This is a genomic window from Variovorax sp. DAIF25 (assembly GCF_050711835.1).
Lineage (GTDB): Bacteria > Pseudomonadota > Gammaproteobacteria > Burkholderiales > Burkholderiaceae_C > Variovorax.
The window spans coordinates 1294717-1406209 of record NZ_CP136636.1; the positions used below are offsets into that span (position 1 = coordinate 1294717).

Annotated in this window: 108 protein-coding genes and 3 pseudogenes (2 of these 111 running past the window's edge); 54 read left to right on the forward strand and 57 right to left on the reverse strand. The window is 65.3% G+C overall.

Annotated elements, in window-relative coordinates:
- Both R0232_RS05865 and R0232_RS05870 read left to right on the forward strand, forming a co-directional pair.
- Window positions 1–268 carry the final stretch of a zinc-ribbon and DUF3426 domain-containing protein gene (locus R0232_RS05865; RefSeq protein ID WP_431511518.1) on the forward strand. 1298 nt of this gene lie to the left of the window's left edge, so the window shows 268 of its 1566 coding nt (coding positions 1299–1566); the start codon falls outside the window, past its left edge; it ends in the stop codon at window positions 266–268.
- A gap of 75 nt (window positions 269–343) precedes the next feature.
- Entirely contained in the window at window positions 344–1249 is a 906-nt protein-coding gene (locus R0232_RS05870; RefSeq protein ID WP_093353447.1) for a carbohydrate kinase family protein, read from the forward strand.
- A gap of 121 nt (window positions 1250–1370) precedes the next feature.
- Here R0232_RS05870 and R0232_RS05875 read toward each other — a convergent pair whose 3' ends face one another.
- From R0232_RS05875 to R0232_RS05910, 8 genes are all read right to left on the reverse strand, one after another.
- The gene (locus R0232_RS05875) at window positions 1371–1871 is read right to left on the reverse strand and encodes a histone H1-like DNA-binding protein (protein WP_082321630.1); all 501 of its coding nucleotides are present in this window, start codon (window positions 1869–1871) and stop codon (window positions 1371–1373) included.
- A 197-nt stretch (window positions 1872–2068) separates the two neighbouring features.
- A complete protein-coding gene (locus tag R0232_RS05880; protein ID WP_431511519.1) occupies window positions 2069–3292 on the reverse strand; it encodes a ribonucleotide-diphosphate reductase subunit beta in 1224 nt (407 codons plus the stop codon).
- A 214-nt stretch (window positions 3293–3506) separates the two neighbouring features.
- The gene (locus R0232_RS05885) at window positions 3507–6425 is read right to left on the reverse strand and encodes a ribonucleoside-diphosphate reductase subunit alpha (RefSeq protein WP_093353452.1); all 2919 of its coding nucleotides are present in this window, start codon (window positions 6423–6425) and stop codon (window positions 3507–3509) included.
- Window positions 6426–6775: 350 nt separating this feature from the next.
- On the reverse strand, window positions 6776–7396 hold the full coding sequence (gene ampD / locus R0232_RS05890; protein ID WP_208513488.1) for a 1,6-anhydro-N-acetylmuramyl-L-alanine amidase AmpD: 621 nt from the start codon (window positions 7394–7396) through the stop codon (window positions 6776–6778).
- A complete protein-coding gene (locus R0232_RS05895; RefSeq protein ID WP_431511520.1) occupies window positions 7383–8978 on the reverse strand; it encodes a sigma-54-dependent transcriptional regulator in 1596 nt (531 codons plus the stop codon). Before R0232_RS05895 ends, ampD begins: the two co-directional genes overlap by 14 nt.
- Before the next feature lie 4 nt (window positions 8979–8982).
- Window positions 8983–10299 carry a two-component system sensor histidine kinase NtrB gene (locus R0232_RS05900; RefSeq protein WP_431512866.1) on the reverse strand — a complete coding sequence of 439 codons (1317 nt, stop codon included), beginning with the start codon at window positions 10297–10299 and terminating at the stop codon, window positions 8983–8985.
- A gap of 418 nt (window positions 10300–10717) precedes the next feature.
- Window positions 10718–10969, reverse strand: coding sequence for a PP0621 family protein (locus R0232_RS05905; protein WP_093353463.1), 252 nt, complete (start codon window positions 10967–10969; stop codon window positions 10718–10720).
- A 9-nt stretch (window positions 10970–10978) separates the two neighbouring features.
- Complete coding sequence (locus tag R0232_RS05910) at window positions 10979–11788, reverse strand: cytochrome C assembly family protein (RefSeq protein WP_093353466.1); 810 nt, start codon at window positions 11786–11788, stop codon at window positions 10979–10981.
- 126 nt (window positions 11789–11914) lie between these two features.
- On the opposite strand from R0232_RS05910, the gene ffh reads away from it, so the two are divergent.
- Entirely contained in the window at window positions 11915–13303 is a 1389-nt protein-coding gene (gene ffh / locus R0232_RS05915) for a signal recognition particle protein (RefSeq protein WP_208508242.1), read from the forward strand.
- A 65-nt stretch (window positions 13304–13368) separates the two neighbouring features.
- Here the strand turns inward: ffh and R0232_RS05920 are convergent, their stop codons facing one another.
- From R0232_RS05920 to R0232_RS05960, 9 genes are all read right to left on the reverse strand, one after another.
- On the reverse strand, window positions 13369–14508 hold the full coding sequence (locus R0232_RS05920; RefSeq protein WP_431511521.1) for an AAA family ATPase: 1140 nt from the start codon (window positions 14506–14508) through the stop codon (window positions 13369–13371).
- Window positions 14505–15404: an RNA ligase family protein gene (locus R0232_RS05925; RefSeq protein WP_431511522.1), complete on the reverse strand. Its 900-nt coding sequence runs from the start codon at window positions 15402–15404 to the stop codon at window positions 14505–14507. Before R0232_RS05925 ends, R0232_RS05920 begins: the two co-directional genes overlap by 4 nt.
- Window positions 15405–15723: 319 nt before the next feature.
- A complete protein-coding gene (mdoH, locus tag R0232_RS05930; protein ID WP_208508245.1) occupies window positions 15724–17727 on the reverse strand; it encodes a glucans biosynthesis glucosyltransferase MdoH in 2004 nt (667 codons plus the stop codon).
- A 5-nt stretch (window positions 17728–17732) separates the two neighbouring features.
- Window positions 17733–17939: a hypothetical protein gene (locus R0232_RS05935; protein ID WP_057591126.1), complete on the reverse strand. Its 207-nt coding sequence runs from the start codon at window positions 17937–17939 to the stop codon at window positions 17733–17735.
- Window positions 17940–18120: 181 nt separating this feature from the next.
- Complete coding sequence (locus R0232_RS05940; protein ID WP_093353476.1) at window positions 18121–19521, reverse strand: sigma 54-interacting transcriptional regulator; 1401 nt, start codon at window positions 19519–19521, stop codon at window positions 18121–18123.
- Window positions 19518–20183 (reverse strand): hypothetical protein, encoded by a 666-nt coding sequence (locus R0232_RS05945; protein WP_431511523.1) that lies wholly within the window; start codon window positions 20181–20183, stop codon window positions 19518–19520. The genes R0232_RS05940 and R0232_RS05945 overlap by 4 nt, the downstream gene beginning before the upstream one ends.
- A gap of 63 nt (window positions 20184–20246) precedes the next feature.
- Window positions 20247–21671 carry a sensor histidine kinase gene (locus R0232_RS05950; RefSeq protein WP_093353484.1) on the reverse strand — a complete coding sequence of 475 codons (1425 nt, stop codon included), beginning with the start codon at window positions 21669–21671 and terminating at the stop codon, window positions 20247–20249.
- On the reverse strand, window positions 21671–23029 hold the full coding sequence (miaB, locus tag R0232_RS05955; RefSeq protein WP_296741823.1) for a tRNA (N6-isopentenyl adenosine(37)-C2)-methylthiotransferase MiaB: 1359 nt from the start codon (window positions 23027–23029) through the stop codon (window positions 21671–21673). The genes R0232_RS05950 and miaB overlap by 1 nt, the downstream gene beginning before the upstream one ends.
- Window positions 23030–23161: 132 nt before the next feature.
- A complete protein-coding gene (locus R0232_RS05960) occupies window positions 23162–23620 on the reverse strand; it encodes a hypothetical protein (protein WP_093353702.1) in 459 nt (152 codons plus the stop codon).
- Window positions 23621–23804: 184 nt separating this feature from the next.
- Between R0232_RS05960 and R0232_RS05965 the strand changes: the two genes are divergently transcribed.
- Both R0232_RS05965 and R0232_RS05970 read left to right on the forward strand, forming a co-directional pair.
- The gene (locus R0232_RS05965) at window positions 23805–25034 is read left to right on the forward strand and encodes an efflux RND transporter periplasmic adaptor subunit (protein ID WP_431511524.1); all 1230 of its coding nucleotides are present in this window, start codon (window positions 23805–23807) and stop codon (window positions 25032–25034) included.
- Complete coding sequence (locus R0232_RS05970; RefSeq protein WP_093353495.1) at window positions 25031–28180, forward strand: efflux RND transporter permease subunit; 3150 nt, start codon at window positions 25031–25033, stop codon at window positions 28178–28180. Before R0232_RS05965 ends, R0232_RS05970 begins: the two co-directional genes overlap by 4 nt.
- Window positions 28181–28195: 15 nt before the next feature.
- Here R0232_RS05970 and R0232_RS05975 read toward each other — a convergent pair whose 3' ends face one another.
- Window positions 28196–29122, reverse strand: coding sequence for a LysR family transcriptional regulator (locus tag R0232_RS05975; RefSeq protein ID WP_057591119.1), 927 nt, complete (start codon window positions 29120–29122; stop codon window positions 28196–28198).
- Window positions 29123–29378: 256 nt separating this feature from the next.
- On the opposite strand from R0232_RS05975, the gene R0232_RS05980 reads away from it, so the two are divergent.
- The 8 genes from R0232_RS05980 to R0232_RS06015 all read left to right on the forward strand — a co-directional run bounded on the left by R0232_RS05980 (window position 29379) and on the right by R0232_RS06015 (window position 37457).
- Window positions 29379–30152, forward strand: coding sequence for a 5-oxoprolinase subunit PxpA (locus tag R0232_RS05980; RefSeq protein ID WP_422097997.1), 774 nt, complete (start codon window positions 29379–29381; stop codon window positions 30150–30152).
- A 50-nt stretch (window positions 30153–30202) separates the two neighbouring features.
- Window positions 30203–30451, forward strand: a complete 249-nt coding sequence (locus R0232_RS05985) for an acetyl-CoA carboxylase (RefSeq protein ID WP_057591117.1) — start codon at window positions 30203–30205, stop codon at window positions 30449–30451.
- Window positions 30452–30464: 13 nt separating this feature from the next.
- Window positions 30465–31877 carry an acetyl-CoA carboxylase biotin carboxylase subunit gene (locus R0232_RS05990; protein WP_431511525.1) on the forward strand — a complete coding sequence of 471 codons (1413 nt, stop codon included), beginning with the start codon at window positions 30465–30467 and terminating at the stop codon, window positions 31875–31877.
- Window positions 31874–32785, forward strand: a complete 912-nt coding sequence (locus tag R0232_RS05995; protein WP_431511526.1) for a 5-oxoprolinase subunit B family protein — start codon at window positions 31874–31876, stop codon at window positions 32783–32785. Before R0232_RS05990 ends, R0232_RS05995 begins: the two co-directional genes overlap by 4 nt.
- Window positions 32775–33752 carry a biotin-dependent carboxyltransferase family protein gene (locus tag R0232_RS06000; protein ID WP_057591114.1) on the forward strand — a complete coding sequence of 326 codons (978 nt, stop codon included), beginning with the start codon at window positions 32775–32777 and terminating at the stop codon, window positions 33750–33752. Before R0232_RS05995 ends, R0232_RS06000 begins: the two co-directional genes overlap by 11 nt.
- Before the next feature lie 65 nt (window positions 33753–33817).
- Window positions 33818–34900, forward strand: coding sequence for a TMAO reductase system periplasmic protein TorT (gene torT, locus R0232_RS06005; protein WP_431511527.1), 1083 nt, complete (start codon window positions 33818–33820; stop codon window positions 34898–34900).
- Between the two features lie 8 nt (window positions 34901–34908).
- The gene (locus tag R0232_RS06010) at window positions 34909–36414 is read left to right on the forward strand and encodes a sugar ABC transporter ATP-binding protein (protein ID WP_431511528.1); all 1506 of its coding nucleotides are present in this window, start codon (window positions 34909–34911) and stop codon (window positions 36412–36414) included.
- Window positions 36411–37457 (forward strand): ABC transporter permease, encoded by a 1047-nt coding sequence (locus R0232_RS06015; protein ID WP_082321632.1) that lies wholly within the window; start codon window positions 36411–36413, stop codon window positions 37455–37457. The genes R0232_RS06010 and R0232_RS06015 overlap by 4 nt, the downstream gene beginning before the upstream one ends.
- A 9-nt stretch (window positions 37458–37466) precedes the next feature.
- Here R0232_RS06015 and R0232_RS06020 read toward each other — a convergent pair whose 3' ends face one another.
- The 3 genes and pseudogenes from R0232_RS06020 to ttcA (R0232_RS06030) form a co-directional block, all read right to left on the reverse strand.
- Window positions 37467–38114 (reverse strand): histidine phosphatase family protein, encoded by a 648-nt coding sequence (locus tag R0232_RS06020; RefSeq protein WP_431511529.1) that lies wholly within the window; start codon window positions 38112–38114, stop codon window positions 37467–37469.
- A gap of 63 nt (window positions 38115–38177) precedes the next feature.
- Entirely contained in the window at window positions 38178–38804 is a 627-nt protein-coding gene (locus R0232_RS06025) for a membrane lipoprotein lipid attachment site-containing protein (RefSeq protein WP_431511530.1), read from the reverse strand.
- 46 nt (window positions 38805–38850) lie between these two features.
- Window positions 38851–39603, reverse strand: a pseudogene (gene ttcA / locus R0232_RS06030) (tRNA 2-thiocytidine(32) synthetase TtcA); the annotation flags it as partial.
- Window positions 39604–39732: 129 nt separating this feature from the next.
- Here ttcA (R0232_RS06030) and ttcA (R0232_RS06035) point away from each other — a divergent pair.
- Complete coding sequence (gene ttcA / locus R0232_RS06035) at window positions 39733–40686, forward strand: tRNA 2-thiocytidine(32) synthetase TtcA (protein ID WP_431511531.1); 954 nt, start codon at window positions 39733–39735, stop codon at window positions 40684–40686.
- Window positions 40687–40799: 113 nt separating this feature from the next.
- On the opposite strand, the gene R0232_RS06040 is transcribed toward ttcA (R0232_RS06035), so the two are convergent.
- The 4 genes from R0232_RS06040 to R0232_RS06055 form a co-directional block, all read right to left on the reverse strand.
- Window positions 40800–41219 carry a hypothetical protein gene (locus R0232_RS06040; RefSeq protein WP_431511532.1) on the reverse strand — a complete coding sequence of 140 codons (420 nt, stop codon included), beginning with the start codon at window positions 41217–41219 and terminating at the stop codon, window positions 40800–40802.
- Window positions 41200–43359 carry a hypothetical protein gene (locus R0232_RS06045; protein WP_431511533.1) on the reverse strand — a complete coding sequence of 720 codons (2160 nt, stop codon included), beginning with the start codon at window positions 43357–43359 and terminating at the stop codon, window positions 41200–41202. Before R0232_RS06045 ends, R0232_RS06040 begins: the two co-directional genes overlap by 20 nt.
- A 323-nt stretch (window positions 43360–43682) precedes the next feature.
- On the reverse strand, window positions 43683–45182 hold the full coding sequence (locus R0232_RS06050; protein ID WP_431511534.1) for a hypothetical protein: 1500 nt from the start codon (window positions 45180–45182) through the stop codon (window positions 43683–43685).
- A gap of 12 nt (window positions 45183–45194) precedes the next feature.
- Window positions 45195–46478, reverse strand: coding sequence for a hypothetical protein (locus tag R0232_RS06055; RefSeq protein ID WP_431511535.1), 1284 nt, complete (start codon window positions 46476–46478; stop codon window positions 45195–45197).
- Between R0232_RS06055 and R0232_RS06060 the strand changes: the two genes are divergently transcribed.
- Window positions 46477–46701 (forward strand): hypothetical protein, encoded by a 225-nt coding sequence (locus tag R0232_RS06060; protein ID WP_431511536.1) that lies wholly within the window; start codon window positions 46477–46479, stop codon window positions 46699–46701. The genes R0232_RS06055 and R0232_RS06060 overlap by 2 nt on opposite strands.
- Before the next feature lie 83 nt (window positions 46702–46784).
- Window positions 46785–47087, forward strand: a pseudogene (locus R0232_RS06065) (efflux RND transporter permease subunit); the annotation flags it as partial.
- A gap of 153 nt (window positions 47088–47240) precedes the next feature.
- On the opposite strand, the gene R0232_RS06070 reads toward R0232_RS06065, so the two are convergent.
- Together R0232_RS06070 and merR are read right to left on the reverse strand one after the other, a co-directional pair.
- The gene (locus R0232_RS06070; protein WP_431512867.1) at window positions 47241–47630 is read right to left on the reverse strand and encodes a YkvA family protein; all 390 of its coding nucleotides are present in this window, start codon (window positions 47628–47630) and stop codon (window positions 47241–47243) included.
- 93 nt (window positions 47631–47723) lie between these two features.
- Window positions 47724–48116 carry an Hg(II)-responsive transcriptional regulator gene (merR, locus tag R0232_RS06075; RefSeq protein WP_431511537.1) on the reverse strand — a complete coding sequence of 131 codons (393 nt, stop codon included), beginning with the start codon at window positions 48114–48116 and terminating at the stop codon, window positions 47724–47726.
- A gap of 65 nt (window positions 48117–48181) precedes the next feature.
- Here merR and merC point away from each other — a divergent pair, with 65 nt between their 5' ends.
- The 3 genes from merC to R0232_RS06090 all read left to right on the forward strand — a co-directional run bounded on the left by merC (window position 48182) and on the right by R0232_RS06090 (window position 51272).
- Window positions 48182–48604: an organomercurial transporter MerC gene (gene merC, locus R0232_RS06080; RefSeq protein ID WP_431511538.1), complete on the forward strand. Its 423-nt coding sequence runs from the start codon at window positions 48182–48184 to the stop codon at window positions 48602–48604.
- Window positions 48601–48837, forward strand: coding sequence for a GDCCVxC domain-containing (seleno)protein (locus R0232_RS06085; RefSeq protein WP_431511539.1), 237 nt, complete (start codon window positions 48601–48603; stop codon window positions 48835–48837). Before merC ends, R0232_RS06085 begins: the two co-directional genes overlap by 4 nt.
- A 581-nt stretch (window positions 48838–49418) precedes the next feature.
- Entirely contained in the window at window positions 49419–51272 is a 1854-nt protein-coding gene (locus R0232_RS06090; RefSeq protein ID WP_431511540.1) for a phospholipase D-like domain-containing protein, read from the forward strand.
- 136 nt (window positions 51273–51408) lie between these two features.
- On the opposite strand, the gene R0232_RS06095 is transcribed toward R0232_RS06090, so the two are convergent.
- From R0232_RS06095 to R0232_RS06145, 11 genes are all read right to left on the reverse strand, one after another.
- Window positions 51409–51702 carry a hypothetical protein gene (locus R0232_RS06095; RefSeq protein WP_431511541.1) on the reverse strand — a complete coding sequence of 98 codons (294 nt, stop codon included), beginning with the start codon at window positions 51700–51702 and terminating at the stop codon, window positions 51409–51411.
- Window positions 51703–51764: 62 nt separating this feature from the next.
- Complete coding sequence (locus R0232_RS06100) at window positions 51765–52169, reverse strand: hypothetical protein (RefSeq protein WP_431511542.1); 405 nt, start codon at window positions 52167–52169, stop codon at window positions 51765–51767.
- Window positions 52156–55335, reverse strand: a complete 3180-nt coding sequence (locus tag R0232_RS06105; RefSeq protein WP_431511543.1) for an efflux RND transporter permease subunit — start codon at window positions 55333–55335, stop codon at window positions 52156–52158. The genes R0232_RS06100 and R0232_RS06105 overlap by 14 nt, the downstream gene beginning before the upstream one ends.
- Window positions 55332–57065, reverse strand: coding sequence for an efflux RND transporter periplasmic adaptor subunit (locus R0232_RS06110; RefSeq protein WP_431511544.1), 1734 nt, complete (start codon window positions 57063–57065; stop codon window positions 55332–55334). The genes R0232_RS06105 and R0232_RS06110 overlap by 4 nt, the downstream gene beginning before the upstream one ends.
- Complete coding sequence (locus tag R0232_RS06115; protein WP_431511545.1) at window positions 57062–58417, reverse strand: TolC family protein; 1356 nt, start codon at window positions 58415–58417, stop codon at window positions 57062–57064. The genes R0232_RS06110 and R0232_RS06115 overlap by 4 nt, the downstream gene beginning before the upstream one ends.
- 135 nt (window positions 58418–58552) lie before the next feature.
- Window positions 58553–58999 (reverse strand): hypothetical protein, encoded by a 447-nt coding sequence (locus tag R0232_RS06120; RefSeq protein WP_431511546.1) that lies wholly within the window; start codon window positions 58997–58999, stop codon window positions 58553–58555.
- Window positions 59000–59273: 274 nt separating this feature from the next.
- Complete coding sequence (locus R0232_RS06125) at window positions 59274–59720, reverse strand: hypothetical protein (RefSeq protein WP_431511547.1); 447 nt, start codon at window positions 59718–59720, stop codon at window positions 59274–59276.
- A gap of 160 nt (window positions 59721–59880) precedes the next feature.
- Window positions 59881–62550: an AAA family ATPase gene (locus tag R0232_RS06130; protein WP_431511548.1), complete on the reverse strand. Its 2670-nt coding sequence runs from the start codon at window positions 62548–62550 to the stop codon at window positions 59881–59883.
- Between the two features lie 51 nt (window positions 62551–62601).
- On the reverse strand, window positions 62602–63864 hold the full coding sequence (locus tag R0232_RS06135; protein ID WP_431511549.1) for a type II restriction endonuclease: 1263 nt from the start codon (window positions 63862–63864) through the stop codon (window positions 62602–62604).
- A gap of 185 nt (window positions 63865–64049) precedes the next feature.
- A complete protein-coding gene (locus R0232_RS06140; protein WP_431511550.1) occupies window positions 64050–65465 on the reverse strand; it encodes a heavy metal sensor histidine kinase in 1416 nt (471 codons plus the stop codon).
- Window positions 65462–66145: a heavy metal response regulator transcription factor gene (locus tag R0232_RS06145; protein WP_431511551.1), complete on the reverse strand. Its 684-nt coding sequence runs from the start codon at window positions 66143–66145 to the stop codon at window positions 65462–65464. Before R0232_RS06145 ends, R0232_RS06140 begins: the two co-directional genes overlap by 4 nt.
- 191 nt (window positions 66146–66336) lie before the next feature.
- Here R0232_RS06145 and R0232_RS06150 point away from each other — a divergent pair, with 191 nt between their 5' ends.
- From R0232_RS06150 to R0232_RS06215, 14 genes are all read left to right on the forward strand, one after another.
- Window positions 66337–66732, forward strand: coding sequence for a hypothetical protein (locus R0232_RS06150; protein ID WP_431511552.1), 396 nt, complete (start codon window positions 66337–66339; stop codon window positions 66730–66732).
- Window positions 66733–66798: 66 nt separating this feature from the next.
- Window positions 66799–67224 (forward strand): hypothetical protein, encoded by a 426-nt coding sequence (locus tag R0232_RS06155; RefSeq protein ID WP_431511553.1) that lies wholly within the window; start codon window positions 66799–66801, stop codon window positions 67222–67224.
- A gap of 116 nt (window positions 67225–67340) precedes the next feature.
- Window positions 67341–67715 carry a hypothetical protein gene (locus R0232_RS06160; protein ID WP_431511554.1) on the forward strand — a complete coding sequence of 125 codons (375 nt, stop codon included), beginning with the start codon at window positions 67341–67343 and terminating at the stop codon, window positions 67713–67715.
- Window positions 67712–69136, forward strand: a complete 1425-nt coding sequence (locus R0232_RS06165) for a TolC family protein (RefSeq protein ID WP_431511555.1) — start codon at window positions 67712–67714, stop codon at window positions 69134–69136. Before R0232_RS06160 ends, R0232_RS06165 begins: the two co-directional genes overlap by 4 nt.
- Before the next feature lie 36 nt (window positions 69137–69172).
- The gene (locus tag R0232_RS06170; RefSeq protein ID WP_431511556.1) at window positions 69173–70588 is read left to right on the forward strand and encodes a multicopper oxidase family protein; all 1416 of its coding nucleotides are present in this window, start codon (window positions 69173–69175) and stop codon (window positions 70586–70588) included.
- Window positions 70589–70634: 46 nt separating this feature from the next.
- Window positions 70635–71126, forward strand: a complete 492-nt coding sequence (locus R0232_RS06175; protein ID WP_431511557.1) for a cupredoxin domain-containing protein — start codon at window positions 70635–70637, stop codon at window positions 71124–71126.
- 74 nt (window positions 71127–71200) lie between these two features.
- Entirely contained in the window at window positions 71201–71563 is a 363-nt protein-coding gene (locus tag R0232_RS06180; RefSeq protein ID WP_431511558.1) for a copper-binding protein, read from the forward strand.
- Window positions 71564–71611: 48 nt separating this feature from the next.
- Window positions 71612–72424: a methyltransferase, TIGR04325 family gene (locus R0232_RS06185; protein WP_431511559.1), complete on the forward strand. Its 813-nt coding sequence runs from the start codon at window positions 71612–71614 to the stop codon at window positions 72422–72424.
- 58 nt (window positions 72425–72482) lie between these two features.
- Complete coding sequence (locus R0232_RS06190) at window positions 72483–72899, forward strand: hypothetical protein (protein ID WP_431511560.1); 417 nt, start codon at window positions 72483–72485, stop codon at window positions 72897–72899.
- 62 nt (window positions 72900–72961) lie between these two features.
- Entirely contained in the window at window positions 72962–73618 is a 657-nt protein-coding gene (locus R0232_RS06195; RefSeq protein ID WP_431511561.1) for a c-type cytochrome, read from the forward strand.
- Window positions 73619–74061: 443 nt separating this feature from the next.
- Window positions 74062–76077, forward strand: a complete 2016-nt coding sequence (locus R0232_RS06200; RefSeq protein WP_431511562.1) for a DUF4396 domain-containing protein — start codon at window positions 74062–74064, stop codon at window positions 76075–76077.
- A gap of 100 nt (window positions 76078–76177) precedes the next feature.
- Entirely contained in the window at window positions 76178–76369 is a 192-nt protein-coding gene (locus R0232_RS06205; protein WP_119554502.1) for a heavy-metal-associated domain-containing protein, read from the forward strand.
- A 114-nt stretch (window positions 76370–76483) separates the two neighbouring features.
- The gene (locus R0232_RS06210; protein ID WP_431511563.1) at window positions 76484–78919 is read left to right on the forward strand and encodes a heavy metal translocating P-type ATPase; all 2436 of its coding nucleotides are present in this window, start codon (window positions 76484–76486) and stop codon (window positions 78917–78919) included.
- A gap of 44 nt (window positions 78920–78963) precedes the next feature.
- Window positions 78964–79182: a hypothetical protein gene (locus tag R0232_RS06215; RefSeq protein WP_431511564.1), complete on the forward strand. Its 219-nt coding sequence runs from the start codon at window positions 78964–78966 to the stop codon at window positions 79180–79182.
- Between the two features lie 10 nt (window positions 79183–79192).
- Here R0232_RS06215 and R0232_RS06220 read toward each other — a convergent pair whose 3' ends face one another.
- Window positions 79193–80131, reverse strand: a complete 939-nt coding sequence (locus R0232_RS06220) for a LysR substrate-binding domain-containing protein (RefSeq protein ID WP_431511565.1) — start codon at window positions 80129–80131, stop codon at window positions 79193–79195.
- Window positions 80132–80227: 96 nt separating this feature from the next.
- On the opposite strand from R0232_RS06220, the gene R0232_RS06225 reads away from it, so the two are divergent.
- From R0232_RS06225 to R0232_RS06255, 7 genes are read left to right on the forward strand one after another with little or no spacing between them, the layout of a single operon-like run.
- Window positions 80228–80680: a hypothetical protein gene (locus R0232_RS06225; protein WP_431511566.1), complete on the forward strand. Its 453-nt coding sequence runs from the start codon at window positions 80228–80230 to the stop codon at window positions 80678–80680.
- A 33-nt stretch (window positions 80681–80713) separates the two neighbouring features.
- Window positions 80714–81883 (forward strand): trans-sulfuration enzyme family protein, encoded by a 1170-nt coding sequence (locus R0232_RS06230; RefSeq protein ID WP_431511567.1) that lies wholly within the window; start codon window positions 80714–80716, stop codon window positions 81881–81883.
- A gap of 21 nt (window positions 81884–81904) precedes the next feature.
- Window positions 81905–82831: a transporter substrate-binding domain-containing protein gene (locus tag R0232_RS06235; RefSeq protein ID WP_431511568.1), complete on the forward strand. Its 927-nt coding sequence runs from the start codon at window positions 81905–81907 to the stop codon at window positions 82829–82831.
- Window positions 82832–82889: 58 nt separating this feature from the next.
- The gene (locus tag R0232_RS06240; RefSeq protein ID WP_431511569.1) at window positions 82890–83627 is read left to right on the forward strand and encodes an amino acid ABC transporter permease; all 738 of its coding nucleotides are present in this window, start codon (window positions 82890–82892) and stop codon (window positions 83625–83627) included.
- On the forward strand, window positions 83627–84316 hold the full coding sequence (locus R0232_RS06245) for an amino acid ABC transporter permease (RefSeq protein ID WP_431511570.1): 690 nt from the start codon (window positions 83627–83629) through the stop codon (window positions 84314–84316). The genes R0232_RS06240 and R0232_RS06245 overlap by 1 nt, the downstream gene beginning before the upstream one ends.
- A 9-nt stretch (window positions 84317–84325) precedes the next feature.
- Entirely contained in the window at window positions 84326–85060 is a 735-nt protein-coding gene (locus R0232_RS06250) for an amino acid ABC transporter ATP-binding protein (protein ID WP_431511571.1), read from the forward strand.
- Window positions 85061–85119: 59 nt separating this feature from the next.
- Window positions 85120–85620 carry a cupredoxin domain-containing protein gene (locus R0232_RS06255; RefSeq protein ID WP_431511572.1) on the forward strand — a complete coding sequence of 167 codons (501 nt, stop codon included), beginning with the start codon at window positions 85120–85122 and terminating at the stop codon, window positions 85618–85620.
- A gap of 39 nt (window positions 85621–85659) precedes the next feature.
- Here the strand turns inward: R0232_RS06255 and R0232_RS06260 are convergent, their stop codons facing one another.
- The 3 genes from R0232_RS06260 to R0232_RS06270 form a co-directional block, all read right to left on the reverse strand.
- A complete protein-coding gene (locus tag R0232_RS06260; RefSeq protein ID WP_431511573.1) occupies window positions 85660–85962 on the reverse strand; it encodes a hypothetical protein in 303 nt (100 codons plus the stop codon).
- A 112-nt stretch (window positions 85963–86074) separates the two neighbouring features.
- Window positions 86075–87058, reverse strand: coding sequence for a beta family protein (locus tag R0232_RS06265; protein ID WP_431511574.1), 984 nt, complete (start codon window positions 87056–87058; stop codon window positions 86075–86077).
- Window positions 87059–87255: 197 nt separating this feature from the next.
- A complete protein-coding gene (locus R0232_RS06270; RefSeq protein WP_431511575.1) occupies window positions 87256–87900 on the reverse strand; it encodes a sce7726 family protein in 645 nt (214 codons plus the stop codon).
- 403 nt (window positions 87901–88303) lie between these two features.
- Here R0232_RS06270 and R0232_RS06275 point away from each other — a divergent pair, with 403 nt between their 5' ends.
- Together R0232_RS06275 and R0232_RS06280 are read left to right on the forward strand one after the other, a co-directional pair.
- On the forward strand, window positions 88304–89326 hold the full coding sequence (locus tag R0232_RS06275) for a hypothetical protein (protein WP_431511576.1): 1023 nt from the start codon (window positions 88304–88306) through the stop codon (window positions 89324–89326).
- A 3-nt stretch (window positions 89327–89329) separates the two neighbouring features.
- The gene (locus R0232_RS06280) at window positions 89330–89956 is read left to right on the forward strand and encodes a hypothetical protein (protein WP_431511577.1); all 627 of its coding nucleotides are present in this window, start codon (window positions 89330–89332) and stop codon (window positions 89954–89956) included.
- Here the strand turns inward: R0232_RS06280 and R0232_RS06285 are convergent, their stop codons facing one another.
- A complete protein-coding gene (locus R0232_RS06285; protein WP_137860536.1) occupies window positions 89957–90397 on the reverse strand; it encodes a helix-turn-helix domain-containing protein in 441 nt (146 codons plus the stop codon).
- A gap of 370 nt (window positions 90398–90767) precedes the next feature.
- The gene (locus tag R0232_RS06290) at window positions 90768–90962 is read right to left on the reverse strand and encodes a hypothetical protein (protein WP_431511578.1); all 195 of its coding nucleotides are present in this window, start codon (window positions 90960–90962) and stop codon (window positions 90768–90770) included.
- Between the two features lie 510 nt (window positions 90963–91472).
- On the opposite strand from R0232_RS06290, the gene R0232_RS06295 reads away from it, so the two are divergent.
- Window positions 91473–92021: an OB-fold protein gene (locus R0232_RS06295; RefSeq protein ID WP_257862187.1), complete on the forward strand. Its 549-nt coding sequence runs from the start codon at window positions 91473–91475 to the stop codon at window positions 92019–92021.
- A gap of 16 nt (window positions 92022–92037) precedes the next feature.
- Here the strand turns inward: R0232_RS06295 and R0232_RS06300 are convergent, their stop codons facing one another.
- The 8 genes from R0232_RS06300 to R0232_RS06335 form a co-directional block, all read right to left on the reverse strand.
- On the reverse strand, window positions 92038–92607 hold the full coding sequence (locus R0232_RS06300) for a hypothetical protein (RefSeq protein ID WP_431511579.1): 570 nt from the start codon (window positions 92605–92607) through the stop codon (window positions 92038–92040).
- Between the two features lie 243 nt (window positions 92608–92850).
- Window positions 92851–93684 carry a metallophosphoesterase gene (locus tag R0232_RS06305; protein ID WP_431511580.1) on the reverse strand — a complete coding sequence of 278 codons (834 nt, stop codon included), beginning with the start codon at window positions 93682–93684 and terminating at the stop codon, window positions 92851–92853.
- On the reverse strand, window positions 93681–94133 hold the full coding sequence (locus R0232_RS06310) for an HAD domain-containing protein (protein WP_431511581.1): 453 nt from the start codon (window positions 94131–94133) through the stop codon (window positions 93681–93683). Before R0232_RS06310 ends, R0232_RS06305 begins: the two co-directional genes overlap by 4 nt.
- 91 nt (window positions 94134–94224) lie before the next feature.
- Window positions 94225–95169, reverse strand: a complete 945-nt coding sequence (locus R0232_RS06315; RefSeq protein ID WP_431511582.1) for a metallophosphoesterase — start codon at window positions 95167–95169, stop codon at window positions 94225–94227.
- Window positions 95170–95188: 19 nt separating this feature from the next.
- Window positions 95189–95683, reverse strand: coding sequence for an HAD domain-containing protein (locus tag R0232_RS06320; RefSeq protein WP_431511583.1), 495 nt, complete (start codon window positions 95681–95683; stop codon window positions 95189–95191).
- Window positions 95684–95714: 31 nt separating this feature from the next.
- The gene (locus R0232_RS06325) at window positions 95715–95885 is read right to left on the reverse strand and encodes a hypothetical protein (protein WP_431511584.1); all 171 of its coding nucleotides are present in this window, start codon (window positions 95883–95885) and stop codon (window positions 95715–95717) included.
- Between the two features lie 30 nt (window positions 95886–95915).
- Entirely contained in the window at window positions 95916–96356 is a 441-nt protein-coding gene (locus R0232_RS06330) for a hypothetical protein (RefSeq protein ID WP_431511585.1), read from the reverse strand.
- Window positions 96357–96358: 2 nt separating this feature from the next.
- Window positions 96359–96697 carry a hypothetical protein gene (locus R0232_RS06335; protein ID WP_431511586.1) on the reverse strand — a complete coding sequence of 113 codons (339 nt, stop codon included), beginning with the start codon at window positions 96695–96697 and terminating at the stop codon, window positions 96359–96361.
- Between the two features lie 280 nt (window positions 96698–96977).
- Here R0232_RS06335 and R0232_RS06340 point away from each other — a divergent pair, with 280 nt between their 5' ends.
- A complete protein-coding gene (locus R0232_RS06340) occupies window positions 96978–97223 on the forward strand; it encodes a helix-turn-helix domain-containing protein (protein WP_431511587.1) in 246 nt (81 codons plus the stop codon).
- A 553-nt stretch (window positions 97224–97776) separates the two neighbouring features.
- Here R0232_RS06340 and R0232_RS06345 read toward each other — a convergent pair.
- The 3 genes and pseudogenes from R0232_RS06345 to R0232_RS06355 form a co-directional block, all read right to left on the reverse strand.
- Window positions 97777–97974, reverse strand: a pseudogene (locus R0232_RS06345) (tRNA 2-thiocytidine(32) synthetase TtcA); the annotation flags it as partial.
- 58 nt (window positions 97975–98032) lie between these two features.
- A complete protein-coding gene (locus R0232_RS06350; protein WP_057591108.1) occupies window positions 98033–98410 on the reverse strand; it encodes a dihydroneopterin aldolase in 378 nt (125 codons plus the stop codon).
- Window positions 98411–98453: 43 nt separating this feature from the next.
- Entirely contained in the window at window positions 98454–99254 is an 801-nt protein-coding gene (locus tag R0232_RS06355; RefSeq protein WP_057591107.1) for an SDR family oxidoreductase, read from the reverse strand.
- A gap of 21 nt (window positions 99255–99275) precedes the next feature.
- On the opposite strand from R0232_RS06355, the gene R0232_RS06360 reads away from it, so the two are divergent.
- The 6 genes from R0232_RS06360 to R0232_RS06385 all read left to right on the forward strand — a co-directional run bounded on the left by R0232_RS06360 (window position 99276) and on the right by R0232_RS06385 (window position 106004).
- Window positions 99276–100409 (forward strand): class I SAM-dependent methyltransferase, encoded by a 1134-nt coding sequence (locus tag R0232_RS06360; protein WP_431511588.1) that lies wholly within the window; start codon window positions 99276–99278, stop codon window positions 100407–100409.
- A gap of 145 nt (window positions 100410–100554) precedes the next feature.
- Window positions 100555–101622, forward strand: a complete 1068-nt coding sequence (locus tag R0232_RS06365; protein WP_208514153.1) for an IS30 family transposase — start codon at window positions 100555–100557, stop codon at window positions 101620–101622.
- Between the two features lie 618 nt (window positions 101623–102240).
- Window positions 102241–103122: a TauD/TfdA dioxygenase family protein gene (locus R0232_RS06370; RefSeq protein ID WP_431511589.1), complete on the forward strand. Its 882-nt coding sequence runs from the start codon at window positions 102241–102243 to the stop codon at window positions 103120–103122.
- 100 nt (window positions 103123–103222) lie between these two features.
- Entirely contained in the window at window positions 103223–104233 is a 1011-nt protein-coding gene (locus R0232_RS06375; protein WP_208509445.1) for an ABC transporter substrate-binding protein, read from the forward strand.
- Window positions 104233–105138, forward strand: a complete 906-nt coding sequence (locus R0232_RS06380; RefSeq protein WP_431511590.1) for an ABC transporter ATP-binding protein — start codon at window positions 104233–104235, stop codon at window positions 105136–105138. Before R0232_RS06375 ends, R0232_RS06380 begins: the two co-directional genes overlap by 1 nt.
- Window positions 105135–106004, forward strand: coding sequence for an ABC transporter permease (locus R0232_RS06385; RefSeq protein ID WP_203204453.1), 870 nt, complete (start codon window positions 105135–105137; stop codon window positions 106002–106004). The genes R0232_RS06380 and R0232_RS06385 overlap by 4 nt, the downstream gene beginning before the upstream one ends.
- Window positions 106005–106014: 10 nt before the next feature.
- Here R0232_RS06385 and R0232_RS06390 read toward each other — a convergent pair whose 3' ends face one another.
- Window positions 106015–106416, reverse strand: coding sequence for a DUF5329 family protein (locus R0232_RS06390; RefSeq protein ID WP_431511591.1), 402 nt, complete (start codon window positions 106414–106416; stop codon window positions 106015–106017).
- A 154-nt stretch (window positions 106417–106570) separates the two neighbouring features.
- Between R0232_RS06390 and hisN the strand changes: the two genes are divergently transcribed.
- From hisN to R0232_RS06410, 4 genes are all read left to right on the forward strand, one after another.
- On the forward strand, window positions 106571–107347 hold the full coding sequence (hisN, locus tag R0232_RS06395) for a histidinol-phosphatase (RefSeq protein WP_296794056.1): 777 nt from the start codon (window positions 106571–106573) through the stop codon (window positions 107345–107347).
- A 9-nt stretch (window positions 107348–107356) separates the two neighbouring features.
- A complete protein-coding gene (locus R0232_RS06400) occupies window positions 107357–107551 on the forward strand; it encodes a DUF2905 domain-containing protein (protein WP_019654592.1) in 195 nt (64 codons plus the stop codon).
- 39 nt (window positions 107552–107590) lie between these two features.
- Complete coding sequence (locus tag R0232_RS06405; RefSeq protein ID WP_296775529.1) at window positions 107591–108517, forward strand: ROK family protein; 927 nt, start codon at window positions 107591–107593, stop codon at window positions 108515–108517.
- Window positions 108518–108683: 166 nt separating this feature from the next.
- Window positions 108684–110822 (forward strand): hypothetical protein, encoded by a 2139-nt coding sequence (locus R0232_RS06410; protein WP_208509985.1) that lies wholly within the window; start codon window positions 108684–108686, stop codon window positions 110820–110822.
- A gap of 21 nt (window positions 110823–110843) precedes the next feature.
- Here R0232_RS06410 and R0232_RS06415 read toward each other — a convergent pair whose 3' ends face one another.
- Window positions 110844–111493, reverse strand: partial view of a PLP-dependent aminotransferase family protein gene (locus R0232_RS06415; RefSeq protein ID WP_093353708.1) — the 3' end only. Its footprint extends 808 nt past the window's final position; only the last 650 of its 1458 coding nucleotides appear in the window; the start codon falls outside the window, past its right edge; its stop codon occupies window positions 110844–110846.

Consider the following 111493-nt stretch of genomic DNA (forward strand, 5'->3'; position numbering starts at 1 on the left):
GAGCGGCGGCAACGACTACCGCTTCAGCTTCAACCTGCGCAGCAACGCCACGGTGCCGCTCGCGATGCCGTCGATCGAGCTGGTGCTGCTCGACACGCAGGAGCGTGCCGTGGTGCGGCGCGTGCTCTCGCCGTCGGACTATGGCGCGCCTGTGGTGCTCGCGGCGCGCGGCGAACGCGCGGCTTCGCTGCCGATGACGCTGACGGCATCCGAGGCGGACGCCTTGCCGCCGATCGCTGGCTATCGCGTGGAAGCCTTCTATCCCTAGGCCTGGGGCGAGCCGCCGGTTTCGCCTCCACGCCTTCTTTCCTTTTTTCTTTTCCTCACCTCAACGGATCAGCCCATGGCAGCAGTGATTTGCGGTTCCCTCGCCTTCGACACCATCATGACCTTCGAGGGCCGGTTCGCCGACCAGATCCTTCCGGACCAGTTGCACATCCTCAATGTGTCGTTCCTGGTGCCGGGCCTGCGCCGCGATTTCGGCGGCTGCGCTGGCAACATCGCCTACAGCCTCAACGCGCTCGGCGGCACCGCGCTGCCGATGGCCACGCTCGGCAGCGATGGCGCCGACTACATCGAGCGCATGCGCTCGCTGGGCATCAGCACGGAGTTCGTGCGCCAGCTCGACGACACCTTCACCGCGCAGGCGATGATCATGAACGACGCCGACAACAACCAGATCACGGCCTTCCATCCGGGCGCGATGCAGCAGGCGCACATCACGAAGGTCGCGGCGCGCGAGGACATCCGGCTCGGCATCGTCGCGCCCGATGGCCGCGAGGCGATGCTGCAGCATGCCGAGCAGTTCGCGGCCGCCGGCATTCCCTTCGTGTTCGATCCGGGCCAGGGCCTGCCGATGTTCGACGGCGAGGCGCTCAAGCATTTCGTCGAGCTCGCGAGCTGGGTGGTGGTCAACGACTACGAAGGCAAGATGCTGTCGCAGCGCACGGGCTGGAGCCTGGCGGAGATCTCGCAGCGCGTGCGCGGCCTCGTGGTCACGCTCGCGGCCGAGGGCTGCGAGGTGTGGACGAACGGCGAACGCGAGCACGTGCCGGGTGTGGTGCCGACCGCGGTGATCGAGCCCACGGGCTGCGGCGACGCATGGCGCGGCGCGCTGCTGTTCGGCCTGGAAAAGGGCTGGCCGCTCGCGCAGTGCGCGGCACTCGGCAACCAGGTCGGCGCGCTCAAGATCGCGCAGCGCGGCCCGCAGAACTACCAGGTCGATCGCCAGGCACTCGGCCTGGCTTGACGGGCGATGGCGCGGCGGTGGATGCCGCCGCCTGGTCGTTTCGCGATCGTCTTGGCCCAATGAAAAAGCCCGACACCTTGCGGTGCCGGGCTTGATGCCTTTTCAGGGCTGCCGAGAAAACTCAGGGCTTGCTGGCCGTGGGAAACGGCCAGGCTGCCTGGGGATTCAGCGTCGTCTGCGCAGCGGGAGCGGGCGCAGCAGCGGCCTTGGCGGGTGCCTTGGCAGCCTTCTTCGCAGCAGGCTTCTTGGCAGCAGCGGCAGGCTTGGCAGCGGGCTTTTTCGCGGCTTTCTTGGCCGCAGCCTTCTTGGCAGGGGCCTTCTTGGCGGCAGCCTTCTTCGCAGGCGCCTTCTTGGCAGCGGCCTTCTTCGCCGGTGCCTTCTTCGCTGCGGCCTTCTTCGCCGGAGCTGCCTTCTTCGCCGGAGCCTTCTTCGCGACGACCTTCTTCGCGGCTACCTTCTTGGCAGCGACCTTCTTGGCCGGAGCCTTCTTGGCAGCGACCTTCTTGGCCGGAGCCTTCTTGGCGGCGACCTTCTTGGCCGGAGCCTTCTTCGCTACGACCTTCTTGGCCGGAGCCTTCTTCGCTGCGGCTTTCTTAGCCGGTGCTTTCTTTGCAGTTGCCATTTCTGTTTTCTCCTTGATCAAGTTGAAAAAATCAACCTATTGAAGCACTCCGCGCATGTTGGTAGCGCTGGAGTGATTCATGGTGTTGGATTCCGTGCTCCAGCACCATGAACACCTGAGCCCTCATCCATGCCGCGCTCTTCGGCGCAGTCGGTGGCAAGGGCAATTCTTGAATTCATTTATTGTTATCGAAATATTCAATCCCAGGAGAGCGCACCACCCGATTGGTATTCGATCACGCGGGTCTCGAAGAAATTGCGCTCTTTCTTCAGGTCAATCATCTCGCTCATCCACGGGAACGGATTTTCCTCGTTCGGGAAAAGCGTTTCGAGGCCGATCTGCTGCGCGCGCCGATTGGCGATGTAGCGCAGATAGCCCTTGAACATGGAAGCGTTCATGCCGAGCACGCCACGGGGCATGGTGTCTTCGGCGTACTTGTACTCGAGCTCGACGGCGCGCATAAACAGCGCCTTGATTTCTGCCTTGAACTCGGCCGTCCAGAGGCCGGGGTTCTCGAGCTTGAGCTGGTTGATCAGGTCGATGCCGAAGTTGCAGTGCATCGACTCGTCGCGCAGGATGTACTGGTACTGCTCGGCGGCGCCGGTCATCTTGTTCTGGCGGCCCAGCGCGAGGATCTGCGTGAAGCCGACGTAGAAGAAGAGGCCTTCCATCAGGCAGGCGAACACGATCAGCGACTTGAGCAGCGTCTGGTCGGTCTCGTGCGTGCCGGTCTTGAAGTTCGGGTCGCTGATCGCGTCGATGAACGGAATCAGGAACTGGTCCTTCTCGCGGATCGACGGCACCTCGTTGTAGGCGTTGAAGATCTCGCTCTCGTCCAGGCCGAGCGACTCGACGATGTACTGGTAGGCGTGCGTGTGGATCGCTTCCTCGAAGGCCTGGCGCAGCAGGAACTGGCGGCATTCGGGGGCCGTGATGTGGCGGTAGGTGCCCAGCACGATGTTGTTGGCGGCCAGCGAGTCGGCGGTGACGAAGAAGCCGAGGTTGCGCTTGACGATGCGGCGCTCGTCTTCGGTCAGGCCGTTCGGGTCTTTCCACAGCGCGATGTCGCGCGTCATGTTCACTTCCTGCGGCATCCAGTGGTTGGCGCAGGTGGCGAGGTACTTTTCCCACGCCCACTTGTACTTGAACGGCACCAGCTGGTTGACGTCGGTCTCGCCGTTGATGATGCGCTTGTCGGCGGCCCTGACGCGGCGCGTTTCAGCCGGAGCGCTGGCGCCGACGGATGCGGGCGCGGCCTGGCGGGCAGGCTGCTGCACGGGTTGCAGCGAAGGTTGTGCCATCGATGAAGCCGACACATCCACCGCACGGCCGGCGGCAGCGCCGGTCGAGGAGTGGTGATGCAAACCTTGTTGCATGTCCTTTGGCAAGGAGGGCTTGACTTCTTCGTCCCAGGTCAACATAGAAAAATCCAATGCTCAAATTATCCGAGCAACGATGTGAGTTGCAAAGTGCTCGTTCACATCGCACTCCATTTATGTGGTTGTTATGTTGCTCGCATGCATCGCGCGATGTCGGTCAATGCCTTCAAGTGGCCTCCGTCATCGCACGACATCGCATGCACCTCACTCTTCGTAGTGCAGCGCACCGCGCTGTGTTCGCGGTGCGCTGCGTGCATCACTGGCAGGCTTCGCAGGTCGGATCGTCGACGCCGCAGAAGGCGATGTCGGTCGCGGGGATCGCGCTCATCTGTGCCTTCGCCGCGGCGGCCGCTGCCTCGAGTGCGCTCATGCCCGACGGTGCGTCGTTGCCCGAGGACACCGCGTTGAGGCGGCCCGACTGCACCGTCGACTTCTCGGCGTGCGTCGCGCTCTGCGTGCGCAGGTAGTAGGTGGTCTTCAGGCCACGCAGCCATGCGAGCTTGTAGGTGTCGTCGAGCTTCTTGCCCGAGGCGCCGGCCATGTAGATGTTCAGCGACTGCGCCTGGTCGATCCACTTCTGGCGGCGCGCGGCGGCTTCCACCAGCCACGTCGTCTCGACTTCGAACGCGGTGGCGTAGAGCGCCTTCACGTCCTGCGGCACGCGGTCGATGGGACGCAGCGAACCGTCGAAGTGCTTCAGGTCCATCACCATCACGTCGTCCCACAGGCCCAGGCGCTTGAGGTCGCGCACCAGGTAGTGGTTGATCACGGTGAATTCGCCCGACAGATTCGACTTGACTGAGAGGTTGCCGAAGCAGGGCTCGATCGAGGCGTCCACGCCGATGATGTTCGAGATGGTCGCGGTCGGGGCGATGGCCACGCAGTTCGAATTGCGCATGCCGTCGGCCTTGATCTTGGCGCGCAGCGCGTCCCAGTCGAGGGTGGACGAGCGGTCGACCTCGACGTAGCCGCCGCGTGCCTTCTCGAGCAGGTCGAGCGAGTCGATCGGCAGGATGCCCTTGTCCCACAGCGAGCCCTTGTAGCTCGAGTACTTGCCGCGCTCGCGCGCCAGCTCGGTCGAGGCCCAGTAGGCGTGGTAGCAGATCGCTTCCATCGATTCGTCGGCGAACTGCACGGCTTCCTGCGAGGCGTAAGGAATACGCAGGTCGTACAGCGCGTCCTGGAAGCCCATCAGGCCCAGGCCGACCGGACGGTGGCGCAGGTTCGAGTCGCGCGCCTTCTTCACGGCGTAGTAGTTGATGTCGATCACGTTGTCGAGCATGCGCATCGCGGTCGAGATCGTCTTCTTGAGCTTCTCCTGGTCGACCTTGCCGTCCTTCAGATGCTGCAGCAGGTTGACCGAGCCGAGGTTGCAGACCGCGGTTTCGGTGTCGCTGGTGTTCAGCGTGATCTCGGTGCAGAGGTTCGACGAGTGCACCACGCCGGCGTGCTGCTGCGGCGAGCGCACGTTGCAGGCGTCCTTGAACGTGATCCAGGGATGGCCGGTCTCGAACAGCATCGTGAGCATCTTGCGCCAAAGGTCGGTGGCCTGCACGGTGCGGCTGGGCTTGATCTCGCCGCGCGCGGCCTTCTCTTCGTAGGCGACGTAGGCCTTCTCGAAGTCGGCGCCGAACAGGTCGTGCAGGTCGGGCACGTTCGAGGGCGAGAACAGCGTCCACGAACCCTTTTCCATCACGCGGCGCATGAACAGGTCGGGGATCCAGTTGGCGGTGTTCATGTCGTGCGTGCGGCGGCGGTCGTCGCCGGTGTTCTTGCGCAGCTCCAGGAACTCCTCGATGTCGAGGTGCCAGGTCTCGAGGTACGTGCAGACGGCGCCCTTGCGCTTGCCGCCCTGGTTCACGGCCACGGCGGTGTCGTTGACCACCTTGAGGAAGGGCACCACGCCCTGCGATTCGCCGTTCGTGCCCTTGATGTGGCTGCCGAGCGCGCGCACGCGGGTCCAGTCGTTGCCCAGGCCGCCCGCGAACTTCGAGAGCAGCGCGTTTTCCTTGATCGACTCGTAGATGCCGTCGAGGTCGTCGGGCACGGTGGTCAGGTAGCAGCTCGACAGCTGCGAGCGCAGCGTGCCGCTGTTGAACAGCGTCGGCGTGCTCGACATGAAGTCGAAGGACGACAGCACTTCGTAGAACTCGATGGCACGGGCTTCGCGGTCGATCTCGTTGAGCGCCAGGCCCATCGAGACGCGCATGAAGAAGGCCTGCGGCAGTTCGATGCGGCTCTTGCGCACGTGCAGGAAGTAGCGGTCGTACAGGGTCTGCAGGCCGAGGTAGTCGAACTGGTTGTCGCGCTCGGCCTTCAGCGCCGCACCCAGGCGGGGCAGGTCGTACTGCAGCAGCTTCTCGTCGAGCAGCTCGTTCTCGACGCCCTTCTTGATGAACGAGGGGAAGTAGTCGGCGTAGGCGGTGGCGCGGTCGGCCGGCATGACTTCGCGGCCGACGATCTCCTTGAAGATCGTGTGCAGCAGCAGGCGCGCGGTGGCGAAGGTGTAGTCGGGATCCTTCTCGATCAGCGTGCGGGCCGCGAGGATCGAGGCCTTGTAGACCTCGTCGAGCGGCACGCCGTCGTACAGGTTGCGCATCGTCTCGGCCACGATCGGCGCGGCCGTGATGCTGTCGCCCAGGCCCTGGCAGGCCGACTCGATCAGACCCTTGAGTTCGCCGAGGTCGAGCGCGACGCGTTCGCCGCGGTCGAGCACGTGCAGCGCGGGGGCCGCTACCTGCACATCCTGCTCGCCCTGCTTCGCGCGTTCCTGCGTGCGGCGTTCGCGGTAGAGCACGTAGGCACGCGCCACTTCCTGGTGGCCGCCGCGCATCAGGCCCAGTTCGACCTGGTCCTGCACGTCTTCGATGTGGAAGGTGCCGCCGCCCGGACGCGAGCGCACCAGCGCCTTCACGACGGCCTGGGTCAGCGCGTCGACGGTCTCGCGCACGCTGGCCGAGGCCGCGCCCTGGGTGCCATGCACGGCCAGGAAGGCTTTCATCATCGCGATCGCGATCTTGTTCGGCTCGAACGGGACCACGGCGCCGTTGCGGCGGATGATCTGGTAGTGCGCGAGGTTCTGTCCGGTGGGCGAACCGGCGGTGTCGCGGGGGGACTGGGGCGGCGTGGAGGGGATGGCACGCGCGGCGGTAGGTGTATTCAGTGCTGTTTGCATTCGCTTCCTCTCGGTTGGCAATTCTTGTTGGATGAGCGGCGCTGCTGGGGCCGCTTCGTCGGCTCTGAGGCCGGCCGGGACACACTATATCTAGGGTGCGGGGGGTGTACAACCCACTAGATGTAGCGTTTTCCTTCAGGCTTCAAGAGGGAGGAGAAAGCTGTTTTCGCGCTTCGCGGCCATCCATGCCGCATGAACAGTGGATCATCCTCTCGCAACCCACGCTCCATGCGGCTTGCGAGCCGATTTGGGCCTGCAAGGCGCATGGTTGCTACGCATCGCGCTTGCGAATGGAGCGATTGCTGCACTGCGAGCCCAGGGCATCGCACGGCGTGCAGCGATTGAAAAAATTAGCGCTCCACCACCTGCGAGGGAAACATGTGTGGACCCCAGCCGAGATGATCGCGCAGCCGATGCCAGTCGAAGCCGGCGCCGGGATCCTGCTTGCGGCCCGGTGCGATGTGCTCGTGGCCCGCGATGTGCGCGATCGGATAGTGCTGCGCGATCGCCGCCGCGAGGCTCGCGAGCGTCTCGTACTGCGCGTCCTCGAACGGCCCGCCCTCGAGGCCCTCGAGCTCGATGCCGATCGAGTCGTCGTTGCAGTTGTCCCGGCCGCGCCACGACGACACGCCCGCATGCCACGCGCGGTCGTCGCCGCTCACGAACTGCCAGAGCTCGCCGTTGCGGCGCACGTAGAAATGCGACGACACCTCGAGCCCACGAATGCTTTCGAAGTAAGGATGCGCGTCCCAGTCGAGCCGGTTGGTGAAGAGCCGTTGCACCGCGTCGCCGCCGTACTCGCCGGGCGGCAGGCTGATCGAGTGCAGCACGACGAGGTCGATGCGCTCGCGTGCCGGCGCGGGTCGCGGTCCGAAGTTGGGCGAGGGCAGCGGCTTCGCGAAGCGGTACCAGCCGTCGCGCCAGAGCGCATCGCCCGTGGCGGCACGCAGGCCGTCTTCAGTCGTCGACATGGCTGCTCGCGCCATCGTCGCCGTTGGGCGTGTTGATGCCCAGGCGCGCGATGCGATAGCGGATCTGGCGCAGGCTCATGCCCAGACGCGCGGCGGCCGCCGTGCGGTTGAAGCCGCTCTCGTGCAGCGCGCGCACGAGGATCTCGCGCTCCTGCTGATCGAGGTAGGCCTGCAGGTCGGAGGGCAGCGGCGTGGGCACCACGGGGCGCGGCGCGGGCGGCGGTGCGGCCACGACGGGCTTCGCGTCGAAGGCCTCGGGCTGCGCGAGCGCCGCCGCAGTCGTCGCGGTGTTCGTGGCCTGCGGCGCGGCAGGCCCGGGCGCGGCCGCCATCCAGCCGCCGCCTGCGCCATCCATCAGGTCGAGCTGCAGTTCGTCGCCGTCGTACAGCGCGACCGCGCGGTGCAGCAGGTTCTCGAGCTCGCGCACGTTGCCGTGCAGCGGATGCTGCGCGAGCTGCCGCAGCAGCGCGTCCGACAGGCGCGGCGCGGGCAGCCCGCCGTCCTGCGCGATGCGCGCGAGCAGCGCGACGCACAGCGCGGGCAGGTCCTCGCGGCGTTCGCGCAGCGCGGGCACCGCGATCTCGATCACATTGAGCCGGTAGAACAGGTCCTGCCGGAAACGGCCGGCCTGCACCTCGCTGTGCAGGTCCTTGTGGGTGGCGCTCACGATGCGCACGTCGACCGCGTCTTCCTGCGTGGAGCCGATCGGCCGCACGCTGCGTTCCTGGATCGCGCGCAGCAGCTTGGACTGCATCGCCAGCGGCAGGTCGCCGATCTCGTCGAGGAACAGCGTGCCGCCGCGCGCGGCCTGGAAGTAGCCGTCGCGGTCCTGCGCCGAGCCGGTGTACGAACCCTTGCGCGCGCCGAAGAATTCGGCCTCGAGCAGGTTCTCGGGAATCGCGCCGCAGTTCACCGCGACGAAGGGGCCGTCGCTGCGCTGGCTGCAGGCATGGACCGCGCGCGCCACCAGCTCCTTGCCGGTGCCCGATTCGCCGCGCACCAGCACCGGCGCCATGCCGCGCGCCACCTTGGCGATGCGCGACTTCACGAGCCGCATCGGCTCCGAATCGCCGACCAGCCGCTCGAGCGCGGAAGCGCCCGCGCTGCCCGCGGCGGCCAGCGCCGACGTGCCGTCGCTCGCATCGGCGGCCTTGGCCGGGCGCGCCGCGGCCTGCGCGACCGGTGGCGGCTGCTGTGCCTGCACCGCGGAGGCGACGACCGCGCGGAACTGCTTCAGGTCGACCGGCTTGGTGAGGTAGTCGAAGGCGCCGGCCTTCAGCGCCTCGACCGCGTTCTCGGCCGAGCCATAGGCGGTCATCACCACGCAGCGCTCGCTGCGCTGGTTCTTCTGGATGCGCTGGATGATCTCCATGCCCTGGCCGTCAGGCAGTCGCATGTCGGTGATCACGGCGTCGAAGCGCGTGGCCTCGAGGTGCTGCCAGGCTTCGGAGACGCTGCCCGCGGCCTCGACCCGGTAGCCTTCGCGCAGCAGCGTGAGTTCGTAGAGCGTGCGAAGGTCGGGTTCGTCGTCGATGACGAGGATCTGCGCGGGACGCTGGGAGGGCGGATGGGAGCTGCTCACGCCGCTATTGTGTCAGCCGGTTTTCGCTCGCGGCGAAGCCGACGAAGAATTCGTTGCCCTCGGGCGCCTCGCCCGCCAGCGCGCGCCGCTCGTAGCCGATGGCCGCGCCGTGGCGCCGGCACAGCTCGCGGCACAGGAACAGGCCCAGTCCGCTCGAGCGGCTTTCCGACGAGAAGAAGGGTTCGAACAGGTGGCGCTGCACGGCCGGTTCGAGCGGTGCGCCGTCGCTCCAGACCTGCAGGGTCGGCCGGCCCGGGCTGCCCGCGCGCTGCAGCGTGGTCACGACCTGGATCGCGCCCTCGCGCAGGCTCGCGTAGCGCGCCGCGTTGTCGAGCAGGTTCACCAGCAGGCGGCGCAGGTGCTCGACGTCGAAGCGCACCTCCACGCCCGGCGCGTCGAGCACCACGGTCACGCCCTTGCGCTGGGTCTGGCGCATCCATTCCTCGGTCAGCGCCTGCACGGTGGGGTCGAGCACCACCTGCTCGCCGAGCGACAGCACGCGCTGCTGGCGTGCGCGCGAGACGTCGAGCACGTCGTCCACGATGCGCGCCAGGCGCTGCGCGTTGTGCTGCACCATGTGCGTGAGCTTGCGGTGCGCGGGGTCGGTCAGGTCCTCGTTGAGCAGCGCGCTGGCCTGCGTGATGGCGGCCAGCGGGTTGCGGATCTCGTGCGCGACCGCGGCCGACATGCGGCCCATGGCGGCCAGCTTCTCGGTGCGGATGCGGGCCTCGAGCTCGCGCAGGTCCTGCAGGAACATCACGCACAGGCTGCCCATGCGCTGGTCGCTCGAGGGCGTGAGGCGGGTGCGCACGCGCACCTCGCGCGCCGCGCCGCGCGCCTGCGCGACCGGGATCTCCTCGGACTGCGATTCGCGGCGCGCATAGGTCTGGCGCGCCAGCGCGGCCAGCGCATGCCAGGCCGGCTGGGCATGCAGCGGAAAGGGCAGCCGCAACTGGCCCAGGCCCTGGCCCAGGATCGCGTCGGCCGCCGGGTTGGCCGCGTGCACCAGGCCCTCGGCATCGATCACCAGCACGCCTTCGCTCAGCGTCTCGATCACCAGGTCGTTGACCTGTGCCTGCATCTGCGCGCTGCTGCGGTTGTGCTGCGACACCGCCTCTTCGCGCGCCAGCCGGCGCGCGAGCTCGTGCGCCAGCAGCGCCACCACGAACAGCCCGGTGCCCGTGAGCGCCGCCTGCACGAAGCGCGCGGGCGAGTCGCCGGGCTGCTGCACCCAGTGCCAGGCGGCATCGGCCAGCAGCAGCAGCGTGACGGTGGCGGTGGTGCCCATGCTCACCATCACCGTGCCGAGCACCGCGCTCATGAGCACCGGCAACGCGAACAGCGGCGTGTAGTTGATGTTGCCGCCCTGCGTGACCTGCAGCGCCGCGAAGACCGCGAGGTCGACGCCGGTGCTCAGCATCCAGGCGGCGCCGAAGCCGCGCATCGGCGGCTCGAAATGCACATAGCGCGCACCCAGCGCGGCGGCCGCGAGGTAGCTCGCCGACAGCACCACCGCCACCGGCTGCATGGTCTGGCCGAGCGCGAAGCTCACGCCCTGCAGCAGCACCAGCACCAGCGCGACGAAGCAGCGCGCGCCCATGAAACCGCGCCACAGCCGCAGCAGCGCGGCGCTCTCGCGCGCGCCGGGCTCCAGCACGTCCCAGTCGGTGACCGGTTCGCCGCTGGCCCAGAGGGAGGAGCTGCTGCCCATCGCTGCGACGAAGCCGGCTCGGCGCCGTTCAGGCGCGCTCGGCGACCTGCCGGTGCGCGGCGCTGCAGTAGGGGGTGCCGTCGGTACCGCGCACCGCGTCGCTCGCGGGCAGGTGCAGGCCGCAGTGGGCGCAGCGCACCATCGCCTGCGGCGCGCCCACCGCGGGCGGCGCGGCGGGACGCGGCGTGCGGGCGGCGCGCTCCTGCATTTCTTCGCGGCGGTTCTTGCGCCAGAGCCAGATCGCGACCCAGACCACCGCGAGGACGAGAAGGTATTTCATGAGGTGTCTTCAGGCCGGCGGACGCGCCAGCACCACTTCGAGCACGAAGCGCGAGCCCACGTAGGCCAGCAGCAGCAGCGCCGAGCCCGCGTAGAGCACGCGCCGCGCGGTGCGACCGCGCCAGCCGAAGCGCGCGCGGCCGATCAGCAGCACCGCGAAGCTGATCCAGGCCAGCACCGAGAAGGCCGACTTGTGGTCCCACTTCCAGGCCCGGCCCGCGGCGCCGTAGAGCTGTTCGCTGAACAGCAGCCCGGCCAGCAGCGTGGCCGACAGCAGCACGAAGCCGGCCGTCACGAAGCGGAAGGTGAGGCGTTCGAGCGTCAGCAGCGGCACGCCGCCCTGCGGTTCGGTGGCCAGGCGGATCTGCTTCTCGGCGCGGGTCGTGAGCCAGGCGTGCACCACCGCGGCGGCGAACAGCCCATAGGAGGCGATGCCCAGCGCCAGGTGCAGCGGCAGCCAGGGCGAGGCCGACACGTGCAGCGGCGTGCCGGGAAAGAGGATCGCGAGCAGCACCGCCGCCGCGCCGAGCCAGGCCAGCGCGCGGCGCACCTGCAGCTGCGGGTACATGCGGCTTTCGACCGCGTAGACGGTGAGCACCAGCCAGGCCGTGACCGACAGGGCGGGCGCGAAGCCGAAGCGGGGTTCGTGGCCGACCAGGCCATGGCCGAGCACCGCGGCATGCAGCAGCCAGGCCAGGCCGAGCGCCCACTGGGTGGCCTGCCGGCTCAGCCGGGCGCCTGCGGCGGCGGCAAAACCGTAGGCGGCCGCGGCGGCGATGCCCAGCGCCACGCCGAGTGGGGAGGGGATCGCTAAAATCATCGATCGGAGTTTAGCCGCTCACCCTTGCATTTCCGGGTGCCGCGCGCCAGCTTCCCTCCTACCCGTCTCCCGCGACTTCTCCCATCCGTCCCGCCGCAGCGGGGCAGCAAGCAAGGCATCCCCTCCATGGCCAGCGCTCTCACCGAAAAATTCTCCCGCCTCGTCAAGACGATGAGCGGCCAGGCGCGCATCACCGAAAGCAACGTGCAGGACATGCTGCGCGAAGTGCGCATGGCGCTGCTCGAAGCCGACGTGGCGCTGCCCGTGGTGCGCGACTTCGTCGCCCGCGTGAAGGAAAAGGCGCTCGGCCAGGAAGTGCTGGGCTCGCTCAAGCCGGGCCAGGCGCTGGTGGGCATCGTCAACCGCGAGCTCGCCGCCACCATGGGCGAGGGCGTCTCGGACATCAACCTCGCGGCCCAGCCGCCGGCGGTGATCCTCATGGCCGGCCTGCAGGGCGCCGGCAAGACCACCACCACCGCCAAGCTCGCCAAGCACCTGATCGAGAAGCGCAAGAAGAAGGTGCTCACGGTCTCGGGCGACGTCTACCGGCCCGCCGCCATCGAGCAGCTCAAGACCGTCACCAAGCAGGCCGGCGCCGAATGGTTCCCGAGCACGCCCGACCAGAAGCCGCTGGACATCGCGCGCGCCGCGCTCGACCACGCCAAGCGCCACTTTTTCGACGTGCTGCTGGTCGACACGGCCGGCCGGCTCGCGATCGACGAGGTGCTGATGGCCGAGATCCAGCAACTGCACGGTGCGCTGAACCCGGTCGAGACCCTGTTCGTGGTCGATGCCATGCAGGGCCAGGACGCGATCAACACGGCGCGCGCCTTCAAGGAGGCGCTGCCGCTCACCGGCATCATCCTGACCAAGACCGACGGCGATTCGCGCGGCGGCGCGGCGCTGTCGGTGCGCCAGGTCACGGGCGTGCCGATCAAGTTCGCGGGCGTGAGCGAGAAGATCGACGGCCTCGAGGTGTTCGACGCCGAGCGCCATGCGGGCCGCATCCTGGGCATGGGCGACATCGTCGCGCTGGTCGAGCAGGTCACGGCCGGCGTCGACGTGGCGGCGGCGCAGAAGCTCGCGGCCAAGGTCAAGAGCGGCGCGGGCTTCGACCTCAACGACTTCCTCGGCCAGCTGCAGCAGATGAAGCAGATGGGCGGTCTCTCGAGCCTGATGGACAAGCTGCCCACCCAGATGGCGGCCAAGGCCAGCGAGGCCGACATGACGCGCGCCGAGCGCGACATCCGCCGCAAGGAAGGGATCATCCAGAGCATGACGCCGCTGGAGCGCCGCAAGCCCGAGCTGCTCAAGGCCACGCGCAAGCGCCGCATCGCGGCCGGCGCGGGCGTGCAGGTTCAGGAAGTGAACCGCCTGCTCAACGAGTTCGAGCAGATGCAGGGGATGATGAAGAAGATGAAGGGCGGCGGCCTCATGAAGATGATGAAGAAGATGGGCGGCATGAAGGGCATGGGCGGGATGGGTGGTCCCGGCGGTCCGAAGCTGCCGTTCTGAGCCGCGTACATATATAGAGAGATGGACGAAGCCCGCCGGGGATGACCCGGCGGGCTTCGTCGTCTTCAGGTCTGCACCTCGTAGACCGTCGCATGCGCCTCGATCGGCGTCGGCAGCTCCCAGCGGTGCAGCATGCGCTCGATGCCCGCGTTCGACAGCGTCGTGTCGCGCTCGCGGTTGCGGCGCATCAGCTCGGCATGCGGCACCTCGAGGTACACCAGCTCGATCCGGGCGTGGTAGGCCCACAGCAGGTCCAGCGTCTTGGTGCGCATCTGCTGGCTCAGGTGGGTGGCGTTCCAGACGAAGTGTTCCTGCCTGCGCAGCAGCGCCTTCGCCTGGTCGACCGCGTGGTGCGCGGCGAGCCCGTCGTTCTCGCCGTGCTTCAGGCCCAGCCCGGCGCGCGCATCGTCGAAGGACACGACCGGCCAGCCCTTGCGCTGCCGCGCCACCCAGTGGTTCTTGCCGCTCGCGGGCAGGCCGCACATCACCGTCACGCGCGAGCCCGGGTTCTGGAACAGCGGGTAGTCGGGGCTGGTGTCGGCGCCGCGGAAGTAGGCCAGGCGCGTGTGGGCATCGACCATCTGCCGCGGGCCGTCCCAGCAGCCTTCCTCCTGCGCGAGCTGCTCGAACAGCGCGATGTCGGCCAGGCTGTCGGAGCGCTTCTCGTAGTGCCGTCCCAGCATGTCGCAGCGCGCCACGCAGCAGAGGTCGGGCAGGCTCAGTTCCCACGACAGCCGATGCACCAGCCGCTCGGGCCGCTCGCCCTTGCGCGAGGCGAAGGCATGGAACGGCAACTGATGCACCGCGACGATCCGGCACACGGCCTCGCGCAGCGCGAAGGGCACGCGTGCCTTCCACATCAGCACGCGCACGTCGACCGCGCCGCGGCGCGAGTGGCCGGGCTGGCCGATGCGGCCGCTGGCCGCGTCGATCACCGTGGTGTCGGGCTTGGCGATGTCGTGCAGCAGGCAGGCCATGAACAGCACGAAGCGGCCGTCGGCATCGGCGCGCCGGTAGTGGTCGTCCTGCAGCAGCGCATCGAGCACCATGCGTGTGTGGAGGCCGACGTTGCCCTCGGCGTGGTAGTACGGATCCTGCGGCGTCTCCTCGAGGCGCAGCAGGCCCGGCAACAGTTCGCAGCAGCGCGCCCAGTCGGCGCCCTCTCCGGGCGCGGGCACCAGCGTGCGAAGTTCGTCGAAAGTCATCGCGGCCTCCCGGTGGTCGTGAGTTCGGCGGGATCGCGCAGCGTGCGCAGTCCCAGGTCGTGCCAGCCGAGCGGCGGCACCGGCGCATGGAGGTCCGCGCCCGGCGCCAGCCGGTTCGGCAGCAGCGGTCGGCGGCTGTGGTGCGAGCCCGAGTCGAGGATGGTCTGGACGAAGTCCGGGCGCACCCACTTGTAGCGGCCCGTCACCTGGCCGTCCGACTCGGTCTTGAGGTACAGGCCCTCCGCCAGGTCCGACAGGTCGGTCTGCTGCCGCGCCAGCGCGAGCGGCTGGCCTTCGTCGGCCACGGCCTGTTCGAAGGCCGAGCGCCAGCCGGTGCTGCGCGCGAGCGAGGGCCGCACGAGCGAACGCAGGGCCTTCGGCTGGCGTGGCATCGCGCCCTCGTAGAGCACCGGCACCGACAGCACCGGGCCGCCCGCGAGCAGCGCCTGCCGCGCCGGCGTCGAGAGAAAGCGCTGCGCCTGGCGGTCGTAGAGATCGAACTCCAGGAAGAAGGCCGGCAGCCGGTCGTACCAGCAGCTGTGCTTGGCGAAGCACCATTCGCCGTACATCACGTAGCGGTCCTCGAGCCGTTCGAGCAGCGCCGCCTCGTGCGTGGCGGCCCAGTGCTTGAACAGGTTGAACTGGCGCTCGCCGGCACCGCCCGCGAGGTAGTGGCCGCGCGACTGCAGCAGCAGCTCGCCGGCCGCGCTGAACGACACGGCGGCGTTCGCGCCATCGAGCTTTTCCTCGATGACCACGTGCAGTCCGTGCAGCGCCGCCAACGGCGTCTGGCCGTCGTCGCTGTCGCCGGGCTGCAGCCGCGAGCCTTCGAGGTGCGCGGTCCGCGGGTACTTCAGCAGCGGCAGCGACGAGAGGGAAGAAGAAAGGGGAAACACGTTTGTTCTCCGGATGGAAACCAGGAAGAACCGACAACGTGCGGGAGCGAAGCTGAGAGGGATCGGGAGCGACTTCGACGGCCGCCGTTTCCAGCGAAGGGCCGTGTCCGGTCAGCGGATGCGCAGCTTGGCGCCCGACATGACCAGTGAAGTGGTGTTGTCGGCGTCAGAGGGTGGTGACGGCGAATCGGGGCACTTGGCGCTCCAGGGGATCGAGAGGATCCGTGGGTGGAAAAAAGGAAGGCGCGATTCTAGGCGCGCCATGAAAAAAGCCGGCCCCTCGGGGCCGGCTTCGTGCGAGGCGTGTGGCGTGCGCGCGTCAGGCGGTGGCCAGTGCCGCGGGGCGCGAGAGGCGCAGCGCATGCATCCAGGCGCGGCGCAGCACGGCCGGCGAACGCGATTCCTCGGGGATCAGCAGGAAGCCACGGTCGCGCAGCGTGGTGCCCAGCGCGATCTGGCTGGTCAGCACGGTCAGCGGGATCGCCAGCAGCAGCGGCAGGCCGACCGGCATGAGCCACATCAGGGCGCTCGGGTCGATCATCGCGACGCCGACGGCCAGCAGTGCGATCACCAGCGTCATGGGGGCCAGCTGCGAGGCAGCGACCTTCCACGGCACGGCGGCGGCTTCGCGCGGGGGCGACTTCCAGTCGAGCTTGATGCCGGTGAGGGCGACCAGCACGAACAGCGAGTGGGCCAGCATGCGCACCGGTGCCTGCACGATCGCGAGACCGCTTTCCATCACCGAGCTCTTGATCAGGCCCCACAGGCCGCCGAACTGGCGTTGCTCGCCGCGCATCAGCACGGCAACGATGCCGAGCACGCGCGGCAGGAACAGCAGGCACAGGGTCCAGATCCAGAGGCCGGCGAGTTCGGCCGGCAGCACGCTCCAGCTCGAGATCAGGCTGGAACCGCTGAGCCACAGCGCGGTGCCCAGCGTCAGGAACGCGAGCCACAGCGGTGCGGAAACGTAGGCCATGGTGCCGGTCACGAACATCGCGCGGTGCACCGAGTGGATGCCGGGCTCGGCCATCAGGCGGGCGTTCTGCAGGTTGCCCTGGCACCAGCGGCGGTCGCGCTGCAGCTCGGCCAGCAGGTCCGGCGGTTGCTGTTCGTAGCTGCCGACCAGGTCGGACACCAGCCACACGTTGTAGCCGGCACGGCGCATCAGCGCGGCTTCGACGAAGTCGTGCGACATGATGCCGCCCGACATGCCGCCGGTGCCCTTGATCGGGGCCAGCGCGCAATGCTTCATGAAGGGCTCGACGCGGATGATCGCGTTGTGGCCCCAGTAGTGCGATTCGCCCAGTTGCCAGAACTGCATGCCCAGCGTGAACAGGCGGCCCGTCACGCGGGAAGCGAATTGTTGGGCGCGGGCATGCAGCGTCACGTGGCCGATGGCCTGCGTCGCGGTCTGGATGATGCCGGCGCTCGGGTTGGCTTCCATCAGCTTGACCATCGAGGTCAGGCAGTCGCCGCTCATCACGGAGTCGGCGTCGAGCACGACCATGTAGCGGTAGTCCTTGCCCCAGCGGCGGCAGAAGTCGGCCACGTTGCCGGCCTTGCGGTGCGTGCGGCGGGTGCGCAGGCGGTAGTAGACCTCGACCTGCGGCTGGTTCGGGCTGTCGGCCAGCGCGGCGCGCAGGTCTTCCCAGGCGGCGCGCTCGGCGGCGGCGGTCTCGGGGTTGTAGCTGTCGGAGAGCACGAACACGTCGAACTGCTTGGCGTGGCCGGTGGCCGCGACCGATTCGCAGGTGGCGCGCAGGCCGGCGAACACGGTGGCCACGTCCTCGTTGCAGATCGGCATGATGATCGCAGTGCGGGCCTCGGGGTTCATCGGGTGGTTGGCCACCTGCTTGACCGAGAGCGCATGCTTGTCGCCGCGCACCGAGACGTAGAAGCCCATGAGGGCGGTCACGAAGCCGGTCACGACCCAGCCCGAGAGCAGGCCGTAGAGGCCGATCTGGCCGTATTCGAGCCAGACGTTGTCGTAGTCGGGCTGCACGCCCGCGAACAGCGTGGAAGCGACCACGGTGCTCAGCACGGTCAGCAGCATGAAGGCCAGGCGGCGCTGCGAGGCGGCGCGCTGCCACGGCTGCTTGGCTTCGGCCGGGGCGCTTTCGCGCTTGCCGCCAGCACCCAGGCGGACCAGCAAGGCGGTGCCGATGCTGTTCCAGAAGCCGCGCCAGGGGCGGGGCGTCATCGAGCCGCGGTTGACCGGGGGCGCGGTGACGGCGTTGGGATGGCGTTCCTCACGCACCGGGCTGCGGCGCGAGAAGTCGGAATCGGCCAGGACATTGAGTTGGGAGAAGTCGTTCGGCTTCATGGTGTTTACCAACGTTGCTTGTCGAGGGAGGAGGAGGTGTCGCCAATGGCCGGAAAGCGCTTGAAGACGCAATCCGTCGCGACGCCGCCGGCGCTGGCGAGCGCGGCTGGCGAATGGCCCGCGGCACGGGGCCGCGAGGCGGAAAACTGCTTTTGACGCAGGCCGTCGCGCTGCGGACGCAGTGCGAAAGATGGGCTGTTGAATGCTGTCATGCCACTACAGGGGCAAACCCTGTGCCAGCATGGAAAAGTGCTTTGGAATCAAGCACTTGGGCCGCTCCGGCCGGAATTTCCGGGGGCCGGAGGGCGAAAAGGGCCTCAAAACCCCCGTTTTTGTCGCCGAATCCCGACAAGCTCACCGGCCTGCCGAAAAACACCCATATGAATCAACGACTTAGGGGCGTCGCTCGTCAGCGACACCCTCGCCACCCGGAGCGACAGCGTCGGCCTTGAAGTGGCCCGGCGTGAGCTCGTGCTTCTGCAGCAGGCGGTAGAACTCGGTGCGGTTTCGGTCGGCCAGGCGGGCCGCGTCGGCGACGTTGCCGTCGGTCAGCTTCAGCAGGCCGACCAGGTATTCGCGCTCGAAGCGCTGCTTGGCCTCGGCATAGGTCTGGACCTCCACCGTCGGCACGCGCAGCGCGCGCTGCACCAGCGCCAGCGGGATCAGCGGCGAGCTCGACAGCGCGCAGACCTGCTCGACCACGTTGTAGAGCTGGCGCACGTTGCCGGGCCAGGCCGCGGTGGTCAGCGCCTTCAGCGCCTCGGGCGCGAAGCCCGACAGCCGCTTGCCGTACTTGGTCGAGAGCTTCTGCAGGAAGTGGTTGGCCAGCAGCGGGATGTCCTCGCGGCGCGCCGACAGCGGCGGCAGCGTGAGCGTCACCACGTTGAGCCGGTAATAGAGGTCCTCGCGGAACTGGCCCGCTTCCATCGCGGCATCGAGGTCGCGGTGGGTGGCCGAGATGATGCGCACGTCGACCTCGATCGACTGGCTGGCGCCCAGCGGGCGCACCGCGCGCTCCTGCAGCACGCGCAGCAGCTTGACCTGCAGCGCGGGCGGCATGTCGCCGATCTCGTCGAGCAGCAGGGTGCCGCCGTCGGCCTGCTGGAACAGGCCCTTGTGGTTGGCGTGGGCGTCGGTGAAGGCGCCCTTCATGTGGCCGAACAGCTCGGACTCGAGCAGCGCCTCGGGGATGGCGCCGCAGTTGACCGCCACGAAGGGCTTGTCGGCGCGCGCGCTGGCCTTGTGGATGGCGCGCGCCAGCATTTCCTTGCCGGCGCCCGAGTCGCCGCGCAGCAGCACCGAGGCGTCTGACTTGGCGACCATGCGCGCCTCGGCCAGCAGCTCGGCCATGCGGTTGCTGCGGCTCACGATGTCGACGCGCCAGCTGTCGTCGCCGGTCTTGCTCGGCACCGTGGCCGGCGCGCCCAGCGCGAGTGCCTGGGCGATCTTGTCGAGCAGTTCGCGCCCGTCGTAGGGCTTGGTCAGGTAGGTGAAGACGCCGCGCGCGGTGGCTTCCACCGCGTCGGGGATGGTGCCGTGCGCGGTCAGCAGGATCACCGGCAGCGAGGGATGGCGCTTGCGGATCTCGTCGAACAGCGCCAGGCCGTCGCGCCCGGGCAGGCGCACGTCGCTGAGCACCAGCTGCGGATGCTCGATCTCGAGCTGCGTGAGCGCCGTCTCGGCCGAGGTCACGGCCGTGACCTGGTAGCCCGCCGAGCTCAGCCGCATCGACAGCAGCCGCAGCATGTCCGGATCGTCGTCGACGACCAGGAGGCGGGCGCCCGAAGTACTCATGGGGTGGACCTGCTTCCGTTCGGTGCCGAGGCCGGTGCCGCGGGCGTGTTGGGCCGCGCGAAGCTGCGCTCGATGGCGCGCAGCGCTTCGATGCGGTCGTTGAGCTGGTCGATGCGGCGCTGGCTGTCGCGCAGCTGCTGCACCTGCTTGTCGCGGTCGTCCTCGACGCGGCGCTGCTCGATGTAGCGCGCGGCCAGCGCGCGTGCCAGCGGCTGCAGCGGCTGGGCCTCGGGCGCGGGGTTGGCGATCACGCGCTGCAGCAGGCCCAGCGCGCGCGCCAGGTCGGCCGGCACGCGGGTCTGCGACAGCAGGATCGCGAGGTGCATCTGCGCCGTGGGCGCGTCGCCGGGGTCGCCCAGGCGCTGGATCTCGGCGCTCAGTTCGGCGCCGCTGAGCGGGCGCATCTTGTCGGCGTAGGCCAGCACGGCGGCCACCGGGCCCTGGGTCATCAGCGTGAACAGCGAGGCCGGCTGGGTGGCCGGTGCCTTCGGCTCGGCCTCGACCGGCATCACGCGCGGCAGCACCGGCGGCGGCGGCAGCGCATCGGCTTCCGCGGGCGGCTTGGGCGGCGCGCTGCAGGCGACCAGCAGCAGGAGCCACGGCGCGGCCAGCGCAGCCAGTGCGCGGGTGGCGGTGGAGGGGCGTACGGACGAAAAAGACATGGACGAAGAAGGACGACGCGGGGCGTTGGCGATGGCTACGGGGATGTGGGGGCGCCGGGAAGCTCAGGCCGTGCGCGGCAGCTCGATGCGGAAACGCGCGCCGGGCCCCTCGGGCAGCAGGGCGATGCGGCCCCCATGGGCTGCAATGTACTCCTGCACGATGGAAAGTCCGATGCCCGTGCCCTTGACCGCATGCTCCGGTTGGCGTTCGCCGCGGTAGAAGGGCTCGAAGATGCGGTCGCGGTCGCCCTCGGCGATGCCCGGGCCGGCGTCGTTGACGTCGATGCGCACCGCCTCGGGCGTGCCCGAGACCACCAGCGTGATGGTGCCGCCGCGCGCCGAGAAGCGGATCGCGTTCGACAGCAGGTTGGCGATCGCGGTGCCGAGCTTGGTGCGGTCGACCGTGAGCGCGATGCGCTCGCCCTCGGCGCGCACCGTGAGGCCGTGGGCCTGCCACTGCAGCCGCTGCGACTCGATCTGCTCCTCGATCAGCGGCAGCAGCTCGGTGCGCTCGCGGCGCAGCTCGCGCGCCTCGAAGGCGGCCGCGTTGAAGCGCAGCAGCGCCTCGATCTGGCCCTGCAGCGCCACCGTGTTCTGGTTCAGGATCTGCGCCACCTCGAGCTGCGCCGGGTTCAGCGCGCCGGTCACGCCGTCCTCCAGCAGCGACACGCCCTCGCGCAGCGCCGCCAGCGGCGTCTTCAGTTCGTGCGAGACGTGGCGCAGGAAGCGCGCCTTGTCGGCGTCGAGCTCGGTCAGCCGCAGCCGCAGCCACTCGAGCTGCTGCGACACGCGCCGCACGTCGGCCGGGCCGCGGATGTCGATCGGCTCGTCGAGCCGGTTCTGGCCCAGGCCGACGATGGCGTGCTCGAGCCGCTTGAAAGGCCGCGCCAGCCAGATGCCGAAGGCCAGCGCCAGCGACACCGCGAGCACGCTGGCCGCGACCACCTCGCGCATCAGCCGGCGGCGCGCGTTCTCGATGCGCTTGGCCAGTGCGTCGTTCTGCATCTCGATCAGGAACTGGGCCTGCTGTGCGATGTTGGTGTTGAGCGCGTCGAGGTCGCGGAACTGCATCGCCATCGTGCTCTCGCGCTGCAGCGCGCTGTCGGCATTGCCGCTCATCAGGCCCTCGATCACGCCGAGCTGGGTGCGCCAGGCCTCGGTGCTGGCGGGCGCCAGGCCGTTCTTCTCGAGCCGCTCGAGCACGCCGTGGGCCTCGCGCGCGGCATCGTCGAAGCGGCGCCGCAGCACCGAGTCGTTGAGCACCAGCGACTGGCGCCCGGCGCGCTCCATCGCCGCGCTGCGCTCGGCCAGCGACTGGGCCGCGCCCGACAGCCGCAGCGCGCGCGCCGCGGCGTCGCGGCTTTGCGTCATTAGCGTGTCGTACTGCAGCACCGAGCGCAGCGCCACGCCCACCAGCAGCGCGGTGATCAGCAGGAAGGCGAACAGCAGGAGCTGCTGGAACGAGCCCCGTATCGATCGCTTCGCCATCAGGCGAGCGCCCCGGCGGCGGACGCGCTCTCGCGCGTGGGCACTTCGCCGCGCAGCGTGTAGGCCAGCGAGCGCGTGATGCGCAGGTCGGTCATCTGGCCCACGAGCCGCGCGTCGCCCTCGAAGTTGACGACCCGGTTGCAGGCCGTGCGGCCCATGAGTTCGCTCGCGTCGCGGCGCGAGGCGCCTTCCACCAGCACGCGCTGGGTGCTGCCCACCAGCGCCTCGCCGAAGCGCTTCACGTTGCCGTCGATCACGGCCTGCAGCTTCTGCAGCCGCGCCAGCTTGACCTCGTGCGGCGTGTCGTCGTGCAGCGCGGCGGCCGGCGTGCCGGGGCGCGGGCTGAAGATGAAGCTGAAGCTGGCGTCGAACTGGCAGTCGTCGATCAGCTTCATCATCTTGTCGAAGTCGGCCTCGGTCTCGCCGGGGAAGCCGACGATGAAGTCGCTCGACAGCGCGAGCTCGGGCCGGATCGCGCGCAGCTTGCGCACCGTGCTCTTGTATTCCATGGCGGTGTAGCCGCGCTTCATCGCCATCAGGATGCGGTCGCTGCCGTGCTGCACCGGCAGGTGCAGGTGGCTCACGAGCTGCGGCACCTTGGCATAGGCCTCGATCAGCCGCGGCGTGAATTCGTTCGGATGGCTGGTGGTGTAGCGGATGCGCTCGATGCCGGGGATCTCGGCCACGTACTCGATCAGCAGCGCGAAGTCGGCGATCTCGGCCGTGTCGCCCATGCGGCCGCGGTAGGCATTGACGTTCTGGCCCAGCAGCGTGACCTCGCGCACGCCCTGGTCGGCCAGGCCGGCGATCTCGACCAGCACGTCGTCGAGCGGCCGGTTGACCTCCTCGCCGCGCGTGTAGGGCACCACGCAGTAGCTGCAGTACTTGGAGCAGCCTTCCATGATCGACACGAAGGCGGTGGCGCCTTCCACGCGCGCGGGCGGCAGGTGGTCGAACTTCTCGATCTCGGGAAAGCTGATGTCCACCTGCGGCCGGTCGAGCCGCTCGCGCTCGGCCAGCATCTCGGGCAGCCGGTGCAGGGTCTGCGGGCCGAACACGATGTCGACGTAGGGCGCGCGCGCGATGATGGCGTTGCCCTCCTGGCTGGCCACGCAGCCGCCGACGCCGATCTTCACGCCGCGCGCCTTCAGGTGCTTGACGCGGCCCAGGTCGGAGAACACTTTTTCCTGCGCCTTCTCGCGCACCGAGCAGGTGTTGAACAGGATCAGGTCGGCCTCGTCGACGTTCTGCGTCGGCTCGTAGCCCTGCGCGGCATGGAGCACGTCGGCCATCTTGTCCGAGTCGTACTCGTTCATCTGGCAGCCGAAGGTTTTGATGAAGACTTTCTTGGCGGTCATGGGGAGCTCTTCTATATAGGAGGGGCCCTCGTCTTGCGGAGGGCCGGGCGGACACGGGGCTTTCGTGGCGAAAGCGGCGGGGCGTGTCCGCGAAAGGAATGCCGGTGCGGCCGAGGGCCGCCGGCGAGATACCTACTGCGTGTTGACCGTGTCGTTCTGCACGAACGGCCAGATGTTGAGGAAGGGCTTGTTCAGCGATTCGCGGCTGGCGGTGGCTTCGTCGGGCGTGAGGATCCAGACCTCGCGCAGCATGCCGGCGGCATCGCGCGTGTAGTTGACCAGCAGGTTCTGCCCCGTGATCGCGCCGCTCATCACCAGCATGTTCTGGCCGCTGCGGATGCGCGCGCCGGGCGCGAGCCGGTCGGCGCGGCCGTCGAGCATCACGTCGTTGCCGTCGATCACGCGGAACTTGCCGCGCAGGGTGCCGACCGGGAAATTGCGCCCGCCGACCAGCGATTCGTTCTGGGTCTGCGGCCGGGGCACCGCGTCCTGCGCGCTGGCCTGGAGCGGGAAGAAGCTGGAAGTGGCTGCCAGCGTTGCGCAGGCTGCTATGAAATGAAGAGCGTTCGTGGGTGTCTTGCAGCGGTTCATGGGGTTCATCCAGAGGCTGTGGAGCGGGGATTCTAGCGAGCGGGGTGCCTGTCCATCGGTGCTTATCCCGACCGTTTTTACCGGGCGCGGCGCCCTGGCCTTTACTTTTCTTTACGGTGCGGATGGACACTCGGAACCCCCCGCGATCCAATAGCCGCTGTCAGCCCAAAGTGCACAAAAACCCATGAAGAAGAACGCAGTCATCGCCCTCGTGGGCGTGTCGATCGTCGCCGCCGCGGGATGGTGGTGGAGCGGCTCGGGCGAGCGCGCCGCGGCGAAGAGCGCCAAGGGGCCGGCCGCCGCGCCGACCGCGCTGGTCACGCTCGCCACCGCCGTGCGCCAGGACGTGCCGGTCACGGTGCAGGTCAACGGCAGCGTGGTCTCGCTCAACAGCGTGGACCTGCGACCGCAGGTGACCAACACGGTCGACGTGGTGCACGTGAAGGAAGGCCAGTTCGTGAAGCAGGGGCAGTTGCTCTTCACGCTCGACGACCGCAACGACCAGGCCAACCTGGCGCGCGCCCAGGCCCAGCAGAAGCGCGACGAGGCCACGCTGGCCGACCTCGAGCGCCAGTACAAGCGCAGCCAGGAATTGCTGGCGCAGAACTTCATCTCCAAGAGCGCGACCGATGCCACGCTGTCGCAGCTCGAGGCGCAGCGCGCGGCGGTCGCGGCCGACCGCGCCGCGGTGCAGTCGGCCCAGGTGGCGCTGAGCTACACCAAGCTGCATGCGCCGATCGCGGGCCGCATCGGCGCCGTCAACATCTACCCGGGCACGCTGGTGCAGCCCACGCTGTCGCTGGTCACGGTCACCCAGCTCGACCCGATCGCCGTGAGCTTCCCCGTGCCCGAGGCCAACCTGCAGGACCTGCTGGCCGCCGCGCGCACGCGCTCGCGCGTCGAGGCCGTGGTCACGGGCCGCAAGGACACGCTGCAGGGCACGCTCAACTTCGTCGACAACACGGTCGATCCGCAGATCGGCACCGTGCGCGCCAAGGCCGTGTTCGACAACGCCGACCAGAGCCTGTGGCCCGGCCAGTTCGTCGGCACCCGCATCACGGTGCGCACGCTCGAGGGCGTCACGGTGGTGCCGGCGGCGGCGCTGATGATGCTGCCCGAGGGCACCTCGCTCTACGTGGTCGACAAGGAGCGCAACGCGAGCCGCCGCAAGGTGAAGACGCTGCACACCTTCGGCACCAGGGTCGCGGTCAGCGGCGTCGAGCCCGGCGAGCAGGTCGTGATCGAGGGCAGCCAGAACGTGCGGCCCAACGGCAAGGTGCGCATCGACGACAAGCCGCGCGGCGACGCGCCCGCGACCCCGGCCGCGCCCGGCGGGACCACGGGCGTGACGCCAGGCAGCGCGGCGTCGTCCGATGGCGTCGACATCCGCTCGGTCCAGCGGGAACGCGCATGAACATTTCAGAGCTGTGCATCCGCCGTCCCGCGATGACGGTGCTGCTGTCCGCGGCCGTCGTGGTGGTGGGCATCTTCGCCTACTTCAGCATCCCGGTCGCGGCGCTGCCCAGCTACAACACGCCCGTCATCAACGTCAATGCGCAGCTGCCGGGCGCCAGCCCCGACACCATGGCGAGTTCGGTCGCGCTGCCGCTCGAGAAGCAGTTCTCGACCATCCCGGGCCTGCAGACCATCAGCTCGGTCAACACCCAGGGCGTGACCTCGCTCACGCTCGAGTTCGTCAGCAGCCGCGACATCGACGCCGCCGCGGTCGACGTGCAGGCCGCGTTGCTGCGCGCGCAGCGCCAGCTGCCGCAGGAGCTCACGCAGCTGCCCTCGTACCGCAAGGTCAACCCGGCCGATGCGCCGGTGCTGTTCATCGCGCTGATCTCGCCGTCGATGAATCCCTCGGAGCTCAACGACTACGCCGAGAACCTGATCTCGCCCACGCTCTCGACCATCGACGGCGTGGCGCAGGTGGGCGTGTACGGCCGCAAGGCCTTCGCGGTGCGCATCAAGGCCAATGCCGACCTGCTCAACGCGCGCAACATCACGCTCGACGAGCTCGCGCGCGCGGTCAACTCGGCCAATGCCAACACGCCGGTCGGCGTGCTCGACGGCCCGCGCCAGACGCTCACCATCCAGGCCAACCAGCAGCTCACGCGTGCGGCCGACTTCGCCAAGCTGATCGTCGGCCAGCGCAACGGCGCGCCGGTGCGGCTCGACGAGGTCGCGACCATCGAGGACAGCTTCGAGTCGGTCAAGACCGCCAGCAGCTTCAACGGCCAGAGCTCGATCTCGCTGGCCGTGCAGCGCCAGCCCAACGCCAACACGGTGCAGGTGGTCGACGCGGTGCGCGCGCTGATCCCGCGCTTCAAGGCCGAGCTGCCGCAGTCGGTCGAGATCCAGATGGTCAACGACCGCTCGCTGTCGATCCGCGAGGCCGTGCACGACGTGCAGCTCACCCTGCTGGGCACCATCGCGCTGGTGGTGCTGGTGATCTTCCTGTTCCTGCACCGGCTGGTCGCCACGCTGATCCCCGCGGCCACCATCCCGATCTCGCTGATCGGCGCGGTGGCGCTGCTCTATGCCTTCGGCTACAGCCTCGACAACGTCTCGCTCTTGGGCATCACGCTGGCCGTGGGCCTGGTGGTGGACGACGCGATCGTGGTGCTCGAGAACATCATGCGCTACGTCGAGAAGGGCATGGACCCGCTGGCCGCCTCGCTGCGCGGCGCGCGCGAGGTGGGCTTCACCATCGTCTCGATCTCGATCTCGCTGGTGGCGGTGTTCATCCCGATCTTCTTCATGCCGGGCGTGATCGGCCTCTTGTTCCACGAGTTCGCGGTGGTGGTGGCGCTGGCGGTGCTGGTGTCGGCGATCGTCTCGCTGACCCTGGTGCCGATGCTCGCGAGCCGGCTGCTCAAGCAGGTGCCGCGGCCCGAGGGCGGCGCGCGCCACGACCATGAAGAGGAGCATCCCGAGCCCGGCACCGCGATCGGCCGCGCCTTCGAGCGCGGCTACCGCTGGGTGCACGGCAGCTACATGCGCACGCTCGACTGGACCCTGGCGCACCGCGGGCTGATGCTGCTGATGGCCGGCGCCACCTTCGTGGTCACGGCCTGGCTGTTCATCACGATCCCCAAGGGCTTCTTCCCCGAGGAGGACATCGGCCAGATCCAGATCACGACCGAGGCCGCCGAGGACATCTCCTTCACCGCCATGAAGGCGCTGCAGGACCGCGTGTCCGACGCGCTGATGGCCGACCCCAGCGTCGACTACGTGAGCTCCTTCGTCGGCGTGGGCGGTCCCACGGCCACGCAGAACTCGGGCCGGCTGTTCGCGGTGCTCAAGGCGCGCAGCGAGCGGCCGAAGATGCCCAAGGTGCTCGAGTCGCTGCGCCAGCGCTTCCGCGAGATTCCCGGCATCGCCGTCTACATGCAGCCGGTGCAGAACCTGCGCCTGGGCGGGCGCCAGAGCAAGGCGCGCTTCCAGTACACGCTGCAGAGCGTGAATGCCGGCGAGATGGTGCCCTGGGCCACGCGGCTGATGGAACGCATGCGCGCCGACCCCGACTTCCGCGACGTCACCAGCGACTCGCAGAACCGCGGCCTGCAGGCCACGCTGAAGATCGACCGCGACAAGGCCGGCGTGCTCGGCGTGGCCGTGGGCGACCTGCGCACCGCGCTCTACAACGCCTACGGCGACCGCCAGATCGGCAGCATCTACGCGGCCAGCAACACCTACCAGGTGATCCTCTCGGCATCCGACAACGACCGGCAGTTCGAGGACGACGTCTCGCGCCTGTCGGTGCGCAGCACCACCGGCCGGCTGGTGCCGCTGTCGGCCTTCTCGAGCATCGAGCGCACCGTGGGCCCGACCTCGGTCAACCACCAGGGCCAGCTGCAGGCGGTGACGGTGTCGTTCAACCTCGGGCCCGACGTCCCGTTGGGCAACGCCACCGCCAAGATCGACCGCTTCAAGGACGAGCTCAAGATGCCGCAGTCGATCATCACCACCTACGGGGGCGATGCCGCGGTGTTCCAGAGCTCGCAGTCCAGCCAGGCCGTGCTGCTGGTGCTGGCGGTGCTGGTCATCTACGTGCTGCTGGGCGTGCTCTACGAGAGCTACATCCATCCGATCACCATCCTCGCGGGCCTGCCCTCGGCGGCGGTGGGCGCGCTGATCTCCCTGAAGATCTTCGGCTTCGACCTCACGCTGATCGCGACCATCGGCATCCTGCTTTTGATCGGCATCGTGAAGAAGAACGCGATCATGATGATCGATTTCGCGCTCGACGCGCAGCGCACCGAGGGCCTGCAGCCGGTGGAGGCGATCCGCGAGGCCTGCCGGCTGCGCTTCCGCCCGATCCTGATGACCACGCTGGCCGCGCTGATGGGCGCGCTGCCGCTCGCGCTGGGCCTGGGCGCCGGTGCCGAGCTGCGCCAGCCGCTGGGCGTGGCGGTGGTGGGCGGGCTGATCTTCTCGCAGGTGATCACGCTCTACATCACGCCCGCGATCTACCTCGCGCTCGACCGCTACAGCGGCAGCGGGCCGATGGTCGACCTGCCGAAGGAAGCGCAGGCCGAGGTCTCGCACGCCTGAGCGCCCGAGCCGGGGTCAGGCGCGCCCGCGCCCCTGCCGCGCCGACGCGGGATCGAGGAACAGCTGGCGGAAGTAGTCGCGCAGCGCCGTCATCGCGGGCGAGAACTCCACGCCCTGCTTCCAGCCGAGCCCGATGTTCATCGTGGGGATCGGGTCGCGCAGGTTGATGGTCTCGATGCGCTTGCCCTCGAGCGACCACGGGCGGTAGACCATGTCCGACAGCACCGTCACGCCGCCGCCGTTGGCGACCGTGCTGCGCACCGCCTCCACCGAGCTGGTGCGCAGCCGCACCTTGGGCTGGTGCGGCGTGCGGCCCCAGTACTTGAGCGCGGTGGCCGCGGCCTCGTCGACCGTGAGCATGATGTAGGGCTCGGCCGCCACGTCGGCCAGCGTGACCTCGGCCTTGTCGAGCAGCGGATGCTTGGCCGGCACCCACAGCCGGCGCTGCGAGCCGAAGAAGGTCTCGAGCGAGAGCTCGCGCAGCACCACGTTCGAGGTCAGCACCACGCCGAGGTCGTAGCGCCGCGTGATCAGCCCTTCCTCGATCGCCTCGCGCGCCACCTCGTGCACCTTCAGCGTGACCTGCGGATGCAGCTGCTCGAAGCGCTGCAGGTGGTGCGGCAGGAAGTAGCCCAGCACGGTGTAGCTCGCGGCGATGGTCAGCTCGCCCTGCACGGCGGCGTCCTCGTGCGGCATGCGCTGCGCCTCGTCGGCCGCGGCCAGCACCGCGTAGGCATGGCTCAGGAAGCGGCGCCCGCCCTTGGTCAGTTCCACGCCGTGCGGATGGCGCTCGAACAGCTGCTGGCCCAGCATCTCCTCGAGCTCGCGGATCGCGGTGGTCACGGCCGACTGCGAGATGTTGAGCTGCAGCGCCGCGTGCGAGATGCGGCCCGCCTCGGCCACCGCCGAGAAGTACTTGAGCTGGCGAAGGGTCAGGGACATGGCGGGGCTTCGGGGAGTGGATCGGTATCGGCAACGCGGGGCAGCCGGTGCATGGGTTGGTGAAAACCCGATACCGCGCTATCGAAGGGCTCCAGCGTAGCAAGGCATGCGCCGCAATGCAGCATCTGTTTTTCAGATACCGAGCGCGCGGAAAACAATGCTTTTCAGTCTTTGGACCGCTCACTAATCTTCGGACCGTCCCGCCGCGCCGCGCCTTGGCGGCCACGGGACGCACAACGAACAAAGGCTGTCACACGTGAAGAAGAAGCGGATCGATCTGAACTCCGACATGGGCGAGGGCTTCGGCCCCTGGACCATCGGCGATGGCGTCGACGCGGAACTGATGCCGCTGATCAGTTCGGCCAACATCGCCACCGGCTTTCATGCCGGCGATCCGAACATCATGCGGCGCATGGTCGCGCTGGCGCGCGAGCACGGCGTGGGCATCGGCGCGCACCCGGGCTTTCGCGACCTCGTGGGCTTCGGCCGGCGCCACATCCAGGCGCCGGCCGAGGAACTGGTCAACGACATGGTCTACCAGCTCGGCGCGCTGCGCGAGTTCGCGCGGCTCGAGGGGCTGGCGCTGCAGCACATCAAGCCGCACGGCGCGCTCTACATGCACGCGGCGCGCGACGAGGCGCTGTCGCGCACGCTGGTCGAGGCGCTGCAGCGCATCGAGCCCGGCCTGCGCCTGTTCTGCATGGAGTCCTCGGTCACCTGCCGCGTGGCGCGCGAGCTGGGCCAGCCCGTGGTGCGCGAGTTCTATGCCGACCGCGACTACGACCGCAGCGGCTCCATCGTCTTCACGCGCCGCGTCGGCGCGCTCGACCCCGAGGCGGTCGCGGCCAAGGTGCTGCGCGCCTGCACCGAGGGCACGGTGCGCACGGTCGAGGGCGAGGACCTGGCCATCGGCTTCGACTCGGTCTGCATCCACAGCGACACGCCCGGTGCGCTCGCGCTGGTGCAGGCCACGCGGCGCGCGCTGGCCGCGCATGGCATCGAGGTTGCAGGGCTCGCCGCGCAGGGCTGATCCCCTCTTTCCCTTCCCCGTTTTCCGTTCCGTCCCCAGGAGTGCATCCCATGTCCGCTACCCATGAAGTCCTGAGCCCGCTGCCGGGCACCTTCTACCGCCGCTCGGCGCCCGACGCGCCGCCGTTCAAGTCCGAGGGCGACACGGTGGCCGTGGGCGACGTGCTGGGCCTGGTCGAGGTGATGAAGCAGTTCAGCGAAGTCACGGCCGACGCGGCCGGTCGCCTGCTGCGCTTCGCGGTCGAGAACGCCGAGCCGGTCGATCCGGGCCAGCCGCTGGCCGTGATCGAGACCGCCTGAGGAAGACGACGCGATGACCGCTGCATTCGACACGCTGCTGATCGCCAACCGCGGGGAGATCGCGGTGCGCGTGATCCGCGCCGCGCAGGAGCTGGGCCTGAAGACCGTCGCCGTCTACAGCGACGCCGACGCCCAGAGCCTGGCCGTGCAGATGGCCGACGAGGCCGTGCGCATCGGCCCGGCCCATGCCAGCAAGAGCTACCTGAGCGCCGACGCCATCCTGCAGGCCGCGGCCCACAGCGGCGCGGGCGCCGTGCATCCGGGCTACGGCTTCCTCTCGGAGAACGCCGACTTCGCGGCGCGAGTCGAGGCCGCGGGCCTGGTGTTCGTGGGCCCGACGCCGCATGCGATCCGCACCATGGGCGACAAGGCCGCCGCGCGCGCCGCCGCCATGAAGGCCGGCGTGCCGACCGTGCCCGGCAGCGCCGGCGTGGTGAGCGATGCCGGCGTGGCGGTCGAGCTCGCGCGCGACATCGGCTACCCGATCATGATCAAGGCCTCGGCCGGCGGTGGCGGGCGCGGCATCCGCGTGGCGCACGACGAGGCCGAGCTGCGCCAGCAGTTCGCCACCGCCACCGCCGAGGCGCAGGCCGCCTTCGGCAACGGCGAGGTCTACCTCGAGCGCTTCATCCGCAAGGCGCGCCACATCGAGGTGCAGATCCTCGGCGACGGCCAGCGCGTGGTGCACTGCTTCGAGCGCGAATGCTCGCTGCAGCGCCGGCGCCAGAAGGTGTGGGAAGAAGCGCCCTCGGCCGCCATCGATGCCGCCACGCGCGCCGCGCTGTGCGAATCGGCGCTGCGCCTCGCGAGCGCCGTGGCCTACCGCGGCGCGGGCACGCTCGAATACCTCTACGACGACGACACGCGCGAGTTCTTCTTCATCGAGATGAACACCCGCATCCAGGTCGAGCATCCGATCACCGAGATGGTCACCGGCATCGACCTCGTGAAGGAGATGCTGCGCATCGCGCTGGGCCAGCCGCTGCGCCTGAAGCAGGAGGACATCCGGCTCGCCGGCGCCGCCATCGAGGTGCGCATCAACGCCGAGAACGCCGCGAAGAACTTCATGCCGAGCCCGGGCCTGGTGACGCGGCTCGCGGTGCCGGGCGGGCCCGGCGTGCGCTTCGACACCCTGATGTTCGCGGGCTGCAACGTGCCGGCCTACTACGACTCGCTGCTCGGCAAGCTGATCGTGCACGACAGCGACCGCGCCGCCGCGCTCGCGCGCATGCGCCGTGCGCTCGGCGAGCTGCGCGTGGAGGGCATCCACACCACCATCCCGCTGCACCGCGCGCTGTGCGACGACGCCGAGGTCGCGGCCGCGGCCTTCCACACCGGCTTCCTCGAGCAGTGGCTCGCGGCGCATCCGCTGGCCGAGCCGGCCGCTCCCGTTCCTGCTTCCACGGCCGAGAAGGTGCCTGCATGACCGCCGCTGCCATCCTCCCGGCCCAGGCCCGCTACAGCTTCGGCGGCGACGAGCACCTGTTCGTCGAGATCAGCGAATCGATGTCGCTGCCGGCCTTCTTCAAGGGCATGGCGATCTGCAACGAGCTGCGCCGCCGCGTGCAGGCCGGCGAGATCGCGGGCGTCACCGAGATCTGCCCGGCCAACGCGGCCTACCTGGTGCGCTTCGATCCCGACCTGATCGCGCCCGATGCGCTGCAGGCCGTGCTCGAGGGGATCGAGGCCGGCATCGGCGAGGCCGACCTGCGGCTTTCGACCCGCATCGTCGAGATCCCCGTGCTCTACAACGACCCGTGGACGCACGAGACCCTGATGCGCTTCCGCGAGCGCCACCAGGACCCGGCCAGCACCGACATCGAGTACGCCGCGCGCATCAACGGCCTCGATTCCGTCGATGCCTTCATCGCCGCGCATTCGGGCGCGCCGTGGTTCGTCTCCATGGTGGGCTTCGTGGCCGGGCTGCCCTTCCTGTTCCAGATGGTCGAGCGCGAGCGCCAGCTCGAGGTGCCCAAGTACCTGAGCCCGCGCACCGACACGCCGCGGCTCACGCTGGGCCACGGCGGCTGCTTCAGCTGCATCTACTCGGTGCGCGGGGCCGGCGGCTACCAGATGTTCGGCGTCACGCCGGCGCCGATCTTCGATCCGACCCAGCGCCTGCCCTACCTCAAGGAGCTGATGGTGTTCTTCCGCCCCGGCGACATCGTCAAGTGGAAGCCGATCGACCGCGCCGAGTACGACCGCCAGGTGGCGCAGGTGGAGGCCGGCGACTACACCTTGCGCATCGCGCCGGTGTCGTTCTCGCTGCAGGAATTCCTGGCCGATCCCGACGGCTACAACCAACAGCTGCTGAAGGTGCTCCATGGCGATTGAAGTGCTCAAGCCCGGCCTCGCGACCAGCGTGCAGGACGCGGGCCGTCCCGGCTACTACCACCTGGGCATTCCGTTGTCGGGCGCGCTCGACCAGCAGGGTCTGGTGCTGGCCAACCTGCTGGTGGGCAACGACGAGGGCGCGGCCGTGATCGAGAGCACGCTGCTCGGGCCCGAGTTGCGCTTCGATGCGCCCGCCGTGGTGGCGGTGACGGGCGCGCAGGCCAAGGTCAAGCTCAACGGCGCCGAGAGGCCGCGCAACGAAGCCTTCGCGGTGCAGGCCGGCGACGTGCTCGGCTTCGACTTCATGCTGCTGGGCGCGCGCATGTGCATCGCGGTGGCCGGCGGCATCGACGTGCCGCTGGTGCTCGGCAGCCGCTCGACCTACGGCCTCGGCGCCTTCGGCGGCTTCGAGGGCCGCAAGCTGCTGGCCGGCGATCGGCTGCCGGTGGGCACGCCCTCGGCGCGCGCGCGGCCCGGGCGCGGCGTGGCGGCCGAGCTGCTGCCGGTGCTCGCCAAGGAGGTGACGCTGCGCGTGCTGCCCGGGATCTACTTCCACCGGCTGCAGCAGGACTCGGTGCGCAGCTTCTTCGCCGACACCTGGAGCGTGGGCTCGGAGGCCGACCGCATCGGCTACCGCTACAAGAATGGCACGCCGCTGAAGTTCATCGAGCGCACGCCGCCCTTCGGCGCGGGCGCCGATCCGTCGAACATCGTCGATGCCGGCTATCCCTACGGCTCGATCCAGGTGCCGGGCGGGCGCGAGCCGATCATCCTGCACCGCGACGCGGTCTCGGGCGGCGGCTACGCGATGGTCGGCACGGTGATCAGCGCCGACATGGACCTGATCGCCCAGATGCAGCCCAACCACAAGGCGCGCTTCGTCGCGGTCGACATGGCGCAGGCGCTGGCCGCGCGCGCCGAGCGACGACGGCGCATCGAGCGCCTGCGCGCCGCGCTCGCCGACTGAGCGCCCGGGCGGCAAGGCCGCCCACCCCCTTCCTTTTCTTCCCCGTTGCCACCTAGGAGTTCTTCATGAACAGCTTGCCCCTGCGCGTTTCATTGACCGCCGCCGCCTTCGCCGCCACCGTGCTGTGGCACGGCGGTGCTTCGGCCGCCGACTGGTTTCCCTACAAGGCCGAGGCCACCGAGCCCGCCTTCTCGGCCGAGGGCACGAAGAAGCCCATCGACTACGTGCCGCTGCCCAAGGCCTCGAAGAAGTGGGACCTCTGCGTGTCGTTCCCGCACATGAAGGACGCCTACTGGCTCGGCGTGGACTACGGCGTGATCGAGGAGGCCCGGCGCCAGGGCGTGAAGCTGCAGGTGGCCGACGCGGGCGGCTACACCAACCTCGGCAAGCAGGTCTCGCAGATCGAGGACTGCGTGGCGCGCGGCGCCAACGCGGTGATCATCGGCGCGATCTCGGGCGACGGCCTCAACAACGTCATCAAGGCCACGGCCGCGAAGAAGGTGCCGGTGATCGACCTGGTCAACGGCATCAACTCGCCCGACCTCTCGGCCAAGTCGCTGGTGTCCTTCCACACCATGGGCCAGTCGACCGGCGCCTACCTCGCGAAGAAGCATCCGGCCGGTTCGCCGCCGGTCAAGGTCGGCTGGTTCCCGGGCCCGGCCGGCGCGGGCTGGGTCGAGGCCGCGCACAAGGGCTTCATGGAGGCGGTCAAGGGCAGCGCGGTGGTGGTGCTCGATCCGAAGTACGGCGACACCGGCAAGGAAGCGCAGAGCAAGCTGATCGAGGACGTGCTGCAGGCCAACCCCGACCTGGCCTACGTGGCCGGCACGGCCGTCACGGCCGAGGCCGCCACCGGCATCCTGCGCTCGCGCAACCTCGACAAGAAGGTGCAGGTGCTGTCCTTCTACATGACGCCGGGCGTCTACGAGGGCATCCAGCGCGGCCGCATCGTGGCCGCGCCGGCCGACTCGATGGTGATCCAGGGCCGCATCGCGGTCGACCAGGCGGTGCGCCTGCTCGAGGGCAAGGAGGTCGCGAAGCACGTGGGCCCGAAGATCTTCGTGGTCGACAGCGGCAACATCCAGAGCGTGAAGCAGGCCGACATCCTGCCGCCGACCGGCTTCAAGCCGGTGTTCGAGGTCAAGTAAGGCCCGCGATGCCACCCCTGCTGCAGACCCGCGGACTCGGCAAGCGCTATCCGGGCGTGCTGGCGCTCGACGGCGTGGACTTCGAGCTGCGCGCGGGCGAGGTGCACGTGCTGTTCGGCGAGAACGGCGCCGGCAAGTCGACGCTGATCTCGCTGCTGGCCGGCGCCAATGTGCCGAGCGCCGGCGAGATCCGGCTGCGCGGCGAGCCGGTGCGCTTCGCGAACGTGCACGAGGCGCGGCGCCACGGCATCAGCGCGGTGTTCCAGGAGTTCTCGCTGATCCCCACGCTGTCGGTGGCGCAGAACCTGAGCCTCGGCGAGGAGCCGCGCCGCGGCGGCCTGCTCGACCGCGGCGCGCTGCGCGAACGTGCCTGCGCGATGCTGGCCGACCTGGGCTTCGCGATCGACGTCGATGCGCCCGTGGCCGGCCTCACGCGCGCGCAGCAGCAGATGGTGGAGATCGCCAAGGGCCTGCGCGGCGAGGTCTCGGTGCTGATCCTCGACGAGCCCACCGCCTCGCTGACCGATGCCGAGACGCAGCGCCTGTTCGAGCTGGTGGCGCGGCTGCAGGCGCGCGGCGTGGGCATCGTCTACATCTCGCACCGCATGCAGGAGATCGCGCGGATCGCCGACCGCATCACGGTGCTGCGCGACGGCCGCCAGGTCACGACGGTCGAGGCGCGCGAGACCGATGCCGACCGCCTGATCGAGCTGATGAGCGGGCGTGCCATCGAACAGGTCTATCCGCGCATCGCCTTTGCGCCCGGTGAGACGGTGCTCGAGGTCGAGGGCCTGCATTCGCCCAACGGCGTGCGCGGCGCCAGCCTCGCGGTGCGGCGTGGCGAGGTGGTCGGGCTGGCCGGCCTCGTGGGCTGCGGCAAGTCGGAGCTGTTCCGCGCGGTCTGCGGGCTCGACCCGGTGAGCGCGGGCCGCGTGCTGTTCAAGGGCCAGCCGCGCACCGGCGCCAGGGTGCGCCGGCTGCTCGACGAGGGCCTGTTCTACCTGCCGCCCGACCGCAAGGGCGAGGGGCTGGTGCTGGGCTTCAGCTCGCGCGCCAACATCACGCTGCCGCTGGTGCACGGCCCTCTGCGCGGCCATGGCGGCTGGCTGCGCAAGCGGCTCGGGCGCCGGCTGTCGACGGCCGCGGCCGAGCGCGTGGAGCTCGCGCCGCGCAACCTCGAGCGGCCGGTGGCGCTCTTGTCGGGCGGCAACCAGCAGAAGGTGCTGTTCGGCAAGGGCATGACGCGCGACGCCGCGCTCTACGTGTTCGACGAGCCCACGGTGGGCGTCGACATCGGTACCCGCAGCGCGCTCTACCAGGTGATCCGCAAGCTCTGCGAAGGCGGCGCGGCGGTGGTCGTGATCTCCTCCGACCTGCCCGAGGTGCTGCACCTGAGTCACCGTGTCTACGTGATGTGCCGCGGCGAGATCGCCGGCGAGCTGCGGGGCGACGCCATCGGCGAGACCGCCGTGCTCAATCTCTTCTTCGGTTCCAGCGAGAACAACAAGCCATGACTTCGTCTTCTTCCGTCGCCACCGCCGTGCCTTCGGCACCGGGGCCCGCCGGCCGCGCGCTGGCCCTGCTGCGCGCCCTGTTCCTGCGCCTGGGCGTGCTGCCCTTCATGCTGGCGATCGCCTTCGTGGTGTTCGGCACCCTGTCGGACCAGTTCCTCACGGTGCAGAACCTGGTCAACCTGCTGCGCCAGTCGGTCTACCTGATCCTGGTGGCCATGGGCCAGATGCTGGCGCTGGTGACCGGCGGCTTCGACCTCTCGGTCGGCACCGTGATGGCGATCACCTCGGTGGTGGCGGCGCTGGCCATGCAGTTCTTCGGCGCCGCGCTGCCCGACGCCGCCTGGCTGGCCATCGCGCTGGGCTGCGCCTGCGGCATGCTGGCCGGGCTCGCGGTGGGGCTGGTCAACGGCATCGGCGTGGCCTTCATCGGCGTCTCGCCCTTCATCGTCACGCTGGGCGTGCAGTCGATCGGCTTCGGCCTGGCGCTCTACCTCACGGGCGGCGTGCCGGTGTCGGGCCTGCCCGCGGGCTTCAGCGAGCTGTTCGGCTTCGGCACGCTGCTGGGCGTGCCGGTGCCGATCTGGGTCACGGCGGCCTGCGTGGCGGCCATGGGCGTGCTGATGGGCCGCATGCCGACCGGCACCCACCTGCTGGCCGTGGGCGGCAATGCCAAGGCCGCGGCGCTGTCGGGCATCGACACCCGGCGCGTGCTGCTCGTGGCCTACCTGCTGTGCGCGGGCCTCGCGGCCGTCAGCGGCCTGCTGCTGACCGCGCGCGTCGAGACCGGCGAGGCCAACCTCGGCGGCACCGTGGCGCTGGAATCGATCGCGGCCTGCGTGATCGCCGGCGTGAGCCTGCGCGGCGGCATGGGCCGGGTGCCGAACGTGGTGATGGGCGCGATCTTCATCGGCCTGGTGCAGAACGGCATGAACCTCGCGAGCGTGGGGTCGTACCTGCAGATGGTGGTGCTGGGCGCGCTGCTGATCGTGGCGGTGGTGGCCGACCAGTTGCGCCACCGGATGGTGGCGCCCGGCTCGCACTGACGCACCGAGCTAGTTGGCGAACTCGTCGCGCGGCCCGCCCTCGGCCGCGAGGTGCGAGATGTCGCTCCAGCCCACGAGGCTGAAGCCCTCGCTGCTCCACAGCATGCGGTTGATGGCCGCGTTGCCGAGCTGCCAGGTGCGCGGCGCCTGCAGTTCCTGGCGCGTGGCGGCGCGGTAGAGCACGTCCATCACGCCGCCGTGCGCGACCAGCGCCACCAGCTCGCCCGTGTGGCGCGAGGCCAGGTCGGCGGCCACGCGCGTGATGCGCTCGCGGAACACCAGCAGGCTCTCGCCGCCCTCGGGTTCGAACTCGGGATCGCGCTCGCGCCAGCGCCTGGCCTGCTCGGGCAGTTCGGCCTCGATCTCGGCGAAGCTCATGCCCTCGAAGCGGCCGAAGGCGCGCTCGCGCAGGCCGGGTTCGGGCCGGACCTCGAGGCCGTGCGGTTTGGCGATCTCGAGCGCGGTCTGCCAGGCGCGCGAGAGGTCGCTGGCATAGATGGCGGCCAGCGGCTCGTCGGCCAGCGCCTGGCCCACGCGCTGGGCCTGCCAGATGCCGGTGGCATTGAGCCCGATGTCGAGCTGGCCCTGGATGCGCGTGTCGACGTTCCAGGCGGTTTCGCCATGGCGAACGGCGATCAGGCGGGTGAGGTCTTCCATGGTCGAAATTCTAGGAGGGCGGCATTTCGGATCGTGCCGCCGCTCCAGGCCCGAGGCGGGCCCTTACTGTTGCTTCTTCGCCGTGGGCAGCTCGATGTTGACGCGCCGCACGCCCTCGGGCGGCCTCGGGAAGCCCTGCAGCGCGGCCTGGAACATCACCGGCAGCACCGCCGCGCTCGCGGTGTAGGGGCCGTCGTTGCGCGCGCGGGTCTCGTAGACCACGCGGTTGCTGCCCAGCTCGCGCAGCACCACGCCGACCTCGCGCTCGTACCAGGGGTTGGAGGCCTGCGGAACGATCGGCGCGCCATACCAGCCGCCGCCGTACCAGCGCCGGCCGTAGCCGTAGGGGCCGTACCCATAGCCATAGCCGAAGGGGCCGTCCCAGAGCCAGGGATCGGCCCAGGGCGACAGCGTGGTGGTCACGCGGGCGCTGATCTGCGCCGTGTAGCGCGGGTTGGCGTCGTCGCGGCGCAGGCCGACCTGCTCGAGCGCGGCGGCGGCCATGGCCTCGAGCGAGGCCTGGCGCTCGCCGTTGGCCTGCTGCGAGGGCAGGCGCTCGAAGCGGTAGGTGGCGCCCGCGGGAACGGTGTCGATGGCGGAGAAGCTCTTCACGTCGCTGTCGACCACCCAGGAGGTGGCGCAGCCGGACAGGGTTGCTACCAAAAGAAGAGCAAAAAAGGCGCGTTTCATGAGGGTCTCCGGGCCGGTGGGCCCCAAATTCCCCTGGGTAGCCGGATCAGCCCTGGACGATGCGCAGGGCGGCGGGCGCCTGGGAGAGCGGGTCGAAGGAGGGCGTGTCGAAGGCCTTGTCGCCGTTCTCGTCTGCCACGCCCGTCGGCTTCAGACCCTTGAAGTCGTGCAGCGTTCCGTCGAGCAGGTGCGAAGGCACCACGTTCTGCATCGCGCTGAACATGTTCTCGATGCGCCCCGGGTACTTGCGTTCCCATTCGCGCAGCATCTCACCGACCTGCTTGCGCTGCAGGTTCTCCTGGCTGCCGCACAGCGTGCACGGAATGATCGGGAACTCGCGGTGCTGGGCCCAGCGCACCAGGTCCTTCTCGGCCACGTAGGCCAGCGGCCGGATCACCACGTGGCGGCCGTCGTCGCTCACCAGCTTCGGCGGCATGCTCTTGAGCTTGGCCGCGAAGAACATGTTGAGGAAGAAGGTCTGCAGCATGTCGTCGCGGTGGTGGCCCAGCGCGACCTTGGTGGCGCCCAGCTCGTCGGCCACGCGGTAGAGGATGCCGCGGCGCAGCCGGCTGCACAGGCCGCAGGTGGTCTTGCCCTCGGGGATCACGCGCTTGACGATGCTGTAGGTGTCCTGGTTCTCGATGTGGAAGGCCACGCCGAGATCGCTCAGGTACTTCGGCAGCACTTCCTCGGGGAAGCCGGGCTGCTTCTGGTCGAGGTTGACCGCGACGATGTCGAAGTGGATCGGCGCGCGCGCCTTGAGCTTGAGCAGGATGTCGAGCAGGCCGTAGCTGTCCTTGCTTATCGGACGTAGAGCCCATCAAGAACATGCTTTTTCTGAGGCCTTCGAGAGGGACGGGTCGCAGCGGCTAAGGCGTGATCCTTTACAGCCGTTGAATTTTGTCAAGAAAAGTCGCTAGACCGGCCAATGTTTACATCGGAGGGCGTCGCTGACAAGTCTTCCCTACAATTCCACGAAAGGTTCTCTATGAGTGTTGAATTTAATAAGCTGCGCAAGCGCATCCGCCGACTCGCCGGCCAAGCTGTCGTTGACTACGGGATGATCGAGGAAGGTGACCTCGTCATGGTCTGTCTGTCGGGTGGGGCAGACAGCTACACCATGCTGGACAGCCTTCTTTACCTCCGGGAAGTCGCTCCGATCAATTTTGATGTCGTAGCGGTCAACCTCGATCAGAAGCAGCCAGGATTCCCCGAGGACATCCTTCCCGCATATTTGACTCAGCTAAACGTTCCGTTTCGCGTCATCGAGGAAGACACCTACTCCATTGTCAAGGAGAAGGTGCCTGAGGGAAAAACGACATGCGCCCTTTGCTCAAGGCTGCGGCGCGGCATCCTCTACCGGACCGCAGTGGAATTGGGCGCCACCAAGGTAGCGTTGGGCCACCATCGCGACGACATCTTGGAGACGCTGCTTCTCAACATGTTCTTCGGCGGAAAGCTGAAAACCATGCCGCCGAAGCTGGTCTCAGACGACGGACGAAATGTCGTCATTCGCCCACTCGCGTACTGCAACGAGCGAGACATCAAGGCCTATTCGGCGGCGATGAATTTCCCGATCATCCCTTGCAATCTGTGCGGCTCTCAGCCCAACCTTCAGCGCAGAGCAATGAAGGAAATGATTCAGGAATGGGATCGACGCTTCCCGGGGCGCTCCGACAACATGTTTCGTGCGTTGACAGATGTGGTGCCGTCGCACCTGCTCGACCGAAAGTTACATGACTTCAACACGCCAGCGAAGATGAGCGGCGAACTGGACGATGTCAGCAACTGGCTCGCTGCGCCGAATGAGCCTTCGGAAGTCGTCGCGGCCCCGATCCGGCTCATGCCTGGTATTTCAACAATCGGTAGTTCAGCTAGCTGATCGGGGAGCTTGGCGCCCGAATGGGGATCGACGAGCGCATGAACACAACAACCCGGGCGAAGCGTAGAGGAATACAGTTCCGCGTCGTCTGGCAGCGTCTCCAGATTGGCTCTCTACCTATCTTCTCGCCTTCTGCGCGTATTACTGGGCAATGGAAGAGCCAGCAGCCCGATGCCACCGGGCAATAGGGACACGTTGTGGATCAGCTGCATGTGACGCAACTGCAGTGCAGTTTTTTTCGCAGACAGGTCGGCAACCTGCAGTTCCAACTCAATAACTCGCTTCACGTACCAAGACCGACTGTGCTGGGGAGCGCTCGAGCGCTCAGCACCTGGCTTCTTGGCCGCCTCGTACGCGTTATAGATGGCCTCATTCGCGCTGAGCGATTGGCGCGACCACACGTCTGAAGCTTTGAATTTCTTGGCAATTTGCCTTCTTAGTGAATCCCAGGTCAATCGCTGCTTGGTCGGCCATTCTTTCAAGATGACGACGATCGCCGCTTCGGCCCTCCGACTAATCTTTGGCATCCCCATCGTCATCTCTTTCCGGCGGCTCGCCGACATGTTTATCGTGTAATCGAGACGTGAGCTCGGACAGGCCCAGAGCCGCTGGCGCCGCATCGAACGTCACGATCGTGCCTGGTGCAATTGAGGGGTCATTCTCCACAGCGAAGATCTCTTCACAGCGAGCGCGAACCCATTCGTGTTGTCTGATGTGGCGCTCGATTGGCTTCTTCAGGCCCCCGCTCGATCGCAACTTTTTGTGTCCCTCGGCGATCATGTGGACGGAGTGCTGATGCATCTCTTTGATGATCGGCAAGCGCTTCTTGTCCCCTTTCATCCAGACGTGGTGGCCACACCCCATGCAGTCGCCATGCTGTTCACAAGGGTTGAGAGACCAAGATGTTGAGCATCCCCCCACTTCCGTGATTTGCTTGGGTGTAGCTCTTTCAAAGAGAAAGATTTTTCGATCTACTACTTCAATTGTTCGAGCGGCGTTCGCCACAGGGCCAGTCACCTTAAAGTCGACTGCCGGATCGAACCCCTCGATAGAGCCGCTCACGATCTCTGCTGGGGTGCGCAAATCGTAATGTGCCGACTGCGTGCCTGACGTTCGTCCCGCAAGTAGATCAAGGTACTTCTCGCTCACCCCCAACGTTAGCGCTCGCGTTTGAAGATAGGCTCGTGTGTCGTGAAGGGTGAACGATGGATATTCTCCATTCGAAAGTTTGATGTTCAGTGTCGCGAAGAGTCTTGGAGGTTTACCCAAGCGCACGCTAGTCCATCTGAGAAAGCGAGAATGCGTGACGACAACAGGGCGCCACCAAGCTCGCTTCCGCGCCAAGTGATCAGTTTCCTGATCAATCTGACCATCAAACGCAGCGCAGAGGACCTCGTCGAGCCGCGTCTTTCTATCTCTGGATGAGTAAGGCCAGTGAGGGAATCTTGCCTTCTTGAAGTCCGCCAAAAGTCTGCTACGCAACTCTTCAACACTGGAAAAACAGGAAAGACTTCGCCCAGCCACCAGAAAAGCCAGTTCGATTCCGATCTTCTGTCCTTCGTTTGCAGAGATCGAGTTGAGTAAGTAGTCCCGATCAATGAAGATATCTTTTTCAAGCAGTTGAACTTCACCGGGCAATTCGACCCCGATGACCCTGAACAGCACGCTCAGATCGAGGTGTGATAGGTAGATTCGCCCTGAGACTTGAGATCTTGTCTGCTGCGGGAAGAAGTCTTGGGGATGGTTCACGCCACGTAGCGTGCGCAGCTTGACGCAGATGACCTTCGAGATCTTGTCGTAGAGCGAAGGGTATTCACGAGCCATTAGATCCACGGCACTGACGGGTACATATGGGTCAGTCTTTCTGGTGCCGAACGGAGGTCTTCTGAAGTACGACTGCGAAAAATCGCCCTGCAGGTGGTCCGGGATATACAGCTGATTGATCTTTTCGAAGCTGTCGAAGTTCTCAATGTAGTACTTGAACGCTGCTCTTGCATCCGCTGAGAAATTGGCGGCGACCTCGAACAGTTCCTGGGCAAGAGCCTCAAGTTGTTTTGGGATTGGAAGTTCCTGGTACAGGTCGGTCTTCGGTCGATAAATCGATATCCGAACCCTCCCCTCAACCCACCTCAGGGCGTCCGGGTGAAGCTGCAAGAGATCCGATAGACGCATTGACACGGTTGTGAAGGGCAACGCTACCAATGCGGCCATTGAGGTAATTTCGTGTGCCGGACCGAAGCGCTGTTGCGCAGAACGGTATGCCAGTCCAACAGCAGCTACGACTTCATTCGGTAGCCGCCTGGACTGGCTCTTCCTCTGCACATCTTCATCAAGAAGTTGTGCTTTCCGTTTCGTCGGCATGGGCACTTTGGACGTGAAGGTGAAACGAGTTGCCAGCAGGCCGAATCCGTATTGGCCAAACCTGAAGCTTTTCGTGTGATGGCCACCCTGCAACATGCCTGCAAGCAAGTCCAACTCGCATCCAATATCGTATTTGACAGATACGCAATCTGATCCGCCAGTCAAGGCTTGTTCGGCGAGAACGAAGGCTGCACGCGTCAGCAAGCTTGGGTCATTGTTTCCAGAGTTGAGCTGGCGCAGAGCCCAGTCCAGAAGCTCCAGGGTGCGGGCGATCGTCTTCGGAGCTCCTCTCAAATTGCGGTAGATGATCATCACATTGATGTACGTCTTCGCAAACGTGAGGAAGCGGTCTCCGCCAACCATTGCCTCTGGATTGGTGATCTTGGGTGGCCCCGTTCGAGTGCGAATGAATATCTTCCGAGCCCGTACGCGGTGCTCGATTTTTATGAGAGGTAGTCGCGTGGTCTTGTCACCCGCTTTCAGGCGATGTGGCGCCATCGCAAACCATGGAACACTTGGGTCATAACCTTGCTCGTGCACAGTGTCAAAACCTGCGACTCCACCGGGGCAGCCCCACCTGACAAACTCCTCAAATCTGTCGGGGCCTGCAACAGTCTGGCTTCTGAAGAGCGGAACTACTCCTTGCATTCGTTTTCCCTTCTGCGCTCACAGATTCCCATGACTTGCTTCACCGCGGAGATGATGTTGTCGTCTCTTTGAATCGTTTCCACTGGCAATAGCATCAGCACTTTCCTTTCTCGCGCCTTCTCCATCTTCGCTAGAACTTGGTCGTGCGGTCCATCTACGAAGGCCTTGAACCGCGGACAGATATAGCAACCATCGGGAGCCAAAACGCCGCATAGTTCATCTCCGCATCCGCCCAGACTGTCGTTCAACTCGGCGTCGAGGATGAGGTTGTCTTCAGGTATGGACTTCTCGTTGCCCGCATCCAGCACCGAACCTCTAAACGCGTCTATGACAAGCACAAAGTGCGGATCCATCTGCCGCTCATACGCCTCAGCCATCTCGTCGGTCAAATTGACATAGCGCGTGAGCGAACCGGTGGTGGTGTGAAAGGCCGCCTGCCTGAGGACCTCCAATGGAGCACCGAGGATGGCCAGATGGGTGAGTTTTGTGTGTTTGAATCGCCTGGTGAAAAGATCGAGATCGCCTAGGTCTGCAATGTGGTCTGTGATTCGCCCTCGAGTGCGAACTATCAGAGATGTGATACCGAGGGATCGCTTCTGTAGAAAAGGAACGTGCTGATTGATGTTGACGCAAAAGAGTGGCTGATCGGGAGAAAGGTTGCGGCCAGACAGCTTCTCCATCCAAGCCAGCTGATCGCGAAGAGCCACGTGTACAGCCTCTGAGACGCTCACGGTCATCATCCTCGAGCGGCTCGGTCTTCCATGGAGTTTGACCAAAGGCACTGCGAGTGTCTTGGCGGACAATGAAACGTCCTTGACCCTCAAGAGTTGCATTTGCGAGGGCCGCAAAGCCTCGGAGATCATCAGACGCCAAAGCAGGTTCTGCTGTGGATTGAACTTCCCGTCGATGTACAGGTCATCTACTTGTCGATGAATCGCGCGCACCTTCTCGGTCGAGAAGGGGCGCTCGTGCACCTTCCTTGCCTGAATCTCGATGGAGGTCGCGCTCTTCGGCGATTGAGAGGTCAGAATGTGCGCCTTGAGGTCTGGGGCGATGCCTGGATAGCGGAGACGTATCCAATACCTCAACAAGCTCCTGAGCGTCTTTAGATCATTCGGTGACGATTGCCGCGCTTCCTCCATGTACATCTTCAGCGTGATGGATGCAACTCTTGCGGTGAGATTCAACCTTCTGAGCATCCGCTCAAAACGAGAAAACCACTGGACCGCGGTTGAGACCTTGCGGTGGCCGTCCAAGGCATGCAGAACCACTGCGTAATAAATGGTCGCTGTTGCGGGCGTCAGCAGATCCTCGACATTCCTGAGCCTGAATACGCTTTCTATGCCATCGGTTTTGGGAAGCATCATGCCGTCCAAATTGACGGGAATGAGCCGCGATTCGTTGTCGATAACCTTGATGTGAGTTGGAAGACCGTCGGGAAAAACTTCCTCGCTCCCCACGACGAACTCAGTGTATGGGCCGTACATTTCGCAGCCTCGTCAGGAAATGATTCGGTCTCTTTGCTGAACGAGCTCGGCCGAGCGTCCTTCGATTGCACGAGCTGCGTATCGATCCGGCATCGTGGATCTTGTCGACCATCGACCTCGTTGGATCACGATTTCGCGAGCGTCACGGCCTTTTGCCGTCGCAGTCTTGTAAACGTGATTCAGGTTGGTGTGTCGCAGGACGTGTGGCGAGATGGTGGAAGGGAGCGATTCGAAAGATTTGAGTTTGGCGAGTATGCGATTCAGGTTCCTTCGGCCGAGAGGGCTTCCTTCGTACTTGCCCTCATGGTTCACAAACAGAAAGGGTGTCGTAGAGTTTGATTTGAAGACGGCCGCTTCACGATCGCCAACGATGTACTCAATGAGTTTGGTCGCGAGTGATGTGGAGATCGGCACCAAGCCACCCCCCGTCTTGCAAGCCGGTTCGTGCAATCGAGTGTCGGCGGGATCGTTCTGCGCTTCGACGACCTTGATGCATCCGGTGAAGTGCCCAGGCTTGTATTCCCACGACTCAATAACATCTACACAGCACAGCTTGAGTAACTCTCCCGCCCTGAGGCCTGACTCGTGGAGTGTTTCCACGATCAAGCTGTCGCGCCGCCCCGTTGGAGTTTGAGGAAATGGGCCACCGTTCCCGAGGGCTCTCTCAAGGCTGCTCCGTTGTTCGTCGTTTAACGAGCGCACCTCTACAGAATCGTCGCCAGTGGCGATGTGCTTATGAAATTCCATTCGAATGCTCTGCGCGCTGGCCTCGAGCATTCGATGCTCCTCCGCGGTGAGTTCCGACCGAGGGTCGCATTCCTTCGTTAGCCAGGCAACATAGTTTCCGGTGGTCCTGATGCGGCGGTTTGACGTGCCGAATTTGACTGCTTTCCCGGTTGCCAACAGAGCGAAGGTGGAGGATTCGTCTTGTAGTGCGGTCGCGAGCTTGTCGGCTGAGAGGCATGCCCAACGGCAGTACTCAGTAATTTCCCTGTTCGTCAGTGCACGTATGCCGGCAAGCACGCGACTTTCTGGACTGATGAAGGGCGCTTTCGCTTTTCTCGAAGCTTCAGCACGCCTTGTGCGAAGCAACTGCCATTCGAGAAAGAACGCGAGATCCAAAAGAACTGCGATCTGGGTGTTCAGCGGCTTCTGGCCGAATTCGTCGAGCAAAAAAGCTACTGCAAGCTCGTGTTGCAGTTCGGTTTCGCGGTCGACAAGGACAACGCGGCGAACGGCGTCACTGCCATCCGGCGATGTGTCCAACAGCAATTCAATTCGGAAACGAAGCGTCATGGCCGAAACCTTACAAAAAGCGGTTCGTTTCAGCAACAAGATTGAGGAATGGCTTGGGGGCGAAGGCTTCTTTCGCCTCGGAAATCTTGTCAAACACGGCTGGAATCCGATAAGTGCGTTCTCTGCGGAGCAAGAACTTCTGCCGAAAGAGGATGTGGTCGGAGCCACGGCGGTGGACGTGCGATCACGACAGTGGTGCGTCGAAGTTTGGGATGTCAGTTGATTGCGACAGGCTTGGACGGCTGGCAACCGGCTCCGTGATCGCACTGAAGGCGGCATGGCTCGGCAAGAGCGGAAGCAACTGACATGCTCAACGGCGTGGTGCTGGTGAGCTACTTCAACCAATTGCGCGCCGAAGGGCCTGACCTGGTCACTTGCGTCACGCAGGGTGCCCGACGACGGCTGCGGCCGGTGCTGATGACGGCGGCGATCACCGCCTTCAGCCTGGTGCCGCTGCTCTTCACCAGCGGGCCGGGCTCCGAGATCCAGCGCCCGCTGGCGATCGTGGTGATCGGCGGCTTGATCACGGCCACCGCCCTGACGCTAATTCTTCTGCCGCTGCTGTACCTGCGGTTCACCATGCAGGCGTTTCATAGAAGTGATTGTTGATCGTTTGACACTCGATGTAAAAGCCACGCGGGCGAGATGTTTCTTGCCCCGCGGAAGCCAACGGCCCCCTGTACGCCACACCACTTCGGCATCACGGACCTTGGGTCCTGTATTCGCAACTCGCAACAAGCGGAACCCCGGCCATTGATCGGCTTAGCCTTGTCGAAGCCGTCGCCACAACACGACACCGGCACCGACCCAAATCACAAGGATGAGCGCAGCACCCCAAAGACTGCGCGGCTTGCTTTCACCATGGCTCATCCATTCGTCCGCCGTGACGCGGCAATCAGCGAGGACATTCCGAGGCAGCAGTCGGATCGTCAGCCAGATCAGACCGGGCAACAAGAGCACATCGTCCAGATACCCCAGCACGGGAATGAAGTCTGGGATCAAGTCGATCGGGCTGAGCGCGTAGGCGACGACGAATGCAGAAAGCGCCTTTACGTGCCAAGGGGTTTTTGGATGCCGATAGGCGAACCACAGCGTCACCGCATCCCGCTTGACACGCCGCGCCCATTGCTGGATGTCTTGCAGAATTGACAGCGAAGCTCCTTCGGTTGATTGCTGTGGATCGATGCGATCGAGCGAAGCCGCGCACCGATCCTCGGCGGCGATACCCGTTGCCTCCCACAGAGGCTACGCTTCCAGCGCAGTGATCAATGGGCAGGATACGTTTGTGCCATTCTTGCCGCAGTCGTGGATCAATGTCGACAAGGCCGATTCGATACGATGAAGGTCCGCCAGCTTCGCACGCACATCGGCAAGTTTTTGCTCCCCGAGTCGGCGAGCGTCGCCGCAATGCGTGCCATCTTCCAGCATCAACAATCCGGCCACTTCGTCGAGGCGAAAGCCCAGGCCCTGCGCAGACTTCACAAACCGGACTCTCGCCACATCTTTCTGGCCGTATCGCCGAATGCTGCCGTAAGGCCGGTCCGGCTGCGGCAGCAAACCCTTGCGTTGATAGAAGCGGATGGTCTCCACGTTGACTCCTGCGGCCTGAGCGAATACGCCGATGCTTAGTTGATCCATGCCGCTTGACTCCGTACTTGACTACGGAAGTATTGTGAACTCCTCGAAAGACATGGATGCAGTCGATGGAATGGATCGCACGGATGGCCGACAAGGCCGGCGCCTTGGGCAGCATTGTCTCGGCTGCGGCGTGCCCCGCATGTTTCCCAGCTCTGGCAAGCCTGGGGGCTGCGGCGGGCCTTGGCATCTTCAGCGGCTACGAAGGCCTGTTTCTCACCACCCTGCTGCCACTGTTCGCCGGCGTTGCCCTGGTGGCCAATGCCGTCGGCTGGTATCGCCATCGTCAGTGGCATCGCGGCTTGATGGGCATGATCGGTCCGGCGATGGTGCTCGCGGCCATGCTGCTCTTCTTCGGCCAATGGTGGACCGCCGAGTTGCTGTACGTTGGGCTGGGCTCGATGGTTGGCGTATCGCTGTGGGATCTTGTGTCGCCAGCGCACCCGAGATGCCGCGGGAATGGCTGCGAGATTGGGAGGGCGCACCAATGACCCCAGGAAAAGGCGTGCGCGGCGCAGTTAGCTTCGAGTCCGTGCTGACATGTCCACACTGCGGCCACGCGAAGCGGGAGGAGATGCCTGTGGACGCCTGCCAGTTCTTCTACGAATGCGAGAACTGCAAGATCTTGCTTCGTCCGAAATCCGGCGACTGCTGTGTGTTCTGTTCGTTCGGTTCGGTGAAATGCCCGCCAATCCAAGGGCAGCAAAACTGTTGCAGTCCATAGCACACGCGCGCAACCTCGCGTTCCGCAGTCCCGCCGCGTCACTCTCCGGGCGCGTGGCGAACCAGCACGGCAATCGATGTGGGCACCTGCTGAGGAAGCAACTCTCCTCAGTTGTTACTCAGCAGGTGCGCTTGCGACTATCTTTCGCCGGACGGAATGGTGCCGTCTCGCATCGCCTGAAGGGTCTCTTTTCGAACTTCATCGCGTGTCTTTCCCGGACCGCTCTTGGCGACAGGCCATGGGGCGCCATAGCGACTCGCCCATGTCCAGAACGGATGCTTCTGAGCGGTTTCGAGTTCTGCGGTGATCTGGGCTCGGGGTCTGGCCGGCCCTGCATGCTCGGGGTGGTAGACCACCCCCGCTTCCGTTGGCGCGAAGTGGGACGGCTCCGCGTAGGTCGGGGGCGCGAGAACAACTGCGCCAATGACCATGGCAAGCGCTGAACCTATACGTTTTGACGACATGACACTCTCCTTTGACCGTGTGAGTGCATGCCGGGCCAAAAAGCCATGACAGCCCGGATGCTCTCGGTAGGCCGTCGGTTGATCTCCCTGTCGTCAGTCTAAAAATCCAACCCGTCGATGGCCGCACAGGTGGATTACAAATACTTCATCTGCCGTCGCACCTGCTCTCAGGCGCTTGAATGCACCTCTTCGCGCTGCATGGAACGCAGCGCATCATCATCTTGCTGGGATCAGAGTGAGAGGAGTCAGCATCCGGAAGAGGTAGCGCGTCTTTTCAGCGAACGCGGCCCGCGTTTGCCGAAACTCGGCTTAAATTCCTCGGCTTGCTCGATAGCCGCGCTCTCCAACCTCACCTGTGCGACAAAACCGCTCGACATGAAGCAACAGACTTTGAACAGCCTGACTCCCCTTTGGCGCGTTGCGATGGTGAGCACCTTGCTCGCCTTGTCCGGCTGCCTCGGGTTGCCCCCGTCGCCTCCGTCGTCGCCCACTCACACACTTGTCGCCTCAGTAGACGCACCGCTGTCCAAGGTTGTAGAAGCCTCACGCGCGGCGCAAGGAGCCAGTGGCTTTCGTTTGCTGCCCTCCGGGCCGGACGCGCTGCAGGCACGCCTTGAGCTTGCGCGATTGGCCACGCGGTCGTTGGACCTGCAGTACTTCATCTTTCAATCCGACGCCACGGGTCGCGAGATGATGCGGGCCTTGCGAGATGCCGCGGCGCGGGGAGTTCGAGTGCGCCTGTTGATCGACGATCTATATACACAGGGTCAGGACGAACTGCTGGCCTGCCTGGCCGCGCACGAGCGCGTCGAGGTGCGGCTTTTCAACCCGTTCGCATTGCGGGCTGGCGGCGTGTTCGCTCGATTTGCGGCATCGCCATTTTTCCTCGGTCGCTTGAACCACCGAATGCACAACAAGTTGTTCGTCGCAGATGCGGCCTGGGCGATCACCGGGGGGCGCAACATTGGCGATGAATACTTCACGCGCAATGACGCGGGCAACTTCATCGACCTGGACGTGCTGGCTGCAGGAGAAGTCGTCGGTGACATGTCTCGCCAGTTCGACCTCTACTGGAACAGCGCCGCCACTGTGCCTATCGAACACGTCGCCGCACGGTCGGCGCCCGCGCACGCGCTGCGCGATCGCTTCGAGACGCTGACCCAGTCAGCATCGGCTCCGGCGCTGGGGGGTGCCGATGCACCAGACGCACTGGGCCGCTCATCGGTCGCGAAGGAGTTCGCTGCCGGCCGTGTGCATCTGGCGTGGGGCGACGGGGAATCCTACGCAGACCTGCCTGGAAAGGCACTTTCCGCATCACAGACGGAAGGAAGACAAGAGCATGGCTCCAACCTCGTGAGGCTCAACGCCTTGGAGCACATCCGTTCTGCATCAAGGGAAATATTGCTTACTTCACCCTATTTCATTCCGGGGCGAGCCGGCGTGGACCTCCTCGCCGAAGCGGCTCGCCGGGGTGTCAAGGTCAGTGTGTTGACCAATTCACTAGCGTCGACCGATCAGCCACTCGTACACGGGGCCTATCGGCGCTATAGACCAGCGCTCCTGACGGCCGGTGTTGCATTGTTCGAGTTGAGCCCGCAGCGCGCCGGGCGAGAAGAGCAGCGCAAGCTCTTTGGACTGTCTGTGGGGGGACTGCATACCAAATCGCTGGTGATCGACAGAAAGGAGTTGTTCGTCGGCTCGATGAACTTCGACCCCCGCTCCGATCGCATCAACACCGAAAGCGCGTTGGCGATCCACGTCGCGGAAGTTGCCGAAGACGCTGCTCGTCTGGCTGCATTGTCCAAAATGCAGGCGGCGCATCAACTACGGCTGTCCGAAGGACAGGCGCTCGAATGGATCACACCGGCTGGCGGCGAGGGTCCTGTTCATCCAGACGAACCCGAGTCGGAATTCTGGCAAAAAATCTGGCTGTTGCTCACCAGCGAATTCGCACCAGAAGGCTGGCTGTAATGCGTTGATGGTCGGCAATGTGCTTTTCAAGAAAGCTCCCGTTGAGCTGAGACGCGCGAAGATGCGTTTGACTTCGACCAACAGCGCTTGCGCTTTGGCGCCCGGAAGACGCGGGTCTCCGCGGGCGCTCAACGCACTACGACGGCATGTTCTTGCACGCCTTCAACTGTTCTTCGTACCGTGCCTTGCGCCAGCGGGTTTCTCCCGGAGTGGTCAACGCGCGCGGGCCATGATCCAGCGGCAGCACGAGTGGAGGTGGCGGACAGTCCGGCGAGCCTTTACCGGAGAGTAGGTCGGTGCGCCGCTCGGCGGCAGCCACCTGCTGGGCCTTGCGCGCTTTCTCGATGACCTGGAAATCGGGGCCCGCCAGAGCGGGCAAGGCGATTCCCAAGGTCAGGGTGCTGACGAGGATGAGGAATGACTTTTTCATGATGAACTCCTGGCATTGATCGGAAGGAAGCAAACGCGAGCCGTGACGCTCGCTGTCACCGATCAATCCAGCCACCGGCAGTACAGGATGCGCACTGGCAACCGTACGTGCCGACCTCCCGCGTCGAAATACTCCCCATCCGGCACCGGCGCCACATGCACCGGCCACGCCATGGCCTCATGTTCGCGACATTCGCCGCCGACCTCGTGCAGCGATGGCCCCGGGGCGCTGTAGCACAGCGCGCAGGGCATAGCATCCATGGCCACAGGCATGGTGGCCACGCCCATGACCGCGACAGCAACAGGTCCCGTCGTGACTGGAGTGACCGCGCGTGCAGTCCACCCTTCGTCCTGCGAAACAGGCATCGACGCCTGCGCTGCCGTGCCGAACAAGGCCAGGAACAGGCACAGGAACAGCGCAGCGCCGAAAGAGGTGCGGCGTAGTTGCGGGCGATCAGGCTGGGCCATGGCCTTTTCTCCAGAACGCGCGGCGAGGCGTGTGCCGGTCGCGAGTTTCGCGCGGCCGCCGCATCAGCAGGTACGCCGCGGGAATCACGAACATCGACAGCAACGGGGCCGTGATCATCCCGCCCACCATCGGTGCGGCAATGCGCTGCATCACCTCCGAGCCGGTGCCTGTTCCCCACATGATCGGGAACAGGCCCGCCAGGATGACCGCCACCGTCATGGCCTTGGGGCGCACGCGCAGCACCGCACCTTCGCGGATCGCGTCCAGCAGGTCGTCGGTGCCCGTCTTGCCCTCGTCGATGCGCTCGTCCCAGGCGTGCTTCAGATACAGCAGCATGATCACGCCGAACTCCGCCGACACCCCCGCGAGCGCGATGAAGCCGACCGCGCCGGCGACGGACAGGTTGTAGCTGAGCAGGTAGAGCAGCCAGATCCCCCCGACCAGTGCGAACGGCAGCGCCGCCATGATCAACAGGGCTTCGTCGAAGCGCTTGAAGGTCAGGTACAGCAGCACGAAGATGATCAGCAGAGTGAACGGCACCACCACCTTCAGCTTCGCCGTGGCGCGCTCCAGGAACTCGAACTGACCGGACCACGACACCGCGTAGCCCGGCGGCAGCTTCACCTCCTTCGCAACCACGCGCTGCATGTCCTGCACCGCTGAACGCAGGTCTCTTCCGCGAATGTCCACGTAGACCCAGCCCGACAGCCGCGCGTTCTCGCTGCGCAGCATCGGTGGCCCGTCGGTGACACGGATGTCCGCCACGTCGGAGAGCACGAGCCGCGCGCCGCGCTCGGTGACGATCGGCAGGGCCCGTAGTTGTTCCAGCGAGTCGCGGATCTCCCGCGAGTAGCGCACGTTGATCGGGAAACGCTGCAGGCCTTCAACCGTCTCGCCGATGTTCTCGCCGCCCACCGCCGAGGCGATGACCGATTGCACGTCGGCGATGTTCATGCCGAATCGCGCCGCCTCGTCCCGCTTGATGTTCACGTCCACGTAGCGGCCACCGGTGAGCCGCTCGGCCAAGGCGCTCGACACGCCCGGCACGTCCTTGAGCACGCGTTCGATCTCCCCGGTGATGCGGTCGATGGTCGCGAGGTCGGTGCCCGCCACCTTCACGCCCACCGGGCTCTTGATGCCCGTGGCCAGCATGTCGATCCGGTTGCGGATCGGTGGCACCCAGATGTTGGTCAGGCCGGGCACCTTGACGATGCGGTCGAGCTCCTCGACCAGCTTGTCCTGCGTCATGCCGGCGCGCCATTGCTCGCGCGGCTTGAACTGGATGGTGGTCTCGAACATCTCCATCGGCGCCGGATCGGTCGCCGACTCCGCGCGCCCGGCCTTGCCGTAGACGCTCGCCACTTCGGGAACTGTCTTGATCAGCCGGTCGGTCTGCTGCAGCAACTCGCCGGCCTTGCCCGCCGACAACCCTGGCAATGCCGATGGCATGTAGAGCAGATCGCCCTCGTCCAGGCGCGGCATGAACTCGCCGCCGATGTGCTGCAACGGCCAAAGACTCAACAACAGCACGACCACGGCGCCCGCCAGTGTCAGTTTGGGCCAGCGCAATACCGCGTTCAACAGCGGCTGATAGACGGCGATGAGCAGCCGGTTCAACGGGTTGGTCTTCTCATCGGGAATCCTGCCTCGGATCAGATAGCCCATCAGCACCGGAATCAACGTCACCGAGAGTCCGGCTGCGGCGGCCATCGCGTAGGTCTTGGTGAAGGCCAGCGGCGAGAACATCCGTCCTTCCTGGGCTTCCAGCGTGAAGACGGGAATGAACGACAGCGTGATGATGAGCAGCGAGAAGAACAACGCGGGCCCCACCTCGGCCGCCGAGTCCGCGATCACGCGCCAGTGGGTTTCCCCGCGCAGCGTCTGGTCCGGGTGATCGTGCTTCCACTTCTCGATGTGCTTGTGGGCGTTCTCGATCATCACCACTGCGGCATCCACCATCGCGCCGATGGCGATGGCGATGCCACCGAGCGACATGATGTTGGCATTGACGCCCTGGTAGCGCATCACGATGAAGGCCGCCAGGATGCCGATCGGCAGCGAGACGATCGCGACGAACGCGGAGCGCAGGTGGAACAGGAAGATGAAACACACCACTGCGACGACGATGAATTCCTCGAGCAGCTTGAAGCCGAGGTTCCGTACCGCTCGCTCGATCAGGTTGGACCGGTCGTAGGTCGGCACGATTTCCACGCCTTTGGGCAGGCTGGCCTGCAGGGTCTGGAGCTTTTCCTTGACGGCGGTGATGGTCTCCAGCGCGTTCTTGCCCGAGCGCATCACGATCACGCCACCGACGGCTTCGCCTTCACCATCGAGCTCGCCGATACCGCGGCGCATCTCCGGTCCGACCTGGATGCGCGCGACGTCGCCCAGGCGCACCGACACACCGGCGTCGGTCGTCATCAGCGGGATCTTGCGGAAATCCTCCAGGCCCTGAAGGTAGCCCGAGGCCCGCACCATGTATTCCGCCTCGCCCAGTTCGAGCACCGAGCCGCCGGTCTCCTGGTTGGCTTTCTGGATGGCCTCCACTGCCTTGGTGTGCGGGATCCGGTAGGCGGCGAGCTTCTCCGGATCGAGCACGACCTGGTACTGGCGCACCATGCCGCCGATCGAGGCGACCTCGGCCACGTTGGGCACGGTCTTGAGTTCGTACTTGAGGAACCAGTCCTGCAAGGCGCGCAACTGGGAGGCGTCCTGTGTGCCGCCGCGGTCGACCAGTGCGTACTGATAGATCCAACCCACGCCCGTGGCGTCGGGCCCGAGCGAAGCCTTAGCAGCCGCCGGCAGGCGTGACTGCACCTGGTTCAGGTATTCCAGCACCCGTGAGCGCGCCCAGTACAGATCGGTTCCGTCCTCGAACAGCACATAGACGAACGAGTCCCCGAAGAAGGAGTAACCGCGAACCGTCTTGGCCCCCGGCACCGACAGCATGGTGGTGGTCAGCGGGTAGGTGATCTGGTTCTCGACAATGCGCGGCGCCTGGCCCGGATAGGTCGTGCGAATGATGACCTGCACGTCCGAGAGATCCGGCAGCGCGTCGAGCGGCGTACGCATTACTGAATACACGCCCCACGCGCTGATCATCAGCGTCGCCAGCAGTACCAGGAAGCGATTGGCGATGGACCACCGGATGAGCTTGGCGATCATGGCTTGCTTCCCGGAGTTGCGGGCGCAATCGGCGTAGCTGGCGTTGCGACTGGAGGGGCCTTGGGGTCCGCAGCAGTGCTTGCCGAGGGAGCCGTTGCCGTGGGCGTCACCCGGGTGAGTTGCGGCAGGTCGTCCGTGTCGATGAAGAACTCGAAGCTCGCGCGATCCCCGGGTTTCAGGCCGCTGGACAACCCGCTGGACGGCAGCTTGAACTCCATGGTCATGGCGCCCCACTTCATCGTCGGAATCGGGCCGTGCGAGAAGGTCATCGCGTCCTTGGTGATGCTTTCCACCTTACCTTCGCCCACATGCCTCGGGGCCCCAGCAGCCGGGGCAGAGGGAGTGGATGCGGCAGGCGTGGTCGCAGTGGGCGCGGCGTTCAGGCGTGCCTCGACCCCCTTGAGACTGGCTTCCGAGTCGATCAGGAACTGCGAGGACACCACGACACGCTGGCCGGCCTGCAATCCGCGCTTGATCTCGGTCTGGCCACCGCTTTCCAGGCCAATCTCGACGTCGACCGGCCGGAACCGGCCGTTGTCCTCCGCCAGCATGACAACCGCGCGCTTGCCCGTCTGGATGACGGCTTCGGTCGGGATCAGCAGCGCCTTGTCGGCACGCATGTCCGTGAACTGCATGGACACGAACATGCCGGGTACCAGCCTGCCGGTCGGATTGGCCAGCTCCAGGCGTGCCTTCAGGGTGCGCGTCACTGGATTCACATCGGGAAGAATGGCTTGCACCTTGCCGTCGAAGGTCTCGCCGGGTGCGGCAGGCGTTCTGGCCTGCACCCTGGAGCCCAGTCTCACCAGCGCCGCTTGACTCTCGGGCACCTCGGCATTGGCCCAGACGATGGCCAGGCCGTTGATGCGAAACAGCGTGGTGCCGGCGCTCACCGTCATGCCTTCGCGCGCGGCCAGTTCCGTGACGACGCCGCCGATGGGCGCGACCAGCGTGATGCGCGGCTGTGTGCGGCCGCTGCGAGCGACGAGTTCGATCTGCCCGTCGTTCATGCCGACCTGGCGCATGCGTTGACGCGCGCCATCGACCAGCGAGGCCAGGTCGGTGCCGCGCATGCGCTGCACCGACAGAAACTCCTCCTGTGCCGCGATCCATTCCGGGATATAGAGCTCGGCCAGCGCTTGGCCTTTTTTTACCTGGTCGAGCGTGGCACGCACGTTCAGGCGTTCGACGTATCCGGTCGCCCGGGCCTGCACGATGACCTGGTCGCGCTCGTTGAAGGCGATGCTGCCGACCGTGGTCACTTGCGGCGACACGGTGCCCTCGGCCACCACAGCGGTTCGAACACCCAGGTTCTGCTGCACGCGCGCACTCACCGTCACGCTGTTCTGGTCGCCATCGCCGCCTGCGTAGACAGGCGACATCATCATGTCCATGAAGGGCGATTTGGCGGGCTTGTCGAACCTGTTCCCCGGCACCATGGGGTCGTGGTAGTAGAGGATCTTCTTGCCGTTGGTCGGGTCGGTGTCGCCGGCCTTGAGGCCTGCTGCGATGTGGCGCCGCGTCGCGTCTTCGCCCATTTCGTTGGGAGAGGCTGCAGGAGCAGCCGTTGCGTTCGCTGACGGTGTGGCCGTCGCCGACGTGCCCCCGGAGGGGGCGGACGATGGGCCCAGGCTCCTGCCGCTCTGTACCCCGAAGGTGTAGGCACCGAAGGCTGCTGCGGCAAGGACTGCTGCCGCGATCAGTCCAAGATAGAGAGGTCTTGTTTTCATTTCTGCGGCTCCTTGGTCTCACTCGTGGCCGCGGATGGGCCGGTATCGAGCGCTGGATGGGTGGCGGGGATCAGGAACTCGAGCTGGGCCCAGAGTGCGGCGGTCTCCATCTCGAGGCGAAGGCGTTCCAGGCGCGTGTCGACTTCCATGCGTCGTGTTTCGAGTGCAGCGCTCAAAGTGCCCGCACCGCCGCGGTAGGCAGCCAGCACCGCCTGCGTGCGTTCGGCGGCGAGCGGGATGAGCGAGCTGTCGTACAGGGCGAGCCGCTTGCGGTTGCTCTGCCACTGCTGCAACCATGAGAGCGCCTCGGCGGCACTCTCTCGTGTCGCTTCCTCGCGCTGGGCCTGCAGCTGCTCGACCGCCGCCAGCTTGGCCGCGAGTTCCCGATCCTGGCGATTCTTCGGGTCCAACTGCAGCGGGATCGACAGATTCAGCGACACCATGTTCGAGTAGGCCGCCCCCCGCTGGCTGTACATCAGCTCGACGCTCCAGTCGGAGCGCTTGTTGCTTTGCGCGACGTCGGCTTCGGCGCGCGCCACGCCCTCCTGCCGTGCCATCAGCGCGATCTGCGGGTGCTCACCGATCTGGGCCTCCAGATTGCGGGCGTCCAGGCGCACGGAGCCAAGATCCGGGAGCACCATGGAGGGCTGGGGGGTGCCCGGCCCGACCCAACGCGCCAGACGCGTCTGGGCCGTGGCGATCTGGCGCTCCTGCGCAAGGATGCGGTCGTCCAGTTGCGCCAGCGCGGAGCGCGCCGTGAACACATCGGCCTGTGTGCCTCGGCCGCCGCGGTAGGCGGCGTCGGCGCCCTCGATCTGCAGGTTCAGCTCGGCGCGTTGGGTTTGCAGCAGTTCCCGCATCCGCCCCTGGAAATAGCGATCAAGCCAGGCGGTCGCGGTGTCGCGCCGCAGGTTGGCCAAGGCCACGGCGCGGCCCGCTTCGGCGACCTCGGCTTCCCGGTCATAGCGCGCCGAACGGGCCTGGCGCTTGTCGGAGCGAGTGAATTCCTGCATCACGCCGATCGAGCGCATGGTCATGAAGTCGCGCGTGAGGCTGAAGCGGTCGCTTCCATTGACGGGCAGATTGCTGATGCCGGCCTTCAGTACAGGATCGGGCAGCTGCCCGGCTGCCACGGCCATGGCGCGTGCGGCGCCGGCGGCGGCATCCTGCGCGACGAGCTGCCGAGAACGCTCCTCGGCGAGCCGCAGCGCCGCCTCGAGGGTCAGCGTCTGTTGTGCATGGGCGCTCAGGCCTAGGGTGCTTGCGCACAGCGCCAATGCGACAGCCCAATGACGAACGGGGCGGCGCGCGGATCGCACGATCGGCGCAGCCGGAAAAGGAATGGGAAACATGGAATCTCCTGACGAACCTGCGGATAGGTTGTCGGGCCGCGCCGGACGCCGAGCAGAGTTCGACGAAAGCGGCAAGGCTCGACCGACGCGCCATACCGGCCCTCATTGGGCCGTCAGCGCAAGTCGGTCAGGCGATCAAGTTCGGTAGACGCAGTGCAGGATGGCGTGCGGCGGCGATGCCGCAACCAGTGCACTCAAAGAAGCCGCCGCAGGGCGCGGCGGGGATGCCGTCTCAGGCACCCAGGGGGTCATGGGGTAGATCGCAGTCAGCAACACCACGGGGACCGTCAGTGTGGAAGCATGGTCGCTTTGCTGGCCGTACTTGCAGTGCTCGGCACACAGGTTGCCGGAAGTCGTATCTGTCGCACCGACCATGTCCGCACAGGGCGACCCTTGCATGGCCGAGTCACGGGCGTCGTCTGTTGCAGCGGCAGCGTCTTGCGCCATCGACATCTCGGTGGACGGCCCACCCGCCAGACCCGCGGAGAGCGCGGGGCAGGCGTAAGCGGCGATCGCCAGCTGCGAGAACAGCAGCAAGCCGATCAGGCTCCGGGCCACCATCCGCACGAGTCCGCGTGTCATCGCTGCACCTCTGGCAACACCGACACGACCACACGCTCAACGCATGAAGCGCTGGCGAGCCGTGTGAGGAGGGTTGCAGCGATGGCCATGGAAAGACGCGTGGAACGCAACTGTGTTGTGGAGTCAGCGCTTTGAAAGTGGTTCCGCGAATTCTAGGCCTTGTGGCTCAGGCATGGAGCAAGCCGCTGATTACTGCGGCTTGCGGCGGACCATGCTGTCATGGTCGACGCTCAAAGGTTCGGGCCACCCGTTGTGCATGGGGCGTCCGAGCCACTCAGCGACGTACGGCTGCGGGCGTGCCCGGCAACGCCTCCTGCTGGGTGAGGCGCTGACCCGACGCGCCGAACGCGGGATCGTTGCGCAGGCGCGCGTACGCGGCGGCCGCTTGCCGATAGGCCGGACGGGACGTGTCCGCGCCCGCTTCGCCGTTGGTGGCTGCGGCCAGACCCGAACGCATCCAGGCCATGGTGTCAGCTTGCACCATGGCGCGTGTGTTGGAGGACACGCTCACGACGGCTCGCGGATTGCCCTCGGGATAACCTTGGTCCACCGAACCCTGCAGCCAGCGCTGCGTGTCCGCGGCCACTGCTGCGCGGCTGGTGCTCGACGTCAGCGGTGCCGGGCGAGGATCGCCTTCGGCATAGTTGCCGGCCAGTGCGGGTCCGGCGATCGCGCCGAGCAGCGCGGCGAGGGTCAGGGAGGTCTTGAGAGAAGTCTTCATGATCGGTCCTTTGGCAGTGGAAGGGTTGGCATCTGCGGAAATGAACAGCGCTGTGGCTTGTCTTTTTCCGATGCATCAACTTTAGGCCGCGGGTCCGTGAGTTTCCGCACGCGCAGATTACAGCTTTGTCATTTGCAGGGTGCGTTGGATCACATGGCTTTCAGGCGCCGGCGGCGGGTGCCGCGGGCACAGGTTGGGGTGCCACGGCTCTTCCCAGCACAAGAGCATCGAGACGTTCAAGCGTGCCGACCACCAGTTCGACAACTCCGGGCTCGAAGTCCTCGCGATCCTCTTCCTCGTGCGTTCCCTTGTTCAGGTAAGTCCAGACGTGAGCGTTGGCGGCAAGAAGCGTCTGGAGGCATGCGATCACCTCCGCTTTGTCCTGATGCGCGAATCCGGCTGCCCTGGCTTTGCTGAGAAGCTGCTCGCACAGGTTCCGCAGCTCTGGCTCCGCACCCGGTCGGCGCATGGAAATAGACAGGTTGCCATGGTCGTGGTTGATCAACCATTTCCAGACTCGGCCGCTGAGCATCTCCAACGCCTGGCGGGACGCAGCGAGGGCGCCGCGATCGTTCATGCCGTTGATGGCCGCCCGGGCTTCCACGAGATAGCTGCGAATCTGCGGATCGGCATGGATCACAGGGTGGTAGTCGCCTCCGTGGGGACGGATTCCATACACTTGCAGATCGTTGCGGTGAGCCGGCAGCAGGTGATTTTGGATGTCCTTGATGAACTCTTGGCTGTGACAGGTCACGATGAGTTGCGTGTCGGCGAAGCGCTGTGCATCGAAGATGGTTTCCCGGATCCCTTGACGATGCTCGGTGTCAATGGCGTTGATCGCATCGTCGAAGACGATCAGCGGTGCGCCAATGGCGGTTGCCTTGGCCATCAGCACGGCCAAGCCAAGGCACCGAATGTGCCCTTCGCTGAGCACCTGCAGCGCGTCATGCCGCCGCTCGGGGCTGCCTCGGAAGGCAACCTGAATGCGCATGGCGTTCGATGTCGGCAGGAACAATGCGGCAAGCTTGTCCTCGTTGCGGTCCTGCCGATTAAAGTCGTTGTAGAGCGCCATCGCCGATTCGTTCAGCCCCGCCATCAGTTGCGCCGGCAAGCCGTCACGGTATTGCCTGAGCAATCGAAGAAATGCGTCGTAGGCCACGCCAATGCGCATATCGAGTTCGATCTCGATTCTTTCCGCCTCAGCCTCCTCGATGAGTGCCGCGTTCTGCCCGTCGAACGCAGCCACGCGCGCGCGTGCTGTGTCGACCAGGAGCGTAAGTTGTTGTCGCCTGGAAGCCTGGGCCACGGCGCGTTCCTTTAGACCTTGCAACTTGTCGCGCTCGCGGATTCGCTGTGCACGCTCGTCCGCGGCGGTCCTCGTCTCGGCATCGCGCAACTCGGCTCGATCCGCTGCTGTGCAGAGCTTCTCGAATTGCGTCGCGCCGCCGTCGGCTGGCTCCTGCAACGCAGTCCACCAAGGGCTGGCAATTTCGATTTGTAGGGGTGCTCGCGCGGGAGCTGCGTCGCCCAACTCTTCGTCCTCGAACCTCCGCAGTCTGTCGACCACTGCGCGCAGCGCTTCGGAAGCTGTGTCGCGTGTCGTGCGCGCCGCATTTCGCGCGGTTTGCAGTTCTGCCAGTTCGCGAAGTTGGGCGAGACCATCGACCGCCTTGACGAACGGATCGCGAGCGACTTGAGCCAGCGGAGTGTCGCACGCGGGGCACGTCGCACTGTCGACCTTGCGCAACTTCGAGACGGCGGTGTAAAGCTCCTGGAAGGAGATTTCATCGCCCTTGCCCCGCAACTGTCCCTCACGAGCATCAAGTTCGGTCTGTTTTTCTGTGGCCTCCGTCAAACGACGATCAGCGACTGCGCGCGACACGCCCACCAAGGCCGGTTGAACCCGATCGATCAGCGCCGAAAGCTCTTGCAATCGTCCAGGCGCCTGCTCTGTCCCGATGTAAGCCTGCATCGCATCGAAGCCGAGATCCGGCGGCAACTCGGCGGCCAAGGCGGCGTCTTCGAGGTTCAAAGCAGTGATCGCCTCTCTTTCTCTTTCCAGGGTCTGCTGGTCCTGAGTCAGGCCGGCGCGTGCGGTGGCCAGTTGCCTCTGTTTGACGGACATCAGTTTCAACTTGGCATCCATGGAATCGTTGAAATTCCCCACGAAGTCGTTGAACTGGTCCATCCCGAAAAGCGTGGCAATCAGCGCGGAGCGCTCGGCTGGCGCCCTGGAGGCCAATCGAGAGAATGAATCGATCCGGTTCTTCTCCACGAACAGAAATCGGTGCGCGTCCTGGTTGGGCCGCAGGTTGACGACTTCGCCGCGTGCATCCCTCGCGCTGAGCGCAGGTGCGACGAAGCGACGCTCATGGACATTCGCCAGATATGCGTCAGCGCCAAGGCGTGTCGCCTCCGCTTCATCAACACTGCCGAGCAGCGCGTACTCCAAGGCTTCGCAGAAACTGCTCTTGCCGCTTCCGTTTGGGCCGTACATCAAGGTGATACGCCTGCTGAGATCGAAATCTTCGGCTTGGCGAAAGCCTCTGAAGGGCCCAACTCGTAAACGATTCAGTCGTGTCCATGCCCAATCCTGTGCTGCCGCATTGGCAGCGATGTCTGGCATGTCGGTCAGAGAACCCGCAAGATCGCGACGACAGAGTTCTGCCAGGAGACCCGCTCTCTGCGACTGACGGTTCGAGGTGCGTGCGACGCCATCGAAATTGGCGAGCACCAAGTGCGCCAGGCGTTTCACGTCATCGGCGATGCCCCGGGGTTGCCCATGCAGCCACTGGACGAATTGCTCGAAGTCTCGCTTTGCAGAGGACATGCCCTTTACCCCTTCCTGAAAGTAGGCAACCCGCGCCAGCAGGAATCTGGATCACAGCAAGTGAGAGATCTCGCTCAACGGCTTCAAGCCCGAGCCGAATCGTCCGATCGCTTCTCGATGCGTCCCGAGTTCGCTGTAGGGCAGATAGCGGATGCCGAGCTCGGCGACGCGCGAAAACGCCGGGCGGCGTAGCTGAAGCCGGACATCCTCGCGTCGCGCATCGGGCGCCACCAGGAACATCGACACGCCGACGCCCAGCGCGGTGCCCAGCGCGAGGTCCAGCATTCGCACGATGCCTGAGTAAATGGAAGTCGAGTGCTCCACCTCGAAGGCTGCAGCGATCTTCGAACCGTCGGCTTCCACCCAGATCACGTCGATCAGGCGCACCGAGTCCAAGCCGGGCTGGGCGCCCGCGGGCAGCTGCGTCAGGCAACCATCGCCGAGCCGGCCCCCCGCATAGCTGCGTCCCTGGTCGTTCGAGGCGATCCAGACGCCGAAGCCGAGCGACTTGCCCAGATCGCGCAGCCATCCCTGGATTTGCGTGTGGGTTGCCTCGCTCTCGCGGTCCGCGGCCCAGCGCTTGTGAGCGGCCGCTGAATCTTCACGGACCTTCTCGAGGTCGGCCTCCCAGCCCTGAACGGCCGCGACGTCGTCGCTGCGCGGCGGCGCCGTGTACCGGCCCGAGCCGATGTCGAAGAGCAGTCCGGCCAGTGCTCCCATGTCGTTGGACAGCAGCCGGCGGTGCTGCTCGTTCAGCCGAAGGCAGCCCTCGCGCATGGAAAGGTAGTGATCCCACTTGCCGAGCTTGACGTTGCTGCCCGTGACGGCGTTGTAGCCTTTCACGATCGCGGTGTTGAACGGCATCACGATCGTGGGATGGACGAAGTACAGCAGGTTCGCCACAGCTGGCCCGAGGCCCTTGATCCGATGCGCATCGATGCGGCGGATGGCCTCGACCACCTCCTCAGCGTTGTCGCAGCAGTCGCAGGCATGCAGCAGCCGGGCGAAGGCACGCTGATTGGCTGCGTTCTCGTAGATGTCGGGGATCCGCAGCTTGGGCTTCCAGAGAAACGCGTGGTCGGCGCCCTTGAAGATCTGGCGCTGCTCCGCCACCGACGCGACGACGGTCTCGAGCGAGGAGCCTCGAAACGCGCTGCCGAAGGTCCCCGCATCGATGTCCTTGACTACCTGGGCCAGGCCCCGTCGGATGGATCGGAAATTCTTCAGCCGCTCGTCCCACAGAAACCACGAGTTGTAGGTGCTCAATGAATCGGACTTCCAGTGACCGATGAGAACTTCAAGACCAAGGGACATGGGCACGGAGGATTGAAGTGCGCAAGGCGCGACACCGTCAATTGAAGCACGGGCCGATCCGGTCAGGTCAGCATTTCTCGCGAGAATCTCTGGCAGTCGTCTCGCAGCCTGACCCCGCAATGGGATCGCATGAGGCACAGGCGCCCCTTGTTCAGTGAAGCGCGCCGCATGCCGGGCAACGCACATCAACTTTCTGGCGTTATCGAAAAGCTGATCTCGGTGACACCCGAGCGGGATGTAGCACGGGTCTGGCCGCCATGCATTCGTGCGATGGCGGCCACGATCGCCAAGCCAAGCCCATGGTGTTCTGACGAGTCGGTGCGAGACCGCTCTGCCCGGAAGAACCGCTTGAAAAGATTGGGCAGAACCTCGGCTGCGACCGGTTCACCGCGATTGGCAACCTTGACCCAGACGCCGTCGGACTGCGTGTCGATCACTACCGCGATCGTGGAGCCGGGCGTCGCATAGCGGCTCGCATTGCTCAACAGGTTCGACAACGCACGGCGCACCAGCCCTGCATCGATGCCGATGCGCGCGTCGCCGCTGACGTGGACCCTCAGGCCTGTGTCTTCCAGCATGGCCTCGTGGAAATCCAGCACCGTTCGCACCTGGTCGGCGAGACTGACTGGCGCGGATCGGCGCGCCACCGTCCCGCGGTCCGCCTTCGACAGGAAGAGCATGTCGATCACGATCGCGGAGACCCGTCTCGCCTCTTCCAGCGCCGACAGCAAGGCGTCCCGAAGTTCCTCGATCGATCGCGGCCGGGCCAACTCGACCTCGACCATCCCGATCAGGTTGGCCAGCGGGGTGCGCAGTTCATGGGCCACATCCGCATTGAAGGATTCCAGCTGCTGATAGGCCTGTTCGGCGCGATCGAGCACCGCATTGAACTGCGCCACCCACGGCGTGATCTCGGAGGCATACGGGGCGGGATCGATGCGTCGCCCCGGATGCTCCGGCCCGGTCGCGGCAGTCTGCTGAACGAGCTTCTTCAATGGCTGCATCCCCCGATGCACCAGCAAGGCGCCGGTCAGCGAGATGACCGCCGAGCCGAGGACCACCGCACCCACGAGCGTCCAAGCCAGCCGAGCCAGAATCTTGGCGTCCTCCCGGACATCGATGCCAAGCTGCAGCTGCATCGCAGCGTCGCCCGACGGCATCGGCTGCTCCTGCATGGGCATCCACACCCAGCGCCCCGAGGTCCGAGCCGGCGCGGACGAATAGATGATCTCGTCGCCACTGCGCAACACGAGACTGATCTCCGCGTGGGTCGAAAAGAAGTCGTCCAGCTTGTGGCGCAGTCCGTCGCGCCCCGGGTCATCGCGCGATTCCTGAATCAGGTGCTTGATCAACTCGGACTGGCGCTCGAACTCGCTGGCCTGCTTGACCTGGAAGCTCCAGGCGGTGACGGCGTAGATCGCCACGCACACCAAGCTGAGACCGATCAAGGCCTGGGCTGCAAACCAGCGCGACAGTGCGGCCTGGATGGATCCAGTGCCCTGCGCATGCGCCGTGATGGCCTGCGCACGCCCCTCTGGCGGGACTGCCACGATGTCGGTGGCCGGGCTCAGTCCTTCTGCCACGGTCTTGGCGGCGCTCACGGGATGCCGCCTTGCCGGCTCTCCAGCACGTACCCCATGCCGCGTACCGTGTGCAGCAGCTTCTCGTCAAAAGGATCGTCGATCTTGCTGCGCAGCCGCCGGATGGCCACTTCCACGATGTTGGTGTCGCTGTCGAAATTGATGTCCCATACCTGCTCGGCCAACTGGGTGCGCGACAGCACATTGCCTTGGCGGCGCATGAGCAGCGTCAGCAGCGCGAACTCCTTGGCAGTCAGCTCCAGTCGAAGCCCGTTGCGCGTCGCCTTGCGCGCCACTACATCGAGGTTCAGGTCTTTGAGCGTGTAGTTGGACACCTCGTGCAATTTGCCGCGGCGCAGCAGCGCCTGGATCCGGGCGAGCAGTTCGGAAAACGCGAAGGGCTTGGCAAGGTAGTCATCCGCACCGCTTTGAAGTCCACGCACACGGTCCGCCACTTCATCTCGGGCTGTAAGCATCAGCACAGGCATCGACTTGGATTTGCGCAGGGCCTCCAGAACGGCAAAACCATCGATGCCCGGCAGCATCACGTCCAGCACCAGCAGGTCGTAGTCGCCGTCCAAGGCGAGGCTGCGCCCCTCAAGGCCGGAGCGCGCGAGGTCTACCACGAAGCCGCTCTCAGTCAGGCCCTTGACGAGGTAGTCGCCCAATTTGTGTTCGTCTTCGATGACCAGGATTCGCATCGTTGAATGCTACGGCGCGGGGTCGCGAGCGTGGATTACTTCTTTGTAATCCACGTGGCGGGTGATTGGCGGAGTGGCTTCCTAGAGTCATTGCATGCCAGCCAGTTGACTGGCATCGCCGGCTCGGTGGTCGATGCCGACGCGTTCAGTGCAGCTCGCGAAGTCGAGCAACTCATCGAAGGAGACCTATCATGAAGAACCGTCAAATCCTCTCGCTCGCACTTGCCGTTGGCGCAGGCGCTGCATTCGTTGCGCCGTTTGCAGCCTACGCGGAAGGCCCGTCCCACTTTGCGCCCAACGAAGCCGGCGTGGTCTACCACCCGGGTGAAGCGGGACAGGCCAAATCCCAGGCTCAGGTATCAGCTGAACTCGCGGACGCGCAGAAAACCCCTGCCGGGGCCAGCATGCTGCGCTGGGGATCGATGAGTACGCCGAAGGTCGGAGTCGCCAAGTCGCGCGCCGAAGTGGTGGCCGAACTGGAAGCCGCGCAGAAGCAACCCAACTGGGATGCGGCAGCAAGGCTCGGTGCGCCTCTGCCAGCGCCCAGAGGTGATGCGAGCAAGGCTCGCGCACAAGCGCAGCCCTGAGGGTTGCGTACAAACTGGATGTCCATACAGGCTTCTTGACACACCGCTCGACTTAGAATTCGCCACATGCACCGGGTTCGCCTGTTCGTCCTTTGGATCATGATGTTCGCCGTGCCTTTTCAGGGGTACGCGGCGGCAGCCATGGTCTTTTGCGGACCTGGTCACGCCGGTGCGGCGGCCGAAGTGTCGCTCGCACAGCCCGGCGCGCACGACCATGCCCGCCACCCTCATGCGGACGGGCACGGCGATCACGAGCACAAGGCGGCACAGGCTGCCAAGCCTCCCACAAAGGACAGCACCGCCAAGACAGCGAGTGCCGAGCCTGATGCGATGCACAAGTGCGGTACCTGCGGCGCATGCCATGCCACGGCGCTGACCAGCACGATGGACGTGGCCGTTTTCCACGACCTTCCCAAAGCCGACCTGGCGGAGCCAGCCATCACGGTGGCCACGCTCGCTCCGCGCGTTCTCGACAAACCTCCTCGCGCTTAACGCGTTCGTGCGCCTGTGACTCTCGTCACGGGCCGCCGCGAACGCTCATGCATCGCCTGCGTCATGCCTTTTCGGGCAGCTCTGACGTACTCCGTTCATGAACTTGCGAGGACTCCATGTTCCATTCATCGCCGACCCGTTGGTTGGCAGCTTTTCCCGCCTTGGCTGCGTTCGCCGCTTTGGCGACCCTGAGTGCCGCTGTTGCGGTGGCTCAGCCCGCGCCCGCGAAGTCCGCTGAGGCTGCGGCGCCCACAGTCCTGATCTACAAGTCCGCGCTCGAGGGCTATCAGCCCTTTGCCGACGAAAAGCCCATCCCCTGGAAAGAAGCCAACGAGACGGTCTACCGCCGCGGTGGCTGGCAGGCCTACGCCAAGGAGGCTTCAGGAGGCTCCGGCGCGGGCGAGACCGAATCACCTAAGGGCACAGCCGCTGCGCCGGCCGCGCAGCCAGGCCATTCGATGCCCATGCCTGCGAAGAAGGAGAAGCCATGAGGCGCGCCCTTCGTTTGACAGCCATTGCCGTCGCGACGGCTGTCCTCGCCGGATGCGCATCCGTCAGCATCGACGACGCCCTGAGCGACACCAATGCCAATGCCCAGCAGTTCACCGGCGGGAAGCTCGAGCTCAGCCGGACCCAAGAGCAGCGCGACCGCCGCGCCGCGCTGTCGCAGGAACTGCTCGCCAAACCGCTGTCGCAGAGTGACGCGGTGCAGCTTGCGCTGGCCAACAGCCCATCCGTCCAGGCCCTGATCGCTCAGAGCTGGGGCGACATCGCCGCGACCAACCAGAGCAGCCGGCTGCCGAACCCGATCCTGTCGTTCGCACGAACCCGCCTGAACAGCGAGCTCGAGCTCGAGCGCCTGTTGTCGTTCGGACTCGTGGATCTCATCCTGTTGCCGCAACGCCTGTCGATCTCCAGGAGCCAGGCCGCCCAGGCCAAAGTCCAACTGACCGGCGCCGTGGTCGACCAGGTCACGCAGGTCAAGCAGGCCTGGGTGCGTGCGGTCGCTGCACAGCAGTCGCTGAAGTATGCCGAGCAGGTCAACAAGTCGGCCCAGGCCAGTGCCGAACTCGCGCGCCGGATGCAGCTCATTGGGAATTTCTCCAAGCTGCAGCGTGCACGCCAACAGGTTTTCTACGCCGACGCGACCACCCAGCTCGCCTCGGCACAGCACGCCACCACCGCTGCGCGCGAAGAGTTGGTTCGCGTCCTGGGGTTGAACGATGAGCAGGCCACCAAACTGACCTTGCCCGAACGTTTGCCTGACTTGCCCAAGGCCCCTCGCGAGGCGAAGGAAGTCGCGGCAACCGCGACCGAACAGCGACTGGATGTCCAACTGGCACGCGCGCAGTTGGATGTCGCGGGCAAATCGCAAGGCATCAACCTGCTGTCGACCTTCATCGACGTCGAGGTGGGCGGTCGGCGCGACACGGTGTTCGACAACGCGGAAAACACAAAGAGCACCCGCCGGGGTTTCGAGCTCGACATCCGTCTGCCGCTGTTCGACTGGGGATCGGCGCAGCGCGACATGTTGAACGCGCAGTCGCTGGCCGCGGCCAACCGCTACGACGCCACCGTGCGCGGCGCCTCTTCGCAGTTGCGTGAGGGGTACTCGGCCTACCGCACGGCCTACGACATCGCGCGGCACTACCGCGACGAAATCGTGCCGCTGCGCCAGGCGATGGCCGACGAGAACGTCCTTCGCTACAACGGCATGCTGATCGGCGTTTTCGAGCTGTTGGCCGAAGCACGCGACCAGATCGCCAGCGTGACCAACGCGATCAATGCCCAGCAGCAGTTCTGGCTGGCCGATGCCGCGCTGGCGGCTTCTGTGATGGGCAAACCCACATCCATGGGCGCCTCGATGGCCAGTTCGGGTGGCGAAGGCGCTTCCGCTGGCCCGGCCCACTGAGCCCACTACCTGAGCTCTCCAACCGATTTGAATGACATGACAAACAGACGCAATTTTTTGAGCGGTGCGGGTGCCATCACGGGCGCCATCGCCGCGGCCAGCGTGAGCAAGGTGGCCATGGCCGCCTTGCCCGAGCCCGTGCTCCAGACCACGCCCAACACCATGCCGCCGTTGATGCCTTCGAGCGGACGCCCTTACAACCCTGTGGTCACGCTCAACGGCTGGACCTTGCCCTGGCGGATGAACAACGGCGTCAAGGAATTCCACCTGGTGGCCGAGCCCGTGGTGCGCGAGATGGCGCCCGGCTTCAAGGCCAACCTGTGGGGCTACAACGGCCAGTCGCCCGGCCCGACCATCGAGGTGGTCGAAGGCGACCGCGTGCGTATCTTCGTGACCAACAAGCTACCCGAGCACACCAGCGTGCACTGGCACGGCCAGCGCTTGCCCAACGGTATGGACGGTGTCGCCGGGCTGAACCAGCCGCCGATCCGCCCAGGAAAAACCTTCGTCTACGAGTTCGTGGCACGCCGCCCGGGCACTTTCATGTACCACCCGCATGCGGACGAGATGACGCAGATGGCGATGGGCATGATGGGTTTCTGGGTCACGCACCCCAAGGCCGAGCATCCGCTGATCGAGAAGGTCGACCGCGACTTCGTGTTCCTGCTCAACGCCTACGACGTGGAGCCCGGCAGTGCCACGCCCAAGATCATGACGATGCTGGACTTCAACCTGTGGTCCTGGAACAGCCGGATCTTTCCGGGCATCGACTCGCTCAATGTGCGGCTCAACGACAAGGTGCGCATCCGCATTGGCAACCTGACGATGACGAATCACCCGATGCACTTGCACGGGCACGAGTTCCTGGTCACGGGCACCGATGGCGGCCCGACGCCCAAGTCTTCGCGCCAGTACGAGGTGACGGCCGACGTGGCGGTCGGACAGATGCGCCAGATCGAGTTCCTGGCCGACGAGGAAGGCGACTGGGCCTTCCACTGCCACAAGAGCCATCACACGATGAACGCCATGGGCCACGACGTACCGACCATGATTGGCCTGGACCACAAGGACGTGGCCAAGCAGATCACAAGCCTGGTGCCCGACTACATGGTGATGGGCGAGCGCGGCATGGCCGACATGGCCGAGATGGAAATGCCGATTCCCGACAACACCGCGCGAATGATGACCGGCGAAGGTCCGTTCGGCTCGGTCGAGATGGGCGGCATGTTCAGCATGGTCAAGGTGCGCAAAAACCAGAAGGCCGGTGATTACTCGAACCCCGGCTGGTTCAAGCACCCGAAGGGCACCGTCGCCTACGAACTGAATGGGCCGCCGCCAGAGACCTCGCGCCAACGCGGCGCCGGCGCCGCAGCGATGCCTGCTCAGAACATGCCTGCCAAGAACATCGAAGTCCAGATTCGAAAGCCCGGCAGCGGCCACTCGAGTCACTAGTTTTCTCACCCTCCGTTCCCACCTCCAGCTCTCAAAGGAAAAACCCATGAAACACACTTTCCGCAACACGGCTCTCGCAGCACTCGTGGCCTTGGCCGCTGCCGGCGCTTCGGCATCCGGCACCCACGCAGGTGGTCACGGCCACGATGCCAACGAGGCGGTCGGCAAGCCCGGCGTGGCTACGAAATCGACGCGCACGATCAACGTCGACATGACCGACAGCATGCGCTTCACGCCGGCCGACATCAGCGTCAAACAAGGCGAGACCGTGCGCTTCGTCATCAAGAACTCCGGCCAGCTCAAGCATGAGCTCGTGATCGGGACCGAGAAGGAGCTCAAGGAGCACTACGAAGTCATGAAGAAGAACCCGGAGATGGAGCACTCCGATCCGAACATGGTGACGCTGGCCGCGGGCAAGACCGGCGAGATCGTCTGGCAGTTCACCAAGGCCGGCAAAGTCGACTTCGCGTGTCTGCAGCCCGGCCACTACGACGCCGGCATGAAGGGCGCCGTGAACGTGACCAAAACCGGGAAGTAAGCGAGAACTCCCGCCGCGCACTTCCATCGGAACGCGGCGGGACTCCAAATTCATTCATAGCACAGGAGATCATCATGTCAAACATCCGCATCGCCCTCTTGGCATTCGTTGCCGCACTCTCGTTCGCTGGCGCAGCCGGCGCGCAGTCCTCCAAATCCACGACCGATATGCCGGGCATGTCCGAGAAGGCCCCCTCGGACGCGGCCGCTGCCTCGGACCTCACCGAAGGCGAGGTCCGCAAGGTGGACAAGGACAACAAGAAGCTCACGATCAAGCACGGCCCGCTCAAGAACCTCGACATGCCTGGCATGACGATGGTGTTCGGGGTCAAGGACGACGCCATGCTCGACAAGCTCGAGACGGGCGCCAAGGTCCGTTTCCAGGCGGAAAAGATCGACGGCAAGATCGTTGTCACGAAGATCGAATCGGCCCGCTGAGCGCGTCAGAAATAGACAGGCAGCGACCACCGAAGGATGGAGGAAAGAATGGCTTACTCGAGTGCTTCGCAAGTCGTTCGGAAGATCCTGGAGGGACCGGTCACCCGGCCGGCGTTGCGGCGCTGGCGACGCCAGCAGTTCTTTTCCGAGGCCGGGTTCGGCAGTTACTTCGGCGTCTTCGACAACTTTTCCGAAGCGCGGGATTGGCTGCCTGACAGTCCGGAATTCGACCACGCAGCTTTGGCGGAAGAGTACGTGAATGTCCGCACGAAGAAGGTGTTCGCATACGACTACCCCGTGATGTGGTGGCTCGAACGCGCGTTCAGAGACGGTGCCACCAAGGTGCTCGACATCGGCGGCTCGGTGGGCGTGCACTTCTACGCGTATCGCCGCTATTTCGACATGCCTCGTGGCTTGTCCTGGCGCGTCGTCGAAGTGCCTGCTATTGCTTCCATCGGACGGGAAATGGCCAGCAGTGCCGGGGCCGGTGCACTGAGCTTCGTCGACGGCCTGGCGCAGGCGCTGAACGGAAACGACATCTGGATCGCTGCAGGCTCCCTGCACTATCTGGAGAACGCGCGTCCTGGCGACCTGCTGCAACGGTGCGAGATGCGGCCGCGGCATGTCTTGCTGAACAAGCTCCCACTCTACGACGGCGAGGACTACGTCACGACGCAGAACGCCGGCGCTGGCTGCTTTGCGCCGATGCACGTCTACAACCGCCAACGCTTCATCACGGAAATCGAAGCGCTGGGCTACACCCTTCGCGACCAGTGGCAGGTTCCCGAGCGTTCACTCTACCTGCCGGGATTTCCCGAGCGATGCTTCCCGACATTCAGTGGCCTTTACTTTGCCATTTGAGCAGCGCCAAGCAGGGCGTCGACAGGCCTTGGCCAGTCCCGGAAGGTCGGGATCTACGTTGCCTGCCGTCGACACGGGGAAGTCGAGGCATCGCACCATCGTGATGGCGCATTCTGTTGCGAACAGGATTCTCGTTGTGGCGATTTCCGCCGGTCTGACGGGCTGCGCCGATTTCTACCGGCAGCATCGCGATTTTCAGGACGGCTGGCGTACAGGCGAGCTCGTCGAGTTCGGCCGCGCGAACGAGATTCAGCGCGGCGGGCGCACGGATTGCAGGAAGACGGCCAGTGCCGACGATCTTGTAGTGCAGCGCTTCGCCGTCCTGGTCGATCGTTCCACAGGGCAGCGCCACGCGCACATCGTGATGCTGAATCCTGCGACGGCCGTCGAGCTGGGCGATGTCGTCTCGACCAACGTCGTCAGGTGCGGCACACCCATTCGCGTGCTGTCGCATGCACGAGCGTCTGGTGGCTGACGCGGCCTCCACACGACCTCCAGCCATCTTTGCAGCCAGCCCATCACAAACCTGAGCACCTCATGAAATTGTTTGCGTCCCTTCTTCTCTTCACCCTCGGTGGACTCGCTTCAGGTTTTTCGTTCGCGGCCGATCCTGCCGCACCGGCGTCGATTGACAGGGTTTCCGCCAAATCGAAACCCGACATTGCAAACGGCGAAGTCGTTTTCAATGGAAAGTCGTGCGCCGCGTGCCACAGCGCGGATGGGAACTCGGCCATCCCCGCCAATCCCAAGCTGTCTCAGCAGCATCCCGAGTACCTGGTCAAGCAACTCAAGGAATTCAAATCCGGCAAACGCAAGAGCCCGGTCATGAGCGGCATGGCCGCGATGCTGTCCGAGCAGGAAATGCGCGACGTTGCCTGGTTCCTGGGTTCCAAGCCCATCAAGCCGGGGTTTGCGAAAGACAAGGATCTGGTGGCACTGGGCGAGCGGATCTATCGCGGCGGCATCGGGGAGCGCAGTGTCCCGGCCTGCGCGGGCTGTCACAGTCCCAACGGCGCCGGTATCCCGATCCAGTACCCGCGACTGGGCGGACAGCACGCCGAATACATCGCTGCTCAGCTGACCGCGTTTCGCGATGGGGTGCGACTCAACAGTGTGCCCATGAGCGGCGTTGCAGCCAAGCTCAACGATCGCGAGATCAAGGCCGTGTCCGACTACATCGCGGGGCTGCATTGAACGACACCATGCGTCCAGAACTGCCCTCGCCTTAGGAGGTAGGCATGTATGTGACGGGGCGATGGGTTTCAACCAATGTTGTCGGCACGATGTTCATCGCCTGGCTCATGGGAGTGGTCATCTTCGTGGCCGTCATCGTGTGGCAACGCCGGAAACATCGAAAGGGAAATTCCGCTGGCGATAAACACCAGGGCTCGGCTCGCCTGGGTGGCTCGAGGAAAGCCAAACGCCGTCGACGGGGCGGTCGATGACCACCTCGTCCTGGTAGAGCGAGCGTCTGACAGACATCGTGTCCATCACCGGCCAGTCTGAGAGACCCGACGGCGTCTTTGTCGGTGTGCCTTCAGGCCCTTTGCGGCTCCCCTCGACGAACCAAGCCACGAGGACGCCGACTCACTGTGCCTGCGAATTGCCTCGTCCGGCCTATTGAAAAGGGAACCTCCATGTTCGCTCAGCCGATTGATTACTTCCTCGCTGTCTGGTTCGTGCTGGCGGCCTTGTCGACGGCCTACGTTGCCTGGGACCAGTTGCGCCATAACCCAGAACCGGTGGTGATGAAGTGGGGGTTCATCCTCGTCACCCTGTACCTGGGGCCTTTGGGCCTTCTGCTGTACGTGATGGCGGACAAGGAGCCGGCCCCTGGAGAGCACGAAGAATTCATCAAGCCGCTGTGGAAACAGGGCGTGGGCTCGACGATCCACTGCGTTGCGGGCGATGCGACCGGGATCATCCTGGCGGCGGTCGTGACCGCGGTGCTGGGCCTTCCGATGTGGATCGATCTGATTGTGGAGTACGTCGCAGGTTTTGCGTTCGGCCTCTTCATCTTTCAGGCCCTTTTCATGAAGAACACGATGGGTGGCACGTATCTGGAGAACGTCAAGAAGTCCTTCATGCCGGAGTTCATCAGCATGAACGCGATGATGGCGGGCATGGCGCCGGTGATGGCGCTGCTGATGATGGGCCGGGACATGCGCGCCATGGACCCGACCGAACTCGTCTTCTGGGGCGTGATGTCCTTGGGCGTGGCCGTTGGGTTTGTGGTGGCCTACCCGGTGAACGTCTGGATGGTGTCGCGCAAGATGAAGCACGGATTGATGACCGAACGTCGGCCCGAGAAGGCAACCGGCGGCCAATCGGACATGCCCGCGAAAGGCGATCATGGGATCGCCGCAATGGCTACGGCGGCGCACGGCACGCCAACCAATACGGGGCACGGTGGTCCTGGTGCTCACGCGGGCCATGAAGAAGGCTCGCTCCAGGAAAAAGCGCCAACTGACGCTCCTGCCGGCCACGCGCACGGCACGCAGCCCAACAAAGATGGACATGGCGGCCGCAATGGCCACCGCATGCGCCCCAATGTGACGCGACCACAACTGGCCGCAGTGACCATGACGACCACGCTCATGCTGCTCGCCGGCATGACGATGCCAGCGATGTTCGTGAACATGCGCCTGTCGAACCGGGACGTGCGCGGTGCCATCATGCCGCCGTCGATGATCATGGGCTGGGACACTCCGGGCGATGCCATGCGCGACATGTCGGCCATCCACCCGCGTCTGGTCACACAGGCTGCCGCAGCGCAGGCCCGTGGCGACGTGGATCTGGTCCCGACGCTGGACAACGGAGTCAAGGTCTTCAATCTCGAGACCAGCGTCATCCGTTGGAACATCCTCCCGGATGTGACGGTCGACGGCTATGCGTTCAATGCAACGATTCCGGGTCCGAGGATTCGTGTCACGGAAGGTGATCGCGTGCGCATCAAGGTGACGAACCGCTTGCCCGAAAGCACCACGGTGCACTGGCACGGCTTGATCTTGCCGAACGAGATGGACGGCCCCGCCAAGATTACGCAGAAGCCGATTCAGCCCGGCGACTCGTACACCTATGAGTTCACGGCCGAGCAGGCTGGGACATTTTTCTATCACACACACGATCATGTCGATCGTCAGCAGGCCTTCGGCCTGTACGGTGCGCTGATCATCGATCCCAAGAGCCCGCAGGAGGCCCCCAAGGCCGATCATGAGTACGTGTTGCAGTTGCAGGAGTGGCTCAAGCGCGAAGGCCTGACCTATCCCGCCATGCTGATGGAAGGCGGTCTTCCCAACTACTTCACCATCAACGGCAAGGCATTTCCCGCAACCGACACGGTGAAGATGAAGGTCGGCGAGACGATCAAACTCAGGTTCGTGGGTAGCAACAACAACTTCGTGCACCCCATGCACGTTCACGGCGGCCCGTTCACTGTCGTCGCAAGGGACGGGTACGTCCTGCCAGAGGCGGCGCGCTTCCAGGCCGACACCGTCAATGTCGGCCCCGGTCAGCGCTACGACGTGATATGGAAGGCCTTGCGGCCCGGAAAATGGCTGGTCCACTGCCACATCCCGCACCACACGACCAACAACAACGTCGAGCAGGACGGAGGCGGCGGCCTGATGATGGTCCTCGAGGTGGAAGCCTGAATGCAAGGGGCCACACGGTTGGAGGATCTGGCGCAAGTCGCTTGACCTTCACACGATGTCAAGCCTGACACTGGGATCAATTTCAACCAAGGAGTCTCTCATGCAAGAGTTCGTCATCCAGTCGATGTCCTGCGGTGGCTGCGCGAGCCGGATCGCTCAGGCCGTGAAGAATCTGGACGCCACGGCGAAGATCGAAGTCGACCTGCCGACCAAAACGTTGCGCGTCGACAGCGCCGAGGACCGTGAGTCTGTGACCGCGGCCCTGACGGAAGCCGGCTACCCGCCGAAGTGATCCGCCCGCACGGGACAGCGGCCTCAATCGGCTGGTGGTCTCATGCTGGCCTGTGCGGACTGAATGCACTGCCGTGTGGGGTGCATCCAGCCAATTTTTCGTTGGAGAACTCGAATGAACCCTACGCCTTCCAACCCGCATGAACACCACCAGGGGCATCACGGGGCGCACCCGCCCGCCTCCGGAGAACCTTCGCCTGAGACCGATGCGATTCTGAAGGATCCCGTTTGCGGGATGACGGTGACCACGCGGTCCACGCACGTCTTGCAGCACGAAGGCGGGCCGGTCTATTTCTGTAGTCCGGGTTGCAAAGCCAAGTTTGAGGCCAACCCAGACAAGTACGCAAAGCGCGGCGCGCAGCCGGCGGCGCCGCTCGTGCTTGCACCCGCGCAGCCGGCTCAACCCGGTCCTCCGGGCACGATCTACACCTGCCCCATGCATCCGGAGATCCGACAGGACCACCCAGGCAACTGCCCCAAGTGCGGCATGACGCTGGAGCCCGAGATGCCGACGCTCGACGAGGGGGAAGATCCCGAACTGAAGGACTTCAAGCGGCGCTTTTTCTGGACGTTGCCGCTCACCGTCGTCGTCACCGTGCTCGCCATGGCCGGCCACCGCCTGCAGTGGTTCGAGATGGGCACGCAGAGCTGGATCGAACTCGTGCTCGCCGTGCCGATCGTGCTGTGGGCCGGGTGGCCGTTCTTCGAGCGCGCGGTGCAATCCGTGGCGAACCGCAGCCCGAACATGTGGACCCTGATCGGTCTGGGCACAGCCGCCGCGTTCATCTACAGCGTGGTCGCCACAGTAGCGCCGCACGTATTTCCCGCCTCGTTCGTTTCGATGGGGCGCGTGGCGGTGTATTTCGAAGCGGCTGCGGTGATCATTTCTTTGACCTTGCTGGGGCAGATCCTCGAGCTCAAGGCACGTTCGCAAACCTCCGCAGCCATCAAATCTCTGCTGGGTCTCGCGCCCAAGACGGCACGCCGGATCGGCGCCGACGGCACGGAGGAAGACGTCCCCATCGGCCATGTGCACGTCGGAGACAAGCTGCGCGTCAGGCCGGGAGAAAAAGTGCCCGTGGACGGCGTGGTGATCGAAGGCAGCAGCGCCGTCGACGAGTCCATGCTGACAGGTGAGCCATTGCCCGTGACCAAGCGAGTCGGCGACAAGCTCATCGGTGCGACGTTGAACACCAACGGCGCCCTGGTGATGCAGTCGGAAAAGGTCGGCTCGCAGACCGTTCTGGCGAGCATCGTCCAAATGGTCGCGCAGGCTCAACGCTCCAGAGCGCCGATGCAACGCATGGCCGATCACGTCGCCGGCTACTTCGTCATGACCGTCATCGGCATCGCGGTGCTGACATTCTTCGCTTGGGGATTCTTCGGACCGCAGCCGAGCTGGGTCTACGGCCTGATCAACGCCGTGGCAGTGCTCATCATTGCCTGCCCCTGTGCACTCGGCCTCGCCACGCCGATGTCGATCATGGTGGCGACGGGCAAGGCGGCCACGCAGGGCGTGCTGTTCCGCGATGCCGCGGCGATTGAGAACTTCCGCAAGGTCGATGCGCTCATCGTCGACAAGACCGGCACCCTGACGGAAGGCCGACCGCAGTTCGAGCGCGCGGTGCCCGCGCCAGGCTTCACCGAAGATGAGGTGCTGCGCCTTGCGGCCAGCCTGGACCAGGGAAGCGAACACCCGCTGGCCGATGCCATCGTGCGGGCGGCGCGAGAGCGCAACCTGGCGCTGGACACGCCCGACGGTTTCGAATCCAGCAGCGGCATCGGCGTGAGCGGCAGCGTGGGCGGCCGGAAGCTGGCGCTCGGCAACACGGCGCTCATGGACCAACTGCGCGTGCGCGTCGACGACCTCAAGCCGCAGGCCGAGGCCATGCGGGCCGAGGGCGCCAGCGTCATGTTCCTGGCGGTGGACGGCCAGCCGGCCGGCCTGCTCGCGGTCTCGGACCCGATCAAGCCCACCACGCTGGAGGCGCTGGCCGTGCTCAAGGCCTCGGGCCTGCGGATCATCATGGCCACGGGAGACGGGTTGACTACCGCCCGGGCCGTCGCCGCGAAGCTGGGCATCGACGAGGTGCACGGCGAAGTGAAACCCGCCGACAAGCTCGCGCTGGTCGACAGGCTGCAGCGCGAAGGCCGCATCGTCGCGATGGCGGGCGACGGCATCAACGACGCGCCCGCGCTCGCCAAGGCCGACGTCGGCGTGGCGATGGGCACCGGCACCGATGTCGCGATGAACAGCGCCCAGGTGACGCTGGTCAAGGGCGACCTGCGCGGCATTGCGCAGGCGCGCGTGATCTCAGAGCAGACCATCGCCAACATGAAACAGAACCTCGGCTTCGCCTTTCTCTACAACGCCCTGGGCGTGCCGCTGGCCGCGGGCGTGCTGTTCCCGTTCACGGGCTGGCTGCTGTCGCCGATGATCGCGGCGCTGGCGATGAGCCTGAGCTCGGCGTCGGTCATCACCAACGCCTTGCGCTTGCGTGGGGCCAAAAGCGATGGACATGCGTCCCACGTCGGCGAAAGATCGACCTAGGGGTGTGCGGCCCGAGCGGCCTCGCTGCACGCGAAGGAGTTCCCATGAAGAGACAACAATCACTCGAGCTGCACTTGCTGGAGGTTTACCAGGAGGCTCTGCGACAGCGAAACTGGGCGGTTGCCGAGCACTTGCTGTGCGCCATCGAGACGTGCGCCCCTGCCGATGCACCGATCAGCGAGACAGTGGCCAAGGCCTACGGGGTCCTGGCCGCCGAGGCGCAAAAGCCTCGTTGCTGCGGGACGCGAACGAAGCGTCACTGAGGCTTGGCGGTCAAGCTTTGGCGCGGGGTTTGAGAAGATTGGCAAGGGCCTTCTGGTCTTCGGCCAGCTGCATGCGCATGAGCTGAAGCACTCGCGAGGCGAGGCCGGACAGCGGCTGTCCCGGGGGCAGTACCAACACCCCCGCGAAAGAGACCTCCAGAGACAGTGGACGGATGACGAGGCCACGTTGGGCGTACTCCATGGCGGTGACCGGATTGACAAAGCCGATGCCCATGCCGCTCAGGGCCATCTCGCACACGCTTGCAGCGTAGGGGGTTTCGACCAGCACGCTCAACCCGACGTTGCACTCCGCCAAGGCCCGCTCCAGACGCCGCCGAGACGCGTCCTCAGGGTTGAGCGCCAGGAATGGCTCTTCCGCGAGTTGATGCGGCTGGATGGTTCTCACCTTGGTCAGGCGGTGCTTCGCATGCATCACCACCACACCGGGGAAGCGCGCGAACTCGGAATGCTCCAGGCCTGTCGTCGGCATCTCGTCGGCCATCAGTCCGAAGTCGACCTGCCGCCCCAGCACGGCCTCGTGCACCTCCCGCGAACTGAGCACCTGCAGCGAAATCTGCGGCCGGGCGTCGGCGTCGCGGCGCTCGGCCACCAGCTGCGACAGAACCCGCGGGACGAAGGTCAGGCCGAACGCCGGATAGACCGCCATGCGCAGCGTGTTCACCCCGAAGCGCTTGAGGCTGCGCATCCGGTGCTCGATGCTGCTCAGACCCACAAAGACACGCTCGACCTCGACCAGCAAGGCTTGCGCTTCGGGCGTCGGGTGCAGACGGCCTCTCAGTCGGCGAAACAGCGGGAATCCAGCCGCCTCCTCGAGTCTGCGTAGCGACTGGCTGATGGCGGGCTGCGTAACGCCCAGAAGCGCAGCCGCCTTGCTCGCAGAGCCCACGGACATCACGGAACGGAACACCTCGATCTCACGGAGCAACATATAACAACCGCTTATGGACAAAGAATTTCGAGCGCGATCCGGATTATCCCCGTCGTCCTAAAGTTGGCGTCTTCAGCCACCTTCCGGAGAAACGACATGAAACTTCAAACAGTTCTTGCAGTGACCGCCCTGGCATGTGCCGCACCTGCGTGGGCGCACGATTTTTCCGGCGACATCGCCAAGTTCCAGACCATCGCCGCCACCAAGAAGCCGGACAGCCAGCAAGCGCTTGCAGCGAAGCTCGCCCTGGAGCGCGCGCAGGGCGAGATGGAGCAGTCGGACGTGAAGATGGTGCTGCGCATCCGTTCAATGACCAATGCGGGCCTGCGCGCCATCGGCGAACAACCGGCCTTTCTCACCAGCGAGTACAAGCGCCTTGAAGTTGCACTTGCCAATCCCAAGACCAACGATCCGGCCAAGATCGCCGCGGCCAAAGAGACCTTCGCTCGACTGACGGTGGAGATGAAGGTCTACACCGACCTTGAGAACATGGCCGTCGATCAGATGAAGCAAGCGCTGCAGCTCATCGAATCCGCACCCGCCAACTGATCGCACTTCCAACGAACAGCTCCGTCTTCCATCGTGAACTCTCCCATCCCCAATCTCGACACCTCTCCTCGGGGCGCATTCGCCAGCCTCGTCCCACCAGTGTGGCGTGCCTCCACGGTCGTCTTCGATTCACTCGACGATTTCGTCAATCGCCGCACCCGCCTGCCCGATGGCTTCAGCTATGGCACGACCGGCACGCCGACGCAGCGCGCCCTCGAGACGCGCATCGCCGGGTTGGACGGCGCTGCGCACTGTGTCGTCTTCCCTTCTGGACAAGCAGCCATCTGCAGTGCGCTGCTCGCACTGCTCAAGAAGGGTGATCACCTGCTGATGACCGACGCCGCCTACGGCCTGGCCAAGTCCTTCGCCGTCGAGCGGCTGCAGACGCTCGGCATCGAGGTCGAGTTCTATCCGCCGCGCATTGGCGCGGACATCGAACGTCTGGTGCGCCCCAACACGCGGCTCATCTGGCTGGAATCTCCCGGCACGGTGACGATGGAAGTGGAAGACGTGCCGGCGATCACCGCCGTGGCGCGCACACGCGGTGTACTTACGGCCATCGACAACACCTGGGCCAGCCCGTTGGGATTCGCGGCCTTGGCACATGGCGTCGACCTGTGCGTTCACGCCTGCACCAAGTACATGGGTGGCCATTCGGACGTGTTGATGGGCAGCATCGCGACCAATGACGAAGGCCTGTACAAGTCCTTGCGCGGCCTGCAGTCGCAGATGGGACTGGCCGTGAGCCCGGAGGACTGCTTTCTGGTCGCCCGGGGTCTCGACACGATGCAGGTGCGCATGGAGCGCCAGGCCACCAGCGCACAGTTGATCGCCGAGCGACTCGCAGCGCACCCCCTGGTGCGCCGGATGCTCTTTCCCGCGCTGCCCGGCGCGCCGGACCATGCACTCTGGGCGCGTGACTTCAAGCAGTCCGGCTGCGTAATGTCGCTGCAACTCGTGGACGGCCCCTACGACGCCTACCGGGCACTGTTCGGGCACCTGAAGCTGTTCTCGATCGGCGCGAGCTGGGGCGGCGTGCGCAGCATCGCGGCCTTCTACCCCGCGGAAGAACTCGCCAAGCGCAATTTCTGCGACGTCCAAGGCCCTGTCATTCGCCTGTCGATCGGCCTGGATGATCCCCAGGCGCTGCTTGACGAGTTGCTCGGCGCCTTGAGCGCCTGCGAAACGAGTTTCAACCTCTGATCCACGCTACTGGAGCCCGCGATGACCCTCAAGCCAACCATTCACTCTCCCTTGATTCGTCCTTTCCTTGCCGTCGCCGGCCTCGCGTTGTGCGCCGGTGTCGCTGCGCAATCCGCGCCGCCGCTGGAGGGCACGCTCAAGAAGATCAAGGACACCGGGTCAATCACGGTGGCCACGCGCGGCGCTTCGATCCCGTTCAATTACCTGGACGACAACAACAAGCAGGCCGGCTTTGCCTGGGAGATTGCGCAGCGCGTGGTCGAGCAGGTGAAGAAGGACCTCAAGCTTGCGAAGCTGGAGGTCAAGACCCTGGAAGTCACGCCGCAGACGCGCATTCCGCTGGTAGCCAACCAGACCGTCGATCTGGAGTGCAGCTCGACCACAAACAACGCGGAGCGGCAGAACCAGGTCTCGTTCTCCACGACCTTCTTCGTCGTTGGCGCGCGGCTTCTGGTGCGCAAGAACTCCGGCATCAAGCACTGGTCCGACCTCGTCAGCAAGAACGTCGTGGTCAGTGCGGGCACCACGGCCGAGCGCATGCTGCGGCAGCTCAACGAGAAGAACAAGTGGGGCATCAACATCATCCTGGCCAAGGACATCAACGAGAACTTCCTGACCGTGGAGACGGGACGCGCCGTAGCGGCAACGCAGGACGACATCATTCTCTTCAGCAACATCGCCCGCGCCAGGAACCCGGCAGACTGGGAGGTGGTCGGTGTGCCGCAGCAGAAGGAAGCCTACGGCTGCATGCTGCGAAAGGGGGACGTGGCTTTCAAGAAGCTGGTCGACGGCGTGATCACCGGGATGATGCGCTCCGGCGAGTTTGCCGCGCTGTACGAGAAGTACTTCCTCAAGCCCATCGCGGTGAAGGGCAGCGTGACGGTCAACTTCCCGATGTCGCCCGACATGCAAGAGCTCCTGCGTCATCCGAACGACCAGCCGCTGTAAGCCGCTGTCGCTCCACATTTGACGACCGTCCTCACAAACCATCCAAGCACTCTTCACGATGCACTACAGCTGGGATTGGCTGATCTTCTTCAAACCCTCGGTCACAGGCGAGGGCCTGTACGGCATGATGCTGCTGCGCGGATTGCTGTGGACGGTGGCGTTGTCTCTGCTGGCATGGACACTGGCACTGGGCATTGGTCTGATCGCCGGCGTCGCCAGGACGTTGCCCAACCGCGCTGCACGGTACCTGTCGACGGTGTACATCCACTGTTTTCGCAATACGCCGTTGCTCGTGCAGCTGTTTCTCTGGTACTTCGTGGTGCCGGAGCTGTTGCCCGTCGAGTGGGGCAATGCGCTCAAGCAGATGAACCCGACGGCGAACCAGTTCCTGACCGTGCTGGTCGGGCTCACCCTGTACACGGCGGCGAAGGCGGCCGAACAGGTGCGCGCGGGCATCGAATCGGTGCCGCGCAGCCAGAAGCAGGCGGCCATGGCACTCGGGCTGGGGACCGCGGCGGCCTATCGGCACGTGGTCCTGCCGCAGGCTCTTCGCATCGTCATCCCGCCGCTGACCTCGGACTTCTTGAATGTCTTCAAGAACTCGGCCGTCGCGCTCACGATCGGGCTCATGGAGTTGACCGGGCAGACGCGCCAGCTCAGTGAGTTCAGCGCCCATCCGTTCGAGGCCTTCATTGCGGCGACGCTCATCTACATGGCGATCACCTACGGCGTGATTGTGCTCATGCGTCACATCGAACGCCGGGTGCGGGTGCCCGGACTGCTGGGAGCCGCGTGATGGGCTACGACTTCGATTGGGTCTCTCTCCAGCGCGCCTGGCCCTACCTGCTGCAGGGCCTGCAGATGACGGCCTTTCTGGTAGCCGCCTCCATGGCAGCCGGGATCGGTCTCGGGACGCTGCTGGCGATCACCCGCATCTTCGCGCCACGGCCGGTAGCGGCCCTCGTGGCGGGGTATGTGAACCTGTTCCGCTCGATCCCGCTGATCCTCACGATCCTGTGGATCTATTTCCTGATGCCAGTGGTGCTGCGAAGCGTGACCGGTGATCCCAACCTCAGCGTCGGGCCGATCTATGCTGCGCTCGTGGCGTTCGTGCTCGCGGAGTCCGCCTACTACTGCGAGATCATCCGCGCCGGCATCGGCAGCGTGCGCGCAGGCCAGATGCAGGCAGCCCAGTCTTTGGGGATGTCGCCGTGGCAGGCCATGCAGCACGTGATCCTGCCGCAGGCGTTTAGCAACATGACGCCCTCGCTCATCAACCAGACCATAGCCCTGCTCAAGGACACCTCGCTGGTCTACGTGATCAGCCTGAACGACTTCCTCGGCGCCGCCAGCAAGGTGGGACAACGCGACGGGCGCGTGGTCGAGGTCTACATCCTGGTCGCCGTCGTCTACCTGGTGCTGTGCACGGCAGGCGCCTGGTGGGTCACATGGCTGCAGCGGCGCAAGGCCGCAGCGGCGATCTGAATGAACGCAATGATCCAAATCAACGACGTCTCCAAGTGGTATGGCCAGTTCGCGGTGCTCACCGATTGCAGCACCCATGTTCGCGAGGGCGAAGTGGTCGTGGTCTGCGGCCCCTCCGGCTCCGGCAAGTCCACGCTCATCAAGACGGTCAATGCGCTGGAGCCCATTCAATGCGGCAGCATCACGGTCAACGGCATCCAGGTCTGCGATCCCAAGACCGACCTTCCGAAGCTGCGCTCCCGCGTCGGCATGGTATTCCAGCACTTCGAGCTCTTCCCACATCTGAGCGTGATGGAGAACCTCGTACTGGCGCAAGTTCAGGTGCTCAAACGCTCGCGTGCCGAAGCGGTCGAACGCGGGCTACGTATGCTCGATCGTGTGGGCTTGTCGACTCACAAGGACAAGTTCCCGGGCCAGCTTTCCGGTGGCCAGCAACAGCGCGTCGCGATCGCGCGGGCGCTGTCGATGGACCCGATCGTCATGCTGTTCGACGAGCCGACCTCTGCGCTCGATCCGGAGATGGTGGGCGAGGTGCTCGACGTCATGGTGAAGCTCGCACGCGAAGGCATGACGATGATGGTGGTGACCCACGAGATGGGGTTTGCTCGGCAGGTCAGCGATCGGGTGATCTTCATGGACCAAGGGCGCATCGTCGAGGACTGCTCGAGCGAAGAGTTCTTCGGGCGTCCCGAGAGCCGGGCACCGCGCGCGCAAGACTTCCTCTCCAAGATCCTCGCGCACTGAGGGTCGAAGAATCATTGAACCCATTTCCAGACAAGCCCAACCACCCCCCGAGGAATCACATGAAATCGATCAAGACATTGGTGCTCGCCAGCACCCTGGCGTACTCGGGCCTGGCCCTTGCACACGGCGATGAGGATCACAGCGCGTCGAGCGGACCGGCACGCAAGGAACAAAAGAGCTGGGGCATCGCGGGCGATGCGAGCGCGGCCAAGCGGACGCTGGAATTCAAGATGAGCGACAGCATGCGCTTCACACCTGATCGCATCCAAGTCAAGCAGGGTGAGACCGTCCGGCTGTCCATTCGCAATGAAGGACAGGTCATGCACGAGTTCGTGATCGGCACGAAGAAGGAGCTCGACGAACATGCCGCGCTCATGATGAAGTTCCCGGGCATGGAGCATTCCGAGCCCTACATGGCACATGTCGCTCCTGGCAAGACTGGCGAGATCGTCTGGACCTTCAACCGTGCGGGCGAGTTCGATTTCGCATGTCTCATCGCGGGACACTACCAAGCCGGCATGGTCGGCAAGGTCAAGGTCGCAGCCGCCACGGGATCTTGAGGGCGACGCGGAAAGACATGCTGTCGTGAGAGGCGGTCACTACCGCGGATAGCTGGGTTTCAAGGTGGGATAGTTTTCAACGATCCACGCGGTGACCTTGGTTCTTCCTTGAACATTCGACGGCAATTTTTCATGCACGATCCATTCGATGATGAGCCGCGTTGCCTTTGACAGGTCGACCTTCTCCGGCCCGACAAACGAGTTGAGGTAGGCAAGGACTTCGTAACCTTCCTTGCGGCTCAACCGATCCGCATCTGTCTTGACTTGGGTCGGATCGTCTCCGGGAACGGCCGTCCAACTGTAGTCCGTGTAGTGCAAATCAGCCTTGGTCAGTTGAGGCATGTTGTTCCTTGGAAATTGGTTCTGTAGGGATGTGGCTGCATGTTGCGCTGTTGCGTGCGGGCGCGAGTGCGGCACTGGGAAAAATGGAGGCGGCAGGATCAGTACCGCTGTCTCATATGGCCGACGACGTGAACACTAGGTGGTGACTCGCAGCATCGCGCCGCCAACTGGTCGGGTTGCCATTGCCGAGCACGCCGACGGACGCTTTGTCGTAGCAATCGTCGCCGAAGCTGAACGCGGCACCTGAATACACGGGATCGCCTTTGAGCAGGATGCACAGGTTCTTGTATTGATCTTGCTTCCCCTTCTTGAAGCCGCCAGCCTTGAACAGGCGCCAGAATCCGTCGCTGGCATAGCGGATGGCCACTGACGGGTTCATCATGGTGGGGTCGATGTCAGGCGCCGGAGCTGGGTTGCTCACGGTGTAGTCGCTGAACAGCACCTTTGCGTATGCAGGTTTGGCAACCAACGTCTTCCAAGCTTTCCATTCAACGCGCTCGATGTCGTGCAGCCCTTGCTTGCGGCCCACGAGGTTCAGCGGGAATGAGCCACCGGCGAGCGTGGTGCTGCTGCATCCGGCCGCAAGCGCCTCGTCAAGATATTGCTGCGCGGCAGCGGCGCACGCTGGGGGGTTGACGCCCACGATCGAAAACTGATCCACGAGCACATGAAGCCGCGATTTGGCGATGCCCGCGCCGACCACGACTTTCACGAAATCCTTGACCTGGTCGGAGGTCACGCCGTGTGTCTGGATCCGGAGCACGAAGACCTCGAAGGCCTTGGCGAGGTCCGGCAGATCTGCCGGACGCGCAACCATCGCCTCCGTGATGACCGGGATGATTTGACGACCCGTCAGCGTCGACAGCCGCTTGCAGATCGAGGTGAGCACCTGGGCCTGTTTTGCGTAGGTGGGCATGAAGTATCGAATGTCGATCGCGATGGGCGTGCCCTCCGGAATCGACTTGACCATTTGCCCTCCAATCTTGGTGATGTAAGGCACCAGCGTTTCGGCGAGCGTCCCCTTCTTGGGGTCGATGGGGAGGATTTCGATCAGCGGGACTATTCCATCCCACTGGGCGCCCGTGAGCTTGCTCAAGGCGATTCGTTCCCCCTGCTTCCATTTCAGGATGGGCAGGTATTTCCATATCGCAGGCATTGGTCCCTCCAGACTCGTTGTGTCTAGAGGGTACGTCACGATTGCTTACACTGGATTACGGGATTTCCCAGGCCGCACCATGCTGCGGTTTCAGTGCGCGGGCGTGTGCCGCATATTGCCGGGCACGCCGCCACGGCTTATGCCAAGCAGTTCAGCGCGAAGGCAACGGCATCCGAGGCGCCATCTGACGCGAGCGAAGTCGACGGCAAGAAGCCTAACTGGCGCTCGCGAAGAAAACCGGTGACGGCCTCGCGCAGCGTACGCACGCTCAGTTCCCGAGCGAGCGTTTCTTGCAACTCGAACTTCGTGGCCCGCTTGGGAGGCAACTCGCCCCTGTGCGACGCCAGCGCTTCGATGCATTCGGCGCGCCACAACAGCATGGCCATGCTCAGGCGCTCCTGCACCGGATTGGCCTTCGGCTTGCGCAGTACGCGCAGCGCGAGCGTGCCGTCCATACGGCGGGCGGCTGACCAGACGCCCCACCATGTGGGCATCAAGGTCAGGCTAGCCTCGGAATAGACCGGACCCGTGACCAGCGTCACCCGATCGAAGACGCGGTTGTAGGCGTGAATCTGGTTGTGCATGCGTGCGAACGAATCGAGATCGCTCTTCAGCTCGAAAGCGCAGAGGTGTGTGTCCACCAGTGCGAGATCCACGCGCGCCTCCCCACCTTCGATCCCGAACTCTTCGAAGAGCCTTCCGCCCGACTTGGTGGCGTCTGCGAGCAGTCGCGAACGCACTGCTTGGCGCAACTCGCTTTCGGTGATGGACGGAGTGCTCATTTTATGCATTATATAATGCAGTTATGCCAAGAACAGCAAAGCCCACCACCTTGGAAGCTGTCCGGGCCCGAGAAGCGCTCCGGCTGTACCTGAAGCGACAGAGTATCTCTGTGAATGCACTTGCTCAGGCTGCAGGTGTAGGCCAACCCACAGTGAGCCGATTTTTGAGTGGACGGACTAAGTCGGTGACGGCAGCCATACGGCCGCTGTTAGATTATGCAAATATTGATTTTGAAAATGGCATAACAGAGATAGGCGGCGTGCTCGATAATCCCCGTGTGCGAGGGGCGCTTGAGCGTGTTTGGGACGGACGGCCGGAGACGGCCGACTTGCTCGCCCGATTGATCGAGGCGTTAGGGCCCGTCCTGAAAAGTGCACCATTGACGGCAACCAGGAACATGCAGTGACCCATCCGGATGCCAAGACCATCTACCAAGCCGTGTCGGCGATCGGCCTGACGCGCGCGCAAGTGCGTCGGCTTCTGCCTGACTGGTGGGATCCCGCACTGGAGAAGGAACGCGGCGGTGCGGCGGAGTTGGCGATGCACGTGAGCAGGCGGCTGAGCGTCGAGCTTCAGCCGCTGCTGTCGGGTCAGATCGTTCCCAAAGGTGCCATGGCCAGCGTTGCCTACAAGCACTCGGTCAACATTGAGGCGTCTTCACTCTCGGCCGCAAGCTTCATTGCGTCATCTCTTGCGCAGGCAGTGCTGGCCGCCTTGCCGATCCCGTACGTTCCGTTGCCTCCAAATCCAGGTGAGTTGCGCGCACTGGCCATGCGCGATCGCGCCGGTCAGTTCGGTTTCAGTGCCCTTCTGGACCTGTGCTGGGCCCACGGAATCCCGGTCATTCCCTTGCCACATCTGCCTGTGGGCGTGCGCAAGATGGATGGGGCCGCGCTGCAGTTGGGCGGACGTCCGGCCATCGTGATCGCGAAGAAGAAGTCGTCGCGGGCCTGGCTGAGCTTCATCCTGGCGCATGAAATCGGACACATCGCACTGGGGCATCTGCGCCCCGGATCCTCCATCATCGATGTATCGCTTCAGGAGATAAGCACGTATGCGACCGAGTTGTCGACAGACGGCCAAGAAGCAGAAGCGGACGGCTTCGCACTCCAGACGCTGGGCGGCGACGAGGTGACGGCGCATGTGACCAAATGGCCAGTTTTGGCTGCGCCCGTGGACATCGCGGTACTGGCCCGCGGCGCTGCTGGCGCTGTGGGTATCGAAGCGGGACACTTCGTTCTGAGGTATGCCTTTCTCACGAAGCGTTGGCCCACCGCGCTGACGGCGCTGAACTTCCTCAGTGAAGACTTGGATCCAGAGGGAGCGCTGCTGCAGCAGTTGCGCTCGCACTTGGATCTCAGCCGCGTCGCCGATGATCTGCAGGACCTCGTGTCGCAGATCACCGGCTGGGATGGAGCGAACTGAGGCGTGCGTCTGCTGATTGACGTCGACGCGCTGTGCAAGCTGGCGCACTGGGGGCTTCTCGATGAGATCCCGTTGTTGATGGGCATCCCGCTGCAAGAGTGCACCACGCTCGCCTCGTCAAAGTACCGGGCCATCAAGGCAAAGAGCAAACTCGACGGGCGTGTGTTCCACGCGGTTGAAGCGGCCGACCGCGTACTCGAAGCCATCGCGTTGATGCAGGCGCCGATAGAGCCCGCGAGTCAAAGCCTGGGTGATTTCGAAAACGTGTTGGGCATCGACGCCGGCGAGGCGGTGCTTCTCGCATCGCTCGTGGCAGCACCGGATACAAGGCTGCTGACCGGAGACAAGCGGGCGCTGCGCGCACTCGCAGCGCTACCGCTTGAAGCGCGTGAACCGTTTCATGGCCGCGTGATCTGCGTGGAACGAATCATCGAGGCGGGGCTGAACCAGTGGGGATTGGATGCGCTGCGATCCAGGGTATGTCCTTGGAAGAAGATCGACGTCGCAGTGAACATCATCATGGGAAGTCGCTGCGACGCAGGGGAGGCCTCGGTCCGGGAGGCGCTCGCTTCGTACATCGGCGAACTGACTTCGCTGTGCGATCCCTCGCTGATCTGCGAAAAGCTCTGACTATCGCGTGGTTAGGCGCTCCGCAATTTCGCGCGCGCCGAGATCTCGCACCGACGCAAGATTTTCGAGCTGTGCCGCCCGCGGGCGTGCCTTGCCTTGTTCCCAGTGGTAGATCGTTTGCCCGGAAACGCCGATCAGTTGCCCATAGCTCGCCGCGGAGAGCCCGAGCTTTGCGCGGTGTGCCGCCAACCTGGTTGCGCTGAATCGGCGCTTCGTGGCTGCTGCCGCCTCATTGTCCGAATCAACTGCTGTGGTGGGGCGCTTCGAACCCTTAGCAACACGACGCAGCTCCTTCTCGAGTGAATTCACTTGGCGACGTAGCTCGGCAATCGATGAGCGATGGGCGACGGATGCCTTCTTGAGTGTTTCTATCTCAGCGCGAACTTCTTTGCGAGCAACGCGGGAAATTTCGGCTTTGAGGATCGAGGCGATGTTTGGCATGGACACATTGTGCCGCGCCGTTGCAGCGCTAGACAAAGCGGTCGTTCAGACCTGTGATCTCGGCGCGTTTGCCTGTCATATCATCGACGGAGAAAGCGGCAGTGCCAATTCCAATGCGCTATAGCGCCAACGTCATGCGTAGCCGCGTCATTCTGGACGCGCCACTAGTCATGATTAGATAACTCCACAAGCTGTTTCGATGACCGAAGGTCTCATTGTCGGTTCTCACTGACCCTCGAATTTTTCTCACTGAGTTCTGAACTCTTAACGCACCGAACCACAACGGGCTGCTGCAGTCGGTTTCGCGCCCGCGAAACTCCCCAGACAGCCGGGCGCCGCCGGCCTGGCGCTCAATCGGCAGAATGCGGAGCTAGAACTTCGGAGCCGGTGCCTTCTCGCAGAACAGGGTCACCGGATATGCCCACCCGCCCCTTCCCATCTGCGTATAGGCGCCGTTCAAACGGCTGATCGACAGGTCGTAGGGCTCCACGTGCCCTTTCGCGTCTCTCAGCTGTGCAACCCACCGAATTTGTGTGTCGCTGAATAAGGCGGGCAGGCCGTTCATCGTCCGGGCCTCAGCGTCCATCACGATGACAAGCGGGGACCCCCCATCGCGCGCCGCGCAGAGCAGGCGCATGGGAGCTGCGATAGCCCCCTGCGAGACCAAGCACGCGATCGTCAAACTCGCTGCGGCTCGGACCGGTTGAACCTTCATTTCTTCGCTCCTGTGGTGGTGCGCAGCATAGCGGGCTTGACGCATAAAGACCGGTTTTGGCCCAGAACGACCACTTGCCGCTGGACAAGCGCCCACCGCCGGCCTGAGTGCAGCCGAGACGGAGACGGCTGAGTATCAGAACTCAGCGGCCAACGTTCGACGAATTCCAAACACCGATTGCAAGACGCCGTTATGGGCCTTCCAGAAGAAGGCTCCACCAGTCGCGTTGCTCGTGTCCTGGCCGCGCCGCAGGCACGGCAAAATGCGCTCTGACTGTTGCGACTCGTGCATCATGGTCGAGCGCATGGTGCATCGGCAGAGCGAGCGGATCTAGAACCAATATCTAACCGGAGAGAGAAGATGGCCATGGTCAAATGCAGGGAGTGCCAGAAAGAAATCAGCAGCGAGGCGAAGACTTGCCCCCACTGCGGCGCCGCGAAGAAAAAGAAGCCTGGCTTCTTGCGGAACACCATCTACGGCATAGTGATCATCGTTGGCGTGCTCTTCATCATTGGAACGATGTCTGACCCGAAGGAGCGGGCATCCACCAGCGCGAGTGCCAACGCAAGCACTCCGGGCGCACCTGCCGTACCAGCGTTCGACTTCGAAACCACGCCTGCCCAGCTCGCCGCCGCCTACGACGAAAATACCGTGGCGGCAGACAACCAGTACAAGGGCAGGCGCTACAAAGTCACCGGTGCGGTGGATTCGATCAACACCGGCTTCGGTGGGGGCATCTACATCACCATGAAAGGCGGCAACCCGTTCCTTCAGCCGCAGTTCGCGTTAGAGGACTCCGAAAAGAACGCCGCCGCCGCGCTGAAGAAAGGACAGAAAGCAACCTTGATCTGCACCGGCGCGGGCGACATCGCGAAGACGCCGATGTCGAGGAAGTGCGTCTTTTCGTAGGCAAGCATTTCTTGTGTCAGGCAAGCCGCCCGTGGAGAAGCTTTCCTGCACCGCCCTTTAGCTCGTTGCGGTCAATAAGCTTGCCTCGAAACTGGAAGTCCCGATCAATGCGGACGATAAGCAACTGCTCGAAGTTGCCCTGGCTCTTGACCGATGCGCGGTCGCTGGCCTTCTCGGGCGAGATGGTCTTCACTTCAACAAGCTTGCCGCCAATCGTTCCGTCCGAGCCCGGCGCGTGGGTCGCATGGCGGCGAAGCCCAAACTTGATCTCTGCGTAGATTTCTCCGAGTTCCCCCCAGACTTGTAGGTATCGCCCAGTGTTCTCAAAATGGCGTGCCGCGCAGTCAACTAAATCTCGGAAAATTTTCGTCTGTTCAAGGATGCTGAACGGAAAACCGTCTCTGCTTCCAACAGGCTGGATTGACCGAGCATCCTCCTCTAGAACGTGTTCAAGCTGCTCATCGGCCCACTCTCTGTCGACGTACTTCCATTCCCAAGGGGCAACTCCTGTGCCCGCGGCATCAGCGATGTCCTCGGCGCTGTAGCCGCGCTCGCGCATCTCATACAGAAATTCCCAGTCGCTCACGATTGCTCCTCGGCTCTTGCCGTCTGATTTTGGACCGATATGCCGTCAGAGGGCGCCAAGTAGCGACGCACCGCGCGGCCAAGACGACCGATGCTCCGGTGTCGAGGTCGCAATTTAGCCGCTAAATTCCAAACTTAGTGAGACACAACCCGAGGAATTCAGAGCTCAGTGAGACAGCGGTTCAGACCGCCGTGACCCAAATCCGCCTAAATTGTTGGCGCAGCGGGTTTTCGAGTGCAGAACTCAATGCCGATCGACACTCATGTCGATGATCAGGCCAGGATCGAACGCCTTGTTCTCGATCCTGCCGCTCCAGTTCACGTAGCCGCGCGGATTGCTCACGACACGGCAAGAGCAGGCACGATAGTCGAACGACTGATGCGTGTGGCCGTGGAACCAGAGAACGGGTACGTCAAAGAATGCATCCGGAAGCTCGTTGACGAAGGCCCCCGAGGCCCAGTCATCAGCGTAGCGCTGCGCCAGCGAGCCGCGATGAGGTGCATGGTGCGTCACAACCACCGTCGGTCCGGCGAACGGTTCCGACAGCTTGTCGCGCAACCAAGCTCGCTGTGCCTGATGAATCCGCAGCGTGTCGGCCGCTTGAAGCTTTCTTCCCTGCTTGTCGCGCCATGTATCGGGTTCGGCCGACTCGTCGATCGTGCGGATCAGCGCATAGTCGTTCAGCAGATTGGTTGCCATCTTCATGGCACGCCCGACATCGCTGATCGGACCTTCAGGCGTCTCGATGGCAAGCGCGAAATCGGTCCACAACGTCGCGCCGAGGAATCGCACGCCGTCGATCACCAACTCGTCACCGTCGAGCAGATGGACATTGCTGCCTTCAGCTTCGCGGCGCGCTTCTGCCAGTGTTGTATCCAGCCGTCCATCGTAGTACTCGTGGTTGCCAAGCAGGTAGACCACGGGCTTGCCGCGAAAGCGGTCCGCCGCCCATTGGACGGCGCGCTTGGCCGGCGAGTGAATGTCGCCGGCGAGGATGACGACATCGAATTCGAGATCGGGCACCGGCTCGAAGGGCGCGAACTCGAGATGAAGGTCGGAAAGAATCAGCACTTTCATCGGGACACCCCTTCAAAGCGGGTGCGAAGCTCGGCACTGGCCTTGTCGTCGAAGCCGGTGAATGAGCCACACACGACCAGGTGGTCCTTGCAGCGATCGAACTGCCAATAGGCATCGTCGAGTGCGACCCATGGCTCGTCGACCGCATCGTGGATCTGTAGCCAAGCGAGGATTTCTCCTTCACGCTTCCTGTACGGCGGCTGAAGGCCAAACCCCGAAGGAGGGGTAGCTCCAACGATGCGGGCCCGGATGTCGCTGGAGAACGGCTTCAGCAGCGTCTTGTTGAGCAGGTGCTCACGCCAGGACGAACTGATCACGATCTTCACGAACGGGAACTCGCGCAACAACGCCTCCAGGCGCGGCAGGAAGCAGAAGTCGACGCCACCGTTGTGGGTGTGATCTTCCCCCTCGGGATGCAGTACGCCGTCGAAGTCGAGGAAAAGGATCACGCCGAGCCTCCTACTCGATCACCATCAAGCGGCCACGCGAGGTGCAAGCCCGTGCCGACCCCGAAGGCGCAGAACTGCGCCGCAGCGGCTTTCATACAACCCCGCCGTTTCGAATTGCGTTGAGGATGGATCGCACCTTTTCAGAGCCGCCCTCGGTTGCGAACGCTGCTGGTGTTTGACCGTCGAACAGCTTGTGCGGCTTAACCAGCCAGTCCTGGGCCGCGGCACCGAACACCTCGGCTGCGAGATCGAGCAAGTCTTGTGAAGGGCCTTCCGATTCAGTACTGTTCTGGGGATCAGTTGGCCACGCCAAGTGCGAGCCCATGTCGACTCCGAAGGCGCGGAACGGTGCCGCGGCAGTTGTCAGGCCTTCGGCGAGATAGTCGATGTACTGATGGTGGTGGCCATGGACCACCAACTGGACACCGAGCGTCTCGGCAAGCTCGTCGATCACCTGCCAGCCGTGCGGGTGGGCCGCCGGTGCCTCGTGCGTCACCAGAATGTCGGAGTGGCCGCTCCGCAGCAGTTGCTGGTAGTCGGCCGGGAAGATGGAGGACCGGTGCTTGCGGGAGATGCCGTCACGCCACCGTTCCTCGGGCTTCATGGTTTGGCGCATGGCGTCGCTCGACTGGAACGCCGCCTCCTCGATCGGCCGCCGTGGATCCCAGATCTTGCTGCGGAAGATGCCGCCCAGGCCTGCGACCTTGTACCCGGCGATCTCGACGATGCGTCCGTGCAGGTTGCGGGTGGCGAGCTCTGATCCCCACAGGTTGTCGTAGTCGGCATCGGAATCCGTGTCGTGGTTCCCATGGATGAACCAGATCTCGGTGAGATCGAGGATCGGGCCCAACTCGACGTGCAGAGGACGACGTGCCTGGATGTCTCCGAGCAGCACGATGGCCTCAGGCTGAAGGCGCTCGACCGCGGCGATCACCGGATCGAGATCGCCGTGTGGGTCGCCGAAGAACATGAGCTTGGGCTTCGACTGGTTGTGCTCGGACCGCGCACGGAGGTTCGATGAGATGAGCGGTTTCATTTCAAATGCCGATGGCGGTTCATCGTCCAGCCGCAAACCGCAGGAATTGCGAGCGCAGTTCCTGGAAGCTGTCTTGATCGAATGCACGCTTGGGATCGGTGAGGACGAGCCGCGCGAAGCCCGCTTCGAAGTTCTCGGGCCAGTCGTCAAGTGCGACCCATTCCGCGTCGCTGCGGCCGTTCCCATCGAGCCACGCCTGGATCTCCAACTGACGCCGGTGGTGGACGGCCACACCGGGGTCAATCTGCGGCGTCGCGCCGATGATCCGGTGCCGAGTTTCAGCACTGAAATAGCGCTGCAGCTGCTCGATGCTCTCGGCCAGCCGCCAGTCCGACGAGATGATGACGTCCACAGACTTGAACTCGAGAAGGAGTTCTTCCAGCCGCGGCAAATGGCTGAAGAACCTGCTGCTGAACGAGTAGTCCACGCCGACAGGATGAAGAACACCATCGACATCCAGGAACAGCAGATCGCTGGAGTCACCCGTGCGGCCAGAGACGTCGTGGATCAGCATCGCTTGCACCATAGGTAGATGGCGGGTTCCATCATCCAACAAACCCCGCCTGGAAGGACTCCAGGAGATTGAGCACATCGGTGGCTCGCCCTTCGGCTACCAGCGCCTCGGCGGTCCTGTTGTCAAACAGCTCGAGTGGCTCGTTCCTGTACCAAAGGATGCCGAACTCGAGGTGCAGGTCCGAAAGGATGAGCAGCTTCACGTCGGCAGGCCCATTTCTTCAGCAGCGCATTCAGGGCATCAGGATCGAGAGCTTGGCGTTCCACGCCTCGCCATCGGACCTGGAGGGCACGGCGACGCGGATCGTCGGACGGTCGAAGTCACTGGTCTCGAAGAGGAAGTGCACGTGCTGAAAGCGAAGCACCGGGTTTCCGGGATATTCGGTCCACTTGAGTTGCCAAGTGTTGAAGTACTCGAAGTCGACCGTCCGGGCTTTCTTTCCGCAGCTGACGATGCAGGCCTTGCGCGCATCCGGATCGAACAGGATGCAGGTCTCTTCCCAATCGCCCAGCATGCGGCGTGGATCGACCGGGAAGAAGGTCGCACCGGATGCCTGACCCTGCTCCCGCAGCAACTGCTCGCGTCCGGTCTGAATCGAACGAGGCAATGCGATCCAGGCCCAGTAGAAGAGTACCAAGACGACGGCGAGGGCCAGCAGGAGCGGGATTTCCATGTTCAGTTGACCGGCCAGATCTGATGCCGAATGCTGAACGAAGAGCGCATGCTGTAGTGTGTGAACTGCTCTCCGTTCTCATCTTCGAGGACCAGAAGGTCGACTTGATCGGCATCGGCGCTGGTCGCTGACCAGATCTTCCGAATGTCTCGAATTTGCCAGCGATCGGGATCGCTCTCCGTCGGCGCCAGATACTGAACGTGCCGCAGCGACTGCGGCCCCACGCTCTCAAAGAGATCGAGGAAATCGCTCTCATAAATCAACAACGCACGCTCCGAGATCTCGAGGTCGTCTTCTTGCACCACCCAAGTCGGGAAGAAAGCAGGAATGGTCAAGTTCAACTGGACTGCTCTCCAACATCTCGCACCAGGCCCGGCCAGCATGGAAGAGATCCTCACCTCATGCGAATCCATTGTCAGAAACATAAAAATGAACCCTATCGGTTGGTAGCCCTACGTGAAGCTTGGTCGTGGACACCTTGTTGATCTGATGCTCAAACAGTTCAACAAGGTTTATGAACGCTACTTTTTACCTCTTGAAAAGCTAATTTGCTACTTAAACACATCCAAATGCTATCTTAGTGCTGTCGATAAAAAATGCTAGACCGGGAATTCTTGGTGGATGGGCCAACCTCAACCAAGAACGCAGAGCGCACGGCAAAGGGTGGCGTTCCATCTACGTGTCATCCGCGCGGAACACCGCCTCTCCCAGGAGCAGCTTGCAGAGGCTGCCGGGCTTCATCGGACGTTTGTAGGGTCAGTCGAGAGGGAGGAGAGGAATATCTCCATCGACAACCTTGAGCGCCTTGCAACTGCACTGGGTGTCGACGTTTCGCTACTCGTTTCACCTGTGGTCCCGCGCTCCTAGCAGGCGACTAGAGTACCGATCTGACGGTAGGGATCTGCAGACTCCAGGGGTGGGCCTCGGGCGCGCTATGGTGAAACGACTCGCGCAGGCCTTGAGCAGGGACTTCCACTGAGTTCGCCCTTGCAGCAGAACGAAATGAGAAGACTGCTTTGCTGAGGTCGCTGAAAACTGCTTGACCACCTTACTGCGGTAAGGTGCGATGGTTGTGATTCCGCTCAACAAATTGAGACGTGGAGCGCACGTAGCCTTGAGGGGCGTCTCTCAGTTGTGGAGCGGGAGTGCAAATCCAACCATAGCGGAACGAATGGAGAGCCGCTGGCGCTCCGCGGAGAAAGGTCTGTTCGATCACAACGGCGCGGCCCTCACCGAGATCGCATGCAGACAATATGGATTAGCTTCAAACACAGCCAAATCCTTCCACTTCGGGATCTGTTCCCTAATACAGGGTGCGATCGTCGCGCTTCGCCGTCTTTTTTCCGGCCTTGACGGAAAAACCTCAATCAGATAAGGCAGTTAGCGATTCAAAGCCACCAGTTCAAGGTCGCGATCCAATATCCTTGCCGCCCGACACGCAGACCATGACCTTGTCGCCTTCCTCGATCATGTTGTAGTCGACGATGGCGCGGCCCACCTCGCGGCACAGGCGTTTCTCGAGCTTGTGCGTTTCGCGCTCGATCTTCATCGAGTTGGCGGGAAGGGGCGAGGCGGAGGCGTCGGCGACGGGCGCCTCGTCGATCCAGACGGCGTTCATGGCAAAAGGGCTGCCCGGGGCAGCAAAAAACGGGGGAAGGGGGCGATTTTGCCCCGGATCACCATTCCCCGGCTTCGATGCGGATCGCGACCTCGCAGTCCTCGAAGATCTCGAGCTTGGCGATCTTCACGCGCACGCCCAGCACGCCGGGCAGCTGCAGCAGGCGCTGCGCGAGCTTGCCGATCAGGCTTTCGAGCAGGTTCACGTGCTCGGCCGTGCACTCGTCGATGATGATCCGGCGCACCTTGCGGTAGTCGAGCACGTGGAAGATGTCGTCGTCCTTGGGCAGCAGCGGCTGCGGGCCGAGGTTGAGTTCGGCATCGACCTGGATCGGCTGCGGCGCGACCTTTTCTTGCTCGAGGATGCCGAGGTTGGCGTCGAAGCGCAGGCCGTTGAGGGTGAGCGTCTGGCGCCCGAGGGGGGTGGTGGGTGACATCGGGTGGTGCTCGAAAAAGGGTGCCGCGGGCGGCGGGTTCAGCTCACATGTGCGAGAAATCGCGCTCGAACTTCATCAGGTGCTGGCCGCCGTCCACCAGCAGCGTGGTGCCGGTGATCGAGCCGTTCTCGAGCGCGAAGCGCACGGTGGCGGCCACGTCGGCCGGCGTGGACGAGCGCCCCAGCGGCGACAGCTTGTGCAACTGCGCGAACTTGTCGTCGTCGTGCATGTGGCTCGGCAGCGTGAGGCCGGGCGCCACGCCCACCACGCGCACGCGCGGCGCGAGCGCCAGCGCCAGCATCGGCGTGGCGGCCTCGAGCGCGGCCTTGGACAGCGTGTAGCTGAGGAAATCGGGGTTGGTGTTCCACAGCTTCTGGTCGAGCATGTGGACCACCGCGCCGGTGAGCGTGCCTTCTGGATCGCGCTGCGCGAGGTGCGCGTGCAGCGCCTGCGCCAGCACGATCGCGGCCCCCGTGTTGCCGCGCGCATGGCGGTCCATCAGCGCGTAGCTGAAGCTGGCCGCGTCGTCGTGCTCGAACAGCGCGGCGCTGTGCACCACCGCGTCGACCCGGCCGAAGTGCGCCGCCACCTGCGGCAGCAGCGCGCGCGTGGCGGCCTCGTCGAGCAGATCGGCGCCGAAGGCATGGGCCTCGCCCGCGAGCGCGGCGCAGTCGGCCACCGTCTGCTCGGCCTCGGCGCGCGACTGGCGGAAATGCACCGCCACGCGCCAGCCGCCCGCGGCCAGCGCCAGCGCGATCTCGCGCCCCAGCCGCTTGCCCGCGCCCGTGACGAGGACGGTGCGGCGCTCGGGTGGCGTGGCGGTGGAGGAGGGCGCGGCGCTCATGCGGAAGGTGGGGGCTGGAGGATGCGAGGAGAATCGGTGCCCGTGACGACACAGACCCACAGCAGTTTACCCATCGCCCTCGACACCCTGATCGCCCGTGCCGTCGAGCGCGCCGGCGGCTGGATCGGCTTCGACCGCTTCATGGCGCTCGCGCTCTATGCGCCCGGGCTCGGCTACTACGCCAACAGCCTCGCCAAGTTCGGCCAGATGCCCGAATCGGGCAGCGACTTCGTGACCGCGCCCGAGCTCACCCCGCTGTTCGGCCGCGCGCTGGCCGCGCAGCTGGCCGAGGCGCTCGAGAAGACCGGCACCGCCACGGTGTGGGAATTCGGCGCCGGCTCGGGCGCGCTCGCCGCCCAGTTGCTCGATGCGCTCGATGCCCTGGGCCGCAGCGACGTGAACTACCGCATCGTCGACCTCTCGGGCACCCTGCGCGCGCGCCAGCAGCAGGCCTTGGCGCGCTTCGGCGACCGCGTCGAATGGCGGCTCGAGCTGCCCGCGGCGATGCAGGGCGTGGTGGTCGGCAACGAGGTGCTCGACGCGATGCCGGTGCAGCTGCTCGCGCGCCATGGCGGGCGCTGGTTCGAGCGCGGCGTGGTGCGCAATGCGGCCGGCGACGGCTGGGCCTGGGCCGACCGCGAGACCGAGCTGCGGCCGCCGGTCGAGGTGCCGGGCGAGCACGACTACCTGACCGAGATCCATCCCCAGGCCAAGGCCTTCGTCGCGACCCTGGCGGACCGGCTCGAGCGCGGGGCTGCCTTCTTGATCGACTACGGCTTTCCCGAGAGCGAGTACTACCACCCGCAGCGGCACATGGGGACGGTGATGTGCCATCGGGCGCATCGGGCGGATGGGGATCCGCTGTCGGACGTGGGGCTGAAGGACATCACTGCTCACGTTGACTTCACGGGGGTGGCGTTGGCCGGGCAGGAGGCGGGGCTTGCCGTGCTGGGGTATGCGAGTCAGGCGCGCTTTCTGCTGAACTGCGGGTTGGTTTCGTTGATGGAGACGGCTTCCGTGGGGGAGAGGGCCATGGGGGCTCGGCTGGTGCATGAGCATGAGATGGGGGAGTTGTTCAAGGTGGTGGGGTTTGCTGTGGGTGATGCGTGGGAGGCTGTTGGGTTTAGTGAGGGGGATCGGAGTCATACGCTCTGATTTTTTTGCGGCTGTTGACTTTGGGTAGGTTGTCGGCCGGGTCTCGCCCCGGCGGGCGAGTCACTTTCTTTTGCTTCGCCAAAAGAAAGTAACGGCGGTCTCAAATATCAAGTGCAACACTCTTCAGCCCTCAGGAGAGTGATGTATGTCGAGCGGTTACGAGCAGTTGAGAGCAGAAGAGCGAGGGGTGATCATGGCTATGAGCCTGCAAGGCAGTAGTGCCAGATCGATTGGGCGGATGTTGAACCGAGCACCAAGCACTATCACCCGAGAGTTGCGACGCAACGGCCACCATGCAGAGGGTGAAGTGGTGTGGGGACGTCCGCGTCTTGCGCCTGGTTACGACGCGGTGTCTGCTGGCAAGCGTGCGCTGCGGATGAGGCGGCGTGCCCGCCGAGTGCGCAAGCTTCGCCCGCACACGGCGTTGTGGTCACGCACGATGGAACTGCTGGGAAGGCGCTGGTCGCCCCAACAGATCGCCACTATCCTCAAGCGCGAACAGCCCGCACGCGCCGATATGCAAGCCTCGCACGAAACGATCTACACCGCCATTTACGCTCGCCCCAAGGGGGAGCTGCGCAAAGAGTTGACGTCATTGCTGCGCCAAGCCCGTGGTGCGCGCCGGCCTCACGGCCGCAATGCGGAGCAACGCGGCAAGTTGGCGGACATGCTCAGCATCCACGTACGTCCGCCCGAAGTGAACGACCGACTGGTACCAGGACATTGGGAAGGCGACCTGATCAAAGGGGCACGCAATCAGTCGTGCGTGGGCACCTTGGTGTGTCGCAGAACCTGTTTCGTGATGATCGTGAAGGTCGATGGTGCGACGGCGCTGGATGTCTTCAGAGGCTTCGAGGCCGCATTTGGCCCGCTGGACGAAGCGCTTCGCAAGAGCCTGACGTATGACCAAGGCAAGGAGATGGCGCTGCACAAGCGGCTGGCCGAGAGCACGGGGTTGACGATCTACTTCGCTGATCCTCACAGTCCCTGGCAACGAGGGCGAAACGAGAACATCAATGGGCTGATCAGGCAGTACCTGCCAAAAGGCACCGACCTGAGCGTCTACAGCCAGCGCCAGCTCGATGCCATTGCCTGGGAGCTCAACACCCGTCCGCGCAACACGCTCGATTGGAAGACGCCTGCGGAGGCCTTCTTCCAGGACTGCCTCGACCACAATGCGCAGTTTCCAGAGGGTGTTGCACTTGGAGTTTGAGACCGCCAACCAAAGAAAAGGCGACCCACTGTCTGCGACCCCTTCGCTGCGCTCCGGGGCAACCTGCGGTGCTCGCGTTTCGCGGGGTCTCGCAGAACTCGCTTCGCTCAAACAGCTGCGAGCCCTTATCCGCGAAACGCTGCGCTCCTCGGCGCAGCCAGAGGGGTGGGTCGGGCCATCGCGATGCTCGGCCCGGCAGACCCTTCGGGCCTTTGCTTCGCTCGGCCTCAGTGAAAGGTCCAGGGCCTACGCATGCGCACTCACCACACAAGGACGCGCCACGGCGCGTTGACCCTAGTCCCCTCTGGCTGTGCCGAGGAGCGCAGGAGAAAGCGGGATAAGGGCCGCAGCTGTCTGAGCGAAGCGAGTTCTGCGGACCCCCGCTTTCTCCGAGCACCGCAGGTTGCCCGTAGCGAAGCGGAGGGACACAGACAGTGGGGTCGCCTTCTCTTTGGTTACTTTCTCTTGGCGAGACAAGAGAAAGCGACTCGCCCGCCGGGGCGAGACCCGGCCAACGGCCTAAGCAGAGAGAAAACCCCAAAAAACACCCAGAGCAGTCATAAGCATTCAACGAAGAGTTCGTTGCCCAACCCCCCATCCCCGCCTACATTGCGGCACATGAGCCAAGTCCTCGTCCCCGAGCGCACCCAATCCTTCGAGATCCGCCCCTTCCCCGCCCCCGTAGGCGCCGAAGTCATCGGCCTCGACATCGCGCGCCCCATCCCGGAAGAAGACTTCGCCCGCATCCATCGCGCCCACCTCGACCACCACGTCCTGGTCTTCCGCAACCAGCAGATCACCCCCCAGCAGCACATCGACTTCAGCCGCCGCTTCGGCCCGCTCGAGATCCACGTCCTGCACCAGTTCCAGCTCGAGAACCATCCCGAGATCCTCATCGTCTCCAACATCAAGGAGAACGGCGAGCCCATCGGCCTCGGCGACGCGGGCGTCTACTGGCATTCCGACATCTCCTACAAGCCCAAGCCCAGCCTCGGCTCCCTGCTGCATGCGCAGGAACTGCCGAGCGAGGGCGGCGACACGCTGTTCGCCGACCAGCACCTGGCCTGGGAAGCGCTGCCGAGCGACCTGCAGCAGCGCATCCTGCCGCTCAAGGCCGAGCACAGCTACCTCGCCAAGTACGAGGAACTGCGCGCCAAGAACCCGTGGCGGCCCAAGCTCTCGCAGGCGCAGATCGACCAGGTCGCGCCCGCGGTGCAGCCGGTGGTGCGCACGCATCCCGAGACCGGGCGCAAGGCGCTGTTCGTCAGCGAGCACTTCACCACCCGCATCGTCGGCCTGCCGAAGGAAGAAAGCGATGAACTCCTGTCCGAGCTGTTCGCGCACAGCGTGAAGCCCGAATTCGTCTACCGCCACCAGTGGGCGCCCCATGACCTCGTGTTCTGGGACAACCGCTCGCTGATGCACCTGGCGGCGGGCACGCCCGACCACCTGCGCCGTCGGCTCAACCGCACCACCATCGTGGGCGACGAGCCCCGATAGACCGACCACCTCCGCAGACGAACGTCCCCGACGGACCGGCGACGCCGGGTCCGCGCGGAGCGCTGCACCCCGAATTTCTTCCCTTGGAGTCCTTCCCGCCATGAACCGCTTCACCCGCCAGGCCGCATCCCTCGTCGCCGGCCTCGGCCTGCTGGCCGGCAGCCTCGCCGCGCACGCCGAAGGCCAGATCCGCATCGCCGAGCAGTTCGGTATCGTCTACCTGCTGCTCAACGTGGCGCAGGACCAGAAGCTGATCGAGAAGCACGCGAAGGCCGCGGGCGTCGACGCCAAGGTCGAATGGGTCAAGCTCTCGGGCGGCTCGGCGGTCAACGACGCGCTGCTGTCGGGCAACATCGAGATCGCCGGTGCCGGCGTCGGCCCGCTGCTCACGCTGTGGGACCGCACCAAGGGCAAGCAGAACGTCAAGGGCGTGGCCTCGCTGGGCAACTTCCCCTACTACCTGGTGAGCAACAACCCGAACGTGAAGACCATCGCCGACTTCACGGACAAGGACCGCATCGCGCTGCCCGCGGTCGGCGTGTCGGTGCAGTCGCGCGTGCTGCAGTTCGCCTCGGCCAAGCTCTGGGGCGACAAGGAGTTCAACAAGCTCGACAAGATCAGCGTGGCGCTGCCGCATCCCGACGCGGCCGCGGCCATCATCAAGGGCGGCACCGAGATCACGGCCCACTTCGGCAATCCGCCGTTCCAGGAGCAGGAGCTCGCGGGCAACCCCGCGGCGCACATCGTGCTGAACTCCTACCAGGTGCTGGGCGGCCCCTCGTCGGCCACGGTGCTCTACGCCACCGAGAAATTCCGCAACGAGAACCCGAAGACCTACAAGGCCTTCATCGACGCGCTCGACGAGGCCGCGAAGTTCGTCAGCGCCAATCCCGAGAAGGCGGCCGACATCTACCTCAAGGTCAGCAACGCCAAGCTCGACCGCGAACTGCTGCTGAAGATCATCAGGAACCCCGAGGTGCAGTTCAAGACCACGCCGCAGAACACTTACGCGCTGGCCGACTTCATGCACCGCGTGGGCGCGATCAAGAACAAGCCGGCCTCGGTGAAGGACTACTTCTTCGACGACGCCCACAACGCCTCGGGCAACTGATGATGAGCACGGCGGCGGTGCTGGATTCGCGGGCCGATGCCCTGGCCCACCGGCAGCGGGTGGCGCCCGCGGCCGGGTCCTCCTTCCCGGAGCTGGCACGCGACGACACGCGCGCGCAGGAGGCCGCCGCGCCGCTGCTGCAGGTCGACGGCGTCAGCCTCGAGTACCGCACGCCCGAGCGCGTGGTGCGCGCCACGCACCGCGTGAGCTTCGACGTGCACCAGGCCGACCGCTTCGTGCTGCTCGGCCCCTCGGGCTGCGGCAAGTCGACCCTGTTGAAATCGGTCGCGGGCTTCATCGCGCCGGTCGAGGGCGAGATCCGGCTGGCCGGCGAGCGCGTGCTGCGGCCCGGGCCCGACCGCATCGTGGTGTTCCAGGAGTTCGACCAGCTGCCGCCGTGGAAGACCGTCCGGCAGAACGTGATGTTCCCGCTGCTGGCCTCGCGCACGCTGGGCCGCAAGGAAGCGGCCGAGCGCGCGCTGCACTACCTCGACAAGGTGGGCCTCTCGAAATTCGCCGACGTGCACCCGCACCAGCTCTCGGGCGGCATGAAGCAGCGCGTGGCGATCGCGCGCGCGCTCGCGATGCAGCCGCGCGTGCTGCTGATGGACGAGCCCTTCGCCGCGCTCGACGCGCTCACGCGCCGGCGCATGCAGCAGGAGCTGCTGGCGCTGTGGGACGAGGTGCGCTTCACGCTGCTGTTCGTCACCCATTCGATCGAGGAGGCGCTGGTGGTGGGCAACCGCATCGCGCTGCTGTCGCCGCATCCCGGGCGCATGCGCGCCGAGATCAACAGCCACGGCTTCACGCTCGACAGCCTCGGCGGCACCGAGTTCCAGCAGACCGCGAAACGCATCCACGACATGCTGTTCGACGAAGCACACGACACCGAGGCCGGCCGATGAGCGCGATCCTTCCCCCCGTGCGCCCCGAGTACGAGCGCACGCTCGAGCCCTTCACCGAGCTGCCGGTCGAGCGCCGGCTGCCGCTGGGCGCGCGCCTGGCCTCGCAGGCCTGGCTGCGCAAGGGCCTGATCCTGGTCGCGATCGCGCTGCTGTGGGAACTGGCGGCGCGCTGGCAGGACAACGACCTGCTGCTGCCCACCTTCAGCGCCACCGCGCGCGCGCTGGTCGAGGGCCTGGCCAGCGGCGAGCTGCTCGAGAAGGTGCGCATCTCGCTCGCGGTGCTGGTGCAGGGCTACCTCGCGGGCGTGGCGCTGGCCTTCGCGCTGACCACGCTCGCGGTGTCCACGCGCATCGGCCGCGACCTGCTGGACACGCTGACCTCGATGTTCAACCCGCTGCCCGCGATCGCGCTGCTGCCGCTGGCGCTGCTGTGGTTCGGCCTGGGCCGCGGCAGCCTGGTGTTCGTGCTGATCCACTCGGTGCTGTGGCCGCTGGCGCTCAACACCTACGCGGGTTTCCAGGGCGTGCCCGAGACCCTGCGCATGGCCGGGCGCAACTACGGGCTCACGGGCCTGCGCTACGTGCTGCAGATCCTGGTGCCGGCCGCGCTGCCGTCGATCCTCTCGGGGCTCAAGATCGGCTGGGCCTTCGCCTGGCGCACGCTGATCGCGGCCGAGCTGGTGTTCGGCGCTTCCTCGGGCAAGGGCGGGCTGGGCTGGTACATCTTCCAGAACCGCAACGAGCTCTACACCGACCGCGTGTTCGCGGGCCTGGTCATGGTGGTGCTGATCGGGCTGCTGGTGGAAAGCCTGGGCTTCAAGACGCTCGAGCGCCTGACGGTGCGCAAGTGGGGCCAGCAGCGCTGACCAACCGGGCTCAACCGGCCTTGGCGCCGCCCTTCTTCGCCTCCTCGCGCAGGCTGCGCAGCTCGGCGCGCAGGAACTCGCCCGATTCCCTGATCGCGCCGCCGCCGAGCTTCACGCGGTAGGCCTGGCCGGTCATCTCCGAGCGCGTGGCGCAGCGCTCGATGAAGTCCTCGGCGGTCACGATCTCCTTGCGGAAATGCTCGTACTTGGCCTGCATGTGCTTGGCGGCCTCGGTGGCGTTGTACTCGCTGCCGTTGCGCAGGAAGGTCATCGAGCCCATCTTCGCCACGCGCTGGATCAGCGTGTCGATCAGCCGGTGCTCCGATTCCGACGGGGTGGCGTGGGCGAGGGCGGCGGCGGTGCCGAGCAGGGCCGCGAGCAGGGCGCGGCGCAGGGGCTGGAAGCTGGTCATGTCGTCTCCGCTTGGCAATTTTCGGGCCATGCTAGGACGGCGGGTCGCGCCGGTCAAACCCCGGGCCGATCCAAGTTCGGCCTGGACCTCGGCGCAAGGTCGGGTCTAATCCGGGGTTCGCGGCGCCCTGCCGCTTTGCCCGCAGTCCATTGCCATGAGCACTTCCAACGCCGATCTCCCGAGCCTCGCGCAGGCGCTGGCCGACGCCGCCGCCGCCCAGTCGATGCGCCATTTCCGCACTCCGCTGGACATCATCACCAAGGCCGACGAGAGCCCGGTCACGCTGGCCGACCGCGCGGCCGAGACCGCCATGCGCGAGCTGCTCGCGCAGCGCGCGCCGGCCGACGGCATCTACGGCGAGGAGCACGGCGCCGAGCGCCTGGAGGCCGAGCGCGTCTGGGTGCTCGACCCGATCGACGGCACCCGCAGCTTCATCACCGGCTCGCCGCTGTGGGGCACGCTGATCGGCGTGCTGCAGGGCGAACGCGTGGTGTTCGGCATGGTCGACATGCCGGTGCTGAAGGAACGCTGGATCGGCCAGGCCGGCGTGGGCGCCACGCGCGACGGCCAGCCGGTGCACGCGAGCGCCTGCGGCGAGGTCGCCAAGGCGCGCATCGTCACCACCTCGCCCGACATCTTCGCGCCCGCCGACTGGCAGGCCTTCGACCGGCTGAGCCGCCAGTGCGCGATGCGCCGCTTCGGCGGCGACTGCTACGGCTATGCCCAGCTCGCGGGCGGCACCATCGACCTGGTGGTCGAGACCGGCCTGCAGCCCTATGACTACCTCGGCCCGGCCGGGCTGATCGAGGCCGCGGGCGGCGTGATCACCGATTGGGAAGGCCGGCCGCTGGGGCTGAAGTCCGACGGCCGCGTGATCGCGGCGGCCACACCCGAACTTCACCGACAAGCACTGGCCGTGCTCCAGGGCTAGACTGGTTTCATGCTTCGCTGGCTGATCGTCGTCGTCCTGGCGCTGGTGCTCATGAGCGGCCTGACCGCCTGGCTGCGCCGCTTCGGCTTCGGACGACTGCCCGGCGATTTCGAGTTCCGCGCCTTCGGCCGCGAATGGCAGCTGCCGATCGCGAGCACGGTGGTGCTCAGCATGATCGCCGCGCTGGTGGCGCGGCTGCTGTAGCTCCGGCAACGCCGGATTTCACGAAAGAAGACAACCGCAATGAGAGCCTGCGTCGATATCGGTGGCACCAAGGTGGCCGTGAGCCTTTCCGCGTCGAGCGATGCACCGCTGATCGGCCGGCGCAGCGAGCCCACCGCGAAGACCGGCGACAACGACGCGGTGGCGCTGCAGATCATCCGCATGATCGATGCCATCTGCGCCGAGCAGAAGGTCGACCCCGCGAGCATCGAGCGCGTGGGCGTGTCCTCGACCGGCCCCTTCGAACTGCGCGACGGCAAGGTCGAGCTCGCCACGCCCAACATCTGCGGCGGCATCGCCGGCCCGGCGCGCGGCCTGCCCAACGACTGGATGACGGCGGTGGTCGAGGCGCCGCTCGCGCAGCGCTACGGCTGGGTGCGGGTCGAGAACGACGCCGTGGCCGCGCTCGAGGCCGAGCGCCACTGGGGCGCGCTGCAGGGTTTCGACCATTGCGCCTACGTGACCTGGAGCACCGGCGTGGGCGTGGGCCTGTGCGTGGACGGCCGCGCGCTGCGCGGCAAGAACGGCAACGCGGGCCATGCGGGCCACAGCTTCGTGGCCGACGACGGCAGCGGCGCGCTCTGCGGCTGCGGCAACATCGGCGACGTCGAGGCACTGGTGGCCGGCAACTCCATCGACCGTCGCTTCGGCCGGCCCGCGCCCGACCTGTTCGCCGCCGCCTCGGCCGGCGAGCGGCATGCGCTCGAGGTGGTCGACGCGCTGTGCCGCGTCATGGGCCGCCTGCTCTACAACCTGGTCGCCACGCTCGACCTGCAGCGCATCAGCCTCGGCGGCAGCGTGTTCCTGCACCACAGCGACTTCCTGCTGCCGCGGCTGCAGGCGCAGATCGACGGCCGGCTGCTGCCGCTGACGCGCGGCGTCGAGCTGGTGCGCGCGGGCCTGGGCGACAAGATCGGCGACTACGCGGCGCTCGCGCTGCTCGACTGAACGCCGCCGGCACCGGGCCGGGTCCGCACCGGCCCCGCGCGATGAATTCGCGCCACCACCCCGCCTCTCATTCATTTCGATGATGCGCGCCCGCGCGCGGGCCAGAACACTCGAGCCGAGGGGGTTCATGGAGAACCTTCGTTGACGCAAAAAAAGGAGTGTTCCCATGACTGGTTCCAAGAGGGTGTTCTCGCGTTCGGGCATGTCGCTGGCGAGTGTCGCGGCGTTGCTGGCGCTGGCGGCATGCGGGGGTGGAGGCGGCGGTGGCGGTGGTGGCTTTCCCTTCGTCGGCGTCGCGCCGCCGCCGGCCCCTGCGCCTGCGCCGCAGAAGCAGGAAGTTGCCGTCGTGAATGTCGGCGCATTGCGCAACGCCAACGTCTTCCTCGACAAGAACGGCAACGGCCTGCTCGACGGTGGCGAGCCTAGCGGCAGGACCGACGCGGCGGGCAAGGCGAGCCTCGAGATCGACGCCGCGGACGCCGGTAAGTACCCGGTCGTCGCGCTGGTGGGCACCGATGCCGTCGATGCGAAGCTCGGGCCCGTGAAGACGGCTTACGTGCTCAAGGCACCGGCCGACCGGCCGGGCCGCGTGAGTTCGCTGACCACGCTCGTGCACTACCTGAGCATCGGATCGGGCGCAACCTCCTCGGAGGTCGACGCCAACCTGCGCGCGCAGCTCGGTCTGGGCGGCAGCCTGTTCGACGACTACACCGCCAACGGCGACCTGCTCAGCGGTGCCACGGCCGCGAGCCTCGTCGCCTTTTCGCAGCTCGTGTCGAAGTCACTCGCCGATCGCATCGGGACCGCGGACATCAGCGGCGGCAGCATTACGGCGGGCGACATCGCGCAGGAGACGCAGCACAAGCTGCTCGAAAACCTCACGTCGGTGCGCTACATGACGAACGAGAAGTTCTCGCGTGACAGCTGCGCCGGCGGCATCGACAGCAAGTCCTGCCAGGACCTGATCACGGGACAGGTGACGTTTCTCGCGACGAGCACGCAGGACGTCCTGCTGCTGCCCGACAACATCGGCGTGGCCGTCGGTGTCGCCAAGCTGGCCGCGAGCGCGTCGTCCACCGCTACCGCCACTGCGGCACCGGCGCCCAGCGCCACCCTCGACTGGTTCAGTCTGTCGGACAACAACAACTGGTACCGGCGCCTGCTGGTGTCCACCGCGGCAGAGAACACGCCGGTGGACGGACTCACCGTGTTCCGCGACCGACGTGAGCGCAACGTGGCCGGCACCATCACGAACTGGTCGAGCGGCGGTGATCCGTCGCGCGCCGGCGACCTGCACTGGAGCGGCAGCGCCTGGCTGAGCTGCGCGGACACGAAGCACACGAGCACCGTGCGCGACGCGTTGGGACGCAGTACCTCGAACTACTGCGGCGGCCTGAACGTGAGCAAGTCGCGCCGCAGCGACATCGACATCGGCGGCCAGAAGCTGGCGGACGTGGTGAACCGCATCAAGGCGTTCCCCTACAAGAGCAATGGCTCCTACGGCTCACGTTTCGCCGACTGGGGCCCGCAGGCCACGGCCGCGGCCATCGCCGCTGATCTTGGCAACGCGACCTTCCCGGCCGGCGCGCTGCTGCGCGTGCAGACCAGCATCGACGTGGCCAATGCCTACGCCTACGACGTGCGCGACAGTTCGAAGGTGCAACTCTATCCGGCGGAGATTGCGCAGGGTGGCGACAACACGGCGGGCAGCGTCCCCTGCGGCGCCACTCCGCTGCCGGCCGTCGCGCGGATCGCGACGCTGGAAACCCTGATTCAGCGCAGTCCCGGCAAGGCTTGCGTCTTCGGCTTGGGCACGCTCGACGGTGCCAACGGTACGTTCAGCAGCGGGCCGAAGAACGAATGGTGGGGTGCCACCTCGGTCGACCTCGGCACGGTCGGCGGCGCGCCGCTGGGCACCACGGAGACCATCACCGGCTACTACACCGGCAACAGCATGATGCGCGTGAGCTTCGCAGGCGGCAGCAGCAACGCCGTGACCTTCCTGCAATGCCAGCAGCGCGTGATCAACGGTTCGCCGCGCAACTGCATCGCGGTCGGTTCGGGCACCTACAAGATCGAGACGCTGGGCGATGCGCGCGTACTGAGCTTCAGCCAGGCCGCCGGGTTCGCCGTCTACATCGACTACGAGCGCGTCTTCATCGAACGCGGCGGCGAGGTGATCTATGGTTACAAGTCGAAGGCGGTCGGCAAGCAGCAACTGCGGCTGAACATCACGGCCTCGAATGCATTGTTCGCCGCTTATGCCGGGAAGGGGGCTGCGGGGCTGACGCCGATCGCGCCCTGAGCGTCGGGCCGCTCAGGCCGTTCAGGCGGCCCGGCGCGCCGCGGCGCAGCATTGCGCCGCGAGCTCGCCGAGCCGCTTCAACCCCGCATCGATGGCCGGCGAATAGGGCCAGCCGCAGTTGATGCGCAGGTAGTGGTCGAAGCGGCCCGAGTTCGAGAACATGGCGCCGGGCGCGATCTGGATGCGCTCGGCCAGCGCGGCCTCGAACAGGGCATTGGCGCCGATGCGCTCGGGCAGCTCCAGCCACAGCTGCAGCCCGCCGCGCGGCAGGTTGAGCCGGGTGCCGGCGGGGAAGTAGTTCGCGATCGCCTCGGCCGTCTGCTCGCGTTGGCGGCCCAGGTGCTCGCGCAGCCGGCGCAGGTGGCGGTCGTAGCTGCCCGTGCCCATGAATTCGCCGGCCGCGAGCTGGGCCAGGTCCTCGTTGTTGCGGGTCTGGGCGTACTTGAGCATCTCCACGCGCGCATGCCAGCGCCCGGCCGTGATCCAGCCCAGGCGCAGGCCGGGCGCGAGGATCTTGTGCAGCGAGGCGCAGTAGATGACGTTGCCCGTGCGGTCCCAGGACTTGAGCGCGCGCAGCGGGGTCTCGCTGTCGACCAGTTCGCTGTAGGAGTCGTCCTCGATCACCGGGATGCCGTGGCGCTCGCACAGCTGCGCGAGCCGCTGCTTGTGCG

Bases quoted from the DNA above. Each gene is read 5' to 3' on its own strand.
- R0232_RS05870 (WP_093353447.1), top strand. From the start codon at position 344: ATGGCAGCAGTGATTTGCGGTTCCCTCGCCTTCGACACCATCATGACC.
- R0232_RS05875 (WP_082321630.1), bottom strand. From the start codon at position 1,871: ATGGCAACTGCAAAGAAAGCACCGGCTAAGAAAGCCGCAGCGAAGAAG.
- R0232_RS05880 (WP_431511519.1), bottom strand. From the start codon at position 3,292: ATGTTGACCTGGGACGAAGAAGTCAAGCCCTCCTTGCCAAAGGACATG.
- R0232_RS05885 (WP_093353452.1), bottom strand. From the start codon at position 6,425: ATGCAAACAGCACTGAATACACCTACCGCCGCGCGTGCCATCCCCTCC.
- ampD (WP_208513488.1), bottom strand. From the start codon at position 7,396: ATGTCGACGACTGAAGACGGCCTGCGTGCCGCCACGGGCGATGCGCTC.
- R0232_RS05900 (WP_431512866.1), bottom strand. From the start codon at position 10,299: ATGAGCGCGGTGCTCGGCACGGTGATGGTGAGCATGGGCACCACCGCC.
- R0232_RS05905 (WP_093353463.1), bottom strand. From the start codon at position 10,969: ATGAAATACCTTCTCGTCCTCGCGGTGGTCTGGGTCGCGATCTGGCTC.
- R0232_RS05910 (WP_093353466.1), bottom strand. From the start codon at position 11,788: ATGATTTTAGCGATCCCCTCCCCACTCGGCGTGGCGCTGGGCATCGCC.
- ffh (WP_208508242.1), top strand. From the start codon at position 11,915: ATGGCCAGCGCTCTCACCGAAAAATTCTCCCGCCTCGTCAAGACGATG.
- R0232_RS05920 (WP_431511521.1), bottom strand. From the start codon at position 14,508: ATGACTTTCGACGAACTTCGCACGCTGGTGCCCGCGCCCGGAGAGGGC.
- mdoH (WP_208508245.1), bottom strand. From the start codon at position 17,727: ATGAAGCCGAACGACTTCTCCCAACTCAATGTCCTGGCCGATTCCGAC.
- R0232_RS05935 (WP_057591126.1), bottom strand. From the start codon at position 17,939: ATGACAGCATTCAACAGCCCATCTTTCGCACTGCGTCCGCAGCGCGAC.
- R0232_RS05940 (WP_093353476.1), bottom strand. From the start codon at position 19,521: ATGAGTACTTCGGGCGCCCGCCTCCTGGTCGTCGACGACGATCCGGAC.
- R0232_RS05945 (WP_431511523.1), bottom strand. From the start codon at position 20,183: ATGTCTTTTTCGTCCGTACGCCCCTCCACCGCCACCCGCGCACTGGCT.
- R0232_RS05950 (WP_093353484.1), bottom strand. From the start codon at position 21,671: ATGGCGAAGCGATCGATACGGGGCTCGTTCCAGCAGCTCCTGCTGTTC.
- miaB (WP_296741823.1), bottom strand. From the start codon at position 23,029: ATGACCGCCAAGAAAGTCTTCATCAAAACCTTCGGCTGCCAGATGAAC.
- R0232_RS05960 (WP_093353702.1), bottom strand. From the start codon at position 23,620: ATGAACCGCTGCAAGACACCCACGAACGCTCTTCATTTCATAGCAGCC.
- R0232_RS05965 (WP_431511524.1), top strand. From the start codon at position 23,805: ATGAAGAAGAACGCAGTCATCGCCCTCGTGGGCGTGTCGATCGTCGCC.
- R0232_RS05970 (WP_093353495.1), top strand. From the start codon at position 25,031: ATGAACATTTCAGAGCTGTGCATCCGCCGTCCCGCGATGACGGTGCTG.
- R0232_RS05975 (WP_057591119.1), bottom strand. From the start codon at position 29,122: ATGTCCCTGACCCTTCGCCAGCTCAAGTACTTCTCGGCGGTGGCCGAG.
- R0232_RS05985 (WP_057591117.1), top strand. From the start codon at position 30,203: ATGTCCGCTACCCATGAAGTCCTGAGCCCGCTGCCGGGCACCTTCTAC.
- R0232_RS05990 (WP_431511525.1), top strand. From the start codon at position 30,465: ATGACCGCTGCATTCGACACGCTGCTGATCGCCAACCGCGGGGAGATC.
- R0232_RS05995 (WP_431511526.1), top strand. From the start codon at position 31,874: ATGACCGCCGCTGCCATCCTCCCGGCCCAGGCCCGCTACAGCTTCGGC.
- R0232_RS06000 (WP_057591114.1), top strand. From the start codon at position 32,775: ATGGCGATTGAAGTGCTCAAGCCCGGCCTCGCGACCAGCGTGCAGGAC.
- torT (WP_431511527.1), top strand. From the start codon at position 33,818: ATGAACAGCTTGCCCCTGCGCGTTTCATTGACCGCCGCCGCCTTCGCC.
- R0232_RS06010 (WP_431511528.1), top strand. From the start codon at position 34,909: ATGCCACCCCTGCTGCAGACCCGCGGACTCGGCAAGCGCTATCCGGGC.
- R0232_RS06015 (WP_082321632.1), top strand. From the start codon at position 36,411: ATGACTTCGTCTTCTTCCGTCGCCACCGCCGTGCCTTCGGCACCGGGG.
- R0232_RS06020 (WP_431511529.1), bottom strand. From the start codon at position 38,114: ATGGAAGACCTCACCCGCCTGATCGCCGTTCGCCATGGCGAAACCGCC.
- R0232_RS06025 (WP_431511530.1), bottom strand. From the start codon at position 38,804: ATGAAACGCGCCTTTTTTGCTCTTCTTTTGGTAGCAACCCTGTCCGGC.
- ttcA (WP_431511531.1), top strand. From the start codon at position 39,733: ATGTTTACATCGGAGGGCGTCGCTGACAAGTCTTCCCTACAATTCCAC.
- R0232_RS06040 (WP_431511532.1), bottom strand. From the start codon at position 41,219: ATGGGGATGCCAAAGATTAGTCGGAGGGCCGAAGCGGCGATCGTCGTC.
- R0232_RS06045 (WP_431511533.1), bottom strand. From the start codon at position 43,359: ATGATCATCTACCGCAATTTGAGAGGAGCTCCGAAGACGATCGCCCGC.
- R0232_RS06050 (WP_431511534.1), bottom strand. From the start codon at position 45,182: ATGTACGGCCCATACACTGAGTTCGTCGTGGGGAGCGAGGAAGTTTTT.
- R0232_RS06060 (WP_431511536.1), top strand. From the start codon at position 46,477: ATGGCCGAAACCTTACAAAAAGCGGTTCGTTTCAGCAACAAGATTGAG.
- R0232_RS06055 (WP_431511535.1), bottom strand. From the start codon at position 46,478: ATGACGCTTCGTTTCCGAATTGAATTGCTGTTGGACACATCGCCGGAT.
- merR (WP_431511537.1), bottom strand. From the start codon at position 48,116: ATGGATCAACTAAGCATCGGCGTATTCGCTCAGGCCGCAGGAGTCAAC.
- merC (WP_431511538.1), top strand. From the start codon at position 48,182: ATGGAATGGATCGCACGGATGGCCGACAAGGCCGGCGCCTTGGGCAGC.
- R0232_RS06085 (WP_431511539.1), top strand. From the start codon at position 48,601: ATGACCCCAGGAAAAGGCGTGCGCGGCGCAGTTAGCTTCGAGTCCGTG.
- R0232_RS06090 (WP_431511540.1), top strand. From the start codon at position 49,419: ATGGCCGCACAGGTGGATTACAAATACTTCATCTGCCGTCGCACCTGC.
- R0232_RS06095 (WP_431511541.1), bottom strand. From the start codon at position 51,702: ATGAAAAAGTCATTCCTCATCCTCGTCAGCACCCTGACCTTGGGAATC.
- R0232_RS06100 (WP_431511542.1), bottom strand. From the start codon at position 52,169: ATGGCCCAGCCTGATCGCCCGCAACTACGCCGCACCTCTTTCGGCGCT.
- R0232_RS06105 (WP_431511543.1), bottom strand. From the start codon at position 55,335: ATGATCGCCAAGCTCATCCGGTGGTCCATCGCCAATCGCTTCCTGGTA.
- R0232_RS06110 (WP_431511544.1), bottom strand. From the start codon at position 57,065: ATGAAAACAAGACCTCTCTATCTTGGACTGATCGCGGCAGCAGTCCTT.
- R0232_RS06115 (WP_431511545.1), bottom strand. From the start codon at position 58,417: ATGTTTCCCATTCCTTTTCCGGCTGCGCCGATCGTGCGATCCGCGCGC.
- R0232_RS06120 (WP_431511546.1), bottom strand. From the start codon at position 58,999: ATGACACGCGGACTCGTGCGGATGGTGGCCCGGAGCCTGATCGGCTTG.
- R0232_RS06125 (WP_431511547.1), bottom strand. From the start codon at position 59,720: ATGAAGACTTCTCTCAAGACCTCCCTGACCCTCGCCGCGCTGCTCGGC.
- R0232_RS06130 (WP_431511548.1), bottom strand. From the start codon at position 62,550: ATGTCCTCTGCAAAGCGAGACTTCGAGCAATTCGTCCAGTGGCTGCAT.
- R0232_RS06135 (WP_431511549.1), bottom strand. From the start codon at position 63,864: ATGTCCCTTGGTCTTGAAGTTCTCATCGGTCACTGGAAGTCCGATTCA.
- R0232_RS06145 (WP_431511551.1), bottom strand. From the start codon at position 66,145: ATGCGAATCCTGGTCATCGAAGACGAACACAAATTGGGCGACTACCTC.
- R0232_RS06150 (WP_431511552.1), top strand. From the start codon at position 66,337: ATGAAGAACCGTCAAATCCTCTCGCTCGCACTTGCCGTTGGCGCAGGC.
- R0232_RS06155 (WP_431511553.1), top strand. From the start codon at position 66,799: ATGCACCGGGTTCGCCTGTTCGTCCTTTGGATCATGATGTTCGCCGTG.
- R0232_RS06160 (WP_431511554.1), top strand. From the start codon at position 67,341: ATGTTCCATTCATCGCCGACCCGTTGGTTGGCAGCTTTTCCCGCCTTG.
- R0232_RS06165 (WP_431511555.1), top strand. From the start codon at position 67,712: ATGAGGCGCGCCCTTCGTTTGACAGCCATTGCCGTCGCGACGGCTGTC.
- R0232_RS06170 (WP_431511556.1), top strand. From the start codon at position 69,173: ATGACAAACAGACGCAATTTTTTGAGCGGTGCGGGTGCCATCACGGGC.
- R0232_RS06175 (WP_431511557.1), top strand. From the start codon at position 70,635: ATGAAACACACTTTCCGCAACACGGCTCTCGCAGCACTCGTGGCCTTG.
- R0232_RS06180 (WP_431511558.1), top strand. From the start codon at position 71,201: ATGTCAAACATCCGCATCGCCCTCTTGGCATTCGTTGCCGCACTCTCG.
- R0232_RS06185 (WP_431511559.1), top strand. From the start codon at position 71,612: ATGGCTTACTCGAGTGCTTCGCAAGTCGTTCGGAAGATCCTGGAGGGA.
- R0232_RS06195 (WP_431511561.1), top strand. From the start codon at position 72,962: ATGAAATTGTTTGCGTCCCTTCTTCTCTTCACCCTCGGTGGACTCGCT.
- R0232_RS06200 (WP_431511562.1), top strand. From the start codon at position 74,062: ATGTTCGCTCAGCCGATTGATTACTTCCTCGCTGTCTGGTTCGTGCTG.
- R0232_RS06205 (WP_119554502.1), top strand. From the start codon at position 76,178: ATGCAAGAGTTCGTCATCCAGTCGATGTCCTGCGGTGGCTGCGCGAGC.
- R0232_RS06210 (WP_431511563.1), top strand. From the start codon at position 76,484: ATGAACCCTACGCCTTCCAACCCGCATGAACACCACCAGGGGCATCAC.
- R0232_RS06215 (WP_431511564.1), top strand. From the start codon at position 78,964: ATGAAGAGACAACAATCACTCGAGCTGCACTTGCTGGAGGTTTACCAG.
- R0232_RS06220 (WP_431511565.1), bottom strand. From the start codon at position 80,131: ATGTTGCTCCGTGAGATCGAGGTGTTCCGTTCCGTGATGTCCGTGGGC.
- R0232_RS06225 (WP_431511566.1), top strand. From the start codon at position 80,228: ATGAAACTTCAAACAGTTCTTGCAGTGACCGCCCTGGCATGTGCCGCA.
- R0232_RS06235 (WP_431511568.1), top strand. From the start codon at position 81,905: ATGACCCTCAAGCCAACCATTCACTCTCCCTTGATTCGTCCTTTCCTT.
- R0232_RS06240 (WP_431511569.1), top strand. From the start codon at position 82,890: ATGCACTACAGCTGGGATTGGCTGATCTTCTTCAAACCCTCGGTCACA.
- R0232_RS06245 (WP_431511570.1), top strand. From the start codon at position 83,627: ATGGGCTACGACTTCGATTGGGTCTCTCTCCAGCGCGCCTGGCCCTAC.
- R0232_RS06250 (WP_431511571.1), top strand. From the start codon at position 84,326: ATGATCCAAATCAACGACGTCTCCAAGTGGTATGGCCAGTTCGCGGTG.
- R0232_RS06255 (WP_431511572.1), top strand. From the start codon at position 85,120: ATGAAATCGATCAAGACATTGGTGCTCGCCAGCACCCTGGCGTACTCG.
- R0232_RS06260 (WP_431511573.1), bottom strand. From the start codon at position 85,962: ATGCCTCAACTGACCAAGGCTGATTTGCACTACACGGACTACAGTTGG.
- R0232_RS06270 (WP_431511575.1), bottom strand. From the start codon at position 87,900: ATGAGCACTCCGTCCATCACCGAAAGCGAGTTGCGCCAAGCAGTGCGT.
- R0232_RS06285 (WP_137860536.1), bottom strand. From the start codon at position 90,397: ATGCCAAACATCGCCTCGATCCTCAAAGCCGAAATTTCCCGCGTTGCT.
- R0232_RS06290 (WP_431511578.1), bottom strand. From the start codon at position 90,962: ATGAACGGCCTGCCCGCCTTATTCAGCGACACACAAATTCGGTGGGTT.
- R0232_RS06295 (WP_257862187.1), top strand. From the start codon at position 91,473: ATGGCCATGGTCAAATGCAGGGAGTGCCAGAAAGAAATCAGCAGCGAG.
- R0232_RS06305 (WP_431511580.1), bottom strand. From the start codon at position 93,684: ATGAAAGTGCTGATTCTTTCCGACCTTCATCTCGAGTTCGCGCCCTTC.
- R0232_RS06315 (WP_431511582.1), bottom strand. From the start codon at position 95,169: ATGAAACCGCTCATCTCATCGAACCTCCGTGCGCGGTCCGAGCACAAC.
- R0232_RS06320 (WP_431511583.1), bottom strand. From the start codon at position 95,683: ATGCTGATCCACGACGTCTCTGGCCGCACGGGTGACTCCAGCGATCTG.
- R0232_RS06330 (WP_431511585.1), bottom strand. From the start codon at position 96,356: ATGGAAATCCCGCTCCTGCTGGCCCTCGCCGTCGTCTTGGTACTCTTC.
- R0232_RS06340 (WP_431511587.1), top strand. From the start codon at position 96,978: ATGGGCCAACCTCAACCAAGAACGCAGAGCGCACGGCAAAGGGTGGCG.
- R0232_RS06350 (WP_057591108.1), bottom strand. From the start codon at position 98,410: ATGTCACCCACCACCCCCCTCGGGCGCCAGACGCTCACCCTCAACGGC.
- R0232_RS06355 (WP_057591107.1), bottom strand. From the start codon at position 99,254: ATGAGCGCCGCGCCCTCCTCCACCGCCACGCCACCCGAGCGCCGCACC.
- R0232_RS06360 (WP_431511588.1), top strand. From the start codon at position 99,276: ATGCGAGGAGAATCGGTGCCCGTGACGACACAGACCCACAGCAGTTTA.
- R0232_RS06365 (WP_208514153.1), top strand. From the start codon at position 100,555: ATGTCGAGCGGTTACGAGCAGTTGAGAGCAGAAGAGCGAGGGGTGATC.
- R0232_RS06370 (WP_431511589.1), top strand. From the start codon at position 102,241: ATGAGCCAAGTCCTCGTCCCCGAGCGCACCCAATCCTTCGAGATCCGC.
- R0232_RS06375 (WP_208509445.1), top strand. From the start codon at position 103,223: ATGAACCGCTTCACCCGCCAGGCCGCATCCCTCGTCGCCGGCCTCGGC.
- R0232_RS06380 (WP_431511590.1), top strand. From the start codon at position 104,233: ATGATGAGCACGGCGGCGGTGCTGGATTCGCGGGCCGATGCCCTGGCC.
- R0232_RS06385 (WP_203204453.1), top strand. From the start codon at position 105,135: ATGAGCGCGATCCTTCCCCCCGTGCGCCCCGAGTACGAGCGCACGCTC.
- R0232_RS06390 (WP_431511591.1), bottom strand. From the start codon at position 106,416: ATGACCAGCTTCCAGCCCCTGCGCCGCGCCCTGCTCGCGGCCCTGCTC.
- hisN (WP_296794056.1), top strand. From the start codon at position 106,571: ATGAGCACTTCCAACGCCGATCTCCCGAGCCTCGCGCAGGCGCTGGCC.
- R0232_RS06400 (WP_019654592.1), top strand. From the start codon at position 107,357: ATGCTTCGCTGGCTGATCGTCGTCGTCCTGGCGCTGGTGCTCATGAGC.
- R0232_RS06405 (WP_296775529.1), top strand. From the start codon at position 107,591: ATGAGAGCCTGCGTCGATATCGGTGGCACCAAGGTGGCCGTGAGCCTT.
- R0232_RS06410 (WP_208509985.1), top strand. From the start codon at position 108,684: ATGACTGGTTCCAAGAGGGTGTTCTCGCGTTCGGGCATGTCGCTGGCG.